This is a genomic window from Chryseobacterium sp. HNCC26DJ239 (assembly GCF_057180445.1).
On the sequence record NZ_JBXUGJ010000002.1, the window covers coordinates 115,344 to 230,686 of the forward strand.

The following is a 115,343-nucleotide window of genomic DNA, read 5'->3' on the forward strand; positions in this document are numbered from 1 at the left end:
TTCTTCTGAACTATTTAAAGCATAAATACCCCGAAAATGATCTACACGGCTTTATGGTTTTTGAGAATAAGAAATTTAAAAACAAAGAACTATTTGGTGCTGTCAGAAATGATGTGAAAGAGCATCTTAAGACACAGAACCATAACGATGTGAGCATCATAAAATCAGAGGGCGGGAAATATTACGCTATTCATTCCAGATTCCACTACATCGGAGAACTGGAAACGTTGATCGGAGAAAAACAGCTTCAAAGTTTATTAAACCCTGCTGTAAAGACTGACAATAAGAAAGCAGATAATTTGGAAAAAGTAATTGATGATTTCCTGTTTGATATGATGAAATCATCAGGAACAACAAAAGATCCGGCGGAAGATGAGCTCAAAAAACGTAGAAAAAAGAAAAGATAAAGTTGATGGTTCACGGTTGAAAGTTGATAGAAAAAGCAACTTACACATTTTCAGACCAATAACAGACAGCCATCAACCAACGAAAAACTAAAGATATGATTATCACATTTGCCACACAAAAAGGAGGAGCCGGAAAAACCACTCTGGCAATTGCTTTTGCCAATTACATTTCGGTAGTATCAAAAAGAAAGATCAATGTTTTTGACTTTGATTATCAGAAGTCTTTTTACAACAAATGGAAAGAAGATGAACTTTTAGAGCTTCCGAAACTCTATGAAGTGGAAATTGCAGGAGATGAACAGCGACCTTTTTCAGACTTTGAGCAGCTGATTGGTTTGAAGGAAAGCAAAGATGTGAATATTTTCGATTTAGCAGGAACACTGGATGAAAAATACAGTGATCTGTTGATTTACAGCGATGTGATTATCATTCCTTTTGAATATTCTGATGTATCGGTAAAATCCACATTAGTTTTCAAAAATGTTCTGGGAATGCTTGAAAGCGAAGCAGAACGGATTTTTATCCGCTCCAAATATGATAAGGGATACAAGTACCTCAATCAGAAAGAAATGGATGTTGAAATTTCAAAATACGGAATGCTGATCGAAAGTCCGGTATTTAAAAGAAACTGTCTGCAAACGATTGATACTAGAAAGCTAACCTATGAACAGAAATATGCAGTGAAGAATCCTTTCAATGAAGTCATAGATTACATTAATAAAGCATTGCAAATCACCATTTGAAGATGAAGAAACATAAAATCAGAAGAAAAACTAAAAATTTGACATCAGTAAATCACCATTAAACCCTAAAAAATGATAAAATTTTCACTCCTGCTATTGACAGCCTACGTTCTTTATTATGCAGGAAATATTATCTACGACCTTTTTATCAAAAAAGAAGCCACTATCCATCAGGAAGAATCAGAGATCTTTTCCCTTTCTGACTTTACTGATAAAAAAGAAGATCCAAAAGTTGTAGGCATTGAAGATGTTGAAAACCTCAATACACCTCAGTCGTTCACAAAAAAAGAGATCATACCGAAGTCTTCCTCAGAGGATGAAGAAAGACTGAGTTTGGACGAATTAAGACAGCGTTTTGAATCCGAACAGGATTTGAATGATATTTCGGACAGCGAACCCGAAAAGGAAAAAGAAGCTCTCAAAGAAAAAGACAGCAATTGGCAAAATATTCTTAACCTTTCGGAAACAATGGTTCAGTTGGTTTCCAACATTGACGGACACAAAGTGTATCAATCCACGATGTAGTCTATAATCATAAGTAAAATTTAATACACTGAAAAACAACGAATTAAATAATCGTTGCAAGGTATTCTATGCTCAAAATTCCATAAACAATTCAATATTAACCCTTAAAATCTTATTCATTATGATGAAAAATTTTTTCAAAAAAAACGTGACTACCAAAAAAATCCTAACCCTAGCTTTGGTGATGATGGCACTGGCTCCAGCTTATGCACAAGGCGGTGCAACAGCTATCTCAAACGCAGCCAGCGACATCAGGGATTATTGGGATCCCATCAAGCTGATTTTAAAAGCAGTCGGAGGTTTGGTCGGTTTTATCGGAGGTCTTCGAGTGTATAACAAATGGACGAATGGCGACCAAGATGTCAACAAAGAAATCCTCGGTTATGGAGGTGCAATGATATTCCTTATTGTAGTTCCAGAATTCGTCACCGCATTCTTTGCCTAAAATGGGATTCTATTTATACAAGGGGCTTAAAAAACCCCTTGTTTTCTTCGGACTCAAAGGGAAATACATCTTTTATGCGGTTGGTGTTATCGGAGGCGGAGTCATTGCAGCATTGGTGCTATCGAAGTTCGGTTTACTAGGTTCACTACTCGGTCTTGCTATCACAGCGGGAGGAGTTTATCTCATCTTCAAAAGGCAGGATAAATATGGACTGTATGACAAAACAAAAAATTTCGATCAGGTTTTGATTTTCCCCAAAAAAATACATAACAAAAAAATATTGAAAAATGCAGAAACTGAAATTTCAATAGATAATGAACAAAATAAATTCATATGAAATCAAAAAAACACGCATTTACCATCCCATTTATCGGCTATGACTATGCTAAGGAATTAGGTTGGGATTTCGATGTTCTTTTCGGACAGTATGGGAATCCGATTATCGGGATTAGGATAAAAAATATTGTCGAACAATATTCCGCCGATCCTGATAGCTATCTTAATTTTCATACCGTCTTAAATCAGGTGGTATCGATTATTGGAGAAGGAAGAATCGTACAAAAGCTCGATATTTTTTCTAAGAAAAGATATACTGCGGAAAAGTCCAACCAGTTTCTTCAACAGAAATATTCAGAACACTTTGACGGAAGGCTTTTCAAAACAATTGAAACGGTATTGCTTTTCACGGATATTATTGAAGACAAGCTGAAAAAGAAAAACAAGCATTACAATTTCTCCGAAAAAAGCTACAAAGAGCTAAGAGATAAATGTCAAAAAGTATGGATGCTTTTAAAACAGAACGACTGTGAACCTGAGTTTTTATTCGAGAAAGATTTTGAATACTATATTTCAGGAGTATTATCTATGCAGTTTTCCGAATCTCCAACATTTGATAATATCAAAAGCACCAATGAATATTTGCAGATAGGCAAAAAGTTTGTCAAAAACATTTCTTATGTCGATGTGGAAAACATCGATTTACCATCAGAAATTGAACCTTACTCTATTCTTGGAGGGAACGGTGCAGCAGCTGAAACGGCGGTGGATAATTTTACATTCATCAACGAACTGGAAGACTATGAAACGATTGTTTACAATCAGATTATTGCGATTCCGCTACAAGCACCACAGCAAAGAGAACTCGACAAGAAAAAGAAAAAGCACGAAGGAGCAGCCAACAATTCACCTTCCAATGCCATCATTGCAGACGAAATTCAAACCCTGCTTCATAATATCGCTATTGATGGACAACTCGTAGTGAATGCGCATTTTTCGATTTTATTTTCCGCTAATACTTTGGAGAAAATGGAAAACATCCAGTCGATGATAGAAAACAAGCTGTTTACCAAAGGAATCATTGTTTCTAAAAATGCCTACAATCAATTAGAACTCTTTCGATCAGCCATTCCGGGCAATGGAACAGAACTAAGAGAATACGATTTATTTATGACGACAAGCGAAGCGGCCTTGTGTTTTTTTTTTAAAGAAAGTTACCCCGTGAACGAAGAATCCAATTTCTATTTAAGATTTACAGACAGACAAGGAGTTCCGCTAAAAGTTGACCCTTCGGATTTACCGATGAAAACAGGAAGAATAAACAACAGGAATAAATTTGTTTTAGGACCTTCCGGCAGTGGAAAATCGTTCTTAATGAACAATATTATCGAGCAATATTTGACTTACAATTATGACGTGGTCATTGTTGATACGGGAGATTCTTATTCAGGAACCTGCAAATATAAGGGAGGAAGATACATTCAATATACTGAAGAAAAACCGATTACGATGAATCCTTTTTTGATGGATAAGAAAGAATTTAATATCGAAAAAATCGAATTTTTAACCAATTTGATTTTCCTGATTTGGCAAGGTCCCGATGCTTCAATGTCATCCGCACAAAAATCTATTTTAGATAATGTATTGATGTCGTATTACCATCAATATTTCAATTCGGGAACTCAGTGGTATGAAAACAAAAATTCTGAAGAATTGATTCTTTATCTCGGTAAATACAACATTCACGAAGAAGATATTTTCGCAGAATACGAAAAAGCAACCAAAGAACAACGTACCTATTATGATATTCTAGGAATTACTTTCGATGCTGGTTCAGACGAAATAAAAGAAGCCTTCCGAAAATTGGCTATTGAATATCACCCTGATAAAAACCTAGATAATCCAGACTATGACAGCGAAAAATTCTACAAGGTTTATGAAGCCTATGAAACCTTAAATGACAAAGAAAAGCGTAAAATTTACAACGAAACACAGCTCATACTCATCAAATCCAATGAAATTATCAGACAGCCGAAATCTGCTGAAGAATGGAGTGAATCATTCAGAAAAGCCATTGTCAAGAAAATTATTGAATTAGAGGAAAAATTAGAAACGAAAGAGCTTTCCTTCAATGGATTCTATGACTATTGCGACAAATTTCTTCCATTATATCTGAATAATAAAAAGCACAAAATTCGAGAATCAGAATTTAATCTGAGAACATTTCTCTTTGTATTGAAAGACTTTTACAAAGGCGGAAGATACGGAACAACATTGAATGAATCTGCCGATAATACGTTATTTGCCGAGTCATTTATTGTTTTTGAAATTGATAATGTAAAGGATAATCCCAAATTATTTCCAATTGTAACACTCATTATCATGGACACCTTTATTCAGAAAATGAGGCTTAGACAAGACCGTAGAAAAGCCTTAATAATTGAGGAAGCGTGGAAAGCAATTGCTTCAAAACTGATGGGAGGTTACATTCTGTATTTGTATAAAACGGTTAGGAAATTTTGGGGTGAAGCCGTGGTGGTAACGCAGGAACTCGATGATATTATTGGAAATGCGGTGGTAAAAGATTCCATCATCAATAATTCAGACACTTTTATATTGTTGGATCAGACCAAGTTCAAAGATAATTTCGACAAAATCGCATCGTTGCTTTCTCTGAATAAAGTTGAGCAAAACAAGATTTTTACGATCAATAATTTGAACAACAAATTCGGGCGAAGCCGATTCAAGGAGTTTTATCTAAAAAGAGGTTCAAAAGGCGAAGTCTATGGAAATGAAGTGTCATTGGAGCAATATTTAACCTACACCACAGAAAAACCTGAAAAATCCGCCTTGGAATATTATGTAAAAGAGTATGGAAACTTTGATAAAGCTCTGGAAGTTTTTACGGCACAGGTAAAAACCTTTGAGGATGATATGGGAAGTATGGTATCTCTGGTAAATCTGTATAAAAAGCCTTTAGACAGAAATGTCCTTGAGTTCTACCACGAATTTAAAATGAGATTCAAGGGACAAAATATCTTCAAAAATCTACAAAATCAGTTGGAAATGAATGAACAGACTTTGGACGAATATATCGGTAATGCTATGTCTCCAATCTTTTCTTGATAATTGGAAATAATGGCAAATATGTAAAACTAAAAAGAAAATCTATGAAATCCATCATCAAAAAAGAAAAAGAACGGGCTGATTGCATTTCTGTAGCTGAAAATGAAATCCGTATTACAACTTGGGAAAAGGTAATGTTTCTATCTCACTGCTTTAAAAAAAATACGCTGAAAATAGATATCCGAGCAGGTAAAGAGATGATGATTACGTTTTTCGGATGTATCGAAGATGTAGCTCCTGACTATCAGGAAAAAGACGAAATTTGGATTAAAACGGTAAAATACAAAGCATTATGAAAACAATTGTAACAATTATTTTTTTAGGATTCGGCAGTTTGTTATATGCTCAAAACACCTACATCGATCCAACGGTAACGGCAGCCATGATTCTCTATTCAGAAAATCTAAAAGCCAAACAGAATGAAGTCATCGAAGAAACTTCAAAATTAAAGGATGCGCAAACTTGGGTAGGAACTAAAATGGTGGTCGCCAATGATATTCAGAATAAAATACTGAAGGGATTAAAAGAAGTTTCAGGGACATTACAAAACGGCATTCAGGTAAAAGAAATTTATTCTGAATTGAATAAATGTTACACCTATTCCTCACAAGTGGTACAATTAGCATCAGAACATCCTGAATATGCTATTTTCGGGGTTAAAGCATCCCAAAAAACCTATGAGCAAAGTTTGAAGATAGTGACCGATGTTTCTGATATACTCGCATCTGGGGAGCTCAATTTGGCAACTGCGGGAGACCGTTACAAAATCCTGCATAACATTTCCGAGAATGTAAAAAATCTAAAGTTGTGGCTATTGGCAATCAAACTGCGATTAGAAAAAGTCAACCGTTTGGGATTCTGGAATTCCATTAATCCATTTGCAGGCTACATCAATACCGATAAAGGTATTGTTGAGAATATAATGAACCGATATAAACGGAATTTTTAAAAATCATACGATGAAGAAAATTTCTCAAATTCTACTGATTCCAATGGTTTATATCGTGTTGACTTCTTCCGGAGGTGGTTCCACACCTGCTTGGCAACAAGAAAATGTTTCCTTTCCAATGATGAATCTTGAGATTAATGCGACAATGAAAGAAAATGAAAGGCAAAAAGAAATGAGGCAGAAGCAAACATTAAATGCCACAATAGAGACCGCCAATAAAACCCAATGGAACAATTTTAAAGATAAAGTTACCAAAGTTCAAGACAGATTGAGGATTGTTTCTTTTGCTATTCAGGCAATTCCGACGGGAATAGCGATGAACAGAGAGATTACAAAAATAACCAACAATCAGACCGCAATCATTAACGAAATAAATGATGCTCCTTATTCAATAATAGCGGTTTTGCCTTCTCAAGTTCAGTTTGTAGATGATTTGCAAATGGTTGCAAGGTTAATAACAGGAATTATTGTTTCCTACGGAGCCATCAACCAAATGGAAAAATCAGAACGTAAAATTTTATTGGATTATGCTTTGGGCGAAGTCAAAACACTCAGCAGAAATTCTACGCATATGCTTTTGAAAATTAGAGATATAAAAGCCAAAGTAAAGCGTAACAAAAGAGCATTTCAATATTATGTCAACAGAGACAAGCAAGTAGTGGAAAGCATCATGGATAACATCAAATCCTTTTAGAAATGAAATCGAAGATTCACAAATACGATATTGAAAAAATAAATGATATGAGTAAAAAAATAATAGCCTTTGGAATACTCGTGTTTTCAGGAATTACCGTTGATAGCCAGCAAATAGTCATTAATGATAAACTTTTGTCGCAAATCACCGTAAACCACGGAGTCAGATTAGGAAGTGAACAAGCTTTTTTGGATTCTTATGAAAAGCAAAAGCAACTTTATGATGATGTCAATAATAAAATAACACAAATTATTGCCATTCAGGAATACATCTATCAACAATTAAAAAATGTGAATTCAGCCTTGACCCAGAGCAAAAAATTGATTTATCTCTATCAATATTTGGGTAAAATAGTAACGAACTCCAATAAAATGCTGGATTTATCTGCACAGCATCCGGAATACTCGATACTTATTTCAAAATACTACATAGAAATTGGAAAGCAAACGATGAAGCTTCAGCAGGAAGTTACCCAGGATATTTTGAATGAAGACAAAGATTTCCTGATGGATGCGATGGATAGAGAAATGCTCATCGAAAAAGTCTATACACGAGTCAGAAATATCAACGGAAATATTCTCTACATCATTCTACGATTAGAGAATGCCAAGAAAATACCTTACCTGTATCAGGTTCCAGTACTCAGAAATTACATCAACATTGACAAAGCCATTGTCGGAGACATTATCACAAAATACAAATACATCTTTAATTAAAAAACTATGAGAAACCTTTTTAAAAAATTAATCACATTTAAGCTTCTGCTAATTGTCACAGCAATGTTCGGACAAATCAGTGTAAAGAGACTCAATGACCCATCAATAGTAGCCCAACACAAAAGAATGACCTTCGAACGTTGGGGAGATTGGCGACCTTATCCAAAATACTTTTTAGGAATCCAGACCAATTTTGCCTATGCAACGGTTTGGGGAATGTGGGCTCCGAGCAGAAACAGGGACTATAAAGACGGTCCCGACATTAGACCTTTAAAGCCAAACGGAGAGCAAAATTTAAGACTTGCCCAACTGAAATTCCAGGAAGAAGAAGCGAAAAAAATAAAAGCGGCATCCGATACGATTTACAAAAGAAGTGTTCAGGATTTTGCCCATTGGACTTCTGCAACTGTCGATGCAGACCCACTTTGGTTATTGTATTACAAGCGAATGCTAAAACCCATTACCGAATTTCCCGATACACCACAAAATTTTATCGAATGGCGACTGAAAGACCAGCAAACGTTTGAAACATTGAATACAACAGGAACAATAAAAAGATTGCAGGAAGAATTGGATCTCATCAAAGAAAAATATTCAATGTCCAGAAGTATGGATATGCCAAGAGGAAAACGATTCTTGATGTACCACGAAACCCTTATCAAATGGAGAAAATTTGTTCAGGAATTAAGGAAGCACAATAATAAAACAACATTGCTTACAGATTATAAAAATATTTTAAAGAACCATTCCAATTATGCTTTACCTCCTTCATGGACACCCGCATCAGACCAGCAAATTGTTCAAAATATGATGAACCACTATAAACACCGATTTTAAAAATGAATAAGACAATAACATTAACTTTTTGCTTAGTCGCAATACTTTTACCTGTGATGGGCTTCGCCCAAACAGATGGCGACTACAGCAATCTACTCCAATTTTTAAAAGGAGACGGAGCCTTTGAAAAATGGTTCATGGAGGTTTTTACCAAATTAGACAACAGTGTACAGAATAGTGCAGCAGGTTCCGCTTTGGTAGGAAAAGCAATTGGAGGAATGGGCGCTCTGATGTATCTCGGATATATGGGTTGGCAAATGGCAGCTGGAGACAGAGAGTGGGAAATCACCCCAATGTTGAAACCCATTCTCATCGGATTTACTCTTGTTTATTGGAGTGGATTTGTCAGCCTTATCCAAGCACCATTTGAAGCCATTGCCGAACCCGGAATATCAATTTTCAGCGAAATCGAATCGGAAGTCAATGATTTACGGGTTGAAAGATTCAAAAAGCAGCAACAATTACTCGATGCCGTCATCAAACTGAAAGCCGAAGAAGATGCGAAGCAGGAAGTCATTGAAAACACCACTGAAGATGCCGATGATTCGTGGTATGACATCAGCGAAGGATTGGACAAATTAATTCAACCGATTAAAGAATGGTCGATAAGAATGGAGTTCCAAATGCAAAAATTAGTAGCAGAACTTATTGAATTTGTTTGCCTTTCGATTTTACGAGTTTGTGTCTATCTTATTTTCTTCATCCAAAAAATATGGGCTTATATTTTAATCATTCTGGGACCGATAGCTGTTGGAATGGCACTGATTCCCGGATTTGAAAATTCCTTGTACAGTTGGGTTTCCAAGTTCATCAATATCAATCTGTACACTTTTGTTGCTTATACCATCATCAACATCGGTCAGCAACTCATCGCTTCCGGTTATGAGATGGAAATTGAAAGATACGATACACTTTTATCCAACGGAACGATTACCAACTTAGATGCTTTGATGGTCTATGTTTCAAATTCCGGAATGATTTACAATCAGCTATTCACTTGTGTAGCCTACATCGTTACAGGCATAGGTGTATTGATGACTCCAACCATCGCAGACACCATCGTTACCGCAGGAGGAGCCGGAGCAATGACCAAGATGAAAAGTGCAGCAGGAAAAATGGCGAGCAGTGCAAAAACAGCAATATTGACCGCCAAAACAGGTGGAGCTTCTGTAGCATCATCCGCAGCAAAAAGTTCAGCAATAGGTTCCGCATCTGGAAGAGTTCAGGATGCGATGAAAAACGGAAAATAAATATAATTAATTGTCAATTATCAATTGTCAATTACAAAAACACCAACAACCATCAACCGACAACCATCAACCAAATACTATCAACCAACAACTAAAATAAAGATGCTTATTAAAAATATAGAACATAGAATCAAAATCAACAAGGTTATTTCATTATCTACCATTGCTTTTGCTGTTTTCATTGTCATTGCCGGGTTTTTCTTTGCGTACAGAATGATTGAAGATTCCAGAAAATCAATTTACATTTTAGACAATGGGGTTCCGGTTCTCGCTAAGCAAACCGATGTACTATTGAACCGACCTGTTGAGTACAAAGCACAAGTAGAACTTTTCCATCGGTTATTTTTTACGCTCGCTCCCGATGATACTTACATTAAAGATAATATTCAAAAATCATTGTACCTCATTGATGACAGCGGAAAAAAAGAATACACCAACTTGAAGGAGAAAGGTTTTTACAATCAAATTATAGCCTCCAGTTCAATGGTAAGTATTCACGCCGATTCAATTGCGATTAATATGGAGCAGAAGAAATTCTCTTTTTTCGGGAAGCAGATGATTACCAGAAAATCATCTGTCATTACTAGAAAACTTATCACTGAAGGTTTTTTTGAGGACATCATTCGAAGTCCAAATAATCCTCACGGGGTGATTCTTAAGAATTGGAGAATTATTGATAACGAAGAACTAACCAATCAAACCAAAAACTCATATTAAAAATGAATACTACATTAAAACAAACCGGACAAAAATGGCTGAATTGGGCAGTTCAAAATCCCAAGAAATTCTTCATCTATTCAATGGTTCTATTATCTGTTTCATTTATAGCATCTCTCATTCAAGGTATATTTTTCCCTTCAGAAACGGCTTTCAAAATAAGACCCCCTGTTTTATACTCTAAAAATAAGACCACTCAAAACCTATCTGAAAACAACGATAAAGAAATGGGAAAAATAGTAAACGAACTGAAGACTTTAAAAATAAAAAGAGACCAAAATGCTCTGAAAAAAGATGACAGCTTACGAATTGACTACCTGTTTAACCAATATCAAAAATTAAAAAATGGACATTAAAAAAATAAATTTTAAAGAGAAAAAATACATTCTGCCACTTCTGGCATTGCCGTTTCTTTTTCTTTTCGGCTATGTAGGAGCGCAGTTCGTAAAAGAAGATACTTCTGAGAAAGATAAACCCAAAGAACTTTCCCTGTCATTTGGCGAAACGCAGGATTCTATTATGACCAAAAATGATGCTTACGATGAATTCTTTAAAAAAGAGGACAACAGAACAATGCTTGGAGGACTGGACAAAGAAGAAGACAGTTTGTTAAGCTATGAAGACCAATTATCATTAAACCAAAAAAGAAAAATAGATTCTTTAAAAGCAATTAATGGCAGACAAAACGAATACCAAGCAAAGGGAAATCAATCCTCGTATTACAAACCCAATCAAACACAAAAGGATGATAAGGATTATAATAGGTCTTCGGAAATTATCAAAATGCTGAATGACAAATCGTACGGAAATCAAGAATATAAATACGATGATACATCAAAAGAAAAGACAAAAAGTGTCCAACCAGACCCTGTAAAATACCTGAAAGAACAAATGCTTGTAATGGATTCTTTAGAAAAATCCCGTGACCCGGAGTACCAAAGTAAACTAGCAGCAGAACAAAAACTGAAGTCCAATAAAGAGAAAATGGAAGATTTTCTTAATTCTACTTTCAATGTGAGTAAATCCGGCATTAACAACGATTTCAATGCTTTTTACAAGGAAAAAGAAAACAGCTTTATTAAAGCCGTCATCGATGAAAACAACAAAGGTTTTTTGGGAAGCAGGATCAGGTTTCGTCTGTTGGAAGACATCTTCGTAAGCAACAGAAAAATAAGCAAAGGCTCCATTTTATATGGTCAGATTTCAGGATTTTCAATGCAAAGAGTTGATCTCACAATCGTTTCAGTCTTTACCAAAGGAGAAATCTATCCAGTCAATCTCTCCATTTATGACGTTGACGGGATGAAAGGACTGTATGTTCCTCAAAGTGTTTTCAGAGATATGATTCGGGAAATGGGTAGTAATTCCGTACAAGGAACCCAAATGGATATGGGCGGACAAGGATTTTTTACCAGTATCGGTTCTAAATTATTTACATCCACCTCCAAATCCATTGCTAACCTCATTAAAACCAATAAAGCCAAGTTAAAATACAATTCTTATGTATTTCTGATTGACGAAAAACAATTAAAAGATTCACAAAACCAACAAAAAAAATAAAACAATGAAAAATTTATTATACATCTTATTACTATTTACCGCTCAATATTTGACGGCTCAAACAGCAACTAAAGAACAGTTGAGTTCCGATTTACGGGAGATTGAAATTACCGAAGGGATCAACCTGCATATTATTTCACCGGAACCAATACAATATGTGGATTTATCAACCAACCAAATGACGGGAGATTTACCTTCAACAAATATTGCCAGAATAAAAATTACTGACAATCCTAATTCTGATGAGAAAGGAAAAATTAAAATGCCTACCGCATTTTCCAATGGCAGCAATATTGGGATTATTACGGTTGTCGCACAATCTTTCATTGCTCAGTACAAACTTGTTTACAGAAATCAAGACAACCTGAATACGATTACCAACATCCACATTCAACCTGAAGCGATGCAACCCATAGAATTTGATAAAATGGCTTTTTCAAATCTTGAACTGAGAAAATTTGCGATGGATATTATTCAAAAAAAATCTGAGAAAAATCCCATTCGAGTAGAAAAAAATCTAAAACTTAGCTTTCAACTTAATAATGTATATGTGATAAGTGATTACATTTTTTTAGATATGACCATCAAAAATAATTCTAATCTAAGATATGATATTGAAGATTTAAAATTTTCCTTAGAAGATAAAAAAATCTTCAAAGCAACCAACAACCAGAGTGTGGATTTGACACCGATTTTACAGCTAAATCCTCAAAAACACTTCAGAAAAAATTTCAGAAACATTTATGTGTTCAAAAAATTCACTTATCCCAACTCGAAAGTAATGATGATAAGATTAATCGAGGAACAGCTTTCTGGCAGAACCATCGAGATGAAGGTCAACTATTCTGATATTCTTAAAGCCGATACCTTTTAATATGGAATACACTGTGAAATTATCAAAATCTCAGGTAAAGAAACTGAAACAGGAAGCCATCTTGTTTGGAATAGATGATATCGGAGAATACTTATTGGAGAAGGTGAAAGCTGCGATAAGATGGGAAGAAAGCGAATCCATTAGAAATTTGATGCAGACAAAAATATTATCTGCACAACAAAAAAGTATCCTGAAAGATTTTGGAAAGAAATATTTTGAAGAATTACCCAATGCAAAAGTATTTTTTGAGAATGAAGAACATTTTATGATCAGGCTCAAAGTAAAACTAAAGGAAAACACTATTTAAAAAATGCAAGAACAACAACATCAAATCAAAATTTATGGCTTTTTACAAAAAGCAGTATATGCAATCGTTGCATTAGATTGTGCTTCGCTATTTTATCTAAATGCCAATGTTCCAATCTTATCAAATTTATTAAAAAATTTTTCAAAGCTGAGTTTTATTTATCCGCCAATCAACGCAAAGTTTGCCACCTTGATTTTGATAGGATTGGTTGCTATCGGAACAAAAGCCAAGAAAAAGAGAGACTTAAATATTGCAACAGAAATTGTTATTCCTATGGTTTTGGGATTGCTGATGATTTTCTCATCGTTGGTTTGGCAAAATGAGGCAGGAAATACAAAGCTTCCAAAAGTATTTCCCGGATTTAATCTCTATCAGGTAATTTATGCTATTCTTTCTTTTTTAGGAGCGGTCATTCTTCAAATGGGAGCTGACAGTATTTCTAAACTGATGCAGCAAAAAATGGGAAAAGACCGATGGAATGTAGAAGAAGAGTCGTTTGACCAAAATCAAGAGTTGATAAAATCAGATACCAATATCAACATTCCTTATTTGTTTCGATACAAAAACAAAAGTAATAAAGGTTGGATTAATCTGAATCCTTTCCGTGGAACGATGGTTATTGGAACTCCCGGCTCCGGAAAATCTTTCGGAGTAATCAATCCTGCCATAAGACAGATGATTGCAAAAGGATTTTGCCTATGCATTTACGATTTTAAATTCCCGGATTTAGCACAAATTGCATACTACCATTATTTATTGAAAAAAAGTAAAGAATCTGATTATGATTACAATTTCCACGTCATCAATCTGAACGAGGTAGAAAAATCAAAACGAGTAAACCCTTTTCATAAAAAGTACATCCAAACCTTAGCCGAAGCGCAGGAAATGGCAGAATCAATGGTGTCATCTTTACAAAAAGGTGGTTCTAGTTCCGGAGGTGGTTCAGAAGCTTTTTTTACTCAATCAGCGATTAATTTTCTGGCTTCCTGCATTTACTATTTTGCAAAATTAGAAAACGGAAAATATTCAGACTTGCCGCATATTCTTTCTTTTATGAATAGAAGCTATAAAGAAATATTTGACACGCTTTTTACCAATGAAGAAATTTTCTCTTTGCTTTCACCCTTCAAAACGGCTTATGAAAATAAAGCTTTTGACCAATTGGAAGGACAAATTGGAACGCTTAAAATTTTCCTTTCCCGACTGGCGACTAAAGAAAGCTTTTGGGTGTTCTCCGGAGATGAAGTGGAATTGAAAATAACCGACAGAGATAATCCTTCCATTCTAATTCTGGCATCAGATCCGGGAACACAGGATATTAATTCTGCTTTGTATTCAGCTGTTCTAAATCGGACATTACGTTTGGTGAATTCCAAACACAATTTACCAGGAGGAATAATTGCTGATGAGTTTCCTACCATCTACATCCATAAAATTGACAATGTAGTAGCCACTGCCAGAAGCAACAGAGTTGCAGTTCTGCTCGGTCTTCAGGAACTTCCGCAATTACGTCAGTTCTATAAAAAAGAAGTGGCAGATACTATTTCAGCAATTGTGGGTAATATTCTATCGGGTTCAGCGAGAGATAAAAACACCTTGGAGTGGCTCGAAAAACTATTTGGCAAAATCAAACAGAAATCATTTTCCCAATCCATTTCCCAACAGGGTACGACAACTAGCATTAACGAAAAGATGGATTTTATGATTCCAGCTGGAAAAATAGCCGCATTAAGAACAGGAGAAATGGTAGGAATGATTGCGCAGGGAGAAGAAAACGATGCCGAGGAATACAAAACATCTGCTATTAGCGGAAAAATCAATTTAGATATGAAAGCCATTCAAGAAGAAGAAAAAAACTATGTAAAAATGCCTTCCTACTATTCTTTTGTAGACAAAAAAAGAAACAACCGAAAAGAAGAAGTGTTGATGACCAACTTTAGAAAAATCAACAAAGAAGTAGAACTCATTGTAAATGAAAATGTTAAAGCAGGATAAAATGAAAAAATTAAAATACACATTTACTTTGATGGTACTGTTTTACAGTTGTTTATTCTTTGCACAGTTCAATACGCTTATACCAACAGTACCAAAAAAATCTGAAAAACTAAAAGTATCTGAAAAATCAAATCTCGAAGAGCAGATAATTCAAAAAAAGGATAAAAAATCTTGGAAACAAATTTTAAATATTACCACAAAATCGGATTTAAAAAATGAAACCGAAAGTTCGACGAAGTGGTTAACGAGTCAAATAGATTCTTTAAAAAATGTGATGCTCAAGATGAGTCTATCAAAAAGAGAAACCAAGAAATTAGATTTTAAGAAAATTGAAGATTCTTTGATTGGAATGATGAAAAAAAAGATTGCTAACCCCGATGAAATAAGTTCAGTAAAATCAATGAATACCTTTGATTTTGTTGAAGAACCAACAACATCTTTTTCAAAAATTGTAATGCCTCTTAAAAACAAAATCACCATTACATCTTCCTATGGAGCAAGAACACACCCGATTTTCGGAACGAAAAAAATGCACAATGGAATTGACCTAAAAGCAAATTACGAAAATGTTTATGCAGTCATGGATGGAATCATAACAGCAACCGGTTGGGATTCTAAAGGCGGTGGAAATTACATCAAAGTAAAACATTTTAACCGTTTCGAAACTTCGTATTTGCATTTATCCGAAATGTATTATCGAGCAGGAGAAAAAGTAAAAGCTGGCTTTATCATTGGAAAAAGTGGCACTTCGGGAAATTCTACCGGACCGCATTTGCATTTTTCGGTAAAAGAATTTGGACAAAGCATCAACCCTTCACATTTTTTAAACGACCTCATAAAAGTAAACAACTTAATAGCAAACCATTATGAACACTAACACCTTACCAACAGACGAACTAAAGAAATATGGAATAATAGAAAATGATAATTCTTTTTCTAAAAAGCTAAATTCGGATGATATTCAGAAATTTTTACACGGATATACCATCGTTGCAGACAATGACAAAAACAGAGCAACTTTTCAACTCACTGATAATAATACTAAACTGAAAGTCATCTTTTTGGAACGTGATAAAAGCATTTCTGAAATTCTTGAAAATAGTAAAAACCAGATTGAATACACTGAGATAAAGAATGTTTCTAAATCTGTAAATGAATTGAGTTTCGAGAAAAAAGCCTTCATTTTCGATAAAGAAACAAATCAAGTTGTAGAGTTTGATTTCATTAAAAATGGTAGAGAACTCACCGCAATTATCACCGACAAAAAAAATGTAGATGAACTCAACCGCTACAAAACGGAACTTTTTAAACTCAAATCTTTTTTGCAAGATAAGATGGTTCAGTTCCCCGAAATAGCAAAAGAAATTACGAATGATTTGAATATTGTGTCTAAAGAATTCAATACGGTTGCTGGAATCTCTGAAAAGCAAAATCAATCTCAAAAACAAGAAAAATCAAACGTTCAATTGAATGTCAATGACCCCGATTTGCATCAGGATGCGAATCGGATAAGAGAGGAAACCGAAGAACAGGAGGAGGAACAAGAGAAATCACGAAAATTTAGGAGATAAACCAACTTGAATTTCTTTTAAAATTAATGTAAAAATATCATGGATAATGAACCGTTCCGATTTGAAGAATTGGATAGTAAAAATCAGAAGAGTGCCCAACAATTAGATTGGTAAGAAAACAATCTAAAGTTCAACGATCTTTTTTCATCAGATGAATTTAAAGAAAATCATCAAAAAATACATATTAATAATCAAACCCCAAACATTATGGAAACACAAAAAGAATTTGACCAAACACAGTATCTAAAAATCCAGCTAAAGTATCTTGGTTTCGGAGAAGATGAGAAGCTCCACAAAGATTTGGAAAAAGGCATTAATTCCAAAAAGCAGCAGTTCGAAGTCAAAACCACTTCGGACAAAGCCTTACCCGGAAACAAAGCAGATTTTACGCTGAAGTACAGCAAAACCGAAAAAGGCGGAATTTTTCTGAACTCTTATGATGCCAATCTAACCAACGAAAAAGGAGAATCTGTTTCTCAAAATTTCAGAGTTTCGAGGGATGATTCCTTCACGGCAAAAGAAGCGATTAATCTTTTAGAGGGTCGTTCTGTGAAAATAGAGTTTGACAATCCGAAAACCAATGAGAGAGAACCTGCTTTTGTAAAACTGAATTTGGGCGAAGAAAAAAATCAGTACGGCAACTACAGCTTTCAAACTTTTTACAAAAATTACGGTGTTGATACCGCAGAAATCGTAGAAAAATCCAACCTCATTTTCGATAAGCCAGAGTTCAAAGCAGATACTATTAAATCGTTAGAAAAAGGCAATGTTGTGAAAGTAAAATTTGAATTGGAAGACCAGGTTGTAGAAGGAAAAGCCGTTCTAAATCCGCAATACAAAAACCTTAATTTATATGACAATGATATGAACAGAATTAATACCAACAAACCGTTGGAAGGTCTGGAACAAGACAATAAGCACGAAAAAAACAATGTGAAAGAGCAAAGCATTAAACGATAAAATACCACCTGAACCTAATCTGAAAGCGGTACGTCTAATGATTTGCCGCTTTTTTTAAAATGAATTAAAATGAAAGTAAAATCACCATTTATACTCTCCATTCTTACAATATTTTTAATTTCTTGTCACAAAGAAATAAAATCCGAAAAAGGCGGCATCGACATCATTTCCAATGTGTATTTTGATGCTTCCAATGGACTAAACAAAATGCAGACTTTCCACGTTTCAAAACTCAATTATCAGAATGATTCCATTATCGAATTGATTCCCGATTTGGAATTTCCAGAAATGACAAGAGCTACTTATTTCATCAAAGATTCGGTCTTTTATGATTTAGAAAATGACAATGCTTCAGCGGTTTTATCAGAAATACAAAAAAGACAAAAACCAACTTTGGTTTATACTAAAAAAAACGGAGCTATTTTCACAAAAGACCCGATAATCAATTACAGAAACCGCCGTAAATTAAGTGACACGGTGCTTTTCAAAAAAAATTTCAACCGTTTTGAAATTAATTCACCGTGGAATTATACCCGATATTATATTTATCCAACGGATACCATTCTGCCGTATTCGCTATACAAGGAGGTTGGAAAAGAGTATCACGGTAGAATTGAAAGAATAGATTCTTATGATAAAAAGAAAGATATTTTTGTGTCTCTTCAGCTGATTCCAAGAAAAAACCGGGATTCGGAAGCCGAAGAGCTATTCCGATTTAATCACTTCGTCGAAAGCAGGAAAAAAAAGTAATGGTATGATTGATTTTCCGAAACAAGAAGATGAAGCGAGTAAAGAGAATCAAATTTCTGCAAGAATCATCAGTCAAATAAACCCTAACAAATATAAACTCACGGACTATTTTGCAGAAAAAGGGATTTCAAAAAATCTCATTCATCAGAATACTTTGCAGATTTATTACGAATACTCAAGAAAAAAGTATCTCGGCATCGCTATGCCCAATCATTCCGGAGGATTTGAAATTCTGCATCCGCAGAACCATCATTTGATCGGCAAATCCGGTATTTCAGAAATCAAAGGAAGCAAAAACGAAATGGTTGTTTTTGAAAATGCTTTGGATACCCTTTCTTTTCTAAGGCTTTTGGAAATGGAAAACAGGAAGAACAGCCGAACCTTAATCACACTGCATTCTGCTGAAAATGTGGATTTTCTTTTCGAGCAGTACAAAAATTTTGACGGAAAAGTAATGCTTGGTTTGAGTGGAAATGCTACAGGAAATGCTTTGACCCGAAAGATTTCAAATTTTTTTGAATGCAGAAATGTTCGGGATGTACGTTCTTTTTATAACATTTCAGAATCCGGAAACAGCAATCTGAATCATTATTTGAGAAACAAACTCCGTAATGAACAGAAAATTGCTAGTTTTAGTACCTTAAATATTTCAAAAGATGAAAACACTGGAATTAAATCCGGAGCAGTTTCCGAAACTCAGCAGGTGGAATCAGGAACATCTCGACAAGACGCTGGAAAATCTTTCGAGGAAAGCCAATCCGTCCAAAACGGAAATTACATTGGAGGACAAAATGTGGGCAACAACAATGCTGGAAATGGACTTGCAGACCCAGAGCGGAGCAATTTGGGAGGAGGACAAGCAGGAAGATCCTCAATTAGCCCACAACAAAATGATGTTCGAAAAAATGAAGAAAGAGAATATTCCCTGGGCGGAATATTAGCTTCAACGACAGGTCTACAAGAATTAGATGCTCTTATTTTACAATATAAAGAGCAAAAGCTCACCAATGAACAGGTTGCGGAAGTCATTTCCGCAGCCTGCTTTGTTTCTGATGATCAAAAAATTCATCTCAGAGAAAACCTAATTATCACCGATGATTTAAAGAACATCTGTAACCAATACAAATCCGGTGGAACATATAAAAAAGGTCGTGGAATACTCGATGAATATTACACCGACTCCAAAATTGTCGATGCTATTCGAAATCTCCTTAAAGACGAACTTAAAGGCAAAAATTACATCAGCGTTTTAGAGCCGAGCATCGGAACAGGAAATTTTGTTTACGCTATAAAACGACTTGATGTGAAAAGTGAAGTTTCTGCCTTTGAAATCAATGAAACTACCGCAAAAATTGCCAAAATTTTTCATCCTGAAGTGAGTATCAACCTGCGTTCCTTTGAAACCGAATTTATTGGGGAAACAGGCATCAAAACCAATCCCGAAGAATTTAAAAACAGATATGACCTTATTATTGGTAATCCGCCTTATGGTGACCACAGAGGCTATTACAAAGGTTTAGGAGAAGAACCCCATATATCCAAATACGAAGATTATTTTGTAAAACGAAGTGTTGATGTACTAAAGGATGGCGGAACTTTGGCAATGGTTCTTCCTTCTGCGTGGCTGAACAGACAGAAAAACTTAAACGGTGTTGAGATAACCAATGCATTTAGGTTGCCTTCAGGAGTTTTTGCAGGAACAAAAATTGGAACCGACATCATCATTCTTAAGAAAAACACCCACAACCAAGCTCAGGATATTTCCGGTTATTTTGATCAAAATAAGGATAGGGTTTTGGGCGAAATGAAAGAAAGAAGCAATCAGTTCGGAAGAATGGAAACTTATGTTTATGGGAATTTGGATGATGCTTTGCTTCAAATTGAAAAAATCCGATCTCAAAAAAACACCGAAAGAATCGGAAATCTTTTTGAAGATCTTTTTGCTGATAATGATAAGAGTAAGGAAGTTGAAGGTGCTTCACCCTCAATCAGAACAGAAGAAAAAATACAAACCGTTATTTCGGATAAAAGACAGAACAGAAAAATTTTGCTTACAAATGCTCAAAACAAAGTTATTGAAGTTCTGCAAACGCTCAATGATATTAAATTCAAATCTCCCGCCGTCAATGCTGAAATCCGAAAATATGAAAAGTATAAAACATCAGTAGACACTCTTTCCTCAGAGCAACTGAATACGCTTTTTAAGAATGCAGAAAAAATACTGGAAAGAAATTATGCGAAAAATGAAGAATACAAAATTCAGAATCAACCGGATATAAAACCAGGTATTCTCAAATATCAATTCAAAAAAGAGGATACCATTGTTCCTGCCTCTTTGCAGAATAGTTCTGACATTCCACAGGAACTCATCAATGCTTTCAAAGATACCGGTTATGACGGAACACTCAATAATTACGGTGAACACTATAAATTTGCGAATTACATTGATGGACGATGGGTTCACGATTTTTATTATGCTGAAGGAAATATTTACAAAAAATTAGAACAGCTTGAAATTGATTTCAAAGATAAGTTTGCCATTGGTGGAACAGAAAATCAATACGAAAAACAGAAAGCATTATTAGAAAGTATTCTACCTAAGCTAAAATCTTTAGACGAAATTATCATCAGTCCCAATCACGAGTTTGTTCATCAATTTCATTTGGGAACTGTGGAGAAATTGCGGTATAATCAAGCTTCAAGACAACAAGAAGCAGTCACTGAAAGTTACAGTCTTGCAGATAAATTCAAAGATTTTGTCCGTGATCTTCCGTCTGAAGCTTTTGCGGGTTCATCTTCTTGGGAAGTCAGACAATTTGTAGATAACGAAACGGTAACAGGAAGCGATAAAGAGCGAAATGCCCTCATCCGAGAAAGAAGAAAGGAAGCAGCCAACGATTTATTTAGCAAATTTCTCCGTGAAGAATTATCGGAAGATTTGAGGAAACGTTTTGTAAAAGACTTCAACAGGAATTACAACAATATTCACGTTCCCGATTACTCTAAATTTCCACTATTTTCAAAAATTTACCGAAACTTTAAAGGAAAAGATTTGCATTTAACCGAAGTGCAGAAAGCAGGAATCGGAAGAATGACAACAAAAGGTGTTGGGCTTCTGGCTCACGAAGTCGGATTCGGAAAAACCTTATCGGGAATACTTTCGATGTACGAAGCAATGGAACGGGGAAATGCATCAAGACCATTGATTGTTGTTCCAAATAATAGCATTCTCAAACAATGGGTAGATACGATTTTTGAAACCGTTCCCGATGCGAAAGTAAACGTACTAGGAAATCTCGGTAGAGAGTACGATTTATCAAAATTTGATAATAAGGACGGAGAAATCACCCTTGTAACCTACGAAGGCTTCAATAATATTGGTTTCTCTCAAGAAATTACAGAACGATTGGCTTCCCGATTCAATTATATCTCTTCAAGCGAACTCAAAGGAATTACAAATTCCGAAAGGGATTTTCAGAAAGAACTGGAAAAGGATAAGGAGATGCAGGGGAAAATGAAGCGTGGAAAAGTCTATGATTGGAAAGATTTCGGATTCGACCATTTGACTTTTGACGAAGCTCACAATGCCAATCACATCATCGGAAAAGTGAGAATTGAAGACCGTCGTTTCGCTTCGGATTTCCGCAGTCAGAATCAACAAACTTCAAAATTGGGCATTAATACATGGATGGCTGCACAATACATTCAGGAACAAAATAACGGAAGAAATGTTACTTTACTTTCTGCCACGCCATTCACGAACAAACCTTTAGAATATTATTCGATTCTCTCATTAATTGCTAATAAAAGATTAGAAGAATCGGGATATTTCAATGTCAATACTTTCTTTGAAACCTTTATGGAAGCGGATAACGATATGGAGATTGATGCAAAAGGCGATGTGAAATTCAAAACCAACGTCAGAAGGTTTAAAAATAATTCTCTTTTTCAACAGCTTTTATCAGAATTTATTGACATTAAAGGAGAAGAAGATAATCCTGAGTTGGTTCGTCCGAACAAAATCAACAAAGAATATAAGATTGAGCAGAATGACCTTACCCAAGAACAATACGATGTATTAACCGAAAACTTTAACGAAGGCGAAAAAGGAGCGATTCTTACTCACATTTTAAATGCACGAAAAATTGCCATATCGCCTTATCTTTCTCCCTACTACGATGGCGAAACGCCTACTGTAAAAGAGTTTGTTGAAAATTCTCCAAAATTAAATGAAACAATGAGTTTAATTCTTCAGAATAAAAAAGACATTCCCGAATCTGGACAACTTATTTATTCTGAACTGGCTGTAGAAGAATTTCCGAAACTCAAAGAATATCTTTTGCAGGAAGTTGGCTACAAACCTGAAGAAGTCGGAATAATTACCGGAGCAACAAGCAAAACCAATCGGCTGAAAATTCAGGATGATTTCAATTCCGGAAAAATAAAAATCGTTATTGGAAGTGAAGCCATTCAGGAAGGAATGAACCTTCAGGAAAACACCTCAGATTTATACTTATTGACTTTGCCGTATAATTTCACATCGCTTCGCCAAACCGAAGGTCGAGCTTGGAGACAAGGAAATCACCACGAAAATATCAGAATAAACTTTATGCTGACCAATGACAGCATAGATGTTTTTATGCTTCAGAAATTACAGGCTAAACAAGCAAGATATTTAGAAGCGATGAAGAAAGGTGCAGATGTCATTGATATTTCGGATATTGACACTCAGGAACTCAAAACATCCATCATCACCAATCCTGAAACCAGAGCCAATATCGAGATTGAACTGATGAAAAAGCGAATTGAAAGTGAAAAGAATAAATTTCTTGCAGATAGTGCTTTTATGTCGAGAAAGTATGAGTATTATAAAAAAGGGAAAATCGCGAGTTCTGAACTGGTAGCAAAAGGTATAAATGTTATAGAAATAGAAAAGCAAACTGAAATCACCGAAGCCAAAATCAAAGAGCTGGACTTACAGATAGAAAACCTATCAGAGCTAAGAAAAAAATTAATCGCTCAATACAAATTAGAAAAAGAAGAATCGCTGAAAAGCGCTATAAACCGTGACTATGTAAAAGAAAGAGAAACGGAGAATCTTGAATTATTTACAAACAAAGAACCTCACAGAACTTTGAAGAACAATCTTTTGAAGGCAATGGAAAGTAACTTGAGAGAAGAATCTGAAAAATATTCTCGCAGAAAAAGATAATCCAGAAAGAAAATTTCTCATTTTACTGATATTCTATATGAAATAATTCAAAAAAATTTGCGTGAAAAGAAAATCGTAAATATATTTGTAGGAAACGCAAAAAAACAAATGAAGAAAAAGAATGTCAATTTCTTACCAAATATTGACCCTAGAATTTACGCAAGCTTTGGAATCATCCTGCTTCTGAGTTTCCTTTTTTTATTATACCAATACTTTCGTCATGTAGATTGTGAAAATGCTAATTATTACATTCATGCAGACGAATACATTGTCAATAAAGTTGTCGAATTCAATGACAATACCAAAGGAGCCACTTCCTGGGAATGGGATTTTGGTGATAGTACAGCAATAGACAGAAGACAGCGTACATTCATTATTATAAAAAGCCGGGAGAATACATTGTAAAACTCAAAATTAATGGAAACTGCGTTCACGAAAAATCAGTGACCATTACCAGCATGAGTCAGCAGACAGGCTATCTTCCGATTATTATGGCTCCTGATGTCGCAACAGTAGGAGATCCTATATATTTCAACGCAGAAAAAGAAGGAGGTGAATCGTGGGAATGGAGTTTTGGTGAAACTGCCAATACTGATGCGCTGGGAAAATCCCCAGTTTATCGTTTCAAAACTACAGGAGATAAAAAAATCACTCTAATTGTTAATGGAGATGTAGAGCATACCGCTGTTAAAACAATCTATGTCGCTCCAAAGAACATTAAGGCAAAGCAGAAAATTGATATTAAATCATACGAGTTTGAGAAACCACATTCTACGTTTTCATTACCAATAGGAAGTGCGCAAAAAGATCCGTTGGTTGATATGTTGCAATATATTCCAGTTTCTCCTAAAACAAAATCCAAAAAAGATTCTGTAATTGCGGTAAAAAAAGCCCCGGAAATCTCCAATGAGCAATTTCAGTTATTGCTTAACCAGGTGGCTGCGCAGGCAAAAACAAAAGATGATTTTAAAGATTATCTCTGTGAAAAGTATGATATTCCTGTTGTAGCGAATGATAAGAAGTTAATTCCATTTGAACAGTTCTGTCAGAATATTGCAGGAAAAAAAATAAAAATCACAGCATTACGCCTAAATAAAGACGCTCATAACTGTATTCAGAATATCAATATCCAGTATAAGGTCAAAAAATATTTGATTTGGATGAAAGAATAAAAACTAAAAAAACACAAAACATTTAAGATGAATCAAACCAATACCTACAATCAAGAGGTAACAAAAGCACTCAATATTGCTCAAAAAATAGGACGAGAAAATCTTAATGCCTATTATTCGGGATCACATCTCCTAAAAGCAATGCTCAACAGAGATTTATCTCTGTTAAAGCAATTAGAATCATTAGGAGTTGATGTTTTTTATTTAGAAGAATGGGCAGAAGTACGTATAGAAGAGCTTCCAAAGTCACCCAACAGATACTCTTGTGACCCTGATGAAATTATAGATGAGATATTTGCAGAGGCAGATGCCGTTAGAGAATTACTGGCAGAAGAAGAAATTTCTCTTTTTGCGGTAATGGTTGCCATTAGTTCGCCAGGAGTGGCATTTAATTTTGACCAAATGAAAACCTTTCCGGTAACCCGAAACGAACTGATAAAAGAAGTATCTGCATTTGGAGGATCGGAGGAAAATTTACAGTTAGATTCATCTAAAAAAACAAGCAAAGGATTTTTACAAAAATATTGCATCAACAAGAAAGAACAAGTTAAAAAGAAGAACAAAAAAGAGCTTTTGGTGGGTAGAGATACCGAAATCAATAAAATCACCGAAATCCTCTGTCGTTTCAGCAAACAAAATGTATTAATTATCGGCGATCACGGTGTAGGAAAAACTGCATTGATAGAAGGTTTTATTCAGAAAGTTTTATTAAAACAAATCCCCGATATTCTCTCTGGGCTGGAGATTTTTGAGTTGGATATGGGAGCTTTGGTTGCAGGAGCGTCTTATAAAGGAGAGATTGAGGATCGTATCAAAAATATTGCTTTAGAAATCAAAACTGTTCCAAAAGCAGTGTTGATCATTGAAGAATTTCATTCTTTATTTGGAAGTCAAGGATCGGATTCCGGTATTGTGAATCTGTTGAAAAGTGAGTTATCCAACGGACTTACCATTATATCCACTTCCACGATTGAGGAATATACCAAAAAAATAGAAAAAGAACAGGGCTTGGCAGGTATGTTCGAGCTTTTAAAGCTTGAAGAAACCGATGATGAAATGCACTTCAGAATGCTGAAACAAACATTAGAAGAATACCAGATTCATCATAAAATCACGATAGATGATGATACAATGAACGAGGCTATCCGTCTTTCCAAAAGATATATGAAAGAGAAAAGCCTGCCCGCATCTGCAATTGATTTAATAGATCATACGATGTCTGTTCTTAAAACCGCGGGAGAATCTTTTTTAAAAGAAAGAAACCATTTGGTGACAAAAATTATCCATCTTGAAGACAACACGAAGAATTATACGGAAGACGAGCGAAGAATGCACGCAGACTGGTTACTGAAAGATCTTATTGCAAAAACCAGATACCTGATCAGTACGGCAGATGAGCAGCAGGAAGAAAATGAACTTCCAAAATTTCAAAATACAGAAGAAGTCTTAAAATTTTCCCGGGAACTGATAGAGAAAACCGAAAAAATAGCTCAGGAAAAAAGAACGCATATTACCGAATTTGATTTAGGATTAATTATATCTCAAAAAACCAATATCCCGATTGGAAAACTAAAAGAGGAAGAAAAGCAAAAACTCAACGAGATGGAAGGTGTCCTTGCTCGAAGAGTTGTTGGGCAAGACCACGCAATAACAATAGTTTCTGAAGCGGTTTTAGAAACCCGCTCTGGACTGAGTAAAGCCGGACAGCCAATTGGTTCTTTTTTCTTTTTGGGACCTACCGGAACCGGAAAAACAGAATTGGCAAAATCGCTGGCAGAATTTCTTTTTCAGGACGAAAATGCTATTATTCGTTTCGATATGTCCGAATTTAAGGAAGAACATTCCGCAGCACTTCTATATGGTGCGCCTCCGGGCTATGTAGGTTATGAAGAAGGTGGCTTGCTTGTTAATAAAATAAGACAAAAGCCATATTCTATTGTGCTTTTTGATGAAATTGAAAAAGCGCACGCATCGGTTTTCGATGTCTTTTTGCAGATTATGGATGAGGGAAAACTGCACGACAGATTAGGCAAAGAAGGCGATTTTTCTAATGCCATTATATTATTTACGTCCAATATCGGTTCTGATTTTATTGTAGAATCCTTCGGAAAGGGAGAAATCCCTCCATCTTCAAAACTATTGGAAATGATGAGCCGTTTCTTCCGCCCAGAATTTTTGGGAAGATTAACAGAAACCATTCCATTTGCCCCGATCAGTAGGGACAATGCTCTGAAAATTTTTGAAATTCATCTTAAAAAAGAATTGCTGGATTTGGCTAAAAACCTGAATATTGAACTCATCATCAGTCAAGAAGCGAAAGAATATCTATCTACAGAAGGTTACGACATTAAATACGGGGCTCGACCTTTAAAAGGCGTTATCCGTGGAAGATTAAGAAGACCTTTGGCGAAAAAAATCGTTGCCGGAGATTTTAAAGAAGGTGATTCAGTAGAAGTTTCATTGGCAGATAAAGACTTGATCTGGAGAAAATTATGACGAAACAAAAGATTACATTAATTGCAATAAAGTTTAATTATTGATTGCAAACTACTATTAATTTAAAAAATATACATTTTATATGACTGAGATAATGTGAAATACTTAAACAAATAAAAATGGTTATATTTATTTATCTCGACCATTCGCTGTGTTTTTAGTTGATTTTAAGTCTAAAAGTTTCTTAATTGATAATATTTTACAGATAAATCGCTACATTTGTTAAAACCCAAATTTGATGAAATTTAATAAACTATTTTATATAGTCCTACATTTGATATTCTATATCACTGTATTTTCATGTGGTAGTAAAAAGTATATTAAAGAAATTCCCTATAATTATTCGTCAGACTCGTTTTCTCAAACCGTTCACAAACAAAAAGATCAATCAGATCTCAATTATTCAGTGATCGACGATAATCCAGAGGGTCTCAGTGATGGTGTTCTAAAAATCAAAGAAAAGTATTCCATTATTTTGGAGGTAATGCCAAAGGAGATCAAGGATTATAAACTGTATTCTTATCTGGATGAATGGATAGGCACTCCATATAAGAAACAAACATTAGAAAAGCAAGTAGGTGTTGAAGCATCGTATTTTGTTCAGGCTTTATACAGTGATATTTATAAAGAAACCTTTCCGAAAACTCCGGACGGAATCTTTCGGTCCAAATCAATTCAGCTTTTTACGGGAAGAACTTTTTTAAAAGAAGGAGATATCGTTTTCTTCCGCTATGATAAATTCCATCCCATTTCTGATGTGGGAATTTATCTTCATAACGACAGGATTCTAGCGTGTACAGCTCAAGGTCTTAACATTTATGATTTTAACGACGAATACTTTCAGCTTCGTTTTATTGCGGCGGGAAGGTTAAAAGAAAAACAATAGATGATGGATCATTTGAACTATATAGCCAATGTTATCAGAACGCTTCAATACGATGTTAGGGCTGAAGTTATTGTTAACAATCTGCAAGAGAATAAAGATATATCTGAGGAACAATATGTCATTAATAAAGAGGGTCAATTCTCAAGAGCTTACCGTTTCGATGTATTGGATTCCAAAGTCGTAGATTATAATTTTGAAGCCATTCAAATGCTGAATTTGGATTTGTCCAGGGATAGCATATACGACCTCCTTCCGGAAGGGACAACCCACGCTTCCAAAAACGACTCTCTTGAAAAGGATGTAGATGTGATGATTCGGGAATATAAAAACCAGAAGAAGCAACAAAGATCTGCAAGGAAATTTTTTCAGCCCTTTGAAAACGAAATGTTCAGGTTTGGAGTAAGTACAGAAAATTTTGAAAATGAATTTTTGTATGGACTTAACGGAAGTGAAGCTCCAGAAATGTTTTATGATTTCTGGAATATTGAACGTGATTTTCCACCTTTATTGGTTTCTAAATTTATAAGGTTATTACCCTTTGCGTATAAAATCGTAGGAAATATTCCACTTGCTGCTCATATTCTTTCTGTTCTGCTGGAAGAATCCGTAGTTGTAAATGATAGGGATTATCAGGAATATGCAGATGAGAGTCAGGGTATTTCATTGGGTGAGACCCGTCTGGGTCTGGATAGTATTACAGGAACCCGTTATGACGATTATTCTCGCCATCTGGATATTAAGATTGGACCTTTGGAAAAATCTTCTTTTACTGATTTTATCCACGATGGCAATAAAAAGAAATTTACAGAAATGTTTTATGAACATTTCTTTCCGTTGGAAGTTGAAATTAAAACGCTTATTCTTCTTCCGAAGAATAGACAGAACTTTGAATTTAATACTACAGAAGCACCCGTTTTGGGTTATAATACGAATATATGAACAAAATAAAGAAATATTTCACCAATTTATTCGATCCACAATTGCTGATCATCGTGCTTGTGGTCATTGCATTGTGTATCATCTTAAGTATGATATTTTCACAAAAAACGTCTGATTTTAAAGAAAAGTATCGATCTAAATTTTATATTTATCTGTTTTCGTTTGCTTTTGTATATGCCATTATTGCTTTACTGGGATATAATAGGCTTTTGCAGGATAATAATTTGTATGAGTTTGTGTTTTATCAAATATGCTCCCTTATTATAGGAATTATTCATTGCTATGCTTACAGGGGGTATTTTGAAAAATTCAGTTCTAAAAAACCTGTCAATGAATATTTGTTTGCCTTATTGTCAGTATGTTTTGCCTCGGTTCCTTTCATGCTCATTTACACATTTCTGAATGGAACTGATCTGGTTTATCTGATGCTGGGACATTTCATCGTATTTTTTATTCCAACTTTCCTTAACGATACTTTTAACCGTGCGATGAACATTCCTCCTAAAGTATATGTTACCTGGCAGTTTCCAGAGAATTACAAAGAAGCTGCAGGTGTAAGTGATGAAGAAATGAGAGATCTGGTCGTATTTACATTATTGATGGAAAAAGACAAAGAATCGACTAAATACAGTGTTTACCGAGCCAAAGGACCTACCAGAATAGATTTTGGGAGATTATTTTACAATTTCGTGCTGGATTATAATGACCGTCATCCCGGTGTAGAGATACAGATTGAGGATGAAAACGGTCTTTTTGACTGGGTCTTCTTTTTACAACCTAAATGGTATGAAACAACAAAATATATTGACCCTAAACTGACACTTTATATGAACGGTATTGAAGAAAACAGTGTGGTTTTCTGTATGAGGACAGATCAGATGTTAGGTGAAAATAATACAATCCAAAAGACAGATTTTGAATACGATCAAAAAAAGGACAATGAACGAGTAATAAGCGAGTAAACTAAAAGCACTATGATAGAAAAATTAAAACATTTTCCCGTAAACTGGATAGACGGGATGAAAATTAATAAAACCCATTTCACAGAAGTACAAAATTTTGTAAGCGATTCTGTACGGGATGCAGTGGGAGTTCATACTTCAATGATTGGTTATGGCTTATTGCCTGTAAAAGATCCGGTTAAAATCAATTTAATTATTGATAATCATAAACTTTTGCGAATAAAAGTAGAAGAATGCCACGCCATTACTCCTAACGGTTCTAGAATAGAAATCGGAGAAGGAACATCAGAAAATCTCAGTCTTTCCATTTCTTATCCGGAAGCGGTAAGAGAGCTGAAAGACAATGAGGAAGCTGTTTTATTGGCGTGTATTTCGGTCAATCCTTTCAAAAGAAATCCCTATGGTGAACCAGACCCCGAAGAAAACCCGCCAAGGTATCCGTATACCCTTCCCGAATATACATTGAATCTTATCCCGGAAGATGAGCTTAAAAATACCGTAGGATTCGGTACTCATTATCTTACCATCGGTAAAATACTGGTGAAATCTGGCGAGTCTAAGATTGATGAAAATTACATTCCTCCTTGTGTGACGGTTTCCAGTCATCAAAAGCTTCAGGAATTACACACCGAGATTGATCGTTTTTATGGGCAGATTGAGCAGTATGCGGTACAGATTGCTCAAAAAATATATGCAAAAAAGCAGAACAATGCACTGGCAATGATGATGGAATTGATGGCAGACAAAACCCTGAATTATCTGGGGATGGAAATCAATAAACTCCGTTGGCTGTCTCCTCATTCTTCACCTGCCGAAATGCTGGTATCGGTTGTTGCTCTGGCAAGGGTACTGAAAAATTTTATTGATGCACGTTCTGGTACCGGAAAAGAAGAGTTGCTAAATTATTTCGCTGAATGGTGCAATGTAAGCCAGGGAGATTTTGAAATTATTTTCACGGAAGCCATTAATACCGATTACGTTCACAATCAGATGGATGTGGTGATTGCTAAAGTAAAAAAGTTTATGAAAACACTGGAAGATCTGTACGCTGTGTTAAGCAGACTGGATTATATTGGCAAGAAAAGAGATGGAAGTATTTTCGTTTCTGAAAACACAGATGAAAGAGACGCTGTTATCCACGCAAAGAGAAGCCGTACATTCTTAGCAGATTAAAATACTATAAATTCAAAACCCTAACCTATTGATATGGAAGTTTTAAATAAAACACAACGAAGAAGTGCTTATTGGTTTTTTGTGTTGTTTTTTCTCATTACCGTTGCCGTCCTTATTACTGCAGTTTTCTTTAACGCCTATTTTCCGTTTAAGGAAAACAGCCTTTTGAAAACGGAAAATGCTAAAATGAAAAAAGAAATGGAGACTCAGGAAAAATTTTCTTTTCAGTTGGAAAAAGTAAAATTAGCGGTAGACTCTATCGGAGTTCCTGGACAAAACGATTTTTTTAATGAAAAATTGGGACTCTCTATTTTGGCAGATATGTACAAGCAACTCCCGAAAGATACTCTAAAGAACAAAAATATGTACAACAATACCATTATGACCTATAAAGATTTGATTGATGCTAAAAAACAGATAAAGCAGCTTTCAGGAAATCAGGCATTAATGGACAGCTTGAGCACCATTAATAAAACGTTGAAAGAAGAGTATGATAAGATGAAAACCGATTTGGATGTTTGCAGGCAATTGTATCAGGCTCAGTAAAAATCAGGTTGTTGTTTCTACATCAGTATTCAGTTAATGAAAACACAGGTCATTATAAAACAAATAAAAGTCAATATAAATGATAGATTTATTCAATTCTCAATATAAGGAAGAAATAGATTTTATAAAAGATAACGTAGAAATACAGTTAAATCTACCCAATAAATTTCTTATAGTGGCAATGTACGATTATGGGTATGTTTATTTAAAAGACGAGTTTGGTGTAAGCTGGGCTTATTCAAAACATCCTTGGAAGATAAGTACCCCTGATTTCATATCCAAAGATCTAACAATAGGCAAGCACATCATTAACAACAGAACATATATCAGAGTGGCAGATTTACAAACAATTATGAAAAAAATAGAAGAATACCTTTCTCCGTATCTTTTAAATCATATTTGGATTAAAGATGTCTATGATATAAATCTAAATTAGAATTTAAAGAAAAATCGGATTCATCTATGAAATTCACTAAAATTTTCTTCTTGTTTATCTTATTTCTGGGAATGTCCTTAAAAGCTCAAAAGCAATCAACCGATTCTCTGGAATTTGCGCATTTCGATTGTGGTATCACACAGACAAAGCAAAGATTGGACAAGCGTTTTTTTGCCAGCACTCCTTCACTCCAGTTGAGGGTTAATAATGATGAATTTACTTACACAACCATTCAGTTTGGAAAAAGGAAAAACAAGATCTATTTGTACTTGAAGATATTGGCAGATAATATATGCATTAAAAAAGACAAAAATGTAGATGTCTATTTTAAATCAGGAGAAGTGATCACTTTAAAAAATGAGTATCCGCTTAACTGCGAAGCTTTCTTCGCAAAGCAGATGAAAAAGAAAGAACTTCAGAAATTAAAAGATAATGAAATCTCCTTAATCAAAATATATACCTACAAAAAGAATTATGAGATGTATGTAAGTGAGGTTCAAAATCAGGACATCCACCATTATATTGACTGTCTGTCTGCTTATAAGATTAAAAAAACCGATGAAGTGAAAGTGAAAAAGAAGAAAAGAGAGGATAAAATCGCAAATCCAGAGCCAAAAACAGCACCCATCAACCGATAACGAATAACCAGAGAACAATGAGTCCACTACCAGAGCTTAATCTCAATTTAGGAATGACCAATAATTCCGGCTCTCCATTTTACGGAGGGAACGGAGAAGAAGGTGTTGTAGTACGTACCGATTCTGTTTTAAACACACACACCATCACCCTTATTATCTCAGATCAGGAAGCAGGAAGTGTTTCTCTTAAAATAGGCGAAAAGGAAATTGAAGTTCCTACTTACAAACTCACTTTAACCGATGACAAAACTGAGGAAACCGAAGCGTATCAGGTAACAAGAGACACCCTTGGTTTCGTTAAAAGCAAGACTAAGAAAAATTTTTTGTCATTTTTTGGGTTCAAGCGTTTTGATAAAACCTCTTTTCTGTATGACACTATTGCTTTTGAACCTCAGGTAGAAGACATTGAAAAATTTGATATTTCACGACATCGAAAATTAACTCACGACCTATTAACCTATGAGTTAGAAAAAAATGGACAAAAAGTAATGCTGTATGCGGGAGATATTAATGAGTTTGCTAAGCCAGAGCATATCAATCAATATTTTATGATTGTGGATAATGATGGCGGAAAGAGCTTTATTGGAGACATTCTCTTTCGTGAAAAATTTTTAAAGCTTACTCCCAAAGTGGAACTTCATCTCATTAAAAGAAAAAAAGTGCCTAAGAATTTTGAATACGACAACAAAGGGAAGATCAAAAAAGTAATGTATATCTAAAAAATATTGAAGTAATAATGAAAGGAGTTTATTATAATTTACCACTGGATTTTGAGTCTTTAATCGAAAAAAAAGATGCTGAAAAGGTCACGTTGGAGACCTCCATTCGTCAGCACATTTTCCTACTTGCAACCACAGCTTTAGGCGAATGTAAATTTGATGAGACCTATGGCACCGAAATATGGGAAATGGATTTTGATTTGATGAAGAGTGACAATATGCTGAAAGAACTGATTTCGGAAACTTTGAAAATTTCTGTAATAAGGCACGAAAAACGACTAACATTGGAGAATGTTGAAGTTTCCGTACACGATTATAACCTGGGAACATTTGGAAAAAGAAAGATGAAAAAGAAAGTAACCCTTGCTATTAAAGGACTGATATTGGAAACTAATCGACCTTTTACTTTCAGTAATTCCTTCTTTGTAGGACCGCTGTCGTATTAAATCAAAACGGCTAAGTAAAGAAATAAAAAATGTCATTATATATAAGAACACACATCGTACAAAAAGGAGAAACACTAGAAGATATTGTTTCTAAATATGACATTCCAAATGCAGAAATGTTGCGATATTTCCATAATCAAAATGCTCCAAAAAATAGTAATCATATAGGTAATGTTGTTTTTGCTGGACAGGAGATTTTTATTCCTGAAAAAACTGATATTGATAGCATAATAGAAGATCAAAATAAGAAAAGAAAAGAGAAAAAGCAACTGGAACAAAATCATCTAAAAAACACCATTCTCTACCCAGATGTTTTTGCCATAAAAAAACAATATAGGGTAACTGTAGAAAATTCTAAAAATGGTGTTTCAGAAAAAATAAGTTTTGATGTTTGTTGCAGGTGTATAGACAAAGATGAGAATAACCTTCCTATTTTAGAGTATAAAAAAGGAAAATATCTCATCAATGACAAAGAACCTGATACAAAACTGAATGATTTGGCATTAGAAGCAATTCAATTTTTATATCCTTTAGAATTTTCTTTGGAACAAAATTACGCTAAACCACATATAATTACCAACTTAAAAGAAATTAGAAAACGCTGGGAAAACCTAAAAAACAAAATAAAGAATTTTTACTCAGATGCGTATTCTCTTAAATACATCAAAGTGATGGATGAATCTATGAATGAAGGACTAAGTAAACATATCTTAAACGATCTGTTTCTACAGTTTTTCTTTGCTCCCTATGTAAAATATGAGAACGGAATTTACGATAATGAGCGAAATTTTCACACCTACAAAATACGTTATCAAGACACTATGGAAATGCAAATTACAGAGGATGAAATCCAGATTGAACAAAAAGCCTATTGTATTGATCTTAGAACTCCGCAACAAATACTTGCCAAATGGAAGCCAGATGAAGAGAACACGCAAGAGGAAAATGAAGAAGTATTAGAATCTTACATAGAGGGGAGCTATATCTTAGATATTAATGATAAAATATTGAAGGAAGCGAAAATTGAACTTAAAACCAATTTTTATGAAGAAGAAATAATACAAGTAGAAATAAACACCATTGAAAGTTGAAAAAAATAAAAAAACATGTCTAATGAACACGAAAATAAGCATTTTGTAATCCAGAAAGGAAAAGCAATATGTGATAAAGGCTCTAAATTCCCTAATTTTAAAGTAACCAGTCATCAAAAACACTATTGGAATGACGATAGCGGTAATGCGGATTACTTGGCAGTTACGGAAGATGATATTCAGTTCAATCCTGTAGCAATTCCGTTTGGGAATTGTGCGTTGAAAAACAACCAACCGTGCAGTTTTTCTGCAGCAGGGAAATGGACGAAAACCTATGAAAATGTAAAAGTAATGGGAAAAAGTTGTCTTACAGAAATCTCAGAACTACAATGTGCTGTTGGTGGAAAAATAAAAGTAATGGATCACGGTCAAAAAGCCGAACTCAGTAAACAGAATTTTAAGAATAGTAATGCTGTAATCCACAACCAGATCAATCCACTGGTAGATTTAGATGAATTTGTGGATGACTTGGATGGTGACGACTTCTATTCATAAAAGAAATACAAACACAATGGGAAAAATCAGCATATTAGGCAATCAAAATCCAGAAATAGGGACACCTCAACAATATAGCATTTTCAAAGCATTTGAGATTCCTACAATTCAGTCTCCGGCTTTTGGAAATCAGCAAGAAGTGGCTCATTGGGAAATCCATGTTTTGGAAAGAGGTAATTGGAGAAAAACTGACGGCAATACCAAAACAGGAGATACCGTAAGTTATACCTTCAACCAAAAAAGCCTTACCAGAAAAGGAATAAAATTAGTTGTAACCAAAGGAAATGATAAAGGCGAACTTATTCTAAAAACAAAGCCAGCCAAGCAACCCAAAATAAATAAGATTGAACTTCTAGATGTCAATAAACATAAAGTAACCAAACCTTTGAGTTATGCAGATATTTTATATGCCAAAGCCTATTGCACCGATATGGAAGGAGAGAACTTATTTTTTACTCTTTGGGAAGACGATGCTAAGGGAGCAGGACATAGCAAAACAAACCAAGTTAATAAAATCAATACATTTCCTGTACTGGCAAAAGTAAAAAAGGGCATTGCAGAAGCAAGGTTTAATATGGCGCAATATACCATGGCATCTATGGTTGCTAATATGCAAGTAGCCAAAGGAGACAAAACAGAAGGCAAAACCCACGAATATTATGTAACAGCAGAATATTTCGGAAAATTGGAAGCCAGTAACAATGTAAATCTAAAAAATCCCTCCTACAATCCAAACCCGACAACAGCAAATAATAATCACGAAACAAAAACTGCACCCACTAATCCTAAAACCAACCCAAAGCAACCCAACAAAAAAGCAACACCTCCCGCTCCTGCTCCTAAAAAGGAAACCTATAAAAAACCGATCACGCCAAAAGCGAAAACTAAAACTCTAGATGCTAAAGGAAAGATAAAAGAGGTTTCTTTTGTAGATTTTGCAGGCAGACCTTTACAGCATGCAAAATATGGAACAAACGTAATTGTGAAAATTACCGCACAAAACATGAAAGACAGAACCGTAAAGTTGAAAGTATGGGAAGATGATATCAGTAATCAGTTGGTATTCGAGCATAATTACATTTTGGCAGGAGACGAAAGTTTTATCAACTTACCGCTTACCCAAGCCATGCAAGACAAAGGCGACGATTGGAAAGAAGGAAGCGAGCAAGAGCTTTTCTTAGAAGTAGAATACGCAGGACAAAGCATAGACTCTGAGGTCATCAATGTAGATGAAAAAGCACCACCCAAGAAAATAGAAACAGGGAGGAGTAAAGCGGTGGTGAAAGGTAATAACCAAAAAGGGCAATCAAATAATAAATGTCCGAATTGTGAGAAACCCATAACAGCAGAAGATCTAAAAACTATTTTTCCTAATGCAGATGCTTCTAAACGAAAAAGTGTAGCAGATACTTATAACAAGTATATGAAACAATTAGGAATGAACACTTGTTGGAATAAAGCGCATTTTTTTGCACAGGCAAAAATAGAATCTGGGGATGCTTTGAATTTGAAAAATGGGGAAATTATGAATTATGCTGTAGAAGCGTTACCTGCTGTCCCTTTTAAAGCCTTCCAGTCTAAAGATAGAAATGGGCATATTATTCCTAATGATTTAGCCTTTAACTATGGCAGAATTGACAAAAAAAATATTCAATTATTAAAGACTAAATATAATAAAACAAATCTAAACTTTCAAGCAGCTAATGTAAAAATGATAGCTAATACAGCATACAGTACAAGACTTGGGAATAAAGGTGGCGATGATGGGTGGAATTATCGTGGTAGAGGAATGGTGCAATTGACGGGTAGAACAAATTATACAAATATGAATGCTTATTCCCTAAAATATCTAAAAATTGATATCATAAAAGATTTTGAAAAGGTAGGAATCAATATGGAGTTGGCTGTCCTTACATCTATGGGGTATTTACATAGAGGAGGCATGCCAAAAATAGCAAATGGTTGTACTGATGTAGATAAAGTAAGCGCAATTGTTGGAAATGATGTTTTCAATAAAAGAAATGAATCTATAAACCATGTTCCAAAGAAAAAGGCTTTCGATGAAATAACCTCTAAAGTTTTTAAAATAAATGAGTGTAAATATGGAAAGAAGGATGATATTAAAAAAGGAGATAAAAATCAATATGATATTAATGTAGACTTGTTTGAAGTTAAGAAAGTGATGACTAATACTGAAAGCAAAGATTATGAATATAATGTATATAAAAATGGTTCTAAAATAAAAACTTATGCAATAACAAAAAATAGCCACAATTTATTACCTTTTCCTGAATCAGGTCCTAATTGGGGAAGATTTGGAAATAGAGATAAAGGCGGCGATAATTGGGTTAATGAAAAAGTATGTGCTGCACTATTAGGTTTCTTCTACTCATTACCTCAGAATGGATACAGAAAAACTCTATATTTTAATGATATTTCGGCAAATGATGGAAGAAATATAGGGCATTCAGGTCATCAATTAGCAGGAAATGATGTAGATATTAGATATCCTGGAAGTTCAAATGGAGGTCAAACTTTTTGGAGAGATGCTATGAAATCTTATAAAGATGAAGCTGCATTTGTTACAGAATTAGAAAATGTACTATCTGTAGGTGTAAAATGGAAATTTATTAAAAATTATGCATATAAAAAAGGAATCAAAAACACGATTGGAAAAGCGATGAATGTTCACCAAGATCATTTCCATTTAGGTTATAGATAATTAAATTTAATAAAAATGAAAAAAATAATATTTATTCTTTTTGCTACCACAAGTTTACTGAACTGTCAAAAGAAAATAACAGAAGATAAAGCGACAAAAGAAAACTTAAATATAGAACTAATAAAAAAACATATGAAACTTCAAGAAAAAATTGAACTTTCTGAAAATGATACAAATGTATCACACCAGTATAAATTAACAGATACAGATATAGAATTAGGCGGGGAAGTAATATTGCAGGGATTAAAAAATAATGGCTATCAAATACCAAATGATGAGTTGTTTTCAAAACAAATTAAAGAAGTTTTTGAAACTCAGGAAGATTGTTCCTGCTCATCTATAAAGCAACATCAAAATTTTATTACCTATTTTGTTAATTCATCTCAAGAATCAAATATTGATCAAACAGAATTTGATTATACTTATAACCATATTTTTGTTTACCCAAAATTTAAAATTTTATCTGATTTACCTCTTTTAAATGATTTTGCTGAAATTAATGGCACTCAATTAAAAATAAATTTAGACCAGTATATTATTGCCAGAAATAAATTTTTATTTAATAATAGCAAAGGTGATTTGGCGTGGCTACTATTTAATGATAAGGATTTTCTGAAAAACCTTTTAGTGGTTTTTGGTTATGATAAAGAAGAAAAAATTAATGAATTTGTACTAAAAGATTTGTATAAGGAATATTCCGAAGAAATCCCTTTCAGCAATATTGCAAAACTTGGAAAAATTTTTTTTGTAAAAGATTGCAAAGGGAAACTCAAAATAAGAGAAGACCTGCTAAAGTATGTTTCAGATCATACCACAAAAGATGACGATCGATACATATACGCCTTGAGTAGTTATTTAAATTATCTGTTTAAAGAAGATGAACAGAAAATCTTTAATGAAGACCTTCGCCAAAAATTCACCTTAGAAGAAAAGGCAAAAATAGTTGCCTATGTGGCTAATGTAGAAAACCCAGCCTTTTACAAGTATAAACCTATGAATAGCGATTCAGCATGGCATAATGCAGGAACATCTTTATATAATATTACTGGTGCACATCCGGAGATTTTAAAGATTATAGAAAAGAATAATTACTATGGTTTACAACCTTTAAAAGAAGTGATAGAAAATGGTAAGTTAGAGGAGGAAGCTCCTATAACTGGTTCAGATAGATTAGGTTTTATAGAATTAAAAGAACCTTTTTCTTTAGCAATAACATCCATCAATCTCTACTCCCGTCCAGATTTTCAAAGCTACGCTCAAGAAGTTATAGTAAAAGGAGATATAGAATATTTGCACCAAATTTCGGGCTGGGATTTTGTAAAAGTAAACGGAGTTACAGGCTATTTGGCAACAGAAGAAGCAAGAAAAGAAACAGAAGAAACAGAAAAAAAGAAAAACAATCTCCTTGCAGAAGACGAACCTCTTCCCAAAAAGGAAAAAGGGTTTTGGGATAGTTTGTTTGGGTAAAAATTATTACCGCACAAAACATGAAAGACAGAACCGTAAAGTTGAAAGTATGGGAAGATGATATCAGTAATCAGTTGGTATTCGAGCATAATTACATTTTGGCAGGAGACGAAAGTTTTATCAACTTACCGCTTACCCAAGCCATGCAAGACAAAGGCGACGATTGGAAAGAAGGAAGCGAGCAAGAACTCTTCTTAGAAGTAGAATACGCAGGGCAAAGCATAGACTCTGAGGTAATAAATGTAGATGAAAAAGCACCACCCAAGAAAATAGAAACAGGGAGAAGTAAAGCAGTGGTAAAGGGTAGCAAGAAGGAAGAAAATAAAAATAACAAATGCCCAAATTGTGAGAAACCTATAACAGCAGAAGATTTAAAAACTATTTTCCCTGATGCAGATGCTGCTAAACGGCAAAGTGTAGCCAATACCTACAATAAGTATATGAAAGACTTACACATGAATACCTGCTGGAATAAAGCCCATTTTTTTGCACAAGCAATGGTAGAAGGAGGTAAATCATTAGATTTAAAAACTGGGGAAGGGATGAATTATGCTGTACAAGCCTTACCTGATAATTTTTCCGCATTTAGTACAACAGGAAAGCGATATGGTCCACCAAACGAATTGGCTTTTAGATATGGAAGAGTTGACAAAAAAAATATTGAAATGCTTAAAACCAAATATCATAAATCTAATCTTCAATATCAAGCAGCTAATCAAAAAATGATTGCCAATACCGCCTATAGTAACCGAAAAGAATTAGGAAATATAGGCGGAGATGATGGATGGAATTATAAAGGACGAGGCTTAATACAGATTACAGGAAGAGAAATATATACTTTTTGTAAACCTTACACTTTAAAATATGAAAATATAGATGTTCTACAAAACCCTAATCTTGTAGGAGAAAAAATAAGTTTAGGTGTTTCTACTTCAATGATTTTCTTTTTGTGGAAAGGAATCAATAAAATAGCCAACGGAACCAAAGATGTAAAAGGAAAAATTTGTCCTAAAGTGGGAAATAATGTAGATATAAAAAATAGTAAAGGAGTAAAAATATCTACCAATTATGATGAAAAACAAAAGGGATTTAATAATATAACTTCTAAAGTTTTTAAAATTGATGAATGTAAATGGGGAACAAAAGAAACAAAACCTAAAGTAACTGGTAAATATTCTACATATGATAATAGTTATGTTGCTGACAATAAAACTGCGTATATTGATATTATAGTTCCATCTAACAGAAAAAAAGAAGGACTATTAGTTTTCTTTGATGATTCAGGTATTTTATTTAAATGCTATGCACTAGCGTTAGGAACAGGAGGAGAAGATAGATATACAAATGGAGGCTATGGAAATGTTCCAAATGGTTTATGGAATGCAGGATTAGAATTAAAAACCGCCAATGTCGGTGTATCTTTTGGTAATCATGGGGTAATAAGACTTTCTCCCAAAGCTGGGGATGCTTTAAACGCTTCTTCTAGGTCAGGGATATTAATACATTGTGGACATACAATGGGAGATGGTAAAAAAGGTTTAACTGACAATGGAGCTCTTATGGTAACTCATGGCTGTATCAGAGTATATAATGCAGATATGCCACAGATAACAAAACATTTTTCAGATTGCCTTGCTTCAAATAAGAAGGTTTTTGTTTATATTGAGGAGGTTAATCCTAATAGCTTAAATCAATTATTTGCCGATTATGGAACGGTCGCAGATCCTAAAGACTTAATAACAAATAGAAAAAATAAGAAAAATGACGCTCAATAAATACATATATGCTTTAATTATGATATTTAATATATCATGTCAAGGTCAAGAAAATAGAAGTTCCAAAATAGAAAAAAAAGAGATGGAAATGTTTAGCAAAATTTTGAGTAAATCACAATTTCAAAATTCTAAAGAAAATTTTGAAAATATTAATAAAGAGCTTTTAGGTATAGATAATCAAAATTTAGAGGATGGTTATAATGAGATTGTCATATTTAATGAAGCTATAGATTATCAGATATCTAAAGAAGAAAAATATATAAAAATAGGCGAAGACATTTTACCAGATGTAGATAAAATTAAAGATGAGAATTTAATCAATTATCCATACATGAAGTCAGTTGTTAATTTGAATAAAATTTTATATCAAAATGATTTAACGTCTATTTTAAAAACCATTCATAATGATGTTGATTTAGCACAAGATATTGTTATTCTCTTTAATTATGAAAAAAATGAAATTTTATTAAAAAAGGTTTGTGATAATATCAATACTGTCCTAAATAAAAATTATTAAAAATAGAAACAGCCTAAATACCTATTTTACATTTAGCTTTACATTTAATTTCAAAAAAGAACCCCTTGATAATAGTTTTTGGGGGGTTCAGGCGGTTGCTCAAATGGTTTGTCGAGCCAAAATTGAAGATTAATTTTAACAAAAATATTCAATCGGATAAAAGCTACCAGATTTGATAATTGCCAATTATATTTAGCGATGGATTTCAGGTATTTCAGAATGAGAATAGTGATAAGTGCCGTCCAGATTTGGATTTTCACTGCATTTTCAGATGTTCCGATAAATGTTTTGATATGAAGCAATTGCTTGATGTCTCTGAAAAAAATCTCAATCTGCCACCTTTGTTTGTACAGTTCTGCAATGGTGGAAGCTGCCCAAGTGAAATTATTGGTGATAATTTCGATAGTTTGCTTGTTTTCATCGTCCCAAATAGCCACTCTTCTTAATTTTTTTGGATATTTTTCTTTGGATAAAGGATTTGAGAGTATTATTTCTTCGTCTTTTAGGATGCTTTGAGCTCCTTTTGGTGGAAGTTCTCGTTCCTGTAAAGTTTCAAATTTCAGATTTTCTTTATGTCTTATTACGAAGAAAACACCTTTGCTGTCCCAAATAGAGAGCATTGGAAAATCGTTATAGAATCGGTCTGCAACAATGACTGCTCCCTTTTCCAAAGGAATGTTTTCCGCTCCCTTGTTATCAGCAACACTTCCTTTGGTAATATTCACATAAACAGGAAGTTTCCCATCGTATTCGAGCAAGGTATGCATCTTTACAGCTCCTTTCTTAGTGCGATACGTTGCCCAATCAAATAAAGAAAGACACAGGGAAATAAGAGTGGAATCTAATAGATAAACGGGAACTTTTATTTTCAGCTTTACTCGTTTTTGTTTGGTGTGCTGTCCTAATTGTTCTAATAGTTTGAAATACAAATCTTTAAACAAATCTGCATCTCGTTTTCCATTCTGGTAGCTAATAGAAGATTTGGAAGGTGCTGTTTTTATCCCTAAATGATTGAGGTTGCCCGTTGCGCTACGAAGTCCATTGGAAATGTCCCGAACCGAAGTGCTTTTGGCAAAATGACAGAAAAGCATAGAAACTAAGTGGTTCCAACTATCAAATCCTTTATTTCGGTAATCGGTTTTCTTTTCAATTACTATTTTTTTGAAAATCCCTCGGTCTATTTTTGAAATGATTTGGGAAAATAATGTTAATTTTGAATCCATAAGAAGGTTTTTTTGTTGTGCAACCTCAAAGATACTTTGAGTTACTTTAATTCCTTCTTATTTTTTTATTTAGGACGCTATTGTGATAATATCAATAATTTAGAAGATTACTCAAACAATTTTGTTTTATCAATTGTTTTCTATAATAAAGATTATACTATTAGAAAAAAACTATTAACATATTTATCTAAGAATCAGGAACTAATATCTCATATTACTTTTTACTTGGCAGATAATAAAAAAGAAATAATGAAGAAGAATAAATTGCATAACAAAAATATTGATGAAGCAATAGCATTTCTTTTAAATATAGGTATTCAGGGTAGAGAAAATGATGATATATATACAAGTACTGATCCTTCTTATGGATTGTTAAATAATATGTTCATTTCATATCCGAATTTAATAAAAGAATTTAGTAAGAATGATTATTTTGGATATAGTTCTTTAAAATATTTTACTAAAGTGTTTCAAACAGAACAAGAACATCGTAATGAAAGTAACTTTATTGAAGTCTACACCATCCAAGACCCCGACGGCTTTACCAACCTCCGCAAAGAAAAAAATGCAAAATCCGAAGTTTTACAAAAAATAAAAACAGGAGAACAAATAGAGGTTTTAGACAATACAGACGATTGGTTTTTAGTAAAAACTAAAGAAGGCAAAACGGGTTATGTCCATAAAAGCAGAATAAAATCGGGCAATTCAAATAATCATTCAACTTCGTTCTTGCTGTACGACCGCCCAGATTTCTCCAGTTTCTCAAGAGAAGTATTGGCAAAGGGCGAAGTAGAAATAGTAAATCAAACTTCGGGTTGGGATTTTGTAAAAGTAAACGGCATAACAGGTTATTTGGCAACAGAAGTGTTAAAAAAAGAACAACAAGAAATAGAAAAAAAGAAATACACTTTCCTTGCCGATGAAGACGAGGTAAAGAATAAAAAGAAAAAAGGATTTTGGGATAATTTATTTGGATAAAATATAAAAAATGAATCAAGACCGCATAAAAGACCGCATATTAAGAAGAGCTGCCCGAATGTGGGGATATAATGAATTGGAAGCGGAAACCTCTTTTGATCCTGTTATCAGTTTATTATTGTCTGCTTGTGCAGCCGAGTTGGAAAAATTAGGTTTTGAATTAGAAAGCTCACGAGCCAGGATTATCGAAAGGGTTTTAGAAGTGATGTTTCCAGAGGAAGTGTCAGGAGTCGTTCCGGCAAGAACACTTCTTCAGGTAAGCCCATTGGAAAACAATGCTAAAATCTCTCTATATAATAGTTTTAAAACACCCATACGAAAGCAGAATATATACAATCCTGTGGAAAGCACGAGTAAAGATATCTACTTCAGTCCTTCCATAGAAGCGAAACTGACCACGGCAAAAGTGAAATACATTGCCTATGCTGATACTCTAAATCGTGTCGAAAGCTTCTTCTTTGAAGATGCTGTTGGAAAAGCAGAAATGCACATTCCTTCCGGAGAGTTGTGGTTGGGCATTCATTCTCCCAACAAAGAGAATGTAGAAGATTTGATGTTCTTTATTGACATTAATAATGCCTATCAAAAAGAGTTATTCTTTTACTACCTCCATCAGGTAAAGGTTTATTTTGCAGACAAAGAATATGAATTAAAAGAAGGTTACAACGTAGAAAATGAAGGTTTAAATATTGAAAACATCATTACTAAAAATTATTCTGATCTGGAATATATCTATAACGAAGTCAATCAATATTATGGCGGTAATTTTTTCACCCTGAAAGGCAAAATTGATTTTTCAGCAAAGCCAGAAAAAGAAGAACTATTCACTAAGAACTTTCCGAATCACATAGCAGGACATGAAGAGGATGTAATCTGGCTGAAATTCCAATTTTCAGAAGCCATTGTACCAGATATATTAAAAAATATACGTTTTTCCCTGAATTGCGTTCCTATGCTTAATATCCGAAATAAAGACATTGGGCGCAAAATTAAAGGACGGCTTAATATTATTCCGATTGATGAAAAAGACTATTTCTTAGACTTGGATTATGTATCTGATGACCGTAATGGAAAAAGACTGGACATAAAAAATTACGATACAGAAAATGAAGGAATGACCGCTATGTTAAGAAAAGGTGGTGTTTCCCGATTTGATCGCAGAAATGCTTCAGAGCTTTTGCAATATCTTTTGGAACTCATCAAAGATGAAACAGCGGCTTTTGCTGCAATGGGTATTAATTCAGTCAACGAAACTCTAAAGCAAATCAAACAACACGTGGCTTCACTTCATCAGGTAGCCAAAGAGAAAAATTTTACAGAAGTGAACAACCCTTATCTTATTATTTCTTCAGGAAACGAGACATCAGAAATTAATTGCACGATTTCCTATTGGTCAACAGCAGCTGAGGAAGCGAATAATCTAAAACCGGGCACGATAATGACAGAAGAAAACAAAGGAAACCGCTCAATGAATCCCACGGCTGTAATGATACAAACCTCTGTGGGAGGAAGAAAAAAGCTGTCCTCACAGGATAAAATTCTGGAATACAGAAGCGCACTTCTTACCCGAGGAAGGATTGTTACCGTAGCCGATATAAGAGCTTTCGGGATGAATCACTTCAAAAACACCATTACGGGGATTGAAGTGAAGAAAGGAACCAAAAAAGAAGTGTCTTTGAAGGGAGGGTTTAGCAGAACGATAGACGTTTTTCTAATCCGAAACAAAGAAAATGCAATGGAAGTTGAAGAATCCGAGTGGAATTATTTGTGCGACAGTTTTTCATTAAAACTGAAAAATGCATCTGCCAATATTTATCCATACCGATTATTTGAAAAATAAAAATAAGTTTTGTATTAATCAAAATTTCATATATTTATATAAACAAAAAAAACACATTGATGAAATCGCTAAATTCCTCACAAAGCCTGAATATTTTTTCGTTTCAGCTTTTCTTTTGTGGAAAATACGATACCATCTTTGGATTAGAATTAAATAAAATACAATAATTTTAAACCATATGCTATGTTAACAAACAAAGGAATTGGTGGTAATGAAGTACCACTAGACGCAAGTGAAGCGATTTTCGAAATCCCACAGAACAGAACGATTTTCGCACAGAAACTTACTGCAGATGACCCTGTAAAACCAGAATTGGTGGAAGGACTTACTACAGTAGAAAAAGTTTTTGAACATTACAAACCAGAAGTCAAAGTTGATTTTGAAGATGCGAGCGGTTCTATCAGAATGGAAAACCTGAAATTCAAAAATCTTGGAGATTTCGGAACGAAAGGAATTACAGCACAGAGCAGTTTTCTTACTGGTCTGGAAACAGAAAAAGACCAGTACCAAAAGATTGTAAAACAATTAAAAACCAATAAAATTTTAAAAGCCGCATTGGAAGATCCGGATGCAAAAAAAGCATTACACGACACTCTACAATCACTAATAAAAGAATTAGAAGAAAACAAATAACACAAATTACGATGTCACAAAAACAACAAGAAACACAACAGTCAGTAGATGCTCCTGTTTTGGAACAAAAGAAAGGAGGACAGGTATCATTAGATAAATCTATCGAAAAACTAGCTCGCTACGGTGGCTTTGATTTATTGGAAACTTCTATTGAAAATGTACAAAATATCAACCCGGACAGAAAAGCAAGAAGAAAAATATTCCTTACAGAAAAAGGTAAGGAGAAAGAAAGAGAAACTCTAAAAAAAACACTTGAACTTTGGGCAAGTGTTATCAGTAAAAGCGATTCTTTGACAGATATGGTAGCACATTGTGAAGATCAAAGAAAATCAGCAGAAGAATTACTTTCTAAAAATTTGTCTAAAGCGGTAGATGCTACCAGAGAGCTTGAAGGAAATTACAGAACAGTTGCGCTATTCTATAAAAATACAGAATCAGACAAGGTAAAGAATGTAACCGTTATCAATGCAACGTTAGAGCAATTAAAAGATCTTGACAATACACGTTTCATTGATACCATCCATGCAGAATTATCTGATAATTATGACCGTTTAGATCTAAAAAGCAATTACGGACTTTTAGTTATTCCAGGATATTTAGGCTCTAATACCGTTGTGGAAAAATGGGCAAAAATTGCGCACGAAAATAAAGTAATGCTGGTAACCGATTTTGAACATCTGGACGAACCGGATGATGTAATGGAAATGTTTGATCAGGCTTACCTTACCGGAGGCGATATTTATCGTTCCAATGTACTGATGACCTGCAACTGGCTTGTTGGAAGAGGAAGATTTGAAGAAATTGACGAATTGGATGATCTTTTCATTCCGCCATCAGGAGCATTGGCAGGAAAAGTGTATAAAACGCTGATGTCACAAGTTACGGCAGGGAAAAAATTTGGAGGAATCAATGAAGTTGACGGGGTTAAATTTGACCTTAAGAAAAGTGAAATTGCTAATCTTGAAAACTTGGGATTGATCCCGATGGTTAACGAATATGGAAAAGTAATGGCATTTTCTGGTAAAACCTTATTCAACGGAGATAACTTAGGACTTCAAACCTATTCCGTAGTAAGAGTATTTGATTATGTAACCAAGGTACTGATGGACTTCTTAAACAGAAGAGCTTTTGAAAACTTTACTGCGGTGACCAGAAAAGAAATTATGAACCAGATTGTTCGTTTCCTTGACGGAATTACCGGTCCGGGAAAACTGATTGAAAATTTTGAGATTAGAAAATTTGAGCAAGATCCTGTACAAAAAGACAGAATCCATCTGGATATCCATATGAAACCATACTTCCCGGCTAAAAACTTCCTTATCAAAATGGACGGCCATAAAGGAGATGACGGAAACGAATGGGACACAGAATACGAGCAGAAATAGAAGAGTCTAATTCTATTTTCCATCATTTGTGTTTTTAAGCATAGAGGCAATTTTGCTTCTGTGCTTTTTTATAGGATTTTTTGCAAATCAAAAATCATAGTTTTTGACAAAAAAATCTCGCTTTTCGGATTTGTTTTCTTTTAATATAGTAAACATTAGAATCATTCCCAATGAGATATCAATCGAAATTTTTGTTTAAAAAAGCATCTGATTGTCAAAAAATGTTCCTGAAAAGCATTATTTAGCTCACATATTTAGAGATTAATTTGGTGAAACCAAAGAATAATTGAAATAAAACAGGCGGCTAATGAATAAATTTTGTAGATATTTATCTACAAAGGCAAATAAATTGCGAAATATCTATTTTGTGAATATTTCAATAATTGTATTTTATTATTATAGATGAATATTGTATTTTTCATTTATGTGAGAGTTTTGACATTAAATATCTTTTTTATGTTACGATTTTTTTTTCACAACAATCTGATTATGTAATAATTGGCTAAGAAAAATTACTTTAAAAGTATTTGCAGGATTAAAAAATATCTTTACATTTGATTTATAAATTTTTCTATATAAGAGTGAAATCTTAGAATTATTTTAATATCCTCAGGATATATATTCCATATTGGTTTGATGCAAAAATTACAAATGATGAAAAAACATACAGATCAGAATATATTCCATTTTTGGTAGTAGTAAAATTTAAACCTTTAAATATATTTATTATGTCATTTAAAACCATTTTAGAATACGCAGGAAAAAAGCGTAACGTACTATCTGTAGAATACGCAATGCTACAGGAAACCGACAAAACAGGAAGACCCTCTTCCGTTACCCGTGGTGGTAAAATCTTTATTACAGTAGAAGGCACAGGAGAGACCGATCTTTTTGAGTGGATGACCAATTCATTTGAAAGAAAAGACGGGAGTGTTAGATTTGTGAAAAGAGATAGCGATGCTACACTAAAGGAGCTTAAATTCAAGGAAGCTTACATCGTAAAATACAACGAAAACTTTGATGCATCGGGAGATAATCCATTAACAGAAACTTTTGTGCTTTCGGCAAAAGAAATCGAGTTAGGGAATGCGAAACATACCAATGAGTGGGTATAATCCATATCAAATTACGAATCCATTGAATTTCTTTTTTAATCGAACTGAATCTTATTGCAGAGATAGGAATTGAGATAGACTAATTGCAATCGTATCTTCTAAACAATAATTTCATTTTGGTACAAAGATTTTTTAAAAACACAACTTCTATTAAAAACAATTAAAATTTTACAATTATGTCATTTAAATCCATATTAAAAGTAGCAGGAAAAAACTACAATGTATTAAGCATAAATTACGGTTTGTTTCAGGAAACAGATGCTACAGGAAGACCATCTACTATTACAAGAGGTGGGAAAATAGATATTACCGTTGAGAGCACAGGAGAAACAGATTTATTTGAATGGATGACCAATTCATTCGAAAGAAAAGATGGAAGTGTTGTATTCTATAAAAGGGATAATGATGCTACGTTGAAAGAGTTGAAATTTTCAGAAGCTTATCTTGTAAAGCATAAAGAGAAATTTGATGCATCAGGAGATAATCCTCTCACTGAAACTTTTACCATTTCGGCAAGGGAGCTTGAAATGGGAACAGGAAAGTATATCAACGAGTGGGTGTAACTCATCTAAATAAAAAATGGGTAATGTAAAGATTACCCATTTTTTTGCTTTTTGAAACTTGTTTCAAAATAGATAAGTTAAAATCCATCAACAGACAACCATCAACTAACAATTAAAATATGTCATTTTTATCAAAATTAGAATTAGACGGGAATACCTACAATATATTGGAGTGTAAATACAATTTTGTACAGCCAATAGACACTACTGGGAAGCCTAAAGGAATGCCAAAAGGTGGCGAAATCATTATTCGTATCGAAAGCACAGGGAATCCCGAATTATTAAGTTGGATGCTCGATCATAGCCAAGTAAAAAATGGAAAAATTGTTTACTACCGAAGAGATGCGATGAGTAAATTGCAGGAACTTGTCTTTGAAAAAGCATTTTGTGTAAAATTCACAGAACATTTTGATTCGAATAATAATGAGCCTTTACAAATCGAAATGCATCTGGTGGCAAAGTCATTTAATGTGAATGGAGCCCACCACGAAAAGTTCTGGACGGTCAAATAATAAAAATTAATGGCGGAATTGAAATTTGAATGGACAGGTATTCAGCAAAAACACCGACTTTATCAAGGTGCGGAAATAAATATCCAAGCTTTTGTAGGAGAAGAATTATTTATACATAATCATTTTGCTGACAAACATTTTTCATACTATCCGAAAGAAAAAAGACTTATTTACCAGGATGGAAAAAACCTTCTGTGCACTCCGAAAGGAATGATATTAAGAAAAGGTGTCTCTGAAAATATTTCATTCGAAAAGCCGGGAGACTCGATCAATTTTGAAGATGGAGGGGTTGGCTGTATTTTAGAAGAAAAAGACCTTCGGGAACTCCTTGAAAATTCATTTTTCCTTCCCCATCAACAGCGTTTTTATGATTTTATTAAAGATGAACTTCTGTTACTGAAATGGTAAGAACCATAACTTATATCAAATTTACCTCATATTAAAAAAAACTCAAATTATGGAAAACGAACCTTTTGATCCCTCGATATTCGGGACATCACGATCTTTCAAAGAACAGCTTAATGACCCTAAAAATCCTAATATTTACTGCCTGTTTATGATGGATGGTAAAGAGTTTCTTTTAGAAAACAGCTACAATACAGAACTTCATCAGAAAACTGCAGATCACGATACCTTTTCCATCATTGTTCCTGATGATGCTTTAGACAGTTTCAAAGGTTATGTGCTGGAAAATTCGAAAAATATTCTTGGGAACAACATTACGATTAATTTCTGGCAATGGGGGAAAATTCAGCAATCGTTCAGCGGAGTTATTGGCGGTATTGATAATGCGAAGAATGAAGGTGGTGGCTATGGCGATTTGATTATTACAGGATTTTCCCCGAGTATTCTATTGGAAAGCGGACAGGACTGCCAAAGCTTTGAAAACAAAACTTTAGAACAAATTATCAAGGAAATTTCTGAAATTTATCCAAGGGAAGCCCGGGTGAAGGTAGATTTGCCCAATGTAAAATATGCCCACCCTTATACCGTTGAGTACAAAGAGTCAGATTATCAGTTTATTCGCAGGCTTGCGATACGCCACGGCGAGTTTTTCTATTACAATGGTGAAGAGCTGATTTTCGGAGCAGGAACACAACCCACCCTAAAACTACAAGAAGGTGACGATTTAATGGATGTTACCTTTTCGTTAAAAATCGGAGCTCAGGATTTTGGTTTGATGAGTTACGATGCCGAAAGCGGTGCCAAAATAGAAAAAGACAGTGCATCTCAGAAAAGCGAGTTTAAGGCCAATCTATTCCAAAGTGTTGCGATCAACCGCTCGAAAAATATCTTCAAAAAGAAGCCAAAAATGCACTTTAATCATACAGGCATCTCAGATATGTCTGAAAAAGAATTGCAAGAAGCGCTTCGTTTAGAAAAAGAAAAACGGGAAAATCTGATGTACATTAAAGCCCGAAGCTACAACCCAGCGGTAAGAATCGGCGGTCGTGTGGAACTTTCGGACATCAATGGCAAGGCAATGGAAACCTACCGAATCATTGACATCAAACACATCCACGATCCTAGTGAATATTACAATGAGTTTATCGCAATCCCGGATTTGTTCAACGCAGCACCTTACATCGACACCGACGCTTTTCCTAAGTGCGAAGCCCAGTCCGCAAGAGTAATGGATAACAATGATTCAATGGGAATGGGCAGAGTGAGAGTACAATTCCCGTGGCAGGAAGATAAGAACCAGATGACACCTTGGATACGATTGATACAGCCCCACTCTGGCAGTGGTAAAGGTTTCCACTTTATTCCTGAGATCGGTGAAGAAGTTTTGGTAGGTTTTGAATCCCAAAACGCCGAGAAACCATTTGTAATGGGAACGCATTATAATGGTAGTGAAACGAGTGGTTATGGAACTTCTGATAATAGCATAAAAGCAATCCACACAAGAAGCGGACATATTCTAAAATTTACAGAAGACGAAAGTATTATTTTGACGGACAAAAGTGGAAACGAAATGATTTTTGATACCGTAGGAAGCAACATTACAGTTACCGCTCCCGAAACCATGACGTTCAATTGTAAAAATATGAACATTAATGTGGGAGAAAATTTGATGACAAGTGTTGGTATGAACCAAACCAATACGGTAGGAATGAACCAAACAGAAAGCGTAGGAATGATGAAAAATATTTCTGTAGGAGCCAATTTTATGACCAATGTAATTGGAAAAGTAGTTGAGTTTATCCAAGGGAATAAAGAAAGTAAAATAGAAAAGGATAAGCAAACCGTTATTAATGGAAAAGGCTCAACACAATCTACTGAAAATCACGAATTTCACTCTCAAAAAGAAATACAGCATAACTCGGGAGAAAAGTCAAAAAGTCATTAAGCTATGAGCAAAGAAACATACATTGGTGGAGATTTGATAGAAGAAATCGGTGGAAGTTATAAGGTTTATGCCCAAGAGGGTTATACAATTTCATCTGACAAAGAAGTGATATTTAATGCGAAAGATGGAATAAAGTTTGGAGAACCGAAAGAACCGCCTAAAAAAGATGATGTCTTGCTAAGAAAAGACCCCATAATTATTTTTGTTAATGGTTATTGGAATGTTAGTTGGCTACAAAAAGACCTTTTAGGCTTTTCCGATGGTAAAGCCCTTGCTGAATACTGGGGTAATAAACTAAGAGAAAAAGCTGCCAAGTATTTTAAAACTATTGAAAAAAATGTATATTTTATAAATGGAGCAGATACAATGCTAAGCAGGGGAAGCGAAAGGTATAAAAAAGGAAAAGAATTTACAGAAGCGAGGTTGAAAAATAAAGAATCTAAATTTTACAAAACAATTTTTGAACAGAACCGATCGGTAATGATTGTTTCTCACAGTATGGGGGCTGCTTTTGCCGAAGGAATACTTAGCGTATTTAAGTCTAAAAGTATAGATGTACGAAAAGTAGTTCATCTTTCTCCTGCTGATGTCTCTGGATTTTCCGTAAATTATTCCGACAGAACTTACCAAATTGACATAAGTTGGGATCCTGTGTTAATGTTAAAAAATCTGAATGACAAAGATTATATAAAAGGTATTTTATATGCTGGGTTGGTGCAAAATCCTGACCACGATAGATTTGGACACGCCAATACAAAAATTGAAGGCTATGTTTGGGATTGGTTTGAAGATTTGGAAAAAATCAATCTTTCATATTCTCATACTGAAACAAAAAGACAAATAATTACAGACAGAATAGAACCCGAAACAACAGTTATTATAAAAAGTAAGATTTATAAAAGCAGTGGAGAAAAGTATAATACTCAGTTTCTTAGAATTTTGAAAAACGGACAAAAATACTACCATCACTCTACTGATGAATACACACTTTATTAAGATATGAGAAGAATAATTAAATATGCTTGTATTATTGTCATAATATCTGTGATAGTATATATCGGTTTTGCACTTTTTATGAGTGTTTTACTTTCCTATTCCCCCAAGCGAATAAAAGCCTTGCCTGAGGAAAAAATATTATTTGAAAATCTAAAAACTAAATATGGATTTGAAAAAATCAGCCGTACACCAGAAAGAGAAGATAAGCTTCTTTTTCCTAAAGATACTATGACTTATGACTTGTCAATTGATTATGTGGATTGTAATAAATCTAGAAAATATTATGATAGTATTGCGTATGAAATATCTAATATGATAAAACGAAATATACAATTAGATAAAAAATTCTACAAGTATACTATTAACTTTTCTTGTAAAGAAATTACTTATAAAGATAAGGACACAATAGTGTTTTTAACTTATTCATATTTAAGATAAAAAAAATAATGGATTAGACTCATACAACCCCACTCCGGAGCCGGAAAAGGTTTTCATTTTATTCCCGAAATTGGCGAGGAAGTTTTAGTAGGTTTTGAATCTGGAAATGCGGAAAAGCCTTTTGTGATGGGAACGCATTATAATGGCTCAGAAACGAGTTCTTATCATACGAGTGGAAATGACAAGAAAGTGATTCACACGAGATCGGGAACGAAGATTATTCTGAATGATGCGGAGGGAAGTGTTTTTATAGAAGATCCGAGTGGGAATACCTATCTTATGGATGGTAATGGGAATATTAATGTGAATTCGCCAAAGAATATGAGTTTTACGGCGGGAGAAGATATAAATATTAGTGCGGGAAAAAATATGAACACTACCGTTGGTAATGACCATAAAATAAATATCACTAATAATCATCAGTTCAAGTCAAAAAGTTATAAACAGACAGTCAACGAAAATAAAACGGTCAATGTAATAGGAGATTTAGATGAAACCACTTCTAAAACTACCCATAAGGCTAAAAACGGCGATATATTGATACAAAGTGCTGGAGTTGCAAAGGTTTTAGGAAAAATTGATGCCAAAGTAAATAAAGGATAATGAGCAAAACGATTAATAATGTTAAGTTTTATTTAGGGATTTTTATTTTATCCATTTTAATTGGGATAATAATTTTTTGTGCCAGCCTCTTATTATTTGCTGAAGATTTGGGATATGGTGGTTTTATTCTAATGTATATTTCAATAGGTATTATACCAATTTCTTTTATATTATTTATAATAAGTAGTCTTATTTTTAAAAATAAAACACCCTCATTTTTAATCAAAGTGTTCTTTGCTATAATATCCTTATTTTTAATTCCTCTGTTAATTCTCCTTAAACTTGCCACTCAATGATTATCTAATGAAAAAATTGACCATCTACTTACTTTGCCTATTTGCATTTAGTCAATTAGCAAGTTGCCAAAACAAAAATGAAAAAAATATGAGTACAGAAATATACGATTGGAAAGAAACAATATCTTGTCCACCTGGTTATCCAGTAGAAGTTTATAAAGGCGGATTGCAAAACCTAAAAGAAGGTACTTATGTATCTTTAAATTTAGGGGTTCATAGAGGTTTGGAGGGATGGGGAAGCCAGGGAAGAAGTATGGATTCCGGTGTAAAACCTTTACCCGATCACCTCAACGTGGTCTATCTGTCCTTTGCTGAAGACAAGTTTTTTCAGGTAGATTGCGACTTGGATCACGAGAAGATAGCTTCACTTTTCCGAAAAGGCTATGAATCTAAAGGAGCTAGTGGAGCAACAAGACACGAAAACTATAACACCGTAATCGTTGGTTTTGCACCAGGTGGCGTCTGCGTGATATGGATAGCAGGAGCAGGAAAACAATTGGAGATAGGTCGATATCTGGGCAAGGAAGTAGAGATTCCCAAACAGGAGATAGAAAATCTGGATAGCCACAATCATCTGATGTTTGAACCGGAATATCGAAAAAAAATGATGAAAGACCCCAATATCGTTCCTTTAGCGCTACAAGGCAAGCCTATCTCTTATGGTTTGTGGGATACTTACCGCAACAAATACAATTGGAAACCTGTTTTTGAATTGCAGGATAACTCAATATTAGATGAAAAAAATGAGGTAATGTTATTTTATATCAATGGTGAGAAAGAAAATATTTTCACAGAAAGATTTCCTTTGGGGAATGATGAAAAAAGAGCATTACCAAAAGAAATTCAATTTTCCTTTAAGGATAAAGATGGTATAAAGTATGGAGCAGGAGCTATTTTAAATGAAGAATCACTTTTCGATGCTTTTAAAGAAGTTTATGGGAACAATCCTGAACAAGTAACCGCTAATCTGGATATACGTCTTAATATTCCTAATACTTATTTTACAGTAAAATTAAAAGGTAATGGGAAAGATATTTTTATAAAAACTGAAAATTTGGAAATTTTTAAAAGAAAATATCAATAATATGGGACAGACATTTGTTTATAACACAGGCAATTCCAAAGCTGCTGTTGACGAATTGCACTTGCAGTTCGGAATGTTCTTTGACGGCACGCTTAATAAAAGAAACACGAAAAAAGGATGAATGATGAAAAAAATAATAACCCAACTCCTTGCCATCTTACTTTTTACCCAATTAGTATGCTGCCAAGAAAAACAAGAAAAAAACACAAAAATGGAAGAACAACAATTTAGTTGGCAGGCGCAAACTTCCTGCCCACTTGGTTATCCTGTAGAAGTATATAAGGGAGGGATAGGTTTTAAAAGCCTAAATAACGGTCTTTGTACAGGTGTAGCACCATGGGGAACTACTAGCGGAGGTATGGATAACCGTTCAGATTGGATGCCGAGGTTCTTAAATGTGACTTGGCTCTCGTTTGCAGAAGATTGCATGTACACCATAGAAACGCCAATAGACCATCAGAAATTGTATGAACTTTTTAAAAAAGGTTTTGATACCAAAGAGGTTAGTGGAAGCGGAAAAATAAGACATGAAACTTATGACGGAATCTGTACAGGCTTTGCACCTGGCGGTGTAGTGGTAGTATGGGCGGTTGGCACAGGAAGACAAACAGAAATAGGCAGATACCAAGGGAAGAAAATTGTAATCCCACAATCAGAAATTGCACAGCTAGACAGCCACGAACGTTTGCTATTTGATGCAAAATACAAAAAGGGAATAATGGCGAGTGAAGACGTTATCCCCAAAGAAGTACAGGAAGCTAACAAAAACAAACCGATTCCTTTTGGCTTGTGGGATACCTACCGCATAAAATACAATTGGAAACCTGTTTTTGAACTGCAGAATGGTTCTGTTTTGAATTTAAAATCTACTTTAGATATTAGATATTTAAATGGGGAGGTTGGAGAAATTTTCAATGAGAAATTTCCATTACAAGACTATGAGAATAAAGCTATTCCAAGAAGAATTATATTTGATTGGATAGACGAAGGAGGTATTGGATATGGTGGAAATTGCAACTTAAATGAAGAATCTGCCCTTGCAGCATTTAAAGAGGTCTATGGGGAACATCCCGACAGTATAACCGCAGATTTGGATATTAGAGTCAATATGGCAAATACTTTTTTTACTGTAAAACTAAAAGGGAACGGCAAAGATATTTTTATTGAAACGGAAAATTTAGAAGTTTTTGAAATAAGAAAGTAAATTATGGGACAAACATTTGTATATAACGCAGGAGCTCCGGTTGTTCCAGATGGCGACCTCCATTTGGAGTTCGGGATGTTCTTTGATGGGACGCTTAATAATATGCATAACACAGAATTAAGAGAAAGGTACAGGGATAAGGGGAATCGAATTAGACCAAAAAGTGATTATACCTACAAATCGGACGGCAGCAAGATAAGTGATGATTCCTATAAAAAAATAGTGGAAGAAAATGAAAAAGCCATAAAAGCAACACGGGATGCACAAGAAGCAGAATATGATAAGCTTGGAAATAAAGATCCTGACCCTAATGACAACGAGTATGTAAGATACCTGAAATCTTGCCATAGAGAACCTCTAAAACCTGGAGAACGCAAATTTGGTATGGATGAATTGGGCGTAGATAATAGTTTTTCTAATGACTACACCAATGTTGCCCGTATGTACAAATGTTGTGAGAAGAAAGAATACGCTATTTATATAGAAGGTATTGGTACAATAGGTGGCAAAGATGAAAAAGGAAATGAAAAAACAGGAAGAGATATAGATGATGGCTTCCAGTACGGCTCCGGCTTCAGCGGTGTACGTGGAAAAGTAAGAAGAGGATGTGAAATGTTAGCAGAAAAAATTTTTTCTGCAAAAAAAAATATTGATAAAACGAAAAAACTCAGTCAAATCACTATAGATGTCTCCGGTTTCAGCCGTGGTGCAGCAGCAGCACGCAACTTTGTATATGAGGTCAATAATCATAGCAAAAGGCCGAAAGATCTTGCCATAAAGTCCAAAAGAGTGCAGGATGGCTTCACTATAGAAAAAATAAGTCCTAATTATGGTAATGATTTCCAAACAGAGAGATATGTTCCCAAATACAAAACCATCTATCTGGATAAAGATAAAATTGAATTAGATCCTCAATATTTGGATAATGGCAAAATGCCAAGATTTGGATATTTAGGATATTATCTCCTAAGCAAAGGGATATTTTCAAAAGCAAAAGAGTTAGAAGGATTACGTCTTGACATTCGTTTTATAGGTGTTTACGATACCGTATCTTCTTATGAGGAGTATGGGGATATGGGAGGAGGTAAAAGAGCAGCTGTAGGTGCGGTGCATGCTACTCTAGGTGCAGAACATCATTTTGGAGATGATGTAGAACAACTACAGCTTAATAATCTAGGTCGTTTTTCCGAGGCTGTCCACTTTACTGCAATGGATGAGCATAGGGAAAATTTTGCTCTTACACGCTTCGTTGGGAGTAAGGAGTTTAACTTCCCCGGAGTACATTGTGATATTGGCGGCGCCTATGAGACTGGAACAGAGATAGTAGATGAGATAGAAACTGCCAATGTCGGACTGGCACTTACTGTACTATCTAATGTAAGCATAAGCTCAAATCTAAAATTAGAGATGAGAAAGCAACATCTTATTGATGAGCATTGGTATAAAGAAGAAGAGCTTGATATTTCCGTTGAGAAGCATAGTTTATATACGCCGGGTGCCTATAGAAAACTAACAGGTACAAGGTTTCTTAAAAAAGAATATAGCTATATTCCGCTTCATTTTATGGAGGAACTTGGTTCAAAACATATGAAACATAAAATGATAAGCGGCGCATATCCAACAACAACTTACCCAATAAATGACAATATTTTGAACCGCGCAAAAACACATTTAAAAAAATATGTTGATGGAAAAGAGAGAGAATGGTTATTTATAAGCGATGAAGAATTGGCTCGTATCAGAAAAGAAAAAGCAGAAAGGGAAAGAATAGATAAGGAAATTAATGAAATGGCAAAAGGTAAAGTGGAGCCAGTAAAAATAGATAATCTTCGGGTTTACATTCCCAAACAAATTCCAATTCTGGAGAAACCAAAATTCCCCCCAACTACTGGACCAATTGGCAATGATGAAAAAATAAAAACTATTGATATTGAAGAAGTCGTAATAATGAACACAGAACAAGAGTTATTGCGAACATTGCGAAATAAGTACCTTCATTGGTCAGCAAACAGAGATTGGCTGGGTATGGATCCTGCTAAAAATTATAAAAGAGTAGAGCATTAACATTAACCATTTTCAAAATGATAAATGTAAATAAATATAGATTCGAAACCATTGTTTCTGAAGAAATAATGCCGAACTATATTACGGAAAAGAAATACACCCGTACTGTAGAAATATTCTTCTTGAAAAAGCAAAAAGAACTCTATCATTATCAAATTCTCTGTACAAAATTTGATTTCTCTGACCAGGATACAGCTACAGGATTTTTTCTTAAAAAAATAAGTTACCTGTTTGATGAACTTGATTTATATGCGGATGAAGAAAATAATATTGTTAAAATAAATAATATTTCTAGTTTAAGATTGAGATGGCAGGGACTAAAGGTCAAACTATTGGAAACAAATAAAGGAGACGTGGTGGAAAATTATTTTCGTAGTGTCTCTTCAGTTTTTGGTAATGAGGAAAGTTTAATTGCATTCTTACATAATTATAATATGTTCGGTTTGTACTTCAATGGGCAATTAGGACAGTATCCAGATGATGGAAAAAAGATAAGAGTGATTACTGAAGGAAAAATAGAACATCTACATAAAGAAAATCTTTCAGCAGAACAAAATGAAATTAAATTGAAATTTTCCGCAGATGAAAATAAAAATCATTTAGAGGGAACTTCGATTTATGAAAAAGGTATTCTGAAAGAAAATTATGTACTAAGTAGAGAAAACAAATGTGAAATAAAATATTCATTATTATGGGTTGGCTAAGTAGTAATAATAAAAGAGCTTTCGCAGAAAAGCTAATGAAAGATATCCGGGCAAGGGAAGAAAAGGAGAAGATAGATGTTATAGGAGAAGTAAGTCCCGAAATTCAGGAGAAAAGAGCATCACAAAATCTACAAGAGAAGAATAGTAAAAAAATGCAGGAGGTAAGAGAAGAGCGCGAAAAAGAAGATGAAAAACAGGAAGGGCAACTACTGGCAATACACGGAGCAAAAGTAAAGTTCAATGCTCATATGGGAGAGTTCAAGGTTTTGAATGACGTTCCTACAACACAAGGTAAACTTACAGGGACGAAAGTGGAAAAGCAGATACCTAATTTTACATTTTACGATGGTTTTCAGATGCTTTCCCTTACAGAATGGCAGGATTTCGGGACGGTAAAAGTACAGGATAATGAAGCTCTTATCAAAAAATCTACTCTGCCGGGAACAGGCAAAATGCCGGGAAATGTGCCTCCTGAAAGTGGGAAGATAGAGTTTGTAGATTCTGGGCAGGTAAACGTACCAGAAAACATAACTACAACTGGTGCTCCGGTTCCGGAGAACTTAGATGATAATACAGAATATATTTATTATTCAAAAGAGGGGCTCTATTTAGGAGGTATTGAATCTAGTCCAAAAGTTTATCTTTCTACACAAGGAGAATATGAAAAAGCGAAAAAAGATAAAAAATGGTCTTTAATTAATAAAGAAAGTAATCTGTTGAAAGAGAATGGCAAAAATGTTAAAAATACAGAGTTTAGTAACAATGCTTATTTAGTTCATCACGAAGCATCGTTGACAGGTGATAAATATACAGCATTATGGATTGCACATACTGTAAATAACGCTTTACATTCAAAATATAGCAGAAGAAGAAAAACGTTTAATGAATTATTTAAAACAGGCTATTCATCTGTAAAAGAAACAGATAAAATGAAAACAATCAAAACCAATAATAAATCTCAAAATGAAATTTATTCAAGATATGCAGTAATAAATGTACTAATTGGAAGTCCAGACCCCACTGGGAAAGCATATTTTTGGGATGGACTAGATTTATTTACTAGAAAAGGAGAGCTTGATCATCCTAAATTCAAACAATACAAATCTGTTGCAATTCATTCTTCTCATCTAAAGAAAGCAGTAGAATTTTGGAGCAAACACGAAAATAAAATAAAAGTTAATCCGAAAGCTACAATAAATAGTATTTTTGAAAAAGAGTATGATTTGAGAAAAGTAACTGATGGTGCTATAAGTTATGATAAGAAATTATTTGTTGGAGCAAGAAAAGATTCTCAAAATAATAAAAACGTTTCTGAGGATTTAGTTTCTACAGGTTTTCAATCAGGGACAATGTTTTGGACTACATACAAAGGAAAAATATGAAATGGATCATTTTAATCCCTTCTGGGTTAGTTCTTTTTGCGTGCATAAAAAAAAATAATGGATTAGACTATTTAAAAAAATCAAAACAGGATACTATTTACGCCCCAAAAAGTGTAAAGGCTAGCAATAATGATTGTATAAGTATACAACAAGGTTACAGAGCAAAATTTGGAGTTATTATATCCAAATTCTATGAAGTGAATCAAATTTTAGTGCTTGATAATGATAGTGTTGCGATACTAAAGCCCTATTATACTCAATTGGAATTTTCTGAATGTTATCCTGAAAAAAATGATAATAATTTATTGATTGTTTATAACTTTAAAAGTAAAAAAACAAAAGTATATGACAACCTATTATTCCCGGAAAACAGGGTTGTTTTTCAAGAACTGAAAGAAAATGGAAACAGTTTTGTAATACAATCAGAACAAGGAAGTTCTTCAAAATTTTTTACAAATATTTATATTTCAAAAAATAAAATTGATAGTATAAAAATAGAATCTTGGGGATTTAATCAATATTCAAAAGATTACAAATTCAAAAACTTACATTTAGATAAATTTAAAGCAAAGCTTATTGATTCTTTACAGCAAAAATTAAGTAATTAATGAAATAAATTATATTTGAAGACCCCTAAGCCACACTTTTTAAAGTTGTAGTTACTTACCATTCCAGTGTATTTTATTAAAAAACTTTACGCTAATATTTTAAGTTAATTTTTCCGAATCAAAAACATCTGCCAAATCGCTTCATAACTGTGGTTTGGCTTTTTACAATTGCAAATGTAGGACAGCATCATTCACTCAAAAAAATCTTTTTGGGTTTCTACAAAAATTCTTTCCACGAGTTCCAACAATTTTTCCAGACACTCCTGAACCCTTCGGACAAAAAGATTTCAAGCCCGATTCAAAACTTGTAAGCAATTACGGGAATTGAATCGGGTTTTGTGTGCCTGATGATTTCCTATAATCATTGGCAAAGAAAAAGCCGGAACCTCAGTTATACGAATCAATTTAACAGCAGACGTTCTTTGACATCAACGGAAAAATCAACAAAAAAAAATAAAGACAAATAATGCTTTTCCAAAAAAGAAAAGAAAAAAAGAAGCCGAGTGTCCTCGATACCAAATCAATTCACTCGAAAATTTCAACCAACAATCAACTAAAAAATTAACAAAATAAATCGAAAAATTATGAACACAATCGTCGGCAGAATTACAAGAAACGCAGAAATCAACACCTTAAGAAACGACAAGCAAGTTGTCAATTTTTCAGTAGCCATTAATGACAGCTACAAAACCAAACAGGGCGAACGCAAAGAACAAACCACCTATTACAATTGCTCATATTGGATAAATGCCAAAGTAGCTGAATATCTTACTAAAGGAACTTTGGTAGAATTGTCGGGAAGAATCAGCAGTAATGCGTGGATAGGCAAAGACGGAGAAATCAAATCGGGATTGAATTTTAATACTTCACGAATAAAATTTCACGGAACTGGGCAAAAATCACAAAATTACAATGAACCTACCAAAACCTCTGAAAATTCTAATGTTGTTGCAGAAGAAACAGAGGATGATTTACCATTTTAAAATTCGGAAATATGGAAGCACAATTCAATTTTCAAGTAAAACACAGAAACAACAAAATAGATTGGGAAGATGTAGCCGTAGGTTATCAAATCTTTTGTGACAGAACGACCGCAGTACGCTATGCGAGAAGAATTTCAAAAATATTTCAATCAGAAATCAGACTGACCGAAGGAACAAATCCTTTCAAAACAAGCGGAACATACATTTATGAAAATTATTAAAAACAGAGCAATGAAAATGGAAATTTTTATAGCAACAGTAAAGAACGATAGCGGAACAGCAAAACTTAAAGTGGTATCGTTAAGCGGAAAGCAGGGAGCAATAAAGCAGATAATAACATCAGAACATTGTCCTGAATGCGCAATATTGAAAATAGTAAAAGTGATAAAGTAAAATTGCAATAAACGATGAAAACATCAACAATACCCACCGAATATTTACTGATAAAAGCAATGACCAACAGCGAATGGGACGACTGTGGTTTTGCAATTATTAACATTAAAGAAGAATGGAAACAATGCCAAAAGAAAAGACTTGAAGCCGTGAAAATGGTTGAAAACGACTACGATTTGAAATGGCTGAACTATGCCGATACTAATGTAGAATTTTTCAAATTTTCGGATGAAAAATATCCCGAAGTTCAAGAATGGCTTTCAGAAAAAAGCCGAGTTTTTATTGAATTAGAAAAAGAAGATTTTAAAAATTTCACTTTGCCCGAAAACAATCTGAATTGCTATCAAATGCAGGTTTTTAAAAACGGAAATGCTATTTACAACGCTTTTGGAAAACATACAAGCGAAGAATTTTGGACTGAAGAATTTTCACTGCATCAATTAATTCAATAGTGATGAAAATAACAGACTTAAACGGTTGTGAAATAACGGTAACCAATTTGGATGAAGCCATCCGAATTACAGCAGAATACAAGGAATATGAACACATCAATGACGGATTTTCGGAATTGGATAAAAGACTGAATAGTTATTGGACAGATATGCACGAAAAATTATTAAAACTAAAATCAAAACAGAATGAGCAATCTCGCCAATAAAACAGAGTATAAAGCATTGACCCTAATTGCCCAAATGGTTAAGGAATTTGAAAAGTTACATTATTTGGATATGACCAAAGAAGATGACCAAGATGCTACAAAAGCAAGAAACTTTTTAGAGAGTATCATTCACACCAATGGATACAAAATTAATTACGAAAAGAACAGCAAAAAAACACTTTTTAAAATAGAACTATGCAAACCAATTTTTTCAGACAAATAGCCAAAATGGGCTTAACAGGAGATTTACAAATCACGCTCCGCCCAACCACAGAAAATAGTTTTGTCATTTCCGTATTGCTCAATAATGCGCAATGCGGAGACGAAGCAAGAAAGCTCATACCGCCTTTAAATCTTCGGGGAACTGCCGAAGATTTAGACAACGGATTTTTTGAAAGTATTTCTGTACCAATGCAAACCGCTTCGGGATTAATGGTGGATATGGAAAGTTTTATGAAACAACTTGAAGAAACCAAGCGAAATTCGGCAATGGAAAAGGAAAAACAAGACAAGGAGAAAAAAGAAAAGGAAACCAAAGAAAAGAAGTACAAAGAAGCATTCCAAAAAGCCGAAGAACTCGAAAAAGAGGGCAAATACAAAGAAGCGTGGTCAGCACTTCCAAAAGTTTCCGAATATCCCGATTTTTCCGAAACTATTCGCAAAAAGCAGGATGAATATGAAAGACATTTTGCTCCAAGTCTTTTTACCGAAAATCTGACAGAAAATTTCACGGAAAGCCAAACCGACAACCATTAACCAACAACCGACAACTAAATACTAAAATTATGCTACTCGCAACCCAATTAGAAAGAGTTTTTATACTGCAAGATAAAGGACAGGAAATCCGCCTTACCGACCCCGAACCGAAATGGAGCGTAGAATCTGTAATGAATTTTTACGCCAATACCTACCCAATTTTAACCACCGCCAAAGTTTCTGCACCACAAATCAAGGATGATAGTATTGAATACCGATTTGAAAGCGTAATGGGAACTAAAGGATAAATAGCTTATGGCAATTGGCTCACAGCAAATAGCTTTAAAGCCAGTTGCCAAAAGCCAATCACTAACAGCAAAATAAAATGAATGCAACACAACATCATATCGGGAAAAATAAGCGTTCCCGAAGAAAAAGAACAACAACGATTACACCGACAATTGGGCGAGTTTTCACAATGGCTTCAAAAACCAAAGACAGCGAACGAAATACGGAAAGACAAACTAAAATCCGTACCCACAGCAATGCTTCCAATGGTTTTTTAAAATGGAGATTTCTGCCAAAACAGGAAGAAATACCAACAATACAAGATGGGAAAGAAATGGAAAAAACAGAGAGGGATTTTTATAAGTCCCTTTCCAATTTTGCCAAACAGTACAAAGTTGAGCCAATGCCAACGCAAGAATCCGATTTCCCCTACAATATCGCATTAGGTTTGTGGGATATAGAAAACAAAATAAAGCAGACAAACGAAGATTGGAACAGTTTTAAACTCATTCGGAACGATAAGAATATTCATTTTGTGAAAGAGGAAAAATACGTTACAGGAACAACACTTTATTATATTCCCATTGTTCCGCTTTTCCAAATGCTTCACGATAAAAATTGTAAAAGGAACGCCCAACTATTGCTTTCGGTTTGCAGTTATCTGTATCGGATTGCAGATATTCCGTATTACAGACAGCAAAGCAGTTATCTGTATTGGATATACGAAATGCACGAGGATTGGATAGAACAAGGCGATGAAGCGGAAGAAGATTTGCAGGAGTTTAGACGAGAATTTAAAATCTCAAAAATCATAGGAGATAAAGTAGAAAAAAAATTAGGTAACCCTAAAAATTTGGAAGTATTTGAACAGCGATTGGGAGATTTCAAACCCCGAAATACCTTCGACCAAGATTGTTACAAAGTGGCTTCCGATGCCTTTGCGCTTTATTCGGAATATCCGAAAACGACCCTATTCCGAAACAAACCAACGCTCGAACAAGACCCTTACAATGATGATTACGGCGATAAAGCCATTGGAATGGATATGTATATTTCATTTGTTGCCGATACAAATAGTTGCTTATATAGAAACATTGAAGAAAGCATAAATGCAGAGTTCAATGAATACGGAGGTATGGAAGAACCTACTATTTATACACCGATTAACGGAACTGCAATTTCCAAAGCCGATTTTGACTTTGAAAACCGTCTGTTTACACTATTGGAAGACCTGTATAAAGTTTTAACATTAACCCATTAACTCATAAAAGAATGAACGATATTATAAACACCGCCCAAGAATTCGGAACATTGTATGAACCAAAATCTGCATTGGTTTTTTATGAATCCTTAGATAAAAATGCCACAATGTATGTTGAGCATTTTGATATGGACAGAAACGGAAATCCAATCAACGCCCATCCTTTGACCGTAAATGAAGCCAAAGAATTAGCAAAATCATTACATACCGAGGAAGAAAAAGACAAAACCTTTCTACAATCAAAAGGGATTTTATCAACCAACATTCTGAATATCATTCCTAGTCAAAACGGTTCTGTACTTTGGTATACCCAATCACAAGAAAGGCAGATGTACTTTGTAAAAAAATTGGAAATACCCAACGGAAAAGCAAAAATTCCTGCAATGCTTTGGTTTGCCAATAAAGAGCGTCTTTCGGTTTTTGCTTTGACAAGTGATAAAAGACCAACCGAAAAAACACCATTGTATTATGCACCGTTTTTCAATGTGTATGAAGACGGTTCCGTTTGTATGGGAACAGTCAATATCCATATCAAAAATTCGGCTTCTGTAGAAGAATTTACCAAATCTTGGGAAGATTATTTTTTTAATTCTTATTTCAGTCATTTATTGGACAATTATAATCCGATAAATGAGAATTGTGTAAACCTTTGGAAAAAATTAATAAAAACAGGCGAAACTTTTCCTGTGGGAGTATTGAAAAAAAATAATAAAACCCTTAAAAATGTATTGCGATGAATAGCAAAATAATACTAAATAAAGAAATAAAATCGAAAGTCCATTTTACTGATAGTGAGTTAATCAGTCCGACCAATCCGATTTCAGTAAACCTAATCGGAGCAGGAGGAACAGGTTCGCAAACGCTTACTGCATTGGCAAGGATGAACCACGCATTGACGGAACTTAATCACGCAGGTTTATCCGTGAGATTGTGGGATGATGATGTAATTACAGAAGCCAATTTAGGAAGGCAACTATTTGCAGAAAGTGAATTGGGATTGTATAAATCTGTTGCATTAGTTCATCGCATCAACCGATTTTTTGGAACAGATTGGAAAGCAGAAACTCAAAAATTTGAGAAAGATTATTTTGGGAAATTTCAAAGTAATATGAAATCAGAAATTTATATTTCTTGTGTGGACAGTGTAAAATCACGTTTTGAGATTGCTGAAATTTTAAATGAATTGAAAATTGATAAAGGCTATTACAGAAACCAACCTAAATATTGGATGGATTTTGGAAACAGCCAATTTACAGGACAGGTTTTTCTTTCCACGATTGGAAATATCCGACAACCCAATTCCGAGAAATATAAAACAGTACAAAATTTACCTTTTGTAACCGAAGAATTTGGAGAAATTTTAAAACAATCCGAAACTGAAGACGATACGCCAAGTTGCAGTTTAGCAGAAGCATTGGAAAAGCAGGATTTGTTTATCAATTCCACATTGGCACAAATGGGGAGTTCTCTTCTATGGAGTCTTTTCCGAAACGGACTGATTGAAAATAGAGGTTTTTTCCTTAATCTGAAAAATTTTCATTCACAGCCAATTAAGCTATAATTTGAATGATTTTTGTCGCCTGATGAAAAATTGGGTGGCAAAAATGCAATTCCTCCCTTTGGTCGGAATCGCATTTTTGCACTTGAAAGCGGATGCAACCCCATTTAAAAACATTGCCTTTTCAGTTTTGCCAGCAAATGTTTTGAAAAAAGGTTGCGATTTTTTTATTTCATTGAATTTTAAGATGAATTGATAAAGATGAAATATAGAATTTAATTCCAACTCACTTTCAAGTCTTTAAACTCAAAATTTGACCTTGTTTTTTCAAACGTATTTATATCTGGTTGGGACGTTGTTTTAAACCTAAACATTTTGATAAACATTGGTTCGCCTTGTATATCCTTAAATGAAAAAGTAAGTTTTACAGGAACATTTTTTGCTAACTGCGGAAAGGTTTTGCTGGATTTGAAGAAATCAATTTTATATTCATTTCCCTCAATATCTACTACAGATATATCTTCAATGGTCATTTTTTTATTCTCATCTTTGGATTCGACAAGAAATGTAATTTCGATATTTTTTCCTGCTTTACTCCCTATTACTTTTGTTATTTTAAAAGTAGAATTTTCTTTTTCAGTTTCAAGTATTGGTTTGTTAATATCAAGCACTTTTTTCAAATATTCATTTTCTGAAACCAAAATTTTGTTTGTCGATTGCAAAGCTTCATTTTCTTTTTTCAAAACATCACAATTCGTTTGGCTGTATCCAAATGTTGAAAATAATAGTGCTGATAAAAATAAAAATCTTGTCATATAATCTATGTTAAATCCTTTATTTAAGGGGTTTCAAATGTACAAATAAAATTGATTTTTATCAATGGATTGAATTCGAAAATACTGTTTTAACATTCCTTTTATCCAACCGTCAGTTCGTTTTCAGTATGCAAAAGTATAAATCCCGTTTCTGCTCAAAAAAATCTTTTTGGGTTTCTACAAAAATTATTTCCGTTTATCTCCAACAATTTTTCCAGACACTCCTAAATCTTTCGGACAAAAAGATTTCGAAGCCTTCATTCCGATACTTCCATTTCGGTTTTGGCTAAAACGGGATTTCTATCGTCAAAAAGCAATGAAAAACGACAAGTCGGTCAGATAAAAGCAAAGCGTTCTTTGATATTTCAGAAAACAAAAAAACAATACTAACAATTTTAAAAATTTAATTATGAAAAATCCAAACATTTCAGCAAATGAATTCTACAATGATTTTATAGGTACAGAAACCTATTACAAATACCTTTTAGGGCTACTATTAACCGATGGAGTAAAGACCGTTGCCGAAAAAGAAAACTGCTTTTGGTTTTTAGACTGCATTGCATCTTATCAATTAGAAAGAATATGTAGTAAAGAAGAATTTCAGATATGGAAAATCCAACGTATTAGAGACACTGAATTCAAGCTTACGGCAACAAACGGAAATAATAAAGTCTTGATTACACAGGATATTGAGTATTCCGATTTCTTCTTTAATGAACTGACCATTTGGAAAGAAAACAATGTATTACTGCTTCCAAGCGAACATTAGAATATTAAACCTCACGATGTATAGGTAATCGTATTTTTTAACCTTATAAATAATGGAAACTTATTCAATTATCTATTTAAGAATGCCTGAAATGGTAAATGATGTCAATGTAAACGCAAAGCACTCGAAATAAATTCCAGAGTGCTTTTTTTATGTTTTCTGTTCAAAAATTACTTTCAAGAAAAAATTTAGGTCTGCAAAAATACAATTCCTTCATTCGGTCGGAAACGTATTTTTGCGGTTAAAAGCGGAGCAACCACATTTCTAAAACAGTCCTTTCTGTGGCTTACCTGTTTTTGAAAAGAGGTTACGAGTTTTGTCTTTTATTCGTAATTACTATTCTTTAGAAAAGTTTTCTTTGTTTAATTTTGTTGAAAATTAAACCATTAAAATATGATTTATGCCACACCAACAAAAAAAGGTTTAGGAGCTGAAATATGGGGAACTCGTGATGATATGGAATACTTGTACGAAGTTGTTTCAAAATTTTGGAATGATGAAAATTTCTTCCATATTAAAGGTTATGAAGACAAAAATAAATTGATTAGTAGTTTTTCTTATGAAATACGAAAAGCATCTTATGGAAGCCGGCTAACGAGAAATAATAGCCATTATTCATTTGAGGAAATACCTTATGTAGGTTTTAAAATTTCTTGGGTACACATTTTATTCTCTATTGTTGCATTAAGATATAATATGAGAATGATAGAAGCTAATAAAGGCGAAATAGCAATGTTTTTACACCTCGAATATTGGATTGAAAGGGCAATGGAAAGCTACGATTCTATTGGAACTAAAAAGTTATTTCCTTTTTTGAATGACGCTATCAATGCAGGAAACGAATATTTATATCTGTATATGAGAAATATTAACGCTACTTTTTTTGAAATGAAAGGTGGAAAGAATTCTTTCAGAAAATTAGCCGACCTAATGAGAAGTTCCGTATATTTTACAGATGAATACAAAGACTTACTCAATTTTCTTCAATCGGAAGCAAAAAAGCATAATTGTACTATAGAGGATTTAGAGTTAAATGATGACGATAGTATTTATGAAATAGAATGGTAAAAATTTTAATATAATCAACTGATGAAAAATGACAAGTGAATCTCTTCAATCGTTACTAGAAAAGTTAAATAAAAATGACACGTCGTCTAGCCTTATTTATTGTAGACCACTGAGTTCTAACGTTGATTTTGCTAAAATTTGGTTGGATAAACCAAAATTAACTGATAGCGTAACTTCTTCTGACGGTCCTGATATTTTTTATCTGATAAAAAATGATGAAAATATATTTGTTGCTATTGTATTTGATATGATAAGAGATTTGCATTGGTTTGTACATCCTGATTTTAGAGGCAATGGACATTTAACAAATGCAATGAAAAATACAATAATTCCTCATTTATTTTTAAGCAGGAATGAACAAAGAATAACCATAAAAGAGTTTGAAATTGGGACAGATAATTTTAAAGCTTCCGAAAAAGTAGCACTCAGTTTAGGTTTTGTATTAGGTGAAGATGGAGAATATTTCTTGTCACACGATAATCGTATTACTGAAAATTATAATTTTGGAGAAAACACTCCACTTTCTCAAGATAGAATTGATGAATTGAAAAAGCAGATTAATTTCTTGGGTCGATCTCTTTGGGCTATACAAACTGAAATAGAAATGAAATTTGGTGAAACTGACTATTCAGAAGAATTAATGGATTTGGTACACCAAATAAGGAGTAATAATTGGAAATTGGAAGATTTTTACTGGGCTATTAAAAACAAAGATAAGCTCTCATAAGATACTTGTAAATAAATTCCAGAGTGTTTTTTTTGTGCCTTCTCAGTTCAAGAAATTTTTAAGAAAAAAATTTAGGTCGGCAAAAATACAATTCCTTTCTTCGGGCGGAAACGTATTTTTGCGGTTCAAAACGGAGCAACCACATTTCTAAAACAGTCCTTTCTATAGCTTACCTGTTTTTGAAAAGAGGTTGCAATGATGATTTTATTGAGATTGATGACCAATTAAATAGATGATTTATTTAATCAAATCAATATAGAAGCTATTCATAAGTTAATTATTGCTACAAAATAACGTTTTGTATTTTTACATTTGAACATTAATCAAGAACTGACTTCGGGCGTTTTATGGTTGGCAAAGCAATTTTTTCAGAAGTGGCATTGCTTGATTGTAATTCACTTTGAAGAAATGGCATTGTGTTTTTTATGGAAGATTTCCAGTTTGTTATCGGCTTGTCGTAACCGTTTTTCCATCCGTTTCCGAGCCAACTGTCATACTTTTCTTTAATCAGTTGATCTAATTCAGGAATATAGTTTTCTAATGTTTTCGCATACTGTGTAAATTCTTCAAGCGAAGGAATATTTTCTGAAACCTGAATGAGCATTGCGGTAGTAATTTGCGGTGAATTATAGGAAGTCAAATTTTGATTCTGCGGATTTTCTGTTTTCTGTAGAAAATTTTCGGCAGGTTTCTTTTTTTTCGAAATAGTCTTTTGATTCTTTTTATTTGTCGAGCCTCCTTTGTGGATTTTAGTTTTTTCAAAAGCGGATAAAACAGGCGAATATTCCGGAATAATTTTATAATGTCCCGGAAGTCCGTTTTTGGATTGATATTGAATCATTCCCAGAGTAACCAATTTTTGGCGTAATGTAATAATAGTAGGTCTTGTGATTTTCAGCCGTTCGCAAATTTCAGTATCTGATAGGCTAAAGTCATTTTGTTCGTTTTTTTTCCATATTTCCAGCAAAAAAAAATAAAGGGCAACCGCAATAGCTCCCAACGGTTCTTTTTCGTTGAATTTCCAAAATTTTTCAGTTAATCCCGAATCATTCATTTTTTATGCAAAGCCATAAGCTCCATTGCTTTCTCTTTATCGATGATAATTAGATGTCCGTTTTGAATGATGGCATCATCCAATATTCCGCTGGATTTAAGTTCCGCTGCTTTCGAGCGGGAACATCCAAGCATTTTGGCTAAACCTTTAAGTCCATATTCATACTTTTTTTCTGGAATATTGTTTTTTTGTAAATCCAGAAATTCCTCGACAGTCAGCTGAAGCAATGGCTTTTTAGGATTGATATTCATATTTTGGTTTTTCTTGATTTTAGAGATTATCTAGGAATTTAGAGGTTCGAATTTTAGTATTTAAACCTTATTTTTTGAGCTCATAGTTATTGTCAGTATCTTTAACAATCAATCCTTTTTCACGCATAAATTTTATATAACTCTTTGCCGTTCGGTCTTTGACAGCCATCATACTTTGAAGTTTCTCACATAGTCCTGCGTAGGTATAACGCTTTTGCTGTGAAAATAGATTTCGGGCAATATTTGCCAGTTCCATCTCTTTGCGTTTCTCCTTTTCTTCTTTGGTTTTTTCTCCGACAAAAACGTGCATCCCTTTTTCCTTATTCCAGGAGAATTGAATAAGCGGAATATCCAATGGACTTCCATCTCTTACTTTCAATGCTTTTACCACGGATATTTGGGGATCGTCATCTTTCTCGATGGATAAAATAGCGGCTGCTTTTCTCTGAAGTTCGCTTCCAAGGTGTCCCCGAAGTTTTAATCCGTTGGGTGTAAAGTGCAAAACACCGACAATGCAGGTTTTATAAATTCCTGCCATACGATAGAGTTCATCAATTAAAGCGACACTTTCCGCTTCATCATTGGCACATCGTATCAAATCGGCAATTCCGTCTATCACGACCATATGAATCCCTGAAAATTGGTAGTAAAATTTATCCATACTTTGCAAGATTGCCTGCATCCTTTCTTTTCTTGACATCCCTGCCAAACAGTAGGCTTTGAAATAATTAGGCATACTTTCTCTTCCAGAACGTTTCAGAATACCTGAAATGTTTTTGTACAGTTGATTTTCGGATTGTTCGGTATCGTAAAGCAAGACTGCTTTACCTTCGTTATTAGGTAAAATATGGGTTCCTAAAGTATCTATATGCTCTTCTTGACATAATGTTCCGGCAATCAGGCTTCCTACATAATTGCTTTTTCCGGTTCCTTCACCGCCTGTTAATCCCATTAAATTGCCTTGTGTTCCTAAAGGAACATCATTGATAGAAATGACTGTTTGGGATTGTAAAGGAGGCTGACTAAAGTCGATTTCGCAAGGTTTCAATATCGCCATAGTTTCGTTGTATAATTGGTCTAAAAATTCAAGGAATAATTGGTTGAAATCATTTTTGGTATTTCCCATTCTGAAAAAATCGGAAATATCCTTTTCCTGTTTAGTTCCTGAAAGAGGTAGGATCAAACGATTTACTCCGAAACCAGACAACTGCTTTTGATGTTTGAGCGAAGCCTCCAATCCCGTTTTATCCACATCATACAAAATCAGAATGTGTTTGAAACGATAAGAAAGTTTTTTAATCAGACTTTCTGGTATCGAACTAGTCTCGCTGTTGAAGCAAATCGCATAGAATCCTTTGGAAGCCAATGAGAGTACATCTTTTTCTCCGCCGGTAATAAACAGTGTGTTTCCTTTGGCAGGCAATTGTTCCAATCCAAAACAATAGGATTCAGGCAGATTTCCACCGTACAGGAAGCGGATTTGGGAAAACGGACGATAAATTTTCACATATTTTTTTCCAAAATATCCAAACATAGGCTCTTCAACTGAAGATTGTATGGTAAAAGGTTTTGATTCTTTATTTTCACTTCTAAATTCATCCAATGAAACCACTTTGTATAGTTTCAGAATTTCACGGGTAATACCATATTGTTTCCAAAACTCATTTTCTTTCAGTGTAAAACCACGTTCAAATATGGTGTAAGGTTTAGGATGATACGCTAGTTCCTTCAATGAATTTCCATTTACATTATTTGCTTTTGCTCTTGAAGAACTTCTATTTTGAGGCAATGCATAATCGTTTTCCAATCCCAAATTCATTTCCTGATTGATCTGTATCAGAATCTCAGTAAAATCTTTAGTACAGTCTAGATTTTTTATTTTTCCTACCAATGAAAAACAATCCCCATCATAATCAGGATTGCCAAAATCCTTCATACGATACATACCGCTTCGACGGTCAAAGTAGATATTGCAAGATGCTTTTGTATCATCATAAAAAGGGTTTTTGAAGTTTCTACCCACACGCCAATCTCCGGGAAGATAGTGTTTGAAAATATCCAGTCCGTCACGGGTGCAACTGAGCACTTTGTTTTTGTCTAACATTTTTTTGGTGGTTTTGAATCAGGTCTTTTAAGCAGTCTTCACTCCGGCGGATTAGGTTTTCCTCCATCATTCTTTTGATTTCACTGATTTTATAGTAATTTTTTCCTCTAATACGAGAATAGTTGATTTTATTTTCACTGCGTAGTCTTTGCAGTGTTCGATCACTAATCTTCAAAAAGGTACATACCTCATAACTGTCTACCCAACTGTCTTCTTCATCTTGTGTGTTTTGCTGGGAAATAACATAATCGAAGATTGTATCGACTTTTGACATCAAGTCTTTAAATGCTTGAGATTCAATAGTGATTACTTCCATTAGTGTTTTTTTATTTAAAGCCTCAAAATTAATAGTAGCAAATATGAAAAACCAATTAATCTAAGGTCAATAAGAGACAAAAAGAAGACAATGTAGGACAAAGGATTTTATATAATACTTAACCTCAAAATAATATTTTTTTTGGCCGATTCATTTTTGATTACATCAAAAATAAACAGAGATTTTTTTTGAGAAAGTAAGATTACGGCTCATCAGGGCAGGTGCAAAGGTGCAAGTATATATAATACTTGCACCTTGCACCAGTCCCAAATGCCGATGAATAGAGGATTGGTGTTTTGAAAATTTTTGGCTAAATTTGCACTATGGGTGATTTGCAGACAAAAGGTGGACACTCGGAAGGTTAAAATAGCGTAGGAAACGCTCTAAATCGTACCCCTCAATTGAATACACAATCGTTTATTGATGAATATTAGATGATTACGTATTATTTGATAATTTTATCTTATAAATATAATGAATTTTTAAGGAAAATAAATGATTTGGTATATGAGCAAAATCTAAATTATTTTAATGAACTTTGCTAAACCCTAAACCCTAAACCCTAAACCCTAAACCCTAAACCCTAAACCCTAAACCCTAAACCTAAACCCTAAATGTCTCCAGAAAAAACAAAACTCATTACCGACAGTTTCAGCCGTTCCGAAACATTAAAATTCTACAAAGCCGAATTATTGGAAGTAGAAACCGATTTCGTATCGATTAAAATTCCAAAAATGGAACTCATGACCAGAAAAGCAGGCATGTTCAACGGCGCGATGATTGCTTCTTTGGTAGATGTTTCTTCAGGTTATGCGGCGGTAAGTCATTATGAAGAAGATTGCTATGTGGTAACGGTAGAGTTGAAAGTAAATTATCTTCGTCCCGCGATTGGTGATGCGTTGGTTTCAAAATCGTTTGTGGTAAAAGGTGGCGCCAAAATATCTGTCATTCGCACAGAAATTTATACTGTTGATGAAAATCATGCTTCAGAAAGCCATGTTGCAACGTCTTTAGTAACGATGATGAAGATAAAGTAAGATGTTCTTTTGCCTTGAAGCAAAAGAACCAAAAATTCAAGACTGGATCTCTCAGCTAAAATTTTTGAAAAATTCCTAAAATTTCCAAACTCGGGCGGAAATAATGATTTAAAATCTCAAGGGGTTATTTTAGCCGCCACTCAAACAGTGGAAATTTTTTGACGGAATTTCTCAAAAATTTCTTAACGCTTCGATATCCTAAGTCATTCTATAGGAAATGTTGAAAGATTATGTTTTAGGAATTACATTTGTTGTACAGCAAAAATTAAATTTTAAAAATAAATTATGAACGTAATTATCCGACTTCTCATCACAGCAATTGTAGCATTTTTGCTCACAAAAGTTATTGGTGGAGTGCAGTTTGCTAGTTTTAGCGGTGCTGTAATTTTCTCTATTGTTCTTGGAGTTTTAAACCTTATTGTAAAACCAATTTTAAGTATTTTAGGTTTTCCATTAACGATTATTACTTTGGGATTATTTGCTTTAGTTATTAATGCCATTATAGTTTTGTTGGCTTCAAAATTCGTAAACGGAATGACAGTGGATGGTTTTCTTTCCGCGTTTATTTTCAGTGTTTTGCTGTCTATTTGTACTTCATTGGCAAATTCGATGTTTGCAGATAAAGATTAGTGTTTTTAAAATTCAAATTTATCAGTTTTAAAAATTTATAAAAACTGACTGAGCAAAAAACAAAAATGCTGACCAAATTTCGGTCAGCATTTTTCATAAATTCATTGGCTTACACTATTATAAACCTTACCTTTGGGCTTCTTACAATTAAATGAAGAATTGATGGATTTTTTGTCTTGAAAATTCTAACAGTAATAAAAATTAGAATATGAAATTGAAACATAGTCTGCTCGCTTTGGCAGCACCGTTGGTTATGAATGCACAACAAGTAATGACTCCTGAAATTTTATGGACTTTGAAAAAAGTTGGCGTTCAGGCAGTTTCTCCCGACCAATCTGCATTGATTTATAAGGTGGGACAAACCGATTTAAAAACTGAAAAAACAAAAAGCGAAAATTACTTCCTCAATGTAATCAACAACCAATCTACAAAGGTTGATTTTGGTAAAAAAACTTTAATTCAGTGGGATAAAAACGGAATTTACGCACAGGAAGCCGATAAAATTTTCCTTTCTAAAGATGCAGGAAAAACTTGGTCAGAATTTTATACCATTGGCGAAGTAGACAACATTGTAATTTCACCAGACGGAAAGAAAATTGCTTTCAGCAAGCAGGTTTTGGTTGAGAAAGTAATGGGAAAAGACAAATATTCTGATACTCCTAAAACAACGGCGCAAGTTTATACAGATTTGAATCACAGACATTGGGATTACTTCAATGAAGGGAAGTACAATCACGTTTTTGTGGTGGATATTTCTGTAAATGTTGATGCTGCAAAAGATTTATTAGAAGGTAAAACCTGGGATTCTCCACAAAGACCTTTTGGTGGCGCTGAAGATTTTGTATTCAGCCCAGATTCTTCAAAACTTTTATATGTTACCAAACCTAAAAGCGGTGCAGCATACGCAACAAGCACAAATACAGATATTTTTGCTTATGATTTAGCTTCCGGAACAACTAAAAATCTTACCGAAGGAATGAAGGGATATGATGTAAATCCTAAATTTTCGCCAGACGGAAGATGGTTACTTTGGCAAAGTATGGAGCGCGATGGTTACGAAGCAGACAAAAATGACATCGTTATCATGGACTGGAAAACGGGGGCGAAAAGCAATATGACAGGTCAGTGGGACGAAAGCGTTACCGGAACTGCTTTTTGGAGCCAGGATTCTAAAAGTATTTATTTCAATGCGGCATTTAGAGGGACTGTTCAGCTTTTTTCTGTTGATTTAAAAAATGCTAAAGTAAACCAAATTACCAAAGGAAATTTCGACGTAACTGATATTTTCGGGGAAAGCAAAAAATCTTTGGTGATAAGCAGAACAGACATCAACCACAGTTCAGAATTATTCTCTGTAAATCTGAAAAATGGCGAAATGACGCAGCTTACCGATGTGAATAAAGATACCTATGCAAAACTTTCTCAAGGGAAATCGGAGCTTAAAATGGTAAAAACTTCAGACGGAAAAGAAATGGGAGTTTGGTTTCATTATCCACCCAATTTCGACCCAAATAAAAAATATCCAACTTTAGTATATTGTCAAGGTGGTCCGCAATCGGGCTTAACTCAGTTTTTTAGCACAAGATGGAACTTCTCTTTGATGGCTGCAAACGGATACATTGTTGTAGCGCCAAACCGCCGCGGAATGCCGGGTTGGGGAACAAAATGGAACGAAGAAATCTCAAGAGATTGGGGCGGACAACCGATGAGAGATTATTTGGCAGCAACAGATTTTGCGAAAACTTTACCTTATGTTGATGGCGAAAGAGTTGCGGCTGTTGGAGCTAGTTATGGAGGTTACAGCGTATTTATGTTGGCTGGAATTCACGAAAACAGATTCAAAACATTCATCGCTCATGATGGTTTGTTTGATATGAAATCTTGGTATTTAACGACGGAAGAACTTTGGTTTGCGAATTGGGATTTAGGTTCGCCGTGGGAAAAACCGCTTCCAAAAGCTTACACAGAATACAATCCAAGCAATTTTGTTGACAAATGGAATAAGCCCATTATGATTGTACAAGGCGGAATTGATTTTAGAGTTCCTTACGAGCAAGGTCAGGAAGCTTTCCAAGCTGCAAAATTGAGAGGTTTAAAATCTAAATTAGTCTATTTCCCGAACGAAAATCACTGGGTTTTACACCCACAAAACGGTTTGGTTTGGCAAAGAGAATTTTTTGATTGGTTGAAAGAAACGTTGTAATATAACTTTACAAATATCGATAGGGACGGGCTTTAGCCCGTCTTTTGTTTTAAAATATCTTCATGTTGGCTTTAGCCAAAACCTAAAGATTATCTATTTCCCATTTCAGATTTTCCCTCGCTTTGTCTTCGTATTTTTCTTTAAAATGTTTCGTTTTAAAAATTGTTTCGAATTCAAGAAAATGTTGTAAAGCCTTTTTCCTTCCAGGTTTGTAAAGGAAATCTGGGTAAATTACATATTCTTTCCTAATGTTTTCAATGTATTTTTGGTAGATATTTCTTTCGGCGCCAAGAATCGACAAATCTGCGTCCGTAAGGAAGTTTACATCATCATTTTCAGAAAATTGATGCTTTTTGGTCGCTAAAATTTGTTGTTCAATGGTTTGAAGGTTATGTTCAGAAAGTTGAAGTTTTCCTAATCTTGAAACCGCAAACTCTGCGCTTTTCTCTTCATTATCTTTTGAACTCGCTTTGTAAATGATATCATGATAAAAAACTGAAAAAGTGATCATTTTAAAATCTTTTATTTCATTTTTCACCTCATTCAACTCCTCAAACATATTCATCAGATGTTCTAAATTGTGATAATATCTTGATTTTTGAGAATATTTCTTCTCAATTTCACTCCACAATCCTTCATGAATTTTTACATCCGAATGGTAATATAAACAGGTTTCAAGAAATAATTTTTTTAGCTCCATAATATTTTATTCTTTCAAACAAAAAAAAGGAACTTTTCAGTTCCTTATATTTTTACAAAGCTGCTTTCAAATCAGCCCATCCGCCACCGTTGTAGCCATCTTTTAAACCTTGAGAATTTAGGTATTCCAAAGCTTTTCCGCTTCTGTTTCCGCTTCTGCAGAAAATAATTACCGGTTTTTCGATAGACAAAATCTCGTCTTTTCTATCCTCAACTTCACCTAGAGGAATGTTGATAGCGCCTTCTATATTTCCGTCCATTTCAAGCTCCATTGGCTCACGAACATCGATTAATTCATAGTTTCCAGACTCGATTACTTCTGCTAATGACATAATGTATGATATTTTAATGTTAATAAAATGTGCTCTCAATTTTTCAATTATTTTGAAAAACTCAAAGTCTCACAAATTTATAAAATAATCCTAATTTTGCAACACGAAATTATGAGCAACACTTCCGAAAAATACAGCCACCTAATTAAAGCTAAAGCAAAAAAGTTTGGCTTTCAGGATTGTGGGATTTCTAAGGCAGATTTTTTGGAAGAAGAAGCAAAACCTCTCGAAAACTGGCTCAAAAACAACTTTCATGGAGAAATGAAATACATGGAAAATCATTTCGATAAAAGGCTAGACCCAAGATTGCTTGTTGAAGGTTCCAAATCGGTAATTTCGCTTTCGTATAATTATTTCCCGGAAGAAAAAATTTCAAGTTTAGATAATTTTAAAATTTCTAAATACGCTTACGCAGAAGATTATCACGAAGTGATTAAAGAAATTTTGAGAGAAATGGTTGCCGAACTTCAAGAGGAAATTGGGGAGTTTGCTTTTCGTGTTTTTGTAGATTCTGCGCCGGTTTTGGAGCGAAGTTGGGCAAGAAAATCTGGAATTGGTTGGGTGGGCAAAAATGCCAATTTAATTACCAAACAAAGCGGTTCTTTTTATTTTTTGGCAGAAATTATTTGCGATTTAGAATTAGAAGCAGATTTCCCGACGACCGACCATTGCGGAACGTGCAGAAAGTGCATTGATGCTTGTCCCACAAATGCAATTGTTTCTGAAAAACTAATTGATGGCAGCAAATGTATTTCTTATGCAACGATTGAGTTGAAAGACGAAATTCCGAGTTATTTTAAAGATAAAATGGATGATTGGATGTTTGGCTGCGATGTTTGCCAAGATGTTTGTCCGTGGAACCGTTTTTCTGCACCGCATCAGCAAAATAAATTTAAGCCCAATGATGCTTTAAAAAACTTCAAAAAAGGGGAGTGGAAGGAAATTACCCAAGAAATTTTTTCTGAAATTTTCAGAAAATCGCCTGTAAAACGTACAAAATTTGCCGGTTTAAAAAGAAATATTGAGTTTTTAGAAAAACATTCAATGTAAAATAATTTGTCCTTTTGCCTTGATGCAAAAGAACGAAAAAATCAAGACTTAAAACTTTTTACGCTACAAATTGAGCCACCGCTGCAAAGTTTAAACTCGTGCGGATTCATGTTAGTTTTTTTCAAGATAAATTTTGCCCGCACTCAAACAATAAACTTTTCTTTTTTGCCATTTTCTTTCAATTTGCTTTACGCTAAAAGTTTTTAGGTCAATCATTAAGAACATAAAAAAAGCTGCCCTGAAAAAATCAGGACAGCCTCGAAAAAAAAACAATGATAATGATTTATTTTTTGATGATTTTTGGGTCTGCAACCGGTTGCTGGTCCCATCCACCTCCTAAACTTCTGTATAAACTTACAGTTGCCTTCAGCTGTTGAACTTTGGTTTCTACCAATTCAAATTTGGCTTCCAAAGCGTCTCTTTGTGTAAGCAAAACTTCCATATAATCTGCTCTTGCGTATTTAAATAAGTCGTTAGAAATATCGATAGACTTCGTTAATGCATCTACTTCCTGAGATTTCAAATCGTAACTGCTTTGCAAGTTTTTAATGCTTGAAAGTTGGTTGGTAACTTCCAAATACGCATTTAAGATTTTTTGCTCGTATTCGAACGCTGCTTGAATTTGTCTTGCATTGGCATTCGCATATCCTGCTTTAATCGCATTTCTGTTGATTAACGGTGCAGTAAGGTCGCCTACAAGGTTGTAAACCAAAGATTTAATATCAAACAAATAAGCTGGATTGTAAGCATTGAAACCAACTCCTGCCGTAATATCTAATGATGGATAGAATCTTGCTTTTGCAGATTTTACATCAAATTTTGCGGCTGCCAATTGAAATTCTGCTTGTTTAATATCGGCTCTGTTTTCTAACAATTGAGAAGGTACGCCTGAAAACACGGTTTGAGGAACTAAATTATCAAACTGACCTTCAGAACGATCTACATGTTGTGGAAATCTTCCCACCAAATAGTTGATTTTGTTCTCGGTTTCTGTAATTTTCTGGCGAATATCAAACTGCATGCTTTGTGTTTTCAGCACTTGCGCTTCAAATCTTTTTACGGCAAGTTCGTTTCCTCTTGCGTTTTGTTTTAAGATTTTAACGATTTTAAATGCATCATTTTGAATTTTAATATTCTGCTCAAGAATTTTCAATTCATTATCTAAAGCTAAAAGCTCGTAATAAGAATTGGCAATTTCTGCAATGATATTCGTTGTCATGAAGTTTTTCCCTTCAACAGTCGAAAGATATCTTTGCACTTGCGCTCTTGTTGCGTTGTGAAGTTTTCCCCAAATATCGGTTTCCCAATGTGCAAAAGCACCAACTCCAAAATCGAAAAGAGGTTCCGGCATTTCTTTACCTTCTCTTATTTCGGTATTGGCTTCCATCGCTCCAATGTTGGTATAACGACCCACTTTGTCTACACCAACTCCAGCTTTTGCGCCAACAAAAGGAAGATATTCTCCTTTTCTCGCACGAATTTCGTTTCTAGACATTTCAACTTCTTGCATGGTGATGTTCAACTCCTGATTGTTTTGCAAAGCTGTTTCAATCAAGCTTTGAAGTTTTTCGTCTGCGAAATATTCTTTCCACGTTAGTTTTCCTGTGTTGGTACTGTCTGTAACGGCAGTTCCGAAGTTTTCGGGTACGTTTTTATTTTCAGCGTGCTGTGCAACTTCCATCGGTTTACACGCAGCCAAACCTAAAAGGATGACTGCGAGACCGGCGTATTTATATATTTTTTTCTTATTCATAATGGATCATGTCTTCGCTTAGAGGTGATTGTTCTTCGTCTTTAATCATTTTTTTACCATCTGCCATTTTTCCGAAGATGATATATAAACCTGGGATAATTACAACACCGAGAACGGTTCCGAAAACCATTCCGCCCATGGCAGATGCACCGATGGTGTGGTTTCCGATAGCTCCTGCTCCGTGTGCAAAAATTAGAGGAATTAACCCTGCAATAAATGCGAACGAAGTCATTAAAATTGGTCTGAAACGTGCTTTTGCTCCTTCAATAGCCGCTTCGAAAATAGAAAGACCTTCTTCTCTTTTCTGAACGGCAAATTCCACAATCAACACGGCGTTTTTACCTAAGAGACCAATCAACATGATGAGACCAACTTGTGCGTAGATGTCGTTTTCTAATCCCATTGCTTTTAATAAAAAGAAAGACCCGAAAATTCCGACAGGTAACGATAAAATTACCGCAAATGGAAGAATGAAACTTTCGTATTGTGCCGCAAGTACCAAATAAACGAATACCAATACGACTAAGAATACATAAATAGATTCGTTCCCTCTTTGTGCCTCGTCGTACGAAAGACCTTCCCACGCAACTTTATAACCGTGAGGTAATGTTTGTGCAGCGGTTTCATTAATGGCTTTAATAGCGTCTGCTGTTGTATATCCTTCCGAAGGAAGACCTCTAATTGCAGCCGAATTGTACATGTTGTAACGGGTAATTTCGTTGGGACCTTGCGTTTTTTTCATGCTCATGAAAGCAGAATAAGGAACCATTTCGTCTCTGTCGTTTTTCACATAAAGCTTCATAATATCTGTTGGAAGTTTTCTAAACTCAGGTCCAGATTGTACATACACTTTAAAGAATTGTCCGAATCTGATGAAACCTTGTTCATAGGTACTACCAATCAAAATGTTGAGGTTTTCCATAGCAGTTCCGATAGAAACTCCTTTCTGCATGGCTGCATTATTATCGAAAACAAGCTCGTATTGAGGATAGTTTGCTGCAAAGAAGGTGAAGACTCCTGTAAGTTCTTTCCTTTTCTTAAGAGCGTTGATAAACGATTTGTTTACTTTATCAAAATCCTGATAATCTGTAGTTCTGTTTAAATCTAAAAGTCTCATAGAGAAACCTCCCGAAGAACCAAATCCAGGAACTGCAGGCGGTTCGAAGAATTCAATTGTGGCACCAAGACCTCTTGTTTTTTCTTCCATTTCTTCCATGATTTCTTTTACAGAATGTTCACGGTCGTTCCAGTTTTTAAGGTTAATTAAACAAGTTCCGGCGTTAGAACCACGACCTTCGGTCATAATTTCGTAACCAGCAAGAGACGAAACAGATTCTACACCATCTACTTTTTGGCAAATTGCCTGTAAAGCTCTTGAAACTTTATTAGTTTGCTCTAGAGTAGAACCAGGTGGCGTTTGAATGATCGCATAAATAGTTCCTTGGTCTTCACTTGGAATGAAACCTCCGGGCAAAACTTTATTTTCAAAGAAAATTCCGACGCAGAATAGTCCCAAAATTCCCCAAGTTAAAGCTTTTCTGTTTATAATTTTTCTTAGGAAAGAAGTGTATTTTCCTGTCAATTTATCAAAACCTCGGTTGAATGAATCGATAAATCTTGTGAAAAGATTCTTTTTCTTTTCTTCACCATGATTGTTTTTCAAGATCATCGCTGCTAAAACCGGAGTTAAAGTCAATGCAACAACTGCAGAAATTACAATTGAACTTGCCATCGTAATCGAGAACTGTCGGTAGAAAGTTCCTACAGGTCCCGTCATGAATGAAATGGGTAAGAATACCGAAACCATTACCGCTGTAATTGCAATAATTGCTCCTGAAATTTCGCCCATTACTTCTTTTACCGCAAGATAAGGTGTAAGATGTTTTTCTTCCATCTTGGCGTGAACGGCTTCTACAACCACAATGGCATCATCTACCACAATACCAATCGCAAGTACTAATGCAAATAAGGTTACAAGGTTTATCGATAATCCACAAAGTTGGATGAAGAAGAATGCTCCAATTAACGAAACAGGTACCGCAATAATAGGAATTAAAGTAGACCTCCAATCTCCAAGGAAGATAAATACTACAATCGCTACCAAGATAAATGCATCTCTTAACGTGTGTACAACCTGCTCAATTGAAGCATCTAAGAACTGAGAAACGTCGTAAGAAATTTTATAATCTACTCCTGGAGGGAAGTTAGGACGCATTTCTTCTAGTTTAGCTTTTACGTCTTTAATAACGTCGTTTGCGTTACTTCCGTAGTTTTGTTTTAATACGATAGATGCAGAAGGATGTCCATCAAGATTAGAGTAGATGTCGAAGAATTCACTTCCTAGTTCTACTTTTCCGATGTCTTTTAATTTTACATTTTCACCTTCAGAATTAGCTCTTACAATAATGTTTTCGTATTGTTCAGGAGTGTTGTACTGTCCTTTATACGTTAATACATATTCTAAAGACTGTGCTGCAATACCAGAACTTTGCCCGATTCTTCCGGGACGCCCGATGATACTTTGGTCGCCAATAGCTTTCATTACTTCATCTACAGAAATGTCGTATGCTCTCATTCTATCAGGATTTAGCCAAATACGCATAGCATATCTTCTACTTCCTAAGATTTGAGATTTTGCAATCCCATGAATACGGTTAATTTCTGGGATGATATTTACTGTAGCGTAGTTGTAAAGAAATTTTTCATCCATGCTTTTGTTTTTGCTGTAAAGGTTTACATACATCAACATACTTGGCTGAATTGGGTTTACAACAACTCCTTCTTTTTGTACCAAAATTGGAAGTAAAGGCATTACCTGGTCAATTCTGGTTTTTACTAAAACTACCGCTTGGTTCGGGTCGGTTCCCGGGTCGAAAACTACGTTTACAGTTGCTTCACCGGCACTTGTTGCATCTGTGGTGATGTAACGCATTCCTTGAACCCCGTTAATTGCATTTTCGATGGTGATTAATGAAGATTTAACCAAAACATCGGCACTCGCACCAGGATAAGCAATCGTTACGGCAACAGTTGTAGGCGCAATCTGAGGAAATTGTTCTGTTGGTAGTTGTTTTATTGAAAGACCACCTACAAAGAGGATGATCACCGATATCACAATCGCAAATACCGGTCTGTGTATTATTTTTTTGAACATGATTTTCGGATTTGGTTACTCTGCGTAAAGATCAAGATTAGACAAAACTTTCTTTGGAGCAATAAATTGAGATTTAATTTTTTGGTTTTCTGAAACCATTCTTAAACCTTCCAATAGAATTTTATCTCCTGCCTGTAAACCAGAACCTACTACATAAATATGCGGAAGTTCGGCTGCGATTTTAATTTCGCGGGCTTTTACCACATTATCTTTAGTAATCACGTAAACATATTTTTTCTCAAGTTCTTCGAAAGTGGCTTTTTGAGGAATCAACATTGCATTTTTGAAAGGCGTTGTAATCATAATGTTTCCTGTTTGTCCGTAACGAAGAAGTTTATTAGGATTCAAGAATGTGGCTCTGTAGGCAATGTTTCCGGTTTCGTTGTCGAAATCAGATTCAATAGTTTCTACAATACCTTCTTGCGGGAACATCTGTCCGTTTGCCATTTGAAGTTTTACGTGAAGTTTTTCGCCACTTTTTTGGCTTCCCATTTGGCTTAAATATTCAGCTTCCGGAACATTGAAATACACCCACATTTTGCTGTTGTCTGAAAGCTCGGTGATTAAATCTCCATCGTCTACCAAACTTCCTACTCTTACGTGGAAACGACCAACAATTCCGCTAAAAGGCGCTCTGATTTCTGTAAACTGAAGGTGTGTTCTCATAGTAGCAACTTCAGCTTGAGCTTTTTCGTATCTCGCTTTTGCCATTGCTTTTTCTTGTGGCGCAACGATATCTTTATCGGCAAGATTTTTTGTGTTTTGATATTCAATTTCAGAATATCTAGCTTCAGCTTGTGCCTTGCTTACATCTGCTTGATACAAGTTGGGCTGAATTTTAAATAACAACTGTCCTTTTTGTACAAACTGTCCTTCATCCACATACACTTTTTGAATGTACCCTTTTTCCTGAGCACGCAATTCAATGTGATTAATCGAACGAATCTGCGCTACATAAGCTTTGTCGATTAAAGTGTCTTGAACGAGCGGACTGGTAACTTTGTAAGTTGTTTCTTCCTTTTTTTCTTCTTTTTTTTCGTGGCAGCTTGTGATTACCAATGACAAGCACATGCTTACATACATAAGACTTTTCTTAACCATTATCATGAATAAGTTTTTTTAACGATATTTTTTTGAAATGAAATTGAATAATCTGTACAGCACCAATTTGGAGTGCAAGAGTTTTGTAGAATCGGTTTAAAATCCAGAAATCTTTTCGAAAAAAGCTGAATGTAAGTAGAGAAATGTATTTAACCTAATATAGAAAGCCCTAAAATTTGAGGCACAATTCTTTTAGATAAATAAAATCTCAGGAGATTCTAAGTTTAAACAGTACTTAGAAAATCACAGTCTGATAACTCTGTACTGAATGTACAGCGCATCAACAGGTAAATTTTGAAAATCTGAATGTGCAAAGAATACTGCACTTTCATTAGAGTGAAATAAAGTAACGAATGCGAAAACAGCATTCCAAATATGAGCTTTTGCAATGGCAGAAAGTTCCGTAGAAGTTTCGGTTTCTGTGGTGTCTTCTTCTTCAGAGTCAGAATCGGCCAATTCTCCCAAAATTGGGTGTCTGTCTTGATGATTTCGGCTATAGTGTGAAGAATTTCTTTCAGAAATGGCTACTTTTTCATGAGTAGAACGTGTAGATTTTCTTGCAACAGAACTGCTGATTGTGGGAATCTCAGTTTTAGAATGTGCCTGTACATACTGGTTTCGCTTGCCTACAGTTGTTAAGCCGCCACAAGTAAGGATTACAAGCAGTAAAAAGAAAAAATATTGATATAGACTTCTTTTCATTCCGGTGACAAAGGTAGTTAATGCATTGAGACCTCACAAAATACGGAGATTAAAAAAAAATTAAAAGCGATAAAGGTGTAAGTTTTCAGGGAGTCGAATCCTTTAAAACTGTTGATTTACAGTTTTTTATAGAAAAATAAAAGGGGTCAAAATTTTAGGCAATATTTTTAAATATCACCAATTCCCTTTCAGAGAGCGTTGAAGCGAAGAGTTTTACGTATTCAGATAAAAATTCGGAAGAAAAAAATCAGCGTCTTGTTTGTCTTCTTTTTGGAGCTGTTTTTACCCTAAACTTAAATTTTTTCTGAGATTTACTTTTTTTATGCATATTTGTGAAGGTTTGTGTTCTAAATTTAAGAGAAAATATTTATATAACAAAACCTTTATATCAAAAATTTAGATGAATTTTTATTAAAATTAGGCAATGAAAAAGATGATATTTATTTTCTTAAAAATTATAGGAACTATTTTAGGTTTAGTGCTGCTGTACGCTGCATTAGCTTACTTTTTACCTTTCATAGAAATTTCTGAGAAGAAAACGGATGAAGCGAAAACGATTCCGATTTATATTTATACCAACGGTGTTCACACAGATATTGTAATGCCTGTAAAAAATGAGTTGACAGATTGGAGCGCAAAAATTCCTTTTGAAAATGTAAAATCTAAGAAAAAAGATTATCAGTTTGTAGGAATTGGATGGGGCGATAAAGGTTTTTATCTTGATACACCAACTTGGGCAGATTTAAAAGTTTCAACAGCATTAAAAGCGGCTTTTTGGTTGAGCGATTCTGCGATGCACTGCACATTTTACCATACAATGAAAGAAGGTGAAGATTGTAAGAAAATAATGATTTCGCCATCACAATATAAAGATTTGGTGAAATTTGTAGATGCAAAGTTTGAACAAGACCAAAACGGAAATTACAAATTCGTAAAAACCAACGCTGTCTACGGAAACAACGACGCTTTTTATGATGCGAATGGAACGTACAGTTTTGCATACACTTGCAACACTTGGGCAAATAATGCCTTGAAATCTGCCGGACAAAAAGCTGCATTTTGGACCGCTTCCGATTACGGGATTTTCATGCATTATAAATGAAAAACAGAAAAAATAACAATAATCATATCCAAGACTTCCGCAAGGAGGTCTTTTTTGTTAAATTAGCACACCTAAAAAATTATCTAAAATGATTTCTAAAAAGTATCTTGAAAATCTACAAAACGAATTACAGAATATCGATAACGATGGTCTTTACAAAAGAGAAAGAATCATCACATCGCAACAAAGTGCAGAGATTGAAGCCAATGGGAAAAAGCTTCTAAACTTCTGTGCGAATAATTATTTGGGACTTTCGAACAACCCGGAAGTGATGAAAGCTTCTCAAGACATGATTGAATCTCATGGTTACGGAATGTCTTCTGTACGTTTCATTTGCGGAACTCAAGATATTCACAAGCAATTAGAACAAAAAATTGCAGACTTTTTAGGTCTTGAAGACACTATTTTGTACGCAGCTTGTTTTGATGCAAACGGAGGTGTTTTCGAGCCATTATTTACGGAAGAAGACGCAATTATTTCTGATGAACTGAATCACGCTTCTATTATCGATGGAGTTCGTTTGTGTAAAGCAGCGAGATACCGTTATAAAAATAATAACATGGAAGATCTTGAGGCTCAATTAATCGCAGCTTCAGAGAAAAATCATAGATTTAAAATTATCGTTACAGACGGCGTTTTCTCTATGGACGGAATCGTTGCTGACCTAAAAGGTGTGTGCGATTTAGCTGATAAATACGATGCTTTGGTGATGGTAGACGATTCTCACGCAACGGGTTTCATCGGGAAAACAGGTCGTGGAACGCACGAAGCGAATGAAGTAATGGGAAGAGTAGATATTATTACTTCTACTTTAGGAAAAGCTTTAGGAGGGGCTTTAGGAGGTTTTACTTCTGGTAAAAAGGAGATTATTGATATGTTGAGACAACGTTCAAGACCGTATTTGTTCTCAAACTCTTTGGCTCCAGGAATTGTGGGTGCTGCTTTGAAGGTTTTAGATATGATTTCTGAAGATACTTCTTTGCGTGACCAGGTAATGGAAAATGCGGAATATTTCAGAGCGGAAATGAAAGCAAAAGGTTTTGATATTCCAGATGGAGATGCAGCGATTGTACCGGTAATGTTGTACGACGCACCTTTGGCTCAAAAAATGGCTGAAAAATTGATGGATGAAGGAATTTACGTAATCGGATTCTTCTATCCAGTTGTACCAAAAGGAAAAGCAAGAATTAGAGTACAACTTTCTGCGGCGCATACAAGAGCGCATTTGGATAAAGCAATTGCTGCTTTTGAAAAAGTAGGGAAGGAGCTTGGTGTGATTGCTTAAAAATTATCGTTCTACAATTGTAGAATAAAACAGAATTTCTATATTTACAGAAATTCTGTTTTTTTATGCTTAAAAATTTGATTTTCATTGTGTTCATAATTTTGGTTGCGGCTTCATGTAAGGCGAAAAAAATGAATCAATACAAAATGATAGAAAATTCTCGTGAACGACATGGGAAATGGAAAGAAGAATATGCTTCGGCAGATGGCAAATTTACCTCCATTGGGAAGTACAAAAAAGGCGAAAAAGTAGGAGTTTGGAAAACTACTTTTCAAGATAAATTGTATCAGAAAGATAGAGTGAGAAAATCGATTACTAAAACTAAAGTATTTTATCCAAACGGAAAATTAATGGAAAAAGGGCAGTCTAAAGTGGAAGTATCGGATACAGAAAGGCATTGGTTTTATTTCGGTGACTGGAAATATTATGATGAAAACGGAAAACTAGAATACATTAAAAAATACGAAGACGGAAAATATTTTGATAGTATTTTTGTGAAAAAATAGGTGACGCTTTTGTTGAGATTGAAATGTTTTTAAATCGAAAAATTTAAAGACGCTTCTGAATTTTGTACAGATATTCTAAACCTAACAGGTTTTTAAAACCTGTTAGGTTTTTTTGCAACTTCAATTTTTTTTAAGAAACTGAAATTTTACAAACACTGAACTATTTAATCAAAAATTTCACTAACAAAATTGCTATCTTTGCCCACAAATTTTTAGGATGCTTTATACCATCATCAAAGCTTTGCACATTATCTTTATGGTAAGTTATTTTGCGGGAATTTTTTATCTCGTAAGAATTTTTGTCTACTATAAAGATACAGACGCTTTTGATGAGCCTAAAAAATCTGTTCTAAGAGAGCAATATACGTTTATGGCTAGGCGTCTTTGGAACATCATTACCGTTCCTGCAGGAATTATCATGCTCGTTTGCGGGATTACCATGATTTTTCTGAATATGGGTTTAATGAAAATGCCTTGGTTTCATTTGAAACTTACCTTCCTCATCGGTCTTGGAATTTACCATTTTTGGTGTTGGAAAAAAGTTTTAAAACTAAAAGAATTGAACGGGAAAACTCTTGATACCGCCAATATAAAACTGAGACAAGCCAACGAAATCGCCACGTTTATTCTATTTTTAGTCGTTTTTACGGTGATTTTAAAATCGATGGCAATTGAATATTGGTGGCAATTAATCTGCGGATTTTTCGTTCTTGTATTTTTAATAATGATGACGGTAAAGTTGGTGAATAAAGGGAAAAAAGGTAAGTAAAAAGAGCCAAGTTAAAGTTTTGCTGATAGTATAAAAAACTTGACGTTGAATGTAAAAGGTTCAAATTTGAATTAAAAAGGTTCAACGATGAAGCAAAAAGGCTCAAGTTTGAAGCAAAAAGGTTCAATGATGAAGCAAAATGGTTCAACGATGAGGCAAAAAGGTTCAGCGAAGAAGCAAAAAGGTTCAACGAAGAAGTAAAATGGCTCAACGATGAAGCAAGAAGACTCGATTGTGAGTAAAAAAGTAAGATTTCTGATATGAAAAGTATCGAAATTGAAGTAAAAAATAAAAGCAAAGATTAAAATGAAAACTACTTCGTTCCTCGCAATGACGAGCAAACGTAAAGTCTTAACCTTAATCTTGAATTTTAAATATTAAATTTTGAATTAATATATGTTTGCAATTTTAAAAAAAGAACTTTGGAGTTACTTCGGGAATTGGAGCGCATGGATTATCATTGCGGCTTTCAGTTTGATAACGACTTTGTTTCTGTTTTTCTTCGAAAACGATTTTAATCTTTTCGACATTGGTTCTGCCTCGTTGCAGAGTTATTTCGTTTTAGTTCCGTGGCTTTTAATATTTATTATTCCGGCGCTTTCGATGAAAACTTTTGCTGAAGAACAACAAACGGGAACGCTAAACTGGCTTTTTTCGCAACCGTTGAAGATTTCAGATTTGGTTTTTGGTAAATTTTTCTCAGTTTGGATTGTTGGGATTTTATGTCTCATTCCGTCATTAATTTACTTATACACCATTTACGTTTTGGGCGTTCCGGAAGGAAATGTAGACTTGGGAATGACGATGGGAAGTTACTTCGGACTTATTATGTTGATTGCAGCTTTATCAGGCGTTGGCATTTTAGCTTCCTCGCTTTCTCAAAACCAAATTATGGCGTATTTGTTGGGCGTTTTTATGTCTTTCATTTTATATTTCGGAATCGAGCAATTGGCAAGTTATAAATTATTGGGAGGCGCAGATTTTATTTTGCAAAACATTGGATTTTACCAGCATTTCTTAGGATTTACGAGAGGTTTAATTGATTTTAAAGATGTTGCCTATTTCATTTTTATTATTGGAGTTACTTTGTTTTTGTCTAACCATTTTATCACTAAAAAGAAGTAGAATATGAAGAAGATTTCATTTAAATCGCCACTCGGAATTTTAATGTTTGTGATTCTTCCTTTGGCATTAATTCTTGCTTTTTCAGGGATTAGACTAGACCTTACCAAAGAAAAAAGATACACACTTTCTGAAAATACCGTTAAAGTTTTAGAATCGGTGAAAAAACCTGTCATGGTAGATGTTTACCTTGAAGGAGATTTTCCTGCAAGTTTTAAACAATTGCAGAGCGAGACAAAATTTATGTTGGAAGAGTTCAGAAAAATCAATTCAAACATAGATTTTAGATTTACAGACCCGATTAAAAATAAAATTCCCGAAGACACATTAATGGCGATGGGAATGCAAAAATCGATTCTTCCGGATGAAAAAGAAGGAAAAATCACTCAGATTGAAATTTATCCTTACGCAGTTGTAAAATATCAAGGCAGAGGAGTTTCAATCCCGTTGATTATTCAGCAAACCAACATCAACGCGCAAGACCAATTGAGAAGGTCAATTGAAAATTTAGAATACAATTTAGTTTCAAATATCAAAGCAGTTGCAGAAGATACGAGAAAGAAAATTGGTGTTTTGGTGAACCAAGACGAGTTAAGTCCGGGTGAATTTGAAAGTTTCATGCAAATTGCCAACGAAAATTATCAAGCGGGTCCCGTAATTCCTAAAAATACGAAAGAACTTTCGCCTGCAGATATTCCGTTTTTAAAGCAAATGAATGCTTTGGTGATTGCAAAACCAAGAAAAGCTTTCACCGATAATGAGAAGTTGATTTTAGACCAATACATCATGAATGGCGGAAAAACTTTGTGGATGATTGATGCCGTAAATGCGGAAATGGATACCTTAACAAGGTCTAAAAAATTGATGCCTTATCCGGTTGATATTAATATGACAGATTTCTTTTTCAATTATGGTTTAAGAATAAATCCGGCGTTGGTAAAAGATGTTAAAAAATATGCTTTGCTGAAATTAGTTACAGGCGAAATCAACGGAAACCCGCAATTTACAAGTCTTCCGTGGCCGTATTTTCCTTTGGGAATCGCTGAAAATGATAACCCAATTACCAAGAATATCAACCCTGTAAAATTTGAATTCCCAACATCTATCGATACTTTAGGGGGAAAGAAATTTAAAACAAAAGTGCTTTTTGAATCAAGCGAAAGAACTTTATTGAAACAGGTTCCAAACTATGTAGATTTAAAGGAAATTGCAAGTGTAGACAGTCTTGGGCAAATGGAAAAACCAAGTACGCCAAAGATTTTTGCCGTGGCTTTGGAAGGGAAATTCAACTCTGCGTATGCACATAGAATTGAAAGGAAATCTTACCCAGGCTTCAAAGGAGAAAGCGGCGAAAATAAAATGATTGTAATTGCAGACGGCGATTTGGCGAGAAATAAAATCATTAAAGGACAACCTTTACCTTTGGGAGTAGACCGTTTGACGGACGAACAATTCGGAAACGAACAGTTTATCAGAAATGCTTTAGATTTTCTTTTAGACGATAGTAATTTGATTGAATTGAGAAACAGAAACATCGAAGAAAGACTTCTCGACCGCTACAGAATCTCCGAAGAAAAAAGCAAATGGCAATGGCTGAATTTACTTCTTCCATTAGCAATTATCGCACTTTTAGGAGGTTTATTCTTCTGGCTGAGAAAGAAGAAATTCGGATAAATGATATGAAAAAAGAGAAACTTGAGGGTTTCTCTTTTTTATATTTATTAACTTTCGTAATCATAAGTTTTCCAGGTCTTTAAGTAAATTTTCAGGATTGTACTCGTAACCTTCTGGAAGTTCTAAATTGTTGTTCATAAAGTAATCGAAATATAAAGGTGGTAAGCCTACAGACTTTCTTCTTTTATCAAGATTCTTAATATCGTAATATTCTGTATTTCCATTTATATTTCCCAAAGTGCGCAAAGTGTATATTGCTCCTTTACTCTCTTTTTTTAGATATGCTTCGAGTGAATTATTAAACTCTTCAAAATCAACAAAAAAATCTTTGTTAACGTTATCTTTTTTTATTTCACTTTCCAAATAAGGTTTGAAAAAATCCCAGACAAATTTCTGATCATCTGTAAATCCTCGATGATGCCATAGTAAAAGCCATGCTCTTGGTTCCCAACCGTATTTTTTAGTAAGTTCCTGTAATCTCATAATGTTCACAGAATCAACGTTATTGTTCAGATTTTTAAAAAGATCTTCCTGTTCTCTAATTAACTGGTCTCTCGCAATAAGATTTTGAATTTCCAAGTATGCTGCTGGATTTTTCAATTCACGAAAGTACTGGTTTTCTAGTGCGTCATATTGAGCCAAAACGTCTTTAAATTCCTCATAATTTTTATAGGGTTGAAGACTTTTATATTCTTTAATGAAATCGAGAGGAGCTAGCTGGTTTGTAATACTTTTAGTAAGTAATTCTTTAGCAGTTTTATTGTATTTTAGTTTAAAAGCAATTGCCGCAGCATCTAGATATAAATTACTATTTGGAGTTTTTGGATTAATTTTTATTGCTTCTAAGTAACAAGACAAGGCTTTTTTATCAGCTTTTCCATGAGCAAAATACTGTGCTAAATAGATTTGTTTTTGTGCTTTAAAAACATTTTGAGCCGAAACTAAAGGGAATACCAATAGAAAAAGCAATGGAATAATCTTTTTCATAAGTGTGTTTTGATTTAAATATAATAAGATTTTGCTTAAAGTTTTCTTCTATTTCCACAATTTGGACAAAAAGTGGCTGTTTCAGTTCTATATAGTTTTCCACAGTTTTCACAATCAGGACCATATATATCTATAAAATGATGCATAATGGCATTGGGATTTGTTTCTTCATAACTTGTTAAGTCTTTATAATAGTCCAACAGTTTTCTGAAGTTTTCTGAGATTGGTGCTTTCATTTGTTTTCTTGCTTCCTGAAAACCTTCAGCAAATAATTGTGAAGCAATTTTCCCTTCTTCAGAATCAAGCATCGGAACATCCATTCCGCATCTCCAACAATATCTGATTTTCATAACTAAACATCCTTTATAAAATCCTCAAATTCATAGTAGAACCTCTCGAAACCATCCATTTTTTCAACAAAAAACTCGAAAGTTTCTTGCCAAGTATTTTTATTGAAGACAGAAATTCCGTGTTTTTCTACCCAAATTCGGCTGATGATTTTTCCGTTTTCTAAAGAATAAGATTCTTCTTTGTAAAAATCTCCGATATAATCTTTTAGAATGTCTTCCAAAGACCAGATTTTGTTGTAGTAAGCATCTCTGAAGATTTCATCTTTCATTTCGATGTCTAAAGAAACTTCTGCTTTTTTCTTATCTGCATAAAATTTAAAAGACAAATCTTTGATTTTCGTATCATACAAAATCCATTTTCGCGGAAAAGATTTTCCAAACGCCGTCCAAAATTCTTTCTTTAATTGTTGTGCCTCTTGTTTACTGAACATAAAGCAAAGATATGTTTTTTTTGGTTGGAAGCTGGATGCGTGAAGCTGGACGTTTTGTGTGTTACATTTTAATTTTGCTGTTAAACACAATGCCTTAAATCTTCCAGCACCCATCTTCCAACATCCATCTCATAACATCCAACTTTTTTTACTATTTTTGTTCTAATGCTGTCAAAAAAATCTCAATATGCTTTTAAGGCGCTTTCATATCTTGTAGAAAAAAGAGATGAAGGCCCGATTCTTATTTCTGAAATTGCCGCTCATAAAAAAATTCCTTTAAAGTTTCTTGAAAATATTCTTCTGGAACTAAAAAAAGCAGATATTCTCGATAGTAAAAAAGGAAAAGGCGGAGGTTATTTTTTTAGAGAAAACCCGGGAAATGTGAAGTTGGCAAAAATTATTCGTTTGGTAAATGGCCCAATTGCGATGCTTCCTTGTGTAAGCTTGAATTTCTACGAAAAATGTGAAGACTGCAACGAAGACCATTGCGGTTTGCACGATGTTTTAATTGAAGTTCGGGATGCTTCTCTCAAAATTTTAGAAGAAAAAACCGTCCTCGATTTGGTTGATTAAGCTACGGATCAAATTATTTTCTGAAATATTCTAAACCTGAATAATTATAAGTCTACTTTTTTGGTAGGGTAATAAATTTGTAAGATATTTGCAAAGCTTCAAAATGATTGTAGTTTCTGAAAATTCTTATAATAGATTTCCTAAAATACTTTCTGCCTATTGAAGCATCAAATGTTTTCCTGCAATATACGAAAGGAAAGCAAGGATCAATAATCAGAAAAAAAATAGGTAAATGGTAATTTCCCCGAAACTTCAGTTTAGGATTAATTTATTTCTTATAACAATCGTTTTAGTAGCGGTTACGGTAATTTCGCTTTATAGTTTAGGATATTTAGACGAACTTCAAATGATTTTAGCAAAAGATAATTATATTTTTTACTGGATGATTTTGATTGGTTTTCTGGCTGAAATGGTCGCTGGATCAATGGGAATGGGATATGGAGTAATTTGTACGACGACACTTTTATTTGTAGGAATTCCGCCGCATGCGGTGAGTGCAAGTATACATTCTGCTGAAAGTTTTACAACGGCTGCAGGAAGTATTAGTCATATAAAACTGAAAAACGTCAGCAAAAATTTAGTGAAAAAATTAGCAATTCCTGCTGTTTTCGGAGCTATTATCGGAGCTGTTTCACTTACTTATTTGGGTGAATATTACTCAAAAATTACCAAAACTTTTATTTCCTTTTATACATTATACTTAGGAATTCAAATTTTGATGAATGCTTTTAAAAATAAGCAAGACAAAAAATTAAAAAGAAAAACCAATCTTACCCGCCTCGGACTTTTCGGAGGTTTTATCGATTCTTTTGCCGGTGGAGGATGGGGACCGTTGGTGACGGGAACTTTAATTAAAAACTCTTTCACCCCAAGATTTGCAGTAGGAAGTTCTACGGTCGCAAAATTTATTTTAACCTTCACGGCAGCGATTACTTTCTTTTTCACTTTGGGAATCCAACATTGGAATATTATTTTAGGTTTATTAATCGGAGGTATTGTTACAGCGCCTTTTTCCGCAATGTTAACAGCAAAACTTCCTGTGAAAAGTATGTTTTTGATAATCGGAACTTTGGTAATTGTGATGAGTTGCATCACTATTGTAAAATCTCTCTTTTAATTTCTCTGGAATTGTGGAAAAGATTTATCGAAACTAAGTTTTTTCACTTCAAAAATGTTTTACATTTACGTAGTTAAAACAATAAAAAATGAATTTACATATCGTTGCGCTTTTCAGATTTCATGAAAATTATCTGATGGAAGCGGTAGAACTTTTTCAGAATTTGGTGAAAGAAACCAGAAAAGAAGAAGGATGTCTTCAGTACGATTTAATTGAAGATAAAGAAAACAAAGGAACTTTTTTTCTTGTAGAACTATGGGAAAGTGTAGAGCATCATAATCGTCATAATGGGCAAGATCATTTGCTTAATTTCCGCAGAGATGCTTCTAAAATCTTAGCAGCAACTACTGAAGTTTATAAAGGGTTTAAGATTTATTAAATTTGATAGAAGCTAGAAGCAAAAAAAAGACAAAAGGCAGTTTCGAAATATTTCGGAACTGCCTTTTTATTAGAAAAAATAGAAAGTATATTATGGTTTAATAAACTTAGACTTTTGGATTTTTCCTTCCTGAGTTTGAATCAAAATGTAATAAACTCCTGTCTGAAGCGTATTGATATTGAATCTGTTATTCTTTACTTCTCCTTTTAAAGCTAAACTTCCTGCCGCAGAAAAAATCGTTACAGCTTTCGGCTCAGATTTCCCTACAAATTGTAGTTCTTGATTAGAATTAATGGCAAATTGAATTTCATTCGTTTTATTTTTTACTTCCGAAGTCGCCAAAGAAGTCAATACATCGTAAATTACATCATCTACATATACCGCTGAATGGTTTGCCGCTCCTGTAAATTTCCAAACCAAATATTGTGATGTTGAAGAAGGAACATCAAACGTATAAGTTTCTGGTGTTGTAGAAGACGTTGTTATCGTAATTGGATTTGCTAAAGAAGTAAAGGTCGTCATATCCGCAGGATTTGAAACCATACCAACTTCAAGTGTAGCACTTCCATTCGCACTTGTTGAAATTCCTGTTGTAAATCTCACTTTTTTAGTTCCGTCTGGAGCCACAATTTTTGGTGAAACAAGGTAAGATGTTGTATTTGCAGTGTTTGCTGCGTAAAATTGTATTGCGTTGCTGTTGTTGTTTGTGGCGATGTAAACATTGTAAGAGGAAGTTGCAGTTACTTTATTCCATCCGTTTTGAGGGAGTGCAGAAGGTCCCGAAGTGAATGTGTTAAAGCTTTCATTAATGGTAGCTAAAGGAGCTACATCGTAAACTACATTATCAATTAAAGTCGTAGTATGCGCTGCTGTTGGTGTTACTCTGAAAACCAAGTAAGACGAAGTAGAAGCAGGAATATTTACTGTATAGTTTTGAACAGTCGTTGATGATACTGCAATCGCATTTCCTACCGGTGTAAAGGTTGCCATATCTGCCGGATTTGTAGCTAAACCAATCTGGATTGTTGAACTTCCTGGTGAAGTTGCTACCAAACCTGTTGAGAAAGTTAATGTTTTGTCTCCTGCAGGAGCAATAATTTGTGGACTAATGAGATAAGACGGCGACGTCGCGTTATTTCCAGCATAAGATTGCACTGCTTTATCAGTTCCGGTGGTTACAATCATCATGGGTGCAGGTGGATAAGGCATTGGATTGGTTGCAATGACAGCCGACCAGCCATTCTGTGGAAAAGTGGTGTTTCCTTCTGTAAAATTATTAAAATCTTCGTTGATTGAAGCCAGTTGTGCTTGTGCAGAAAAGGCTGTAAAAACTAAAGCTCCGAAAAGTAGTTTTAATTTCATAACGTTATTTTTATTTAGAATTATTCTACAAAAGTATAATTTAATCTGGAAATAGACTAAATAAAAATATGATAAAAATCTTGTTTAGACCTTTGTTTATCGAGGTTAGTGTAAATTTTAACGAAATTATTCTATTTTAAATTACTGTAAATCAGTTATTTGATTGTTGTTTCTTTAAATTTATTTATCATTAAATTTTTCTCAATCTTTTGTTGAATTATTTATTTTATTCGCATGTTTGTTAAATTTTATTTTTATCAAGTCTAAATAAAATATATATTTGTGAAAATTTTTGCTCTATGAAGAAGAAAGTGCTCTCCATTCTCTCCTTATCTACAGTTCTTTGGTTGAATGCTCAAGAAATAGATTCTACTACTCAAAAAAAGATTGATGAAGTGGTGATTACCGGACAATATATGCAGCAGTCGCTTAATAAATCAATTTATAAAGTGGAGGTTATTGATGCACAACAAATTAAAAACATGGCAGTAACAACTGTTGCCGAAGTTTTGAATCAAAATCTTAATATACAGATTGTTCCCGATGCGGGAGATGGGGGTTCACAAGCAAATATTATGGGTTTGAGTGGTGCTTATACCAAGATTCTTATCGATAATATTCCGGTGGTTACCGATAGAGGTAGCGGAAATCAGATGGATTTAAGCAAAATCAATGTCAATAATATAGAACGTATTGAGGTGGTAAAAAGCGCAATGGGCGTTGAATACGGAAATAATGCTGTAACCGGAGTTATTAACATTATCACTAAAAAAAAATATCAAAAGAAAGTAAATATAAATCTTTCTTTACAGGAAGAAACCATCGGAAAAGATTATGATTGGTATAAAAAAGGAAACGGAAGACATATTCAATCCTTAAATCTAGGTTTTAAAATCAATACTAATTGGTCGGTTACTGCAGATGTAAATCATAATGATTTTCAAGGATATAAAGGAAAATACAATGGTTACAAATATTTCTCAGAATCGAATGACGGTTTGCGCGGATACGAATGGCTTCCAAAAGATTTGCTCACAACCAATGCAGCGGTGCGATATTCAAAAAACAACACCAGTTTCTTTTACAAGGTCAATTATTTAAGGGAAAACATCAATTTCAGAAACCAAGTCGTACAAGAGTTTCCTTTGTCAGAAGGGAATAGAACGTATATTTCAGATGATAGAGATTATTTTACCAACCGTTGGATTCATCAGTTTAATATTCAAACAAAACTGGGAAGAATCAATTACATGGGAGATTTTTCATATCAAACTCAAAAAAGAGAAAGCCAAGATTATATTTTTGATGTTCCCAACAGGTCTGAAGTTTCTCGCTCTGATAAAACCACATATTACGACTCGAAAATCTTCTATTCTAGAGGGATGTTCAGTAATTTTTTAGATAGTGAAGTGTTTAATTTTCAGCTAGGTTATGAGCTTGATCGTACGAGTGGTTATGCGACGGGTTCTACGGTTGCCTATAATCAGCAGGAAGAAAATAACATCAATCGAGCGATTTTTAGTTATGCTAATTTTATCTCAGCAGAATGGAAAGTTTCTGATGATTTTTCATTAAGACCAGGTTATAGAATGTCTTTTAGCGATCGTTTTGATTCTCAAGTAAATTATTCATTAACTGCAAGATATAGCACTTCGAAACAATCAGATTTGCGAGCGGTTTTTGGTTCTTCCAATCGCTATCCAACGTATGAAGAATTATACACATACGTTGTAGATGCAAATCATGATATTCGAGGAAATGAAAATTTGAAACCAGAAACTGGTTATTCATTAGGACTGTTTTGGGATTATAAATGGGCGAAAACTAATGACTGGAACTTTAATTTTAGTCTTTCAGCGTTGTATTTAGATGTAAAAGATAGGATTGAAAATGTGGTAATTAGCAACAGTCCGTTACGCTATACTTTTTTGAATATTAATCAGTACAATTCGCTTCTTTTTGGAGGAGGTTTTAATGTGAAAAAGAGTCAGTTTTCTCTAAATGCAGGAATTTCGGTGATGGGAATTTCTCAAGAGTTAATTGCCGGAAATGTTACTTCTCCCAATGATTATAATTTTTATACAGAAGCCAATCTTGCTTTGAATTACACTTTAAAGCCAACAAAAACTTTATTCGCACTTTATTACAAATATACCGGAGTTCGAAAACAATTTGTGCAGGAAACAAGCAGCGATATTTCTGCGGAGCCACAATTTGTTTTAGGTGAAGTTGGGAGTTTCAATATGCTGAATTTTACTGTTTCGCAGCCGTTTTTCAATAATCACTTTGAAATTAGTGCAGGTGTAAAAAATATTTTTGATGTAAGCAGTTTGAGGAATTCTATTCAGCAAGGTGATGCTCATAATGCGGCTTCTAATACTCAAAATTTGTTCTACGGCAGAAGCTATTTCGCAAGACTTAATTATAATTTTTAAAATAAAAATAATGAAAAAAATACTTTTGGGACTCGTTTTGGGAGCGTCTTTGGTTTCTCAATCGTGCATTAATGATAATGAAGATCCTGTTGCTGTTGCGCCTATTGATGGAGCTTTGGTGGATGTAAGTGTAGGAGGAGCAACGCAACCGAATCAAGTTTGGTTTGATTTAAGTGAAAATAAAAAAGTTTTAACTAAAAGAACAGATTGGGATTTGGCATTTTACTCGGGGAGTTCTTTTAAGGTGATTCTTAATTCATCGATTTTAATGGCGGCAGCAAAAATTCCCAATGCAACGAATATTGATGCCGTTACGGAAGCAAGCGTAGCTTCAATGCAATCGTTGGTTCAAGTGGCGAATTTTAATCCTGCGAATGAAATTTACATTGATGATGTTGCCGGAAATTTTCCTACAGGTTACACCGCAATTGAAGAAATAAAACCGATTGATGCAGATAACGGAATCTATCTTCTCAATCTTGGGAAAGATATTTATCAAGGAAATGTTGCACTTGGAGCGGTTACTTACAGTGGCGATGCAAGAGGTTGGATGAAAATTCAAGTGACAAGATCTGGTGATGGTTATTCAATAAAATATGCGAATTTGAATGATACTTCTCATCAAGAAATGATTATTTCAAAAAACACAGCCTTCAACTACCAATTTGTAAGTCTAAAAAACAATAAAGTAGTAACGATTCAACCTGAAAAAAAGAAATGGGACTTCTGTTTTACGGTATTTACCAACACTATTACGGGAGCGGGAAGTTATGCGTATGCAGATTTCATCAACAATAATAATGTGGGCGGAGTTGGCGCTTACGAAGTACAGGTTACCGCACCAGAAACTGGTGTGAATGCTTATAATAATTTTAAAGCTTCAGACATCGATCAATCTAAGTTTGTGTACAACGATCATCGGGTAATTGGTTCCAATTGGCGAAGTACAACAAGCGCAAACGGTCCTGAAGTTTATGGTGATAGATTTTACATTATCAAAGATTCAGACGGATATTATTTTAAGTTGAGATTTACCCGATTAACCAAAGCAAATACCGATGATCAGGGTGTTGCGGGAGAAAGAGGTTTCCCTTCTTTTGAATATAAACCGTTGTAAAAGTTTTCTCTGAATAAAAATGATATTTAATTAAAAATCTAAGAAGAAAAACAAGATGAAGAGAAATTAAACAATATTAACCATAAAAAAATAATATAATGAGCACATTAGTAAGTGATCTAAAAGAGAAATGGGAAGCTCTAAAAACTGAAAACCCAAATTTGAGAATTAGAAATGCAGCAGAAGAGTTGGAGGTAAGTGAGGCTGAACTTTTAGCAACCCAAGTTGGTGAAGGTGTAACGGTTTTAAGACCAGAGTTTCAAAATATTTTGAGCGAGGTAGAGCAGCTAGGAAAAGTTATGGCGCTTACACGCAATGACGAGTGTGTACACGAGCGAAAAGGAACGTATTTGAACGGTGATTTTAGCAGTCCTCATGCGCAACTTTTTGTAGGCGAAGATATTGATTTGAGAATCTTTTTAAATCATTGGAAATTTGCTTTCGCTGTGGTGGAAGGAGATAGAAAAAGCATCCAGTTTTTTGGAAAGGATGGTTTGGCGTTGCACAAAATTTATTTAACAAAAGACAGTAATGAAGCTGCTTTTGAAGCTTTGGTTTCAAAATTTGAAGCAGAAGAGCAAAATTCAACTTTGGAACTGGAAAATGTACCTCTAAAAGCGAGTGAAAAACTAGATCCTGAAATAGATGTTGAAGGTTTTCAAAATGCTTGGAAAGCTTTAAAAGATACCCATGATTTCTTTACGATGACCAGAAAATTTGGGGTAAGCAGAACGCAAGCGTTGAGGTTGGCTCCTGAAGGTTTTACAAAAAAAATTGATAATTCTAAGGTAGTAAATGTTTTAGAAGATGCTTCAGAAAAACAGCTTCCAATCATGATTTTTGTGGGAAATAGAGGGATTATTCAAATTCATACAGGAAATGTGAAGAAAACACTTTGGCATCAACAATGGTTCAATGTGATGGATCCTGATTTTAATCTTCACCTTGATGTAACGAAAATTGCAGAAGCTTGGATCGTGAAAAAACCAACTGAAGACGGCGAAGTTACTGCTATTGAAGTTTTCAATAAAGAAGGCGATTTTATCGTTCAATTCTTCGGAAAAAGAAAACCGGGTATTCCCGAATTGCAAGAATGGAAAGAACTTGTTTCAGATTTAGAAAATTGATAGTTAGATTATTTGATGAAGTCGTTTTGTTTTTACAAAGCGGCTTTTTTTTAAATTTAATCACAAAAGTCACAAAAGAATAGATTGTGTTTAAAGTGTAAATGATTGCGCATGAAAAGTTCAAAAAGGGTTGAGAATATTTTTATCTGCATAAATCTGTCTAATCTGCGGGAGATTTTTTAACCACAAAAGTCACTAAAATTTACTTGAAATAGATGCTTAAGTCTTTAATGTGCATATAATTTTAAAAATTTTTCAAGTGCTTTTTTGTACTTTAATTCTCAAACATTTTCATCTTAAAAAAAAACAGAACTTTTGTGTCTTTTGTGGTTTAAACAAATTTGTGATATTTGTGGTAATAAAAATAACAATGAAAAATATATTCTCAACTCTTTTTTTAATGCTTTTTTGTGCGGTAAACGCTCAAGATTTTAAAGCGTATCAGTTTTATGATAAAAAAGGAAAAGAAATAAAGCCCGAAAAAGTAGCTAAAGAATTGGCGGAATATGATGTGGTTTTCTTTGGCGAAAATCATAATAACTCCATCAATCATTGGCTTCAGTTGAAGATTACCGAAGCAGTTTATACACAAAAAAACGGAAAAATTATTCTGGGTGCTGAAATGTTTGAAAGAGACAATCAGCCGCAATTAGATCAATATTTAAGCGGGAAAATAGATGCGAAAACGTTCAAAGATTCTGCTCGTTTGTGGAACAATTATGCAACAGATTATAAGCCTTTGGTAGATTTTGCGAAAGATAAAAAACTCAAATTTATTGCGACAAATATTCCGAGAAAATATGCTTCGCAAACAGCAAAAGAAGGTTTGGCTTCTTTAAATAACCTTTCCGAAAAAGAGAAATCTTACATAGCACAATTGCCAATAAAAGTCACATTGGAAACTCCTGGTTATCCTGAAATGAAAAAAATGATGGGCGATCATGCAGAAGAAATGAAAGTGATGAATTTTATCTCTGCACAAGCCACGAAAGACGCTACAATGGCTGAATCTATCGTGAAAAATCTTACAACTGGAAATACGTTCATACATTACAACGGAAATTATCACAGTAAAGAATTTGGCGGAATTTATTGGTATATCAAGCAGAAAAATCCAAACTTAAAAATGGCGGTGATCTCAGTTTTTGAATCTGAAACTCAAGATTTAAAAGTACCCGAAAAAGAATACTTTCCAACCGATTTCAATTTGGTGATTCCGGCAGATATGACGAAAACGTATTAAAAAGAGCTAAGTGAAAAAGATAAAAAAGCTAAGTGTATTCCCACAGATTACGCAGATTTTCACAGTTTTTTTTATCTGTTTTATTGGATAGTATCTTTAATTTCCGAAGAATCTCGATAAAATATTCAATAGGAACGGGCTTTAGCCCGTTTTCTTGTATGTAATTAATTTCATCGGCTTTAGCCAAAACCTAAAAAACATCTTACCTTTGCCCAACATTCTTTAAAAATGAAAAAAATCGCTATACTTTTCGTTCTATTTGTAGGTTTTATAAATGCTCAAAAGCTTTCAAAATCTGAAATTTTCTATCATCAATCAAGGTGATATTAAAAAAGCTTTGCCAATTTACCAAACTACCGACGAAGCGCAACACAAAGTTTTGTTGAGTATTTCCGAAGAAATTGATCCGCTTGATAAAAACACGGGAATTTTAGTGAATAGAATGAAAGAATCTCTGCTTTCAACCGACGGTGGAGTTGGGATTGCCGCACCACAAGTGGGCATCAACAGAAAAGTGATTTGGGTGCAACGTTTTGATAAAAAAGAAAATCCTTTGGAATATTTCATCAATCCGGTAATTACTTGGAAGTCTGAGTTACAAAACCTTGGTCCGGAAGGAGATTTGTCGATTCCCGATTTTTACGATCAGTTTTATAGAAGTAAAGTCATTACTCTAGAATACGTCGATTTAAAAGGTGAAAAACATTCAGAAATTGTTGAAGGTTTTACCGCAATTATTTTGCAACACGAAATTGATCATCTTTTCGGAATTTTAATTTCAGACAAAAAAGAAAAAGAAAAGAATGATGAGTATTTGAAAGTAGATTCGTTTAAAAAAGTAAATTAATACACTCTCATTTTTAGACAACTTACATTTTTAATTTTAATCTTTTTGCCCACTTTTTTTAGCAAGCCAGTTTCTGAGTTTCGTCTAAAAACAACAACGGAGCTGCTTCCCGTATTGGTTGCCACTAAAAAATTTCCGCTAGGATCGAGATCAAAAACTCTCGGATGTTTTCCTTTGGTCGATTGATAACCAATGTTTTTCAATGTTCCGTTATTTTGAATAGAAAAAATAGCGATATTGTTCTCGGAACCACGATTGGAAGCGTATAAAAACTTTCCATCCGGAGAAATATGAACATCCGAACTTTCAAAATCTTCTTTATATTTTTCAGGATGTGTATATATTCTTTGAAGGTTTTTTAAAACACCATCATGATACGAAAATACAGTTACCGCACCTCCCATTTCTTCAATGCAATACGCAAATTTTCCGTTGGGATGAAACGTGAAATGTCGCGGACCGCCTCCTTGAGTAATGGCTGTAAAAGAAGATTTTGAATCTTGCAGAGGTTGTAAATCATCACTTTTAAAAGGATAAATTCTAATTTTATCTGCGCCCAAATCTGGCATAAAGACATAATCAAATTCAGGAGAAAAAACGGTTGAATGAATATGCGCTTTCTCCTGTCTATCCGGATTGATGCTTCCTTCGGAAAACTTAAAATTTTGTACTTCGTTTTCTATTTTTCCGTTTTCAGAAATGGGATGTACAGAAACGCTAGCTTCGGTGTAATTGCCGTTGATGAGCCACTTTCCGTTTTTGTGAGCGGTAATGTAAACAGGGTTTTCGCCACCACTTTTTTGACTGTTAATAAAAGAAATACTTCCTTTTTCTGAATTAAATTGAAAACTGCTTACACTTCCTCCATTTTTGGTTTTACTTTCTGTGCAGGCAAAAATATATTGTCCGTCTTCCGATAACGTGAGATAAGAAGGGTTTGAAATTCCGCTAAAACTGGTTACTTCTGTGAGTTTTCCAGTTGTGGTATTCAGTTCGTAAACGTAAATTCCCTTTGTGTTTTTATCCCAATTAAAAGAACCAAAAAAAGCATAGGTTTTTTGTGCGTAAATTGTACCAATAAAAAATAGAGTGAGGAGAAAAGCGGTGAATTTTTTCAAAAGATCAGAATTTGGTTTAAAAAAATTAATGTAAAGAAAAGAAAAAAAGATGATTTTCTTTTTCTCACAAAAAAAGCACAGACCAAAAAAATCTGCACTTTTATTATATAGATGTGTTTTTAAAAAATTATTCAGCTGAAACATCGTCTTTTTGTCCGTAAAGACTTGTTCTGTAGTTAATTCCCCATTTTGCAACTTCATCAATAATAGGAGCAAGGGTTTTTCCAAATTCGGTAATTTCGTATTCTACCGTTACAGGTTTTGTATTGATTACTTCTCTTGTGATTAGATGGTTCATTTCAAGATCTTGAAGTTCTTTCGAGAGCATTTTTGTTCCAATTCCATCTACTTCACGCAGAAGATCCATGAATCTCATTCTGTTGCTTTGCAAAAGTGTCCCTACAATGTGGAATTTCCATTTCCCTGAAAGCAGCTCCACAGTGTCTTTAATGGCATTCATACGGTGTTTGCAGATCGCGTTGTTGTTAACGGTTGGTATTTTTTTCATAATTACTCTTAATTGTGCAACAAATATAATAAATTTTGGCTACCTAGTTTCCTCGAGGAAACTACTTTCTGAAAGGAAAGTTATAACCTCCAAAAAAAACAGAATAATTAGATTTGCGATACTCAAAGAGATTTTCTGATGAGATTTTATAAAAATTTAGCCTTTTGCATCCTTGGTTTGATATCATTATCTTGCAACGGACAAAAAGACAAGAAAAATACTAGTAAAATGAACGGAGAAACAACAGCCGTAAATCCTTTGCTGTGTGATCCAGAAACTGGCGTGTGCGGAGTTTTAGGAAGTGAAGATAGCAATGTAGCAAATGTAGAGACTGCAGAAAAAACTGTTAAAGTAATTTATTTTACAGATCCTATCTGTTCTTCTTGTTGGGGAATTGAGCCTCAATTAAGAAAAATGAAGCTAGAATACGGAAGTAATATCGATGTTGAATATCGAATGGGCGGTCTTTTGCCAGACTGGAGCTATAACAGTGGAGGTATTAATAAACCTTCTGATGTAGCACATCATTGGGATGAGGTAAGCGGTTATTACGATATGCCAATTGATGGAGATGTGTGGTTTGAAGATCCTTTAGATTCGTCTTATCCGCCTTCAATTGCTTTCAAAGCAGCGCAGTTGCAGGACAGTGAAAAGGCAATCCGCTTCATGAGAGAATTAAGAGAAATGGTTTTTTTGAAGAAGAAAAACATTGCAAAATGGGATAATATTGCTGCAGCAGCTGAAAAAGTTGGCCTGAATGTTGCTAAGCTGAAAGAAGATTATCAAGGAAAAGCAAAAACGCTTTTTGAAAATGATCTGAGAATGGCAAGAGAATTTGGTGTTAGAGGGTTTCCAACCATGTTTTTTGTGAATGATAAAGGACAAAAACAAACCGTTTACGGTTCAAAACCTTATCCATTTTATGAAACTGCCATTCTTACTCTAAATCCTAAAGCAGGAAAAGAAGAGTTTGAGAAAAATTGGGAATCTTTATTTAAAAACTATAGCTCATTTACAGCAAGAGAGTTTTCTGAATTGTCAGGAAAAGGGCGTAAAGACAGCGAAAGAATTCTTAATGAATTAGCCGCTCAAGGGAAACTTGAGAAAATTACCACAAAAAATGGCTCGTTGTGGACTGTTAAATAGCCAAATCAAAATCATATACTTTATTTTTAAAGCATTTTTTTTTTTTTTTTTTTGAACGTCGCATTTCAGTGGCGTTTTTTTTTGCTTTAATATCGAAAAATGATACGCAAGATGCTGTCTTAAAACTATTTTAAATCTCACTTAAAAACCTTACTTTTGCATTGTCTAAAAAGTAAAAGAAAAGAATGAATTCCTACAAAAATCCTTTGGAAGAACGCTATTCAAGCGAAGAAATGTTGTTTAATTTCTCTCATAACAACAAATTCCAGAACTGGAGAAAGCTTTGGATTGCCCTTGCTGAAATCGAAAAAGACCTTGGTCTTGAAATCACAGACGAGCAAATTGCAGAGTTGAAAGCCAATGCAGAAAACATTGATTATGAAAAAGCTGCTGAATATGAGAAAAAATTCAGACATGATGTAATGGCTCACGTTCACACGTATGGAGATGTGGCGCCTTCTGCAAAAGGAATTATTCACTTAGGTGCAACTTCGGCTTTTGTAGGAGATAATACAGACTTAATTCAAATTCGTGATGGTCTTTTAATCTTAAAGAAAAAATTGGTAAACGTCATCAAAAGTCTTTCTGATTTTGCTATTCAGTACAAAGATCTTCCAACTTTAGGATTTACCCACTTCCAACCAGCTCAGCTTACAACCGTTGGAAAAAGAGCGACACTTTGGTTACAAAGTTTGGTTTTGGATATTGAAGAATTAGATTTCTTCTTAGAAACGCTAAGATTTAGAGGAGTAAAAGGTACCACAGGAACTGCAGCAAGTTTCTTAGAGCTTTTCAACGGAGATTATTCTAAAGTAAAACATTTAGATAAAGAATTGTCTAAGAGATTTGGCTTCGAAAAAGTTTTCGGAGTTTCAGGACAAACTTACGATAGAAAAATTGATGCGAAAGTGGTTGCTTTATTAGGAAATATCGCTCAATCTGCACATAAATTTACCAACGATTTACGTCTTCTTCAAAACCTTAAGGAAATTGAAGAACCATTCGAGAAAAACCAAATCGGTTCTTCGGCAATGGCTTACAAACGTAACCCAATGAGAAGCGAAAGAATCGGAGCTTTAGCAAAATATGTAATGTCTTTAACGACTAGTTCTGCAATGGTGGCTTCTACACAATGGTTTGAAAGAACATTGGACGATTCTGCAAATAAGAGATTAACAATTCCTCAAGCTTTTTTAGCTGTTGATGCAATCCTTTTGATTTGGAACAACATCATGAACGGAATCGTCGTATATCCAAACAGAATCAACAAACATATTATGGATGAACTTCCTTTCATGGCGACAGAATACATCATCATGGAGGAAGTGAAAGCGGGAGGAGACCGTCAGGAAATTCACGAGGTAATCAGAGTTCACTCTATGGAAGCTTCGAAAAAAGTGAAAGAAGAAGGAAAAGAAAACGACCTTATCGAAAGAATCCTAAATGACGATTCATTAAAACTAGATAAATCAAAATTAAAAGAAGTTCTTGATCCTAAAAACTTCATCGGTTTTGCACCAATTCAAACGGAAGAATTCATTGCCAATGAAGTTCAGCCAATTATTGATGCCAACAAAGATTTGATAGGATTGGAGGCTGACCTTAAAGTATAATTTAATATGCAGTCTTTTCGGCTGCATATTTTTTTGAAATTAAATTAAACCATGAAAAATATATTTTTCCTATTTCTGATTTTTTGTTTGGGTTTATCCTCAAATATGATTTCAGCACAGCTTAATTCTGAAAATTTGAAAGATTTTCAGCTTACTAAAGAAGAGTATCAGGAATTCAAAGATTATTTAATTTCGAAAAACTTAACGATTAAAGATACTATTTACATTAAATATGATTTCAACCATGAAAGTTGTTGGGACCGTTTAGATGAGATGGGTAAAAATCATATTAATCAAGTTTTAAAAGGGTTTCAGAATCATATTTCAAATTTTAATAAAACTTTTAATACGGCTGTAGCTTATAATTTTAGGCAAACAGGTAAAAGTTTAAATAAATTAAAACTTTGGGATACATCTATTATTCTCGATGATAAAGAAGTTTTGAAAAGATTAATTTTTAAGGAAAAAGTGCAATGCGGTTGTTCTGCTGTAATTCTTGGTGATGGTTCTTATTTATTATATAACAAAGACCCACATTTTGAACTTCTAAGTTTACATCATAATTACACTGGAAAGAAATTTTAAAAATATCTTTTATCAAATTGATCAACAATATTTTAATATATAAAACTGACATCTAATGTCTAATAACAAAAGAATTTTCGTAGAAAAAAGAGGAATTTTCGATGTCGAAAGTCCAAAAATTTTTGATGAAGTAAAAGCGGTCGCTCCGTCTATCCAGAGCGTAAAGGTGTATAACGTTTACGATATTTTTGGGTTAAATGATGGTGAATTCGAAAAGGTGGTAAACAGCACTTTCGTAGACCCGGTTACTGATATTTTGCACGAAGAAAATCCTGCAACGGGTATTCATTTCGGAATGGAATTTTTACCTGGTCAATACGACCAACGTGCAGATTCTGCTCAGCAATGTATCGCTTTATTAACTGAGAATGAGAAATCTAAAGTAAGAAGCGGTAAATTAATCGAGTTTGAAGGAGCTTCAGAAGCAGATTTAGCAAAAATCAAAGACCTTTTAATCAATAAAGTTGAATCTCAAGAGAAAGATTTATCAATTTTAGATATTCCAGCAGAAGAAACACCGTCAAAAGTGATTGTTCATGATGGTTTTATTGATTTTGATGATGCTCAATTGGCGGAATTTTTCAACAAACATGGTTTTGCTTTAGGTTTAGACGATTTAAAATTCATTCAAGAATATTTTAAAACCGAAAAAAGAAATCCTACAGAAACCGAACTAAAAGTTTTAGATACGTATTGGAGCGACCACTGTCGTCACACAACATTTGAAACTGAATTGTCGAATATAGAATTTGAAGGAAAATTCAAACATACATTGGAAACTATTTTCAATGATTATATCGAAAAAAGAAAATTCTTAGGTCGTGAATTGAAGCCTATCTCTTTAATGGATTTGGCAACGGTTTGCGGAAGATATTTTAGCAAAACAGGAAAGCTTGAAAACCTTGTAGTTTCAGACGAAATCAATGCTTGTACCATACAAATTGAAGCTGAATACGATGGTAAAAAAGAACCTTGGTATTTGTTATTTAAAAACGAAACGCACAATCACCCAACAGAAATCGAGCCATTTGGTGGTGCTTCAACATGTTTAGGTGGTGCCATTAGAGATCCTTTGTCTGGACGTTCTTTCGTTTTCCAAGCGATGAGATTAACGGGAGCTGCAGATGTTCTGGAATCTGTTGATAAAACTTTACCAGGCAAATTGCCTCAAAAAACAATCACAAAACAGGCTGCAAACGGATATTCTTCTTACGGAAACCAAATTGGTTTAGCAACTACGATGGTTTCTGAAATTTATGACGAAGGTTATAAAGCAAAAAGAATGGAAGTTGGTTTCGTTGCCGGAGCTTGTCCTGTTGATTGGGTAAGACGCGAAAAGCCTGAAAATGGAGATTCTATCATCATTTTAGGAGGTGCAACTGGTCGTGATGGTGTTGGTGGAGCGAGTGGAAGTTCAAAAGAACAAGACGAAACTTCTATCCACACAATGAGTTCTGAAGTTCAGAAAGGAAACGCGGTTGAGGAAAGAAAAATTCAAAGACTTTTCAGAAATCCTGAAGTAACGAGATTGATTAAAAAATCGAATGATTTCGGAGCAGGAGGTGTTTCTGTGGCAATTGGTGAAATTGCAGATTCTTTGGAAGTTAATTTGGATGTTTTACCTTTAAAATATGAAGGTTTGAACGGAACCGAGCTTGCTATTTCTGAATCTCAGGAAAGAATGGCGGTTGTGGTTGAACCAAAAGATAAAGAAAAATTCATCAAGTTCTGTGAAGCTGAAAATATTGTGGCTGTTGAAGTTGCAAAAGTTACAGATTCTGGAAGAATGCAGATGTTCTGGAAAGGCGATAAAATTGTAGACCTTTCGAGAGAATTTTTAGATACAAACGGTTGCTCTAAAAATCAGGAGGTGAAAATTACTCACCTTGATGAAGTAAAAGAAGAAACTCCAGTTTTCAACGAAGAAAATTTCTTGAAAATTTTAGCAGATAAAAACGTTGCTTCGCAAAAAGGTTTGTTGGAAATGTTCGATTCATCGATTGGTGCAACTACGGTTGCGATGCCTTTAGGTGGGAAATATCAGCAGACTTTGATGGAAGGAAGCGTTCAGACTTTGCCAATTATCGGAGCGAAAAATATCGAAACAGTTTCTTTGGCGAGTTGGGGATTTGATGCCGAGATTTCTAAGCAGAATTCTTTGTTGGGAGCTTCTTACGCGGTTGTAGAAAGTGTTGCGAAAATCGTTGCAATGGGTGGCGATTATAAAAATATCAGATTCAGTTTCCAGGAATATTTTGAGAAATTAGGTCAGAATCCTGAAAAATGGGGGAAACCTTTAGCTTCGCTTTTAGGAGCTTATGATGCTCAAATGAATTTCGGATTGGCTGCAATTGGTGGTAAAGATTCAATGAGTGGAACGTATCAAGATTTGAATGTTCCTCCAACGTTGATTTCTTTCGCTTGTGCAAATGGTGAAAAATCTACTATTATTTCTCCAGAGTTTAAAACTGCAGGAAATAAAATCTATTTCTTCAATCACGTTGCTCAGGAAAACGGACTTCCAAATTATGATGATTTAAAAGCTGTTTATGAATTCATCTTTGAAAACATTAAAGCTGGAAAAATTGTTTCTGTGAAAACAGTTAAAGAAGGTGGAGTTGCTGTTGCTTTAGCAAAAATGAGTTTCGGAAATAGGTTGGGTGCAGACATTACAGTTGATGAAAACACTTTGTTAGCTAAGAATATCGGAAGTTTAATCATTGAATCTAAAGAAGAATTAAGCGCTATAAATCTTCAATTAATCGGAGAAGTTAAAGATTCGGGTAATTTGAAAATCAACAATATTGAATCTAGCATCTTGAATCTTTTGTCTTCTTACACAGGTACATTCGAGGGCCTTTTCCCAACGATTGAAAAAGAAAAATTGACGGTTGAATTGGATGAGAAACTAAACTCAATCAATCCAAGAAATATCATCATCAAAAAGCACGGAATTGCTCAGCCAAAAGTATTTGCGCCGGTTTTCCCAGGTACAAACTGCGAGTATGATACATTGAATGCTTTTGCGAAAGAAGGTGCGGTAATCAGCAGTTTGCCATTAATCAACATCAATCACCAATTATTGGATGAAAGTATTGATGCATGGGTTGAAGAGATTAAAACGTCTCAAATTTTGGCTTTCTCAGGAGGTTTTTCGGCAGGTGATGAACCGGATGGTTCTGCAAAATTCATAGTTAATGTTTTGAAAAACGAGAAGATGAGAAATGCCGTTCACGAATTGCTAGACAGAGACGGAATGATTGTCGGGATTTGTAACGGTTTCCAAGCTTTGGTTAAATCTGGATTGTTACCTTACGGAAGAATCAAGGATTTGGACGAAAACTCTCCAACTTTAGCACATAACGCCATTAGAAGACATATTTCTCAAATGGTAAATGTAAAAGTGGTGAATGACGAATCTCCTTGGTTGAAAGGAATGAAAGATCAAGTTTTCACGATTCCAATTTCTCACGGTGAAGGTCGTTTTATGGCTTCAGAAGCTGAAATTCAGAAGTTGTACGAAAACGGACAGATTGCAACCCAATATCTAGATTTAGAAGGAAATATTGCACACGGAATGCCTTTCAACCCAAATAATTCATTATTCGGAATTGAAGGAGTTACTTCTCCTTGTGGAAAAATCTTCGGTAGAATGGGACACCCTGAAAGATTTGCAGAAGGTTTAATGAAAAATATACCAACCGCAAACTATCACAACATCTTTAAAAATGGAGTTGAATACTTCAAATAGATAAAAAGAAAATGACTGTCAGAAATGGCAGTCATTTTTGTTATAAATAATATATTTTTTTGGATTAAAAAATATACTTCCAATACACTAAAATCCCCACAATTACAGAGAGAATCGCCATTAAAGTTACTGCTCCTGCCGCAATATCTTTTATAAAACCAATTCTTTTATCAAATGCCGGGTGTATAAAATCACAGATTTTTTCAATGGCTGTATTAATAATTTCTGCAGAAAGAACCATAAATGAAACCATAAAAATTAATACCGCATCTAGGGTAGAAA

Annotated in this window: 115 protein-coding genes (2 of these 115 cut by a window edge); 95 read left to right on the top strand and 20 right to left on the bottom strand. The window is 34.3% G+C overall.

All coding sequences use genetic code 11. The features are described 5' to 3' along the window. The 41 genes from AC2A1D_RS04170 to AC2A1D_RS04370 all read left to right on the top strand — a co-directional run. Positions 1-407, top strand: the 3' end of a protein-coding gene (locus AC2A1D_RS04170) for a relaxase/mobilization nuclease domain-containing protein (RefSeq protein WP_484042403.1). 1,039 nt of this gene lie to the left of the window's left edge; the window shows 407 of its 1,446 coding nt (coding positions 1,040-1,446); its start codon lies off the left edge, out of view; its stop codon occupies positions 405-407. Between the two features lie 95 nt (positions 408-502). After that, entirely contained in the window at positions 503-1,150 is a 648-nt protein-coding gene (locus AC2A1D_RS04175; RefSeq protein WP_484042404.1) for a ParA family protein, read from the top strand. A gap of 72 nt (positions 1,151-1,222) precedes the next feature. Further along, entirely contained in the window at positions 1,223-1,675 is a 453-nt protein-coding gene (locus tag AC2A1D_RS04180) for a hypothetical protein (protein WP_484042405.1), read from the top strand. Positions 1,676-1,796: 121 nt separating this feature from the next. Further along, the gene (locus tag AC2A1D_RS04185; protein ID WP_484042406.1) at positions 1,797-2,120 is read left to right on the top strand and encodes a DUF4134 domain-containing protein; all 324 of its coding nucleotides are present in this window, start codon (positions 1,797-1,799) and stop codon (positions 2,118-2,120) included. 1 nt (position 2,121) lies between these two features. Further along, a complete protein-coding gene (locus AC2A1D_RS04190) occupies positions 2,122-2,457 on the top strand; it encodes a DUF4133 domain-containing protein (RefSeq protein ID WP_484042407.1) in 336 nt (111 codons plus the stop codon). Then, complete coding sequence (locus AC2A1D_RS04195) at positions 2,454-5,522, top strand: TraG family conjugative transposon ATPase (protein ID WP_484042408.1); 3,069 nt, start codon at positions 2,454-2,456, stop codon at positions 5,520-5,522. The genes AC2A1D_RS04190 and AC2A1D_RS04195 overlap by 4 nt, the downstream gene beginning before the upstream one ends. 44 nt (positions 5,523-5,566) lie before the next feature. Continuing rightward, positions 5,567-5,818: a hypothetical protein gene (locus AC2A1D_RS04200; RefSeq protein ID WP_484042409.1), complete on the top strand. Its 252-nt coding sequence runs from the start codon at positions 5,567-5,569 to the stop codon at positions 5,816-5,818. Beyond that, the gene (locus AC2A1D_RS04205; RefSeq protein ID WP_484042410.1) at positions 5,815-6,471 is read left to right on the top strand and encodes a hypothetical protein; all 657 of its coding nucleotides are present in this window, start codon (positions 5,815-5,817) and stop codon (positions 6,469-6,471) included. The genes AC2A1D_RS04200 and AC2A1D_RS04205 overlap by 4 nt, the downstream gene beginning before the upstream one ends. A gap of 10 nt (positions 6,472-6,481) precedes the next feature. Continuing rightward, on the top strand, positions 6,482-7,165 hold the full coding sequence (locus tag AC2A1D_RS04210) for a hypothetical protein (RefSeq protein WP_484042411.1): 684 nt from the start codon (positions 6,482-6,484) through the stop codon (positions 7,163-7,165). Positions 7,166-7,212: 47 nt separating this feature from the next. After that, positions 7,213-7,881, top strand: coding sequence for a hypothetical protein (locus AC2A1D_RS04215; RefSeq protein ID WP_484042412.1), 669 nt, complete (start codon positions 7,213-7,215; stop codon positions 7,879-7,881). Between the two features lie 126 nt (positions 7,882-8,007). After that, entirely contained in the window at positions 8,008-8,718 is a 711-nt protein-coding gene (locus AC2A1D_RS04220) for a hypothetical protein (protein WP_484042413.1), read from the top strand. Between the two features lie 2 nt (positions 8,719-8,720). Further along, complete coding sequence (locus tag AC2A1D_RS04225) at positions 8,721-9,968, top strand: TraJ family protein (RefSeq protein ID WP_484042414.1); 1,248 nt, start codon at positions 8,721-8,723, stop codon at positions 9,966-9,968. A gap of 102 nt (positions 9,969-10,070) precedes the next feature. Continuing rightward, on the top strand, positions 10,071-10,685 hold the full coding sequence (gene traK, locus AC2A1D_RS04230; RefSeq protein WP_484042853.1) for a conjugative transposon protein TraK: 615 nt from the start codon (positions 10,071-10,073) through the stop codon (positions 10,683-10,685). A gap of 2 nt (positions 10,686-10,687) precedes the next feature. After that, entirely contained in the window at positions 10,688-11,041 is a 354-nt protein-coding gene (locus AC2A1D_RS04235; protein ID WP_484042415.1) for a hypothetical protein, read from the top strand. After that, positions 11,037-12,245, top strand: coding sequence for a conjugative transposon protein TraM (traM, locus tag AC2A1D_RS04240; RefSeq protein ID WP_484042854.1), 1,209 nt, complete (start codon positions 11,037-11,039; stop codon positions 12,243-12,245). The genes AC2A1D_RS04235 and traM overlap by 5 nt, the downstream gene beginning before the upstream one ends. A 4-nt stretch (positions 12,246-12,249) precedes the next feature. Then, a complete protein-coding gene (traN, locus tag AC2A1D_RS04245; protein WP_484042416.1) occupies positions 12,250-13,119 on the top strand; it encodes a conjugative transposon protein TraN in 870 nt (289 codons plus the stop codon). A gap of 1 nt (position 13,120) precedes the next feature. Then, entirely contained in the window at positions 13,121-13,426 is a 306-nt protein-coding gene (locus tag AC2A1D_RS04250; RefSeq protein WP_484042417.1) for a hypothetical protein, read from the top strand. A gap of 3 nt (positions 13,427-13,429) precedes the next feature. Beyond that, positions 13,430-15,421 (top strand): type IV secretion system DNA-binding domain-containing protein, encoded by a 1,992-nt coding sequence (locus AC2A1D_RS04255; protein ID WP_484042418.1) that lies wholly within the window; start codon positions 13,430-13,432, stop codon positions 15,419-15,421. Position 15,422: 1 nt separating this feature from the next. Further along, complete coding sequence (locus AC2A1D_RS04260; protein ID WP_484042419.1) at positions 15,423-16,298, top strand: M23 family metallopeptidase; 876 nt, start codon at positions 15,423-15,425, stop codon at positions 16,296-16,298. Beyond that, complete coding sequence (locus AC2A1D_RS04265; protein WP_484042420.1) at positions 16,288-16,992, top strand: hypothetical protein; 705 nt, start codon at positions 16,288-16,290, stop codon at positions 16,990-16,992. Before AC2A1D_RS04260 ends, AC2A1D_RS04265 begins: the two co-directional genes overlap by 11 nt. Positions 16,993-17,199: 207 nt before the next feature. Beyond that, entirely contained in the window at positions 17,200-17,952 is a 753-nt protein-coding gene (locus AC2A1D_RS04270; RefSeq protein ID WP_484042421.1) for a hypothetical protein, read from the top strand. Positions 17,953-18,021: 69 nt separating this feature from the next. Next, positions 18,022-18,702, top strand: a complete 681-nt coding sequence (locus tag AC2A1D_RS04275; RefSeq protein WP_484042422.1) for a hypothetical protein — start codon at positions 18,022-18,024, stop codon at positions 18,700-18,702. 4 nt (positions 18,703-18,706) lie between these two features. After that, positions 18,707-23,914, top strand: coding sequence for an Eco57I restriction-modification methylase domain-containing protein (locus tag AC2A1D_RS04280; protein WP_484042423.1), 5,208 nt, complete (start codon positions 18,707-18,709; stop codon positions 23,912-23,914). A 57-nt stretch (positions 23,915-23,971) separates the two neighbouring features. After that, on the top strand, positions 23,972-24,319 hold the full coding sequence (locus tag AC2A1D_RS04285; protein ID WP_484042424.1) for a PKD domain-containing protein: 348 nt from the start codon (positions 23,972-23,974) through the stop codon (positions 24,317-24,319). Positions 24,320-24,372: 53 nt separating this feature from the next. Then, positions 24,373-25,086, top strand: a complete 714-nt coding sequence (locus tag AC2A1D_RS04290; protein ID WP_484042425.1) for a PKD domain-containing protein — start codon at positions 24,373-24,375, stop codon at positions 25,084-25,086. A 27-nt stretch (positions 25,087-25,113) separates the two neighbouring features. Then, a complete protein-coding gene (locus tag AC2A1D_RS04295) occupies positions 25,114-27,582 on the top strand; it encodes an AAA family ATPase (protein ID WP_484042426.1) in 2,469 nt (822 codons plus the stop codon). A gap of 238 nt (positions 27,583-27,820) precedes the next feature. Beyond that, positions 27,821-28,468 carry an NlpC/P60 family protein gene (locus tag AC2A1D_RS04300; protein WP_484042427.1) on the top strand — a complete coding sequence of 216 codons (648 nt, stop codon included), beginning with the start codon at positions 27,821-27,823 and terminating at the stop codon, positions 28,466-28,468. Next, complete coding sequence (locus AC2A1D_RS04305; RefSeq protein WP_484042428.1) at positions 28,469-29,407, top strand: type VI secretion system baseplate subunit TssG; 939 nt, start codon at positions 28,469-28,471, stop codon at positions 29,405-29,407. Then, complete coding sequence (locus AC2A1D_RS04310) at positions 29,404-30,369, top strand: TssN family type VI secretion system protein (protein ID WP_484042429.1); 966 nt, start codon at positions 29,404-29,406, stop codon at positions 30,367-30,369. The genes AC2A1D_RS04305 and AC2A1D_RS04310 overlap by 4 nt, the downstream gene beginning before the upstream one ends. Positions 30,370-30,381: 12 nt before the next feature. Next, positions 30,382-31,542 (top strand): type VI secretion system baseplate subunit TssK, encoded by a 1,161-nt coding sequence (gene tssK, locus AC2A1D_RS04315; RefSeq protein WP_484042430.1) that lies wholly within the window; start codon positions 30,382-30,384, stop codon positions 31,540-31,542. Between the two features lie 33 nt (positions 31,543-31,575). After that, entirely contained in the window at positions 31,576-32,088 is a 513-nt protein-coding gene (gene tssO / locus AC2A1D_RS04320; RefSeq protein ID WP_484042431.1) for a type VI secretion system TssO, read from the top strand. Between the two features lie 79 nt (positions 32,089-32,167). Beyond that, the gene (locus AC2A1D_RS04325; protein WP_484042432.1) at positions 32,168-32,524 is read left to right on the top strand and encodes a hypothetical protein; all 357 of its coding nucleotides are present in this window, start codon (positions 32,168-32,170) and stop codon (positions 32,522-32,524) included. A 26-nt stretch (positions 32,525-32,550) separates the two neighbouring features. Beyond that, the gene (locus tag AC2A1D_RS04330; RefSeq protein ID WP_484042433.1) at positions 32,551-33,162 is read left to right on the top strand and encodes a hypothetical protein; all 612 of its coding nucleotides are present in this window, start codon (positions 32,551-32,553) and stop codon (positions 33,160-33,162) included. A gap of 17 nt (positions 33,163-33,179) precedes the next feature. Then, positions 33,180-33,881: a hypothetical protein gene (locus tag AC2A1D_RS04335; protein ID WP_484042434.1), complete on the top strand. Its 702-nt coding sequence runs from the start codon at positions 33,180-33,182 to the stop codon at positions 33,879-33,881. A gap of 17 nt (positions 33,882-33,898) precedes the next feature. Then, positions 33,899-34,327, top strand: a complete 429-nt coding sequence (locus AC2A1D_RS04340; RefSeq protein WP_484042435.1) for a GPW/gp25 family protein — start codon at positions 33,899-33,901, stop codon at positions 34,325-34,327. Between the two features lie 29 nt (positions 34,328-34,356). Then, positions 34,357-35,418 (top strand): LysM peptidoglycan-binding domain-containing protein, encoded by a 1,062-nt coding sequence (locus AC2A1D_RS04345; RefSeq protein WP_484042436.1) that lies wholly within the window; start codon positions 34,357-34,359, stop codon positions 35,416-35,418. Positions 35,419-35,433: 15 nt separating this feature from the next. Then, positions 35,434-35,913 carry a DUF4280 domain-containing protein gene (locus tag AC2A1D_RS04350; protein ID WP_484042437.1) on the top strand — a complete coding sequence of 160 codons (480 nt, stop codon included), beginning with the start codon at positions 35,434-35,436 and terminating at the stop codon, positions 35,911-35,913. A 16-nt stretch (positions 35,914-35,929) separates the two neighbouring features. Then, positions 35,930-38,635 (top strand): hypothetical protein, encoded by a 2,706-nt coding sequence (locus tag AC2A1D_RS04355; RefSeq protein WP_484042438.1) that lies wholly within the window; start codon positions 35,930-35,932, stop codon positions 38,633-38,635. A gap of 15 nt (positions 38,636-38,650) precedes the next feature. Then, positions 38,651-40,102 (top strand): hypothetical protein, encoded by a 1,452-nt coding sequence (locus AC2A1D_RS04360; RefSeq protein ID WP_484042439.1) that lies wholly within the window; start codon positions 38,651-38,653, stop codon positions 40,100-40,102. 20 nt (positions 40,103-40,122) lie between these two features. Then, positions 40,123-41,877 carry a glycoside hydrolase family 19 protein gene (locus tag AC2A1D_RS04365; RefSeq protein WP_484042440.1) on the top strand — a complete coding sequence of 585 codons (1,755 nt, stop codon included), beginning with the start codon at positions 40,123-40,125 and terminating at the stop codon, positions 41,875-41,877. Then, entirely contained in the window at positions 41,864-42,394 is a 531-nt protein-coding gene (locus AC2A1D_RS04370; protein ID WP_484042441.1) for a hypothetical protein, read from the top strand. The genes AC2A1D_RS04365 and AC2A1D_RS04370 overlap by 14 nt, the downstream gene beginning before the upstream one ends. Before the next feature lie 50 nt (positions 42,395-42,444). Here the strand turns inward: AC2A1D_RS04370 and AC2A1D_RS04375 are convergent, their stop codons facing one another. Next, positions 42,445-43,617 carry an IS4 family transposase gene (locus AC2A1D_RS04375; RefSeq protein ID WP_484042442.1) on the bottom strand — a complete coding sequence of 391 codons (1,173 nt, stop codon included), beginning with the start codon at positions 43,615-43,617 and terminating at the stop codon, positions 42,445-42,447. Between the two features lie 249 nt (positions 43,618-43,866). Between AC2A1D_RS04375 and AC2A1D_RS04380 the strand changes: the two genes are divergently transcribed. The 12 genes from AC2A1D_RS04380 (at position 43,867) to AC2A1D_RS04435 (ending at position 55,030) form a co-directional block, all read left to right on the top strand. Beyond that, the gene (locus AC2A1D_RS04380; RefSeq protein ID WP_484042443.1) at positions 43,867-44,595 is read left to right on the top strand and encodes an SH3 domain-containing protein; all 729 of its coding nucleotides are present in this window, start codon (positions 43,867-43,869) and stop codon (positions 44,593-44,595) included. A 10-nt stretch (positions 44,596-44,605) separates the two neighbouring features. Further along, positions 44,606-46,435: a type VI secretion system baseplate subunit TssF gene (locus AC2A1D_RS04385; protein ID WP_484042444.1), complete on the top strand. Its 1,830-nt coding sequence runs from the start codon at positions 44,606-44,608 to the stop codon at positions 46,433-46,435. Between the two features lie 183 nt (positions 46,436-46,618). Continuing rightward, a complete protein-coding gene (locus tag AC2A1D_RS04390; protein ID WP_484042445.1) occupies positions 46,619-47,068 on the top strand; it encodes a hypothetical protein in 450 nt (149 codons plus the stop codon). Positions 47,069-47,079: 11 nt separating this feature from the next. Then, a complete protein-coding gene (locus AC2A1D_RS04395; protein WP_484042446.1) occupies positions 47,080-48,453 on the top strand; it encodes a DUF5458 family protein in 1,374 nt (457 codons plus the stop codon). Between the two features lie 728 nt (positions 48,454-49,181). Beyond that, positions 49,182-49,568, top strand: coding sequence for a type VI secretion system tube protein TssD (tssD, locus tag AC2A1D_RS04400; RefSeq protein WP_059137275.1), 387 nt, complete (start codon positions 49,182-49,184; stop codon positions 49,566-49,568). Positions 49,569-49,744: 176 nt separating this feature from the next. Further along, positions 49,745-50,131, top strand: a complete 387-nt coding sequence (gene tssD, locus AC2A1D_RS04405) for a type VI secretion system tube protein TssD (RefSeq protein WP_484042447.1) — start codon at positions 49,745-49,747, stop codon at positions 50,129-50,131. 119 nt (positions 50,132-50,250) lie between these two features. Continuing rightward, entirely contained in the window at positions 50,251-50,643 is a 393-nt protein-coding gene (gene tssD, locus AC2A1D_RS04410; RefSeq protein ID WP_484042448.1) for a type VI secretion system tube protein TssD, read from the top strand. 9 nt (positions 50,644-50,652) lie between these two features. Then, the gene (locus AC2A1D_RS04415; protein WP_484042449.1) at positions 50,653-51,051 is read left to right on the top strand and encodes a hypothetical protein; all 399 of its coding nucleotides are present in this window, start codon (positions 50,653-50,655) and stop codon (positions 51,049-51,051) included. Positions 51,052-51,100: 49 nt separating this feature from the next. Next, complete coding sequence (locus AC2A1D_RS04420) at positions 51,101-52,993, top strand: type VI secretion system Vgr family protein (protein ID WP_484042450.1); 1,893 nt, start codon at positions 51,101-51,103, stop codon at positions 52,991-52,993. A 3-nt stretch (positions 52,994-52,996) separates the two neighbouring features. Then, positions 52,997-53,989 (top strand): hypothetical protein, encoded by a 993-nt coding sequence (locus AC2A1D_RS04425; protein ID WP_484042451.1) that lies wholly within the window; start codon positions 52,997-52,999, stop codon positions 53,987-53,989. A 3-nt stretch (positions 53,990-53,992) separates the two neighbouring features. Continuing rightward, the gene (locus AC2A1D_RS04430) at positions 53,993-54,427 is read left to right on the top strand and encodes a hypothetical protein (protein WP_484042452.1); all 435 of its coding nucleotides are present in this window, start codon (positions 53,993-53,995) and stop codon (positions 54,425-54,427) included. Between the two features lie 126 nt (positions 54,428-54,553). Further along, positions 54,554-55,030, top strand: a complete 477-nt coding sequence (locus AC2A1D_RS04435; RefSeq protein ID WP_484042453.1) for a hypothetical protein — start codon at positions 54,554-54,556, stop codon at positions 55,028-55,030. 28 nt (positions 55,031-55,058) lie between these two features. Here the strand turns inward: AC2A1D_RS04435 and AC2A1D_RS04440 are convergent, their stop codons facing one another. Then, a complete protein-coding gene (locus AC2A1D_RS04440; protein WP_484042454.1) occupies positions 55,059-55,319 on the bottom strand; it encodes a hypothetical protein in 261 nt (86 codons plus the stop codon). A gap of 95 nt (positions 55,320-55,414) precedes the next feature. Here AC2A1D_RS04440 and AC2A1D_RS04445 point away from each other — a divergent pair, with 95 nt between their 5' ends. The 17 genes from AC2A1D_RS04445 (at position 55,415) to AC2A1D_RS04525 (ending at position 68,212) form a co-directional block, all read left to right on the top strand. Beyond that, entirely contained in the window at positions 55,415-56,410 is a 996-nt protein-coding gene (locus AC2A1D_RS04445) for a DUF2931 family protein (protein WP_484042455.1), read from the top strand. Positions 56,411-56,621: 211 nt separating this feature from the next. After that, positions 56,622-57,614, top strand: coding sequence for a DUF2931 family protein (locus tag AC2A1D_RS04450; RefSeq protein WP_484042456.1), 993 nt, complete (start codon positions 56,622-56,624; stop codon positions 57,612-57,614). Positions 57,615-57,617: 3 nt separating this feature from the next. After that, entirely contained in the window at positions 57,618-59,678 is a 2,061-nt protein-coding gene (locus tag AC2A1D_RS04455; protein ID WP_484042458.1) for a phospholipase effector Tle1 domain-containing protein, read from the top strand. Between the two features lie 17 nt (positions 59,679-59,695). Further along, positions 59,696-60,382 (top strand): hypothetical protein, encoded by a 687-nt coding sequence (locus AC2A1D_RS04460; RefSeq protein ID WP_484042459.1) that lies wholly within the window; start codon positions 59,696-59,698, stop codon positions 60,380-60,382. Positions 60,383-60,417: 35 nt separating this feature from the next. After that, positions 60,418-61,764, top strand: a complete 1,347-nt coding sequence (locus AC2A1D_RS04465; protein WP_484042460.1) for a hypothetical protein — start codon at positions 60,418-60,420, stop codon at positions 61,762-61,764. Then, a complete protein-coding gene (locus AC2A1D_RS04470) occupies positions 61,761-62,372 on the top strand; it encodes a hypothetical protein (RefSeq protein ID WP_484042461.1) in 612 nt (203 codons plus the stop codon). Before AC2A1D_RS04465 ends, AC2A1D_RS04470 begins: the two co-directional genes overlap by 4 nt. A 584-nt stretch (positions 62,373-62,956) precedes the next feature. Continuing rightward, complete coding sequence (locus tag AC2A1D_RS04475) at positions 62,957-63,355, top strand: single-stranded DNA-binding protein (RefSeq protein WP_484042462.1); 399 nt, start codon at positions 62,957-62,959, stop codon at positions 63,353-63,355. Positions 63,356-63,366: 11 nt separating this feature from the next. Then, a complete protein-coding gene (locus tag AC2A1D_RS04480; RefSeq protein WP_484042463.1) occupies positions 63,367-63,576 on the top strand; it encodes an addiction module toxin RelE in 210 nt (69 codons plus the stop codon). 10 nt (positions 63,577-63,586) lie between these two features. Continuing rightward, positions 63,587-63,748, top strand: a complete 162-nt coding sequence (locus AC2A1D_RS04485; protein ID WP_484042464.1) for a hypothetical protein — start codon at positions 63,587-63,589, stop codon at positions 63,746-63,748. 14 nt (positions 63,749-63,762) lie between these two features. Continuing rightward, positions 63,763-64,200, top strand: coding sequence for a hypothetical protein (locus AC2A1D_RS04490; protein WP_484042465.1), 438 nt, complete (start codon positions 63,763-63,765; stop codon positions 64,198-64,200). 2 nt (positions 64,201-64,202) lie between these two features. After that, on the top strand, positions 64,203-64,406 hold the full coding sequence (locus tag AC2A1D_RS04495; RefSeq protein ID WP_484042466.1) for a hypothetical protein: 204 nt from the start codon (positions 64,203-64,205) through the stop codon (positions 64,404-64,406). Then, positions 64,387-64,629 (top strand): hypothetical protein, encoded by a 243-nt coding sequence (locus AC2A1D_RS04500; RefSeq protein ID WP_484042467.1) that lies wholly within the window; start codon positions 64,387-64,389, stop codon positions 64,627-64,629. Before AC2A1D_RS04495 ends, AC2A1D_RS04500 begins: the two co-directional genes overlap by 20 nt. Then, a complete protein-coding gene (locus AC2A1D_RS04505) occupies positions 64,602-65,162 on the top strand; it encodes a prtrc system protein e (RefSeq protein ID WP_484042468.1) in 561 nt (186 codons plus the stop codon). Before AC2A1D_RS04500 ends, AC2A1D_RS04505 begins: the two co-directional genes overlap by 28 nt. Before the next feature lie 29 nt (positions 65,163-65,191). After that, a complete protein-coding gene (locus tag AC2A1D_RS04510) occupies positions 65,192-65,410 on the top strand; it encodes a PRTRC system protein C (protein WP_484042469.1) in 219 nt (72 codons plus the stop codon). A 77-nt stretch (positions 65,411-65,487) separates the two neighbouring features. Then, the gene (locus AC2A1D_RS04515) at positions 65,488-66,651 is read left to right on the top strand and encodes a hypothetical protein (protein ID WP_484042470.1); all 1,164 of its coding nucleotides are present in this window, start codon (positions 65,488-65,490) and stop codon (positions 66,649-66,651) included. 11 nt (positions 66,652-66,662) lie between these two features. Then, the gene (locus tag AC2A1D_RS04520; protein WP_484042471.1) at positions 66,663-67,388 is read left to right on the top strand and encodes a PRTRC system protein B; all 726 of its coding nucleotides are present in this window, start codon (positions 66,663-66,665) and stop codon (positions 67,386-67,388) included. Beyond that, a complete protein-coding gene (locus AC2A1D_RS04525; protein WP_484042472.1) occupies positions 67,385-68,212 on the top strand; it encodes a PRTRC system ThiF family protein in 828 nt (275 codons plus the stop codon). The genes AC2A1D_RS04520 and AC2A1D_RS04525 overlap by 4 nt, the downstream gene beginning before the upstream one ends. A 212-nt stretch (positions 68,213-68,424) precedes the next feature. Here AC2A1D_RS04525 and AC2A1D_RS04530 read toward each other — a convergent pair whose 3' ends face one another. Then, positions 68,425-68,964, bottom strand: a complete 540-nt coding sequence (locus tag AC2A1D_RS04530) for a transposase (RefSeq protein ID WP_484042473.1) — start codon at positions 68,962-68,964, stop codon at positions 68,425-68,427. Between the two features lie 409 nt (positions 68,965-69,373). Here AC2A1D_RS04530 and AC2A1D_RS04535 point away from each other — a divergent pair, with 409 nt between their 5' ends. The 3 genes from AC2A1D_RS04535 (at position 69,374) to AC2A1D_RS04545 (ending at position 71,528) form a co-directional block, all read left to right on the top strand. Continuing rightward, positions 69,374-69,733, top strand: coding sequence for a DUF6876 family protein (locus AC2A1D_RS04535; protein ID WP_484042474.1), 360 nt, complete (start codon positions 69,374-69,376; stop codon positions 69,731-69,733). A 393-nt stretch (positions 69,734-70,126) separates the two neighbouring features. After that, a complete protein-coding gene (locus AC2A1D_RS04540) occupies positions 70,127-70,801 on the top strand; it encodes a DUF6904 family protein (protein WP_484042475.1) in 675 nt (224 codons plus the stop codon). Between the two features lie 28 nt (positions 70,802-70,829). Then, entirely contained in the window at positions 70,830-71,528 is a 699-nt protein-coding gene (locus tag AC2A1D_RS04545) for a GNAT family N-acetyltransferase (protein ID WP_484042476.1), read from the top strand. A gap of 319 nt (positions 71,529-71,847) precedes the next feature. On the opposite strand, the gene AC2A1D_RS04550 is transcribed toward AC2A1D_RS04545, so the two are convergent. The 4 genes from AC2A1D_RS04550 to AC2A1D_RS04565 all read right to left on the bottom strand — a co-directional run bounded on the left by AC2A1D_RS04550 (position 71,848) and on the right by AC2A1D_RS04565 (position 75,253). Then, positions 71,848-72,582, bottom strand: coding sequence for a transcriptional regulator (locus AC2A1D_RS04550; protein ID WP_484042477.1), 735 nt, complete (start codon positions 72,580-72,582; stop codon positions 71,848-71,850). Then, positions 72,579-72,833, bottom strand: coding sequence for a DUF3853 family protein (locus AC2A1D_RS04555; protein WP_484042478.1), 255 nt, complete (start codon positions 72,831-72,833; stop codon positions 72,579-72,581). Before AC2A1D_RS04555 ends, AC2A1D_RS04550 begins: the two co-directional genes overlap by 4 nt. Before the next feature lie 67 nt (positions 72,834-72,900). Next, positions 72,901-74,937 (bottom strand): toprim domain-containing protein, encoded by a 2,037-nt coding sequence (locus tag AC2A1D_RS04560; RefSeq protein ID WP_484042479.1) that lies wholly within the window; start codon positions 74,935-74,937, stop codon positions 72,901-72,903. Then, entirely contained in the window at positions 74,900-75,253 is a 354-nt protein-coding gene (locus AC2A1D_RS04565) for a helix-turn-helix domain-containing protein (RefSeq protein WP_484042480.1), read from the bottom strand. Before AC2A1D_RS04565 ends, AC2A1D_RS04560 begins: the two co-directional genes overlap by 38 nt. Before the next feature lie 614 nt (positions 75,254-75,867). Between AC2A1D_RS04565 and AC2A1D_RS04570 the strand changes: the two genes are divergently transcribed. From AC2A1D_RS04570 to AC2A1D_RS04580, 3 genes are all read left to right on the top strand, one after another. After that, on the top strand, positions 75,868-76,290 hold the full coding sequence (locus AC2A1D_RS04570; protein WP_484042481.1) for a PaaI family thioesterase: 423 nt from the start codon (positions 75,868-75,870) through the stop codon (positions 76,288-76,290). Positions 76,291-76,575: 285 nt separating this feature from the next. Then, a complete protein-coding gene (locus AC2A1D_RS04575; RefSeq protein ID WP_484042482.1) occupies positions 76,576-76,920 on the top strand; it encodes a phage holin family protein in 345 nt (114 codons plus the stop codon). A gap of 208 nt (positions 76,921-77,128) precedes the next feature. Next, the gene (locus AC2A1D_RS04580; RefSeq protein ID WP_484042483.1) at positions 77,129-79,123 is read left to right on the top strand and encodes a S9 family peptidase; all 1,995 of its coding nucleotides are present in this window, start codon (positions 77,129-77,131) and stop codon (positions 79,121-79,123) included. 82 nt (positions 79,124-79,205) lie between these two features. Here AC2A1D_RS04580 and AC2A1D_RS04585 read toward each other — a convergent pair whose 3' ends face one another. Both AC2A1D_RS04585 and AC2A1D_RS04590 read right to left on the bottom strand, forming a co-directional pair. After that, the gene (locus AC2A1D_RS04585; RefSeq protein ID WP_484042484.1) at positions 79,206-79,823 is read right to left on the bottom strand and encodes an HD domain-containing protein; all 618 of its coding nucleotides are present in this window, start codon (positions 79,821-79,823) and stop codon (positions 79,206-79,208) included. A gap of 52 nt (positions 79,824-79,875) precedes the next feature. After that, positions 79,876-80,154 carry a rhodanese-like domain-containing protein gene (locus AC2A1D_RS04590; protein ID WP_484042485.1) on the bottom strand — a complete coding sequence of 93 codons (279 nt, stop codon included), beginning with the start codon at positions 80,152-80,154 and terminating at the stop codon, positions 79,876-79,878. A 111-nt stretch (positions 80,155-80,265) separates the two neighbouring features. On the opposite strand from AC2A1D_RS04590, the gene queG reads away from it, so the two are divergent. Further along, positions 80,266-81,204, top strand: a complete 939-nt coding sequence (queG, locus tag AC2A1D_RS04595; RefSeq protein WP_484042486.1) for a tRNA epoxyqueuosine(34) reductase QueG — start codon at positions 80,266-80,268, stop codon at positions 81,202-81,204. Between the two features lie 283 nt (positions 81,205-81,487). Here the strand turns inward: queG and AC2A1D_RS04600 are convergent, their stop codons facing one another. From AC2A1D_RS04600 to AC2A1D_RS04615, 4 genes are all read right to left on the bottom strand, one after another. Next, positions 81,488-82,957: a TolC family protein gene (locus AC2A1D_RS04600; protein ID WP_484042487.1), complete on the bottom strand. Its 1,470-nt coding sequence runs from the start codon at positions 82,955-82,957 to the stop codon at positions 81,488-81,490. Next, positions 82,950-86,111 (bottom strand): efflux RND transporter permease subunit, encoded by a 3,162-nt coding sequence (locus AC2A1D_RS04605; RefSeq protein ID WP_484042488.1) that lies wholly within the window; start codon positions 86,109-86,111, stop codon positions 82,950-82,952. Before AC2A1D_RS04605 ends, AC2A1D_RS04600 begins: the two co-directional genes overlap by 8 nt. A gap of 15 nt (positions 86,112-86,126) precedes the next feature. Next, positions 86,127-87,212, bottom strand: coding sequence for an efflux RND transporter periplasmic adaptor subunit (locus AC2A1D_RS04610; protein ID WP_484042489.1), 1,086 nt, complete (start codon positions 87,210-87,212; stop codon positions 86,127-86,129). A 243-nt stretch (positions 87,213-87,455) separates the two neighbouring features. Continuing rightward, a complete protein-coding gene (locus AC2A1D_RS04615) occupies positions 87,456-87,914 on the bottom strand; it encodes a hypothetical protein (RefSeq protein ID WP_484042490.1) in 459 nt (152 codons plus the stop codon). 424 nt (positions 87,915-88,338) lie between these two features. On the opposite strand from AC2A1D_RS04615, the gene AC2A1D_RS04620 reads away from it, so the two are divergent. From AC2A1D_RS04620 to gldG, 6 genes are all read left to right on the top strand, one after another. Then, a complete protein-coding gene (locus tag AC2A1D_RS04620; RefSeq protein WP_484042491.1) occupies positions 88,339-89,016 on the top strand; it encodes a TIGR02117 family protein in 678 nt (225 codons plus the stop codon). Between the two features lie 88 nt (positions 89,017-89,104). Further along, positions 89,105-90,301, top strand: a complete 1,197-nt coding sequence (kbl, locus tag AC2A1D_RS04625; protein WP_484042492.1) for a glycine C-acetyltransferase — start codon at positions 89,105-89,107, stop codon at positions 90,299-90,301. 131 nt (positions 90,302-90,432) lie between these two features. Then, on the top strand, positions 90,433-90,807 hold the full coding sequence (locus AC2A1D_RS04630) for a hypothetical protein (protein ID WP_484042493.1): 375 nt from the start codon (positions 90,433-90,435) through the stop codon (positions 90,805-90,807). 217 nt (positions 90,808-91,024) lie between these two features. After that, positions 91,025-91,576, top strand: coding sequence for a CopD family protein (locus AC2A1D_RS04635; RefSeq protein WP_484042494.1), 552 nt, complete (start codon positions 91,025-91,027; stop codon positions 91,574-91,576). 396 nt (positions 91,577-91,972) lie between these two features. Further along, positions 91,973-92,701 carry an ABC transporter permease gene (locus tag AC2A1D_RS04640; protein WP_484042495.1) on the top strand — a complete coding sequence of 243 codons (729 nt, stop codon included), beginning with the start codon at positions 91,973-91,975 and terminating at the stop codon, positions 92,699-92,701. Positions 92,702-92,704: 3 nt separating this feature from the next. Further along, a complete protein-coding gene (gene gldG / locus AC2A1D_RS04645) occupies positions 92,705-94,372 on the top strand; it encodes a gliding motility-associated ABC transporter substrate-binding protein GldG (RefSeq protein ID WP_484042496.1) in 1,668 nt (555 codons plus the stop codon). Between the two features lie 60 nt (positions 94,373-94,432). Here the strand turns inward: gldG and AC2A1D_RS04650 are convergent, their stop codons facing one another. Genes AC2A1D_RS04650 through AC2A1D_RS04660 form a run of 3 tightly spaced genes read right to left on the bottom strand, consistent with a single transcriptional unit; the run spans position 94,433 to position 96,140 of the window. Further along, positions 94,433-95,359, bottom strand: a complete 927-nt coding sequence (locus AC2A1D_RS04650; RefSeq protein ID WP_484042497.1) for a hypothetical protein — start codon at positions 95,357-95,359, stop codon at positions 94,433-94,435. Positions 95,360-95,394: 35 nt separating this feature from the next. Beyond that, positions 95,395-95,709, bottom strand: coding sequence for a hypothetical protein (locus AC2A1D_RS04655; protein ID WP_484042498.1), 315 nt, complete (start codon positions 95,707-95,709; stop codon positions 95,395-95,397). 2 nt (positions 95,710-95,711) lie between these two features. After that, positions 95,712-96,140 (bottom strand): DUF4268 domain-containing protein, encoded by a 429-nt coding sequence (locus AC2A1D_RS04660; protein WP_484042499.1) that lies wholly within the window; start codon positions 96,138-96,140, stop codon positions 95,712-95,714. 165 nt (positions 96,141-96,305) lie between these two features. Between AC2A1D_RS04660 and AC2A1D_RS04665 the strand changes: the two genes are divergently transcribed. The 3 genes from AC2A1D_RS04665 (at position 96,306) to AC2A1D_RS04675 (ending at position 98,209) form a co-directional block, all read left to right on the top strand. Further along, on the top strand, positions 96,306-96,713 hold the full coding sequence (locus AC2A1D_RS04665) for an RrF2 family transcriptional regulator (protein ID WP_484042500.1): 408 nt from the start codon (positions 96,306-96,308) through the stop codon (positions 96,711-96,713). A gap of 232 nt (positions 96,714-96,945) precedes the next feature. Beyond that, entirely contained in the window at positions 96,946-97,830 is an 885-nt protein-coding gene (locus AC2A1D_RS04670) for a sulfite exporter TauE/SafE family protein (RefSeq protein WP_484042501.1), read from the top strand. Positions 97,831-97,918: 88 nt separating this feature from the next. Beyond that, on the top strand, positions 97,919-98,209 hold the full coding sequence (locus tag AC2A1D_RS04675; RefSeq protein ID WP_484042502.1) for a putative quinol monooxygenase: 291 nt from the start codon (positions 97,919-97,921) through the stop codon (positions 98,207-98,209). Positions 98,210-98,299: 90 nt separating this feature from the next. Here the strand turns inward: AC2A1D_RS04675 and AC2A1D_RS04680 are convergent, their stop codons facing one another. Further along, positions 98,300-99,571 carry a T9SS type A sorting domain-containing protein gene (locus AC2A1D_RS04680; RefSeq protein ID WP_484042503.1) on the bottom strand — a complete coding sequence of 424 codons (1,272 nt, stop codon included), beginning with the start codon at positions 99,569-99,571 and terminating at the stop codon, positions 98,300-98,302. Between the two features lie 299 nt (positions 99,572-99,870). On the opposite strand from AC2A1D_RS04680, the gene AC2A1D_RS04685 reads away from it, so the two are divergent. The 5 genes from AC2A1D_RS04685 to def all read left to right on the top strand — a co-directional run bounded on the left by AC2A1D_RS04685 (position 99,871) and on the right by def (position 106,340). After that, positions 99,871-102,006: a TonB-dependent receptor plug domain-containing protein gene (locus AC2A1D_RS04685; RefSeq protein WP_484042504.1), complete on the top strand. Its 2,136-nt coding sequence runs from the start codon at positions 99,871-99,873 to the stop codon at positions 102,004-102,006. A gap of 10 nt (positions 102,007-102,016) precedes the next feature. Further along, positions 102,017-103,123: an HmuY family protein gene (locus AC2A1D_RS04690; RefSeq protein ID WP_484042505.1), complete on the top strand. Its 1,107-nt coding sequence runs from the start codon at positions 102,017-102,019 to the stop codon at positions 103,121-103,123. Between the two features lie 98 nt (positions 103,124-103,221). Then, positions 103,222-104,250 (top strand): hemin-degrading factor, encoded by a 1,029-nt coding sequence (locus AC2A1D_RS04695; RefSeq protein WP_484042506.1) that lies wholly within the window; start codon positions 103,222-103,224, stop codon positions 104,248-104,250. Positions 104,251-104,620: 370 nt separating this feature from the next. Continuing rightward, positions 104,621-105,493: a ChaN family lipoprotein gene (locus AC2A1D_RS04700; RefSeq protein ID WP_484042507.1), complete on the top strand. Its 873-nt coding sequence runs from the start codon at positions 104,621-104,623 to the stop codon at positions 105,491-105,493. A gap of 274 nt (positions 105,494-105,767) precedes the next feature. Further along, the gene (gene def, locus AC2A1D_RS04705) at positions 105,768-106,340 is read left to right on the top strand and encodes a peptide deformylase (RefSeq protein ID WP_484042508.1); all 573 of its coding nucleotides are present in this window, start codon (positions 105,768-105,770) and stop codon (positions 106,338-106,340) included. Here def and AC2A1D_RS04710 read toward each other — a convergent pair. Together AC2A1D_RS04710 and AC2A1D_RS04715 are read right to left on the bottom strand one after the other, a co-directional pair. Beyond that, complete coding sequence (locus AC2A1D_RS04710) at positions 106,337-107,458, bottom strand: lactonase family protein (protein WP_484042509.1); 1,122 nt, start codon at positions 107,456-107,458, stop codon at positions 106,337-106,339. The two genes, def and AC2A1D_RS04710, sit on opposite strands and share 4 nt — an antisense overlap. A 127-nt stretch (positions 107,459-107,585) precedes the next feature. After that, positions 107,586-107,966, bottom strand: a complete 381-nt coding sequence (locus AC2A1D_RS04715) for a winged helix-turn-helix transcriptional regulator (protein WP_484042510.1) — start codon at positions 107,964-107,966, stop codon at positions 107,586-107,588. 228 nt (positions 107,967-108,194) lie between these two features. Here AC2A1D_RS04715 and AC2A1D_RS04720 point away from each other — a divergent pair, with 228 nt between their 5' ends. The 4 genes from AC2A1D_RS04720 to AC2A1D_RS04735 all read left to right on the top strand — a co-directional run bounded on the left by AC2A1D_RS04720 (position 108,195) and on the right by AC2A1D_RS04735 (position 115,061). Continuing rightward, a complete protein-coding gene (locus AC2A1D_RS04720) occupies positions 108,195-109,112 on the top strand; it encodes a ClpXP adapter SpxH family protein (protein WP_484042511.1) in 918 nt (305 codons plus the stop codon). A gap of 185 nt (positions 109,113-109,297) precedes the next feature. After that, entirely contained in the window at positions 109,298-110,725 is a 1,428-nt protein-coding gene (gene purB, locus AC2A1D_RS04725) for an adenylosuccinate lyase (protein WP_484042512.1), read from the top strand. A gap of 105 nt (positions 110,726-110,830) precedes the next feature. Beyond that, the gene (locus AC2A1D_RS04730) at positions 110,831-111,310 is read left to right on the top strand and encodes a hypothetical protein (protein ID WP_484042513.1); all 480 of its coding nucleotides are present in this window, start codon (positions 110,831-110,833) and stop codon (positions 111,308-111,310) included. 55 nt (positions 111,311-111,365) lie between these two features. Continuing rightward, a complete protein-coding gene (locus tag AC2A1D_RS04735) occupies positions 111,366-115,061 on the top strand; it encodes a phosphoribosylformylglycinamidine synthase (protein ID WP_484042514.1) in 3,696 nt (1,231 codons plus the stop codon). A gap of 64 nt (positions 115,062-115,125) precedes the next feature. Here AC2A1D_RS04735 and AC2A1D_RS04740 read toward each other — a convergent pair whose 3' ends face one another. Next, positions 115,126-115,343, bottom strand: partial view of a diacylglycerol kinase gene (locus tag AC2A1D_RS04740; RefSeq protein ID WP_484042515.1) — the 3' portion only. It continues 136 nt past the right edge of the window; only the last 218 of its 354 coding nucleotides appear in the window; its start codon lies beyond the right edge, outside the window — the gene reads right to left on this strand; its stop codon occupies positions 115,126-115,128.

Coding starts and splice junctions, on each gene's coding strand:
- AC2A1D_RS04265 (WP_484042420.1), top strand. CDS start 16,288: ATGAACACTAACACCTTACCAACAGACGAACTAAAGAAATATGGAATA.
- AC2A1D_RS04630 (WP_484042493.1), top strand. CDS start 90,433: ATGAATCAATACAAAATGATAGAAAATTCTCGTGAACGACATGGGAAA.
- AC2A1D_RS04310 (WP_484042429.1), top strand. CDS start 29,404: ATGAACAAAATAAAGAAATATTTCACCAATTTATTCGATCCACAATTG.
- AC2A1D_RS04270 (WP_484042421.1), top strand. CDS start 17,200: ATGGAAACACAAAAAGAATTTGACCAAACACAGTATCTAAAAATCCAG.
- AC2A1D_RS04200 (WP_484042409.1), top strand. CDS start 5,567: ATGAAATCCATCATCAAAAAAGAAAAAGAACGGGCTGATTGCATTTCT.
- AC2A1D_RS04665 (WP_484042500.1), top strand. CDS start 96,306: ATGCTGTCAAAAAAATCTCAATATGCTTTTAAGGCGCTTTCATATCTT.
- AC2A1D_RS04575 (WP_484042482.1), top strand. CDS start 76,576: ATGAACGTAATTATCCGACTTCTCATCACAGCAATTGTAGCATTTTTG.
- AC2A1D_RS04485 (WP_484042464.1), top strand. CDS start 63,587: ATGAAAATGGAAATTTTTATAGCAACAGTAAAGAACGATAGCGGAACA.
- AC2A1D_RS04455 (WP_484042458.1), top strand. CDS start 57,618: ATGGGACAAACATTTGTATATAACGCAGGAGCTCCGGTTGTTCCAGAT.
- tssD (WP_484042447.1), top strand. CDS start 49,745: ATGTCATTTAAATCCATATTAAAAGTAGCAGGAAAAAACTACAATGTA.
- AC2A1D_RS04495 (WP_484042466.1), top strand. CDS start 64,203: ATGAAAATAACAGACTTAAACGGTTGTGAAATAACGGTAACCAATTTG.
- AC2A1D_RS04220 (WP_484042413.1), top strand. CDS start 8,008: ATGACCTTCGAACGTTGGGGAGATTGGCGACCTTATCCAAAATACTTT.
- AC2A1D_RS04420 (WP_484042450.1), top strand. CDS start 51,101: ATGGAAAACGAACCTTTTGATCCCTCGATATTCGGGACATCACGATCT.
- AC2A1D_RS04500 (WP_484042467.1), top strand. CDS start 64,387: ATGAGCAATCTCGCCAATAAAACAGAGTATAAAGCATTGACCCTAATT.
- AC2A1D_RS04675 (WP_484042502.1), top strand. CDS start 97,919: ATGAATTTACATATCGTTGCGCTTTTCAGATTTCATGAAAATTATCTG.
- AC2A1D_RS04590 (WP_484042485.1), bottom strand. CDS start 80,154: ATGTCATTAGCAGAAGTAATCGAGTCTGGAAACTATGAATTAATCGAT.
- AC2A1D_RS04225 (WP_484042414.1), top strand. CDS start 8,721: ATGAATAAGACAATAACATTAACTTTTTGCTTAGTCGCAATACTTTTA.
- AC2A1D_RS04695 (WP_484042506.1), top strand. CDS start 103,222: ATGAGCACATTAGTAAGTGATCTAAAAGAGAAATGGGAAGCTCTAAAA.
- AC2A1D_RS04235 (WP_484042415.1), top strand. CDS start 10,688: ATGAATACTACATTAAAACAAACCGGACAAAAATGGCTGAATTGGGCA.
- AC2A1D_RS04730 (WP_484042513.1), top strand. CDS start 110,831: ATGATTTCAGCACAGCTTAATTCTGAAAATTTGAAAGATTTTCAGCTT.
- AC2A1D_RS04600 (WP_484042487.1), bottom strand. CDS start 82,957: ATGAATAAGAAAAAAATATATAAATACGCCGGTCTCGCAGTCATCCTT.
- AC2A1D_RS04210 (WP_484042411.1), top strand. CDS start 6,482: ATGAAGAAAATTTCTCAAATTCTACTGATTCCAATGGTTTATATCGTG.
- AC2A1D_RS04325 (WP_484042432.1), top strand. CDS start 32,168: ATGATAGATTTATTCAATTCTCAATATAAGGAAGAAATAGATTTTATA.
- AC2A1D_RS04385 (WP_484042444.1), top strand. CDS start 44,606: ATGAATCAAGACCGCATAAAAGACCGCATATTAAGAAGAGCTGCCCGA.
- AC2A1D_RS04300 (WP_484042427.1), top strand. CDS start 27,821: ATGAAATTTAATAAACTATTTTATATAGTCCTACATTTGATATTCTAT.
- AC2A1D_RS04560 (WP_484042479.1), bottom strand. CDS start 74,937: ATGTTAGACAAAAACAAAGTGCTCAGTTGCACCCGTGACGGACTGGAT.
- AC2A1D_RS04335 (WP_484042434.1), top strand. CDS start 33,180: ATGAGTCCACTACCAGAGCTTAATCTCAATTTAGGAATGACCAATAAT.
- AC2A1D_RS04425 (WP_484042451.1), top strand. CDS start 52,997: ATGAGCAAAGAAACATACATTGGTGGAGATTTGATAGAAGAAATCGGT.
- AC2A1D_RS04605 (WP_484042488.1), bottom strand. CDS start 86,111: ATGTTCAAAAAAATAATACACAGACCGGTATTTGCGATTGTGATATCG.
- AC2A1D_RS04565 (WP_484042480.1), bottom strand. CDS start 75,253: ATGGAAGTAATCACTATTGAATCTCAAGCATTTAAAGACTTGATGTCA.
- AC2A1D_RS04550 (WP_484042477.1), bottom strand. CDS start 72,582: ATGAATGATTCGGGATTAACTGAAAAATTTTGGAAATTCAACGAAAAA.
- purB (WP_484042512.1), top strand. CDS start 109,298: ATGAATTCCTACAAAAATCCTTTGGAAGAACGCTATTCAAGCGAAGAA.
- AC2A1D_RS04180 (WP_484042405.1), top strand. CDS start 1,223: ATGATAAAATTTTCACTCCTGCTATTGACAGCCTACGTTCTTTATTAT.
- AC2A1D_RS04685 (WP_484042504.1), top strand. CDS start 99,871: ATGAAGAAGAAAGTGCTCTCCATTCTCTCCTTATCTACAGTTCTTTGG.
- AC2A1D_RS04450 (WP_484042456.1), top strand. CDS start 56,622: ATGGAAGAACAACAATTTAGTTGGCAGGCGCAAACTTCCTGCCCACTT.
- AC2A1D_RS04555 (WP_484042478.1), bottom strand. CDS start 72,833: ATGAATATCAATCCTAAAAAGCCATTGCTTCAGCTGACTGTCGAGGAA.
- def (WP_484042508.1), top strand. CDS start 105,768: ATGCTCAAAAGCTTTCAAAATCTGAAATTTTCTATCATCAATCAAGGT.
- AC2A1D_RS04275 (WP_484042422.1), top strand. CDS start 18,022: ATGAAAGTAAAATCACCATTTATACTCTCCATTCTTACAATATTTTTA.
- AC2A1D_RS04390 (WP_484042445.1), top strand. CDS start 46,619: ATGTTAACAAACAAAGGAATTGGTGGTAATGAAGTACCACTAGACGCA.
- AC2A1D_RS04330 (WP_484042433.1), top strand. CDS start 32,551: ATGAAATTCACTAAAATTTTCTTCTTGTTTATCTTATTTCTGGGAATG.
- AC2A1D_RS04720 (WP_484042511.1), top strand. CDS start 108,195: ATGAACGGAGAAACAACAGCCGTAAATCCTTTGCTGTGTGATCCAGAA.
- AC2A1D_RS04715 (WP_484042510.1), bottom strand. CDS start 107,966: ATGAAAAAAATACCAACCGTTAACAACAACGCGATCTGCAAACACCGT.
- AC2A1D_RS04510 (WP_484042469.1), top strand. CDS start 65,192: ATGCTACTCGCAACCCAATTAGAAAGAGTTTTTATACTGCAAGATAAA.
- AC2A1D_RS04515 (WP_484042470.1), top strand. CDS start 65,488: ATGAATGCAACACAACATCATATCGGGAAAAATAAGCGTTCCCGAAGA.
- AC2A1D_RS04250 (WP_484042417.1), top strand. CDS start 13,121: ATGGAATACACTGTGAAATTATCAAAATCTCAGGTAAAGAAACTGAAA.
- gldG (WP_484042496.1), top strand. CDS start 92,705: ATGAAGAAGATTTCATTTAAATCGCCACTCGGAATTTTAATGTTTGTG.
- AC2A1D_RS04205 (WP_484042410.1), top strand. CDS start 5,815: ATGAAAACAATTGTAACAATTATTTTTTTAGGATTCGGCAGTTTGTTA.
- AC2A1D_RS04490 (WP_484042465.1), top strand. CDS start 63,763: ATGAAAACATCAACAATACCCACCGAATATTTACTGATAAAAGCAATG.
- AC2A1D_RS04655 (WP_484042498.1), bottom strand. CDS start 95,709: ATGAAAATCAGATATTGTTGGAGATGCGGAATGGATGTTCCGATGCTT.
- AC2A1D_RS04215 (WP_484042412.1), top strand. CDS start 7,213: ATGAGTAAAAAAATAATAGCCTTTGGAATACTCGTGTTTTCAGGAATT.
- AC2A1D_RS04370 (WP_484042441.1), top strand. CDS start 41,864: ATGACGCTCAATAAATACATATATGCTTTAATTATGATATTTAATATA.
- AC2A1D_RS04475 (WP_484042462.1), top strand. CDS start 62,957: ATGAACACAATCGTCGGCAGAATTACAAGAAACGCAGAAATCAACACC.
- AC2A1D_RS04465 (WP_484042460.1), top strand. CDS start 60,418: ATGAAAGATATCCGGGCAAGGGAAGAAAAGGAGAAGATAGATGTTATA.
- AC2A1D_RS04735 (WP_484042514.1), top strand. CDS start 111,366: ATGTCTAATAACAAAAGAATTTTCGTAGAAAAAAGAGGAATTTTCGAT.
- AC2A1D_RS04350 (WP_484042437.1), top strand. CDS start 35,434: ATGTCTAATGAACACGAAAATAAGCATTTTGTAATCCAGAAAGGAAAA.
- kbl (WP_484042492.1), top strand. CDS start 89,105: ATGATTTCTAAAAAGTATCTTGAAAATCTACAAAACGAATTACAGAAT.
- traK (WP_484042853.1), top strand. CDS start 10,071: ATGCTTATTAAAAATATAGAACATAGAATCAAAATCAACAAGGTTATT.
- AC2A1D_RS04175 (WP_484042404.1), top strand. CDS start 503: ATGATTATCACATTTGCCACACAAAAAGGAGGAGCCGGAAAAACCACT.
- AC2A1D_RS04365 (WP_484042440.1), top strand. CDS start 40,123: ATGAAAGACAGAACCGTAAAGTTGAAAGTATGGGAAGATGATATCAGT.
- AC2A1D_RS04260 (WP_484042419.1), top strand. CDS start 15,423: ATGAAAAAATTAAAATACACATTTACTTTGATGGTACTGTTTTACAGT.
- traN (WP_484042416.1), top strand. CDS start 12,250: ATGAAAAATTTATTATACATCTTATTACTATTTACCGCTCAATATTTG.
- AC2A1D_RS04520 (WP_484042471.1), top strand. CDS start 66,663: ATGAACGATATTATAAACACCGCCCAAGAATTCGGAACATTGTATGAA.
- AC2A1D_RS04280 (WP_484042423.1), top strand. CDS start 18,707: ATGATTGATTTTCCGAAACAAGAAGATGAAGCGAGTAAAGAGAATCAA.
- tssK (WP_484042430.1), top strand. CDS start 30,382: ATGATAGAAAAATTAAAACATTTTCCCGTAAACTGGATAGACGGGATG.
- AC2A1D_RS04525 (WP_484042472.1), top strand. CDS start 67,385: ATGAATAGCAAAATAATACTAAATAAAGAAATAAAATCGAAAGTCCAT.
- AC2A1D_RS04640 (WP_484042495.1), top strand. CDS start 91,973: ATGTTTGCAATTTTAAAAAAAGAACTTTGGAGTTACTTCGGGAATTGG.
- AC2A1D_RS04670 (WP_484042501.1), top strand. CDS start 96,946: ATGGTAATTTCCCCGAAACTTCAGTTTAGGATTAATTTATTTCTTATA.
- AC2A1D_RS04360 (WP_484042439.1), top strand. CDS start 38,651: ATGAAAAAAATAATATTTATTCTTTTTGCTACCACAAGTTTACTGAAC.
- AC2A1D_RS04185 (WP_484042406.1), top strand. CDS start 1,797: ATGATGAAAAATTTTTTCAAAAAAAACGTGACTACCAAAAAAATCCTA.
- AC2A1D_RS04530 (WP_484042473.1), bottom strand. CDS start 68,964: ATGACAAGATTTTTATTTTTATCAGCACTATTATTTTCAACATTTGGA.
- AC2A1D_RS04535 (WP_484042474.1), top strand. CDS start 69,374: ATGAAAAATCCAAACATTTCAGCAAATGAATTCTACAATGATTTTATA.
- AC2A1D_RS04690 (WP_484042505.1), top strand. CDS start 102,017: ATGAAAAAAATACTTTTGGGACTCGTTTTGGGAGCGTCTTTGGTTTCT.
- queG (WP_484042486.1), top strand. CDS start 80,266: ATGAGCAACACTTCCGAAAAATACAGCCACCTAATTAAAGCTAAAGCA.
- AC2A1D_RS04480 (WP_484042463.1), top strand. CDS start 63,367: ATGGAAGCACAATTCAATTTTCAAGTAAAACACAGAAACAACAAAATA.
- AC2A1D_RS04460 (WP_484042459.1), top strand. CDS start 59,696: ATGATAAATGTAAATAAATATAGATTCGAAACCATTGTTTCTGAAGAA.
- AC2A1D_RS04680 (WP_484042503.1), bottom strand. CDS start 99,571: ATGAAATTAAAACTACTTTTCGGAGCTTTAGTTTTTACAGCCTTTTCT.
- AC2A1D_RS04505 (WP_484042468.1), top strand. CDS start 64,602: ATGCAAACCAATTTTTTCAGACAAATAGCCAAAATGGGCTTAACAGGA.
- AC2A1D_RS04190 (WP_484042407.1), top strand. CDS start 2,122: ATGGGATTCTATTTATACAAGGGGCTTAAAAAACCCCTTGTTTTCTTC.
- AC2A1D_RS04615 (WP_484042490.1), bottom strand. CDS start 87,914: ATGAAAAGAAGTCTATATCAATATTTTTTCTTTTTACTGCTTGTAATC.
- AC2A1D_RS04295 (WP_484042426.1), top strand. CDS start 25,114: ATGAATCAAACCAATACCTACAATCAAGAGGTAACAAAAGCACTCAAT.
- AC2A1D_RS04395 (WP_484042446.1), top strand. CDS start 47,080: ATGTCACAAAAACAACAAGAAACACAACAGTCAGTAGATGCTCCTGTT.
- tssO (WP_484042431.1), top strand. CDS start 31,576: ATGGAAGTTTTAAATAAAACACAACGAAGAAGTGCTTATTGGTTTTTT.
- AC2A1D_RS04610 (WP_484042489.1), bottom strand. CDS start 87,212: ATGGTTAAGAAAAGTCTTATGTATGTAAGCATGTGCTTGTCATTGGTA.
- AC2A1D_RS04580 (WP_484042483.1), top strand. CDS start 77,129: ATGAAATTGAAACATAGTCTGCTCGCTTTGGCAGCACCGTTGGTTATG.
- AC2A1D_RS04470 (WP_484042461.1), top strand. CDS start 61,761: ATGAAATGGATCATTTTAATCCCTTCTGGGTTAGTTCTTTTTGCGTGC.
- AC2A1D_RS04700 (WP_484042507.1), top strand. CDS start 104,621: ATGAAAAATATATTCTCAACTCTTTTTTTAATGCTTTTTTGTGCGGTA.
- AC2A1D_RS04620 (WP_484042491.1), top strand. CDS start 88,339: ATGAAAAAGATGATATTTATTTTCTTAAAAATTATAGGAACTATTTTA.
- AC2A1D_RS04650 (WP_484042497.1), bottom strand. CDS start 95,359: ATGAAAAAGATTATTCCATTGCTTTTTCTATTGGTATTCCCTTTAGTT.
- AC2A1D_RS04435 (WP_484042453.1), top strand. CDS start 54,554: ATGGGAACGCATTATAATGGCTCAGAAACGAGTTCTTATCATACGAGT.
- AC2A1D_RS04290 (WP_484042425.1), top strand. CDS start 24,373: ATGAGTCAGCAGACAGGCTATCTTCCGATTATTATGGCTCCTGATGTC.
- AC2A1D_RS04635 (WP_484042494.1), top strand. CDS start 91,025: ATGCTTTATACCATCATCAAAGCTTTGCACATTATCTTTATGGTAAGT.
- AC2A1D_RS04540 (WP_484042475.1), top strand. CDS start 70,127: ATGATTTATGCCACACCAACAAAAAAAGGTTTAGGAGCTGAAATATGG.
- AC2A1D_RS04305 (WP_484042428.1), top strand. CDS start 28,469: ATGATGGATCATTTGAACTATATAGCCAATGTTATCAGAACGCTTCAA.
- AC2A1D_RS04570 (WP_484042481.1), top strand. CDS start 75,868: ATGTCTCCAGAAAAAACAAAACTCATTACCGACAGTTTCAGCCGTTCC.
- AC2A1D_RS04195 (WP_484042408.1), top strand. CDS start 2,454: ATGAAATCAAAAAAACACGCATTTACCATCCCATTTATCGGCTATGAC.
- AC2A1D_RS04340 (WP_484042435.1), top strand. CDS start 33,899: ATGAAAGGAGTTTATTATAATTTACCACTGGATTTTGAGTCTTTAATC.
- AC2A1D_RS04545 (WP_484042476.1), top strand. CDS start 70,830: ATGACAAGTGAATCTCTTCAATCGTTACTAGAAAAGTTAAATAAAAAT.
- AC2A1D_RS04380 (WP_484042443.1), top strand. CDS start 43,867: ATGAAGAAGAATAAATTGCATAACAAAAATATTGATGAAGCAATAGCA.
- AC2A1D_RS04255 (WP_484042418.1), top strand. CDS start 13,430: ATGCAAGAACAACAACATCAAATCAAAATTTATGGCTTTTTACAAAAA.
- AC2A1D_RS04375 (WP_484042442.1), bottom strand. CDS start 43,617: ATGGATTCAAAATTAACATTATTTTCCCAAATCATTTCAAAAATAGAC.
- AC2A1D_RS04445 (WP_484042455.1), top strand. CDS start 55,415: ATGAGTACAGAAATATACGATTGGAAAGAAACAATATCTTGTCCACCT.
- AC2A1D_RS04585 (WP_484042484.1), bottom strand. CDS start 79,823: ATGGAGCTAAAAAAATTATTTCTTGAAACCTGTTTATATTACCATTCG.
- AC2A1D_RS04345 (WP_484042436.1), top strand. CDS start 34,357: ATGTCATTATATATAAGAACACACATCGTACAAAAAGGAGAAACACTA.
- AC2A1D_RS04355 (WP_484042438.1), top strand. CDS start 35,930: ATGGGAAAAATCAGCATATTAGGCAATCAAAATCCAGAAATAGGGACA.
- tssD (WP_059137275.1), top strand. CDS start 49,182: ATGTCATTTAAAACCATTTTAGAATACGCAGGAAAAAAGCGTAACGTA.
- tssD (WP_484042448.1), top strand. CDS start 50,251: ATGTCATTTTTATCAAAATTAGAATTAGACGGGAATACCTACAATATA.
- AC2A1D_RS04415 (WP_484042449.1), top strand. CDS start 50,653: ATGGCGGAATTGAAATTTGAATGGACAGGTATTCAGCAAAAACACCGA.
- AC2A1D_RS04660 (WP_484042499.1), bottom strand. CDS start 96,140: ATGTTCAGTAAACAAGAGGCACAACAATTAAAGAAAGAATTTTGGACG.
- AC2A1D_RS04430 (WP_484042452.1), top strand. CDS start 53,993: ATGAGAAGAATAATTAAATATGCTTGTATTATTGTCATAATATCTGTG.